Source organism: Streptomyces sp. NPDC036764 (genome assembly GCF_055609385.1).
The window spans coordinates 1-111,428 of record NZ_JBVJPT010000022.1 but is presented as its reverse complement, the minus strand read 5'-3'; the positions used below and the strand labels follow the sequence as shown (position 1 = coordinate 111,428).

The following is a 111,428-nucleotide window of genomic DNA, read 5'->3' as shown; positions in this document are numbered from 1 at the left end:
GTTCCCACAGGTCCTCCGGCGCCATCCGCTCGACAAGCGCAGCAGTCATCGCCCCAGACTGCCGCAAGATCACACCAATTGAAATGACGTCTAAGGGGGAGCGTCAGAGTAGGGACGGAGGTTAAAGAACAAGCTCAGTACCTGTTTGTGAACCTGGTGGCCTGAAAGGGCATCAGGAATCACCTGTCGTGCCTCCGCGTGATCAATCTCTCGGGTGGGCGTTCCAGTGACCACACCGCGCCACTCAACCAGGCTCTTGACCAGCCCCTCGCCCGTCGCGGGGTGGTCGCGTGTGGGCAGGGTGATGCCGGGCAGGCTGCTCTTATGCGACCTTCCCAAGGCCCTGATCCCCGGCGTGGAGAGATGCCCGGCGATGCGCAGCGCCAGGACCATAAGCACGCGGGACCCCTCGCCGGGATGCCGGTCGTTAAGCAGGCCGAGTTGCTGTATGAGGAGACGGAGCAGCTCAAGGAGGCCTTGGAGCGCAGGCCGGTGATTGACGTGGCCCGCGGCGTGTTGATGGCGACCTGGTCGTGCACCGAGGAAGAGGCGTGGCAGATGCTGGTTAGGGTGTCCCAGCACTCCAACACCAAGCTGCATGACGTGTCGGAGGCCGTGGTCGCGACCACGCAGCAGGTGCCGATGCCGCCCGATCTTCGAGACCACTTGTCGGCGGCAGTGGCGGCATGGCGCGCTCGCCGTGCCGGAGGCGTGTAGGGCGCAGGCCCGGCGGATTCGTCCGGAGTGGGGGCTCGGCGGTTCTAGTCCGCGCCCACATCTGGCCGTCACCAGACCTTCACGCGGGAGGGCTGTTGGTCACCGCAGGGTGGGCAACCCGGTCAGGTGTTGCCAGCCGGAAGGAATCTGTGCTGTGATCGCCGTCGCTGTGTCGCTGCTGCCCATGCTGGGCTTGCTGCTGTACGGGATGGACCGCTGCGAGGACTGGCTGCAGGGCAGGCCGCGGGCGACGCGCCACGCCCGCAGGGGCCGTCTGCGTTTGGTCCACAGCACCAGCCGGGCATCCGCCGACCACGACCCGGCCTCGCACTCCCCGCGGCACCACGATGCAGCCTGAAGAGTGTCAGAGGTGCATCGGTGCCGGCTGCGTTGCTGGTGGACTGCTCGGCTGATCCGAAAGTGGGTCAGCGTTCGAGACGGTAGCCGGTAACGAGTTCGGCGGAGATGCGGACGATGTGGTCCATGCCCATGTCGATCCAGGGGACGAGGAGTTGCCGGTAGCGGGTCACAGGGGTGCGGTGATCCGGGTGACGGCCGGTGACCATGAGGCTCCAGCCGGTGCGGCGGTGCACATCGAGTTGGTCGGCCTCGTAGACCACGACCTCGTCAATGGGGGTGTTGCGCAGCAGCGCCGAGCCGGTATAGGTGCGGAGGGCGATGGTGTCGCCGTCGACCAGGTGGTTGACCGGGCGGATCACCAGCAGCGCGTGCTGGGTGAAGCCGATACGGCCCATCGGGGCGTCGGCCAGCATGGCCAGGGACTCCGTGCGGCCCAACCCGATCATCCGCGCCGGGGAGACGAGGCGAGACTCGTACAGCTCCCGAGGCTGCTGGCGTGGGGACGACTGCGGCCGTGAGCGTGTCATTCGGGCGGGTCGAGCTGCTGCCAGCAGCGGTGGACGTGGTGTTCCGCCTCGCGCACGACGCAGGAGGCGGCGTCCGAGGGTGCCGCTGCGGGTGGCGCGGGCTGGTCGGCGCGGGAGGTGGTGCGCCGGCGCGGCGGGCGGCCGGTGCGGGCGGGGTGTCGCCGGCCGCCCTGGTGAAGGATTGCCGCCCGGGCGAACAGGATCATGGTGATGATGGCTGCGGCTGTCAGTGTGGTGGCCGCGTGCTGGTCCGACATGGCGGGGAGGGTCCTTCGCGCGGGTACGGGCAGCGAGGTCGCAGGGCCGGTATCGTGCGGTGCGGCCCTGACACCTCCTTGTGCGTGTCAGCCGGGCCAGGTGCCGGTCAGGCGGCGGGTGGCGGTGGCGCCGCCACGGTCGACGGCGGCTTTGACGCCGGCGAAGATCGCTCCTTGCAGGACGGCTGCCGACAGGATCTCGCGCCAGGTGCGGTGCTCATCGGTGGCGTCGGGGGCGTCTTGTTCGTGTCCGAGCTGTTTCCAGACCTGCTTGAACAGTGCGCCGGCCAGGACGCCGCTGAGGGCGCCCATGGCCAGGCCGACCGGCTTGTAGGCGATCTTCGAGGCTTTCATCGGTGCCTCCTGGCGCGGCGGATGAGCAGCAGTGCGATGAGCGCGCCGGCGGCGGCCAGCAGCGGGGTGCGGTTGGCGCGCGCTGCCTGCAGGCCCTGGCCGGCCTTCGCACGCACCGGTTCCGGGGCCTTGTCCCGGGCCAGCTCGCCGAGGTGCGCGGCCTGGTGGCGGGCCTGTTCGGTGGCTGCGGCGGCCTTGGCGCGCACCGGCTGCGGGGTCTTGTCCTGCACCGCGTGGGCCGCGTGCGTGGCCTTGTCCTTCAGCTGGGTCTTGACGTGTGTGGTCTTCGCGGCGACCTGCTGTTTGACGGCCGCTGTCTTCTCCGCCGCGCGAGTTTTGACGTCGGTCCTCGCCGCGAGGGCCTCGACGGTCTCGCCGAGTTCCTCGCGGGTCGCCTCCACCTGCTCGCGCAGTTCCTCGGGGGAAGTCGTGGCCTCATCACCCTGCGGCTTGTCTGCGGTCATCGGTGTGCCCTCTCCTTGATCTCTGCCACATCGGCCTTGACGCTGTCCACCGCCCGCTCGGGTGTGGGTGGGGATGCCTTGCTGACCTGCTGCTTGCCGAGCGCCGCCATCAGTGCGGTGACGGCGGCCAGGACGCCCGTGACGATGAGTGCCGCCACCCACACATCCATAACGAGCGACAGTGCGGCGATCACGGTGGCCACCAGGGCCTGCAGGGTGAGCACCCCCATCAGGCCGGCCACGCCGAACAGGCTGCCGCCCTTGCCGAACCGCTTGCCCTTCTCGGTCATCTCCGCCTGCGCCAGCCGCATCTCGTCGCGGACCAGCTGCGACAGCTGCTGCGAGGCACGCTGCACCAGCTCACCCACCGGTTCCTGCGCGCTGCTGCCCGGGCGGGGGGAACCTTCTGCTGTCATGAGTGCTCGCCTTCCTTCACCCCACCGTCTGACCGGCTGCCCGAGTACCCCGGCCGCCCCGTACCACCGCCCGTCACAGCACCCGTCGCCACGGCAGATGTGGTGCAGCCCGGACCAGGGTGGCCGCGACCAGCCCGGTCACTGCTCCGGCGGCCACATCGGAGGGGTAGTGCGCACCGCTGTGCACCCGCTGCGCGGCCACCACCGCCGCCGACACCCCGCACACGGCGCTGGCGGCCGGCCACACCGGCGCGACGGGGCCCGCGAACCCGAAGGCGGCGGCGGTGTGCCCGGAAGGAAAGGAGGAGCTGTCCGGGCGCTCCTCGAGTTCCTCCTCCGGCACCCGCTCCGGTGGCGGGCGGCGCCGCTGGTACAGCGGCTTGACGACCGCGTTGGGCAGCACCTGCGCCGCCGTCATGGCCACCACCCCGCAGCGGCGGCCGTGCGGCCGCGCCACCCGCCGACGGCAGCCATTCCCGCGGCCGCGGCCCACCACAGCTTGGTGTGCTCGGCCGCCTCCTGCACCGCTGGCGCTGCCCGCCGCACCCAGGGCGGCCCACACGCGATCGCCCGCCTGGCCAGCCGGTGATCCCCGTCGTGCAGATCCGCCATCATCCCCATGATCAGCCGACCTCCCGTCCAGAGCCCTCGCACACCGGTCTCGGATCGACTCCGCCGCCGCCGGAACCGCCGCAGCACCCGGGGCGAAGCGCTGGATGAGGCCCGCGGCGGCGGTCCGCCGCCTCAGTCGAGGCGATGGTGGTCCTCCTCATCCCACTTACGGGTGTCACGAGGCTGCACGTACGGCTCCTTCTCGGCCGGGTGACCGCCGGCCACGGCGCGCTGGCGGTGCAATTCGGCGTCGAATTCCAAGCCGAGCAGGATCGCCAGATTCGTGATCCACAGCCACACCAGGAAAATGATCACTCCGGCGAAGGTGCCGTAGGTCTTGTTGTAGGAGGCGAAGTTCGCCACGTACAGCGCGAACCCGGCCGAGGCGATCATCCAGATCAGCAGGGCGATGAAGCTGCCCGGGGTGATCCAGCGGAAGCCGCGCACCCGTGCGTTCGGGGTCGCCCAGTACAGGATCGCAATCATGACCGTGACCAGGAGGATCAGCACCGGCCACTTCGCGATCGACCACACCGTCAAGAACGTGTCCCCGACACCGAGCGCGGTGCCGACCTGGCGGGCCAGGCCGCCGGTGAACACGACGATCACCGCGCTGATCACCGCGAGGACCATCAGTACCACGGTCACACCGACCCGGACCGGCAGCACCTTCCACACCGGGCGGCCCTCGGGGACGTCGTAGACGGCGTTGGCGCTGCGGATGAACGCAGCGACATAGCCGGACGCCGACCACACCGCGAGCGCCAGACCCACGATCGCCATGATCGAACCAAGCCCGGCGTTGCCCTGCATCTGCTTGACCGCGTTACTGAGGACGTCCCGCGCCGCACCCGGGGCGAGCTTTTGGATGTTGTCCAGCACCTGCTGCGTCGCCGACTGGCCGACGATCCCCAGCAGCGAGATCAGCGCCAGGAGCGCCGGGAACAGCGCCAGGATCCCGTAGTAGGTCAGCGCCGCTGCCCGGTCGGTCAGCTCATCCTTTTTGAACTCCTTGAGAGTGCCTTTCAGCACTGCCCCCCAGGAGCGCTTGGGCAGGTCCGTCGGATTGTCCGGCGCCTGCCGCTCCACCTGCTCATCCGGCCCGGCACCCGCCCCCCGCGCGGTCTCGGCCTCCTGGTCGGCCGCCGCGTGCCCGCCGTGCTTTCCATGCCGTTTCACAGTCCGCACCATTGTGTCCGGGTAGCCGGGCACGCATACCCCACACGCGCATTCATGACAAAACGCAAGATTTTTGGGTGTTCTGCTGATGTGGAGTCGATGAGGCTGTGCGGGACGCGGCAGGGCTGGCTCCCGGGCTGCCGGGAGAGTGGCCGATGATGGAAGAGCACCTGGCATGGGCGATCTTGGCCGTTGGGCGATAGACGAGAAGGGTGACGGACAGCAGCGAGCCGGATGACGGCTCCGAGGACGAGGCCCAGCCTGAGCTGTGTGACCTGTGCGGGACCGTGGTCTCGGACAGCACCGAGTGGTATGCCCTGGTCCCGGACTCCTCGTCGATCCACGCGGTCGACGCGCAGTTCGACGGCAAGCGCATGGTCGTCGGGTGCACGAAGCAGCACCTGGCCGAGCTGGTCGGGCTTCATCCCAACCCCTGGTGTCCTTGCCAACCGTCTCGGAGCCTTTGATGCTCTGTGAGTCGACGATCGCCGACGCCGCGCGGGGTGTCTTCCCGCTGGCGAGGCGGACCTTGCGGCGGAGCTGGTCGCGAATGACACCGATGACTCCGGCGGCGGCCCAGCGCCGCGGGAACCCGTAAATCGTCCGCCATGGAGGGTAGTCGGCGGGCATGGACCGCCACTTTATGCCGTTGTCGACGAGATACGGATGCCGTCGACGATCTCGCGGCGGGGGTGAGCCTCGGGGTGTCCTCCGGTCGGTTTCTGGCAGGCCGGGACAGGCAACAGCGGCTCGATCAGCTGCCATTCGGCGTCGGTCATGTCGGAGGGATAGCGGTACTCACGCATGAGGAGGTGGGGCCCGGTCCGGGTGGGGAGCGCTGCGGACGCGCGGGCCGGGCTCCGGTCTCCTGGTTCTGCTGTGGACGTCCTGGCCGTGGGAGGTGGGTTAGCGCGGTGGCCGGGCGGCCAGCGCGAGGTTCGACTCGATCGCCTTCATCTGGTCGCTGAGGTAGCCGGCCCAGACACTCTTGGGGAACAGGGCCAGGTGCGGGCCGATCGCGCCCGTGATCATCCGGCGGAACTGGGTGAGTTTCTCGCTGAGCCAGGCCCGTTCCCATTCCTCCAGTTCCGCCTCGCTCGCGCAGAAGTGAGAGCCCAGGTCACGGGTCCAGATCACCGGTGGCCAGCTGCGTTCGGCGCACAAATCGCGCAGCGTGGCCAGGCCCCGTCTGGTCTGCCAGCGGCTCAGCTCGCACGCCCCCATCAGCCGGGTGAGGACCATGCCGGCGGGCGCGACCTCGAAGAGGGCGCTGCGGATCAGGTCGGCGTGGCGCTCCGCGGTCGGGGAGCGCTTGGCCACGGTTACTCTCCCCGCAGCAGGCGGGCGAGTTCGTCGTCCTCGACCTCGCCGGTCTCGGCGGCGCCAGCGTGGCCCGGCAGCGCGCGACGTTCTGTGCCAGGACGGCCTGTTCGTCGTTCGACAGTGTCCGGCCGCGCAGATGGGGAACGGCCTTCCCGCAGGCGGCCACGAAGTGGTGGCAAGCTCCGACCAGGTCCAAGAACTCCTGGGTCCGCTCGATCTTCGCCGCACCCCGGCACGTTCGTCCAGCGGAGGGGCGTCGATCGTCTCGAAGCGCACCTGGTCGTCCGGGATGCCCGCGAGGATGTAGTGGACCTTGTGGGAGACGCCGTGACGACGCTGCCCGTCGGGCCAGCGGTGGGCGGCGAACCGGTAGATGCGGACCGTACTCAGCGACAGCCCAGGTCATCGGCATAGATCTGCAACGACACGTCGACGCCGAACGGCTCCTCACCGGGAGCCGGATGGGCACCGCCGACCGGCTGCATCGGCTCGATCTCCAGCGCATGGTCCCCGATGGTGAACTGGATGCGCTGCATCTGCCCGACCAGTTCCCGGTCGGCGGCGATGATCTGCTCGTAGCGCTCGCGGGTTATGTGGCCGATCGTGGCGGTGGGCATGACGCCTCACCCGTCCCTCACAGGTCAGGGCCCGGCAGGCCGGACCACCGGCGACAACACCCCGGCCCAACTCCCGCCAGAGTCAGCCCAGTTCGAGATCCACCACCAGCAATGACCGCAACTGACCGTTCGAAAGTAAATCGGTCACATGAGCCGTTCGCCGAAGCGTTTATCCGGACGCTTGGACGAACGCTTCCTTCCAGGCCGCCCAGTCCCTCCGGCGGCACCGCGGCGAGCAGTACACCGCGTTGGAGCGGTGATCCACCCCGGCCACCCAGACCGCCCCGCACACCGGGCACACCCGCCGACCCTCGTCCCGCTCGAGCGCGGCCGTACGAAGCCGCACCCGCCGCAGACGACGCCACTGCCTGGAACGACACACCCCCGAGCAGAACACCGCCCGCAGCCCGGCATCCAGCCTCAGCCAGTCACCGCACCCCGGACAACGCCGATCCCGTACAGGCCCGTTGATCCCGGTCACCAAACCAGACTAGACCCGCCCAAAGATTCATACCGGAGGTTGAGAAACGGGCACTCACCACGAAGTGCGTTTTAGTGGTGGCGCCAATGGTGGTGGACCTGCTGTACGTCAGCCTCGAGGACATCGCGCAGGTCGCCGTCGCCCGCAGGAACGTCCAGCCCCAGGGCGCCGGCGACCTTGCGGTAGGACGTCGTCATGGTCGGGTCCCCTGAGGCAACGAGAGACGACAGTAGGGCCTGGTCGGCCGGCGTGCTTTCGTCGACGAGCGTCAGGACCTGGATCCGGTCCGGCAGCGCCATGTGGGGGAGTGCGGAGCCGAGTTGCTGTTCCAGCCGAGCCCAGGTGGTGGTCTGCTGTTCCCGGGCGGCCTTCTTCAGGGCCCCGCGCACCGCCGCGGCCGCGGCCCGGAGAGCGTCCGGCGCCAGCTCGCGGCGCACCGGGTTCGGCCGGGCCAGCCTCGGTGTCCGGGACGTTTTCCTGATCCAGAACCGGACTTCGCGCCGTTCCTCGGCGGACAGCCAGTCGCCGGCGGTGTCCGCGACGGTCGCCAGCTCTCGTGCGAGCTCACGCTGCTCGTCAGCGGAGAGATGGAAGCGCTGCTTGTCGAGGTGGTCGAGGATGAACCGGGCCCGGCGCAGGGCCCGGCGTCGCTCCCGCCGTTCCTGACGGGAGACGTTCGGTGCCTTCGTCTGCTGGCGGTCTTCGTCCTTCTTCTTGGGTGCTGGCTGCGGCCTGGGGGTGTCCTTCGTCCTGTCGCGCCTGCGTTTGGGGTGTGGTGCCAGGAGGGGGTGGAGTACGGGTCGGGCCGAGTCGACGGGGAGGTGGTCCTGCCGGCGGACGAAGGCGCGGGCCGCGGCCAGGACGCGCTGCTCCGCGGCGCTGGCTCCGCGCCGGGTGAGGGCCGTGGCCGTCTGGAGCTGGGAGCGCACGTCCCAGGCCCGCCTCTCGGCGACGGCCGTTTCGAGGTCGGCGAAGACCCGCTGCTGGTAGTCCTCATGGCTGGCCAGCCATAACTGGGCTTCGGCCAGCGCCTGCTCGGCTTCAGCACGAGCTGCAGGGTGGAGGCTGTCGAGGAAGGCGCTGCTGCCGTCGCACAGCCGGCGGACGTGCTCGACGGTGCCGGCGCGCTGGGCCGCCTCCAGACCGCGGACGAACCGAGCGGCGTTCTCCGGCAGGGTGCCCGCGCGGTGCGCCCCCTCGCCCGAGTCGGGTGCGGGGGGGCTTGTGGCGGGAGACTCGCGTCGGAGGATGTCGGTGGCGGCCGGGGTGAGCAAGCCATCCTCGGTCCAGGAGCACTCGGTGAGGGGGACCCACTCGGTGGGATGAGCCAGGCTCTGGGTGCCGATCCACACCTGCCGGTTGGTGCCGTCGCTCTCCAGTCGGACCCGGTACACGTACGGGCAGCGGGAGAGCACCCCCGGCTCCGGTAGGACGCCGGGGCCCAGGACCGGGGTGCGGCCGCCCGCCCAGTCCGGGGTCACCAAGCCGTCCATGTGGACCCGCAGCGCGACGCCGTCGTCGAGGTCGACGTCCAGCAGCGAGCCGATCGGCGGCGGGAACGCGAAGCGGCCGGCCCGGCCGTAGTCGAGGAGCGAGTGGGATATCGCTGTCTTCACATACAGATGGTCGGCGCTGGACTCCCCGACCTTGGGCCGGCGGCAGGCGTGCGGGGTGCCGGGCTGCGGGTGGTGCTGGAAGTGGCACTGCCGGTCGACGTACAGCTTGTGCGCGAGCTGGGCGCCGCAGCCGCCGAGCAGCAGCCCGCACCAGAACGTGTCGTGGGCGTGCGCGCGGCGGAACGCGTCCAGTTCGATGGCTTCGGTCGGCAGGACGACGGGCACATCCGAGTGCTCGTCCCCGATCACTGCCGTCTGCACCAGCCGCGTGTCCCGCACGATGACGACCCCCAATCGCCCACGGTCAACGATAGATCCGCAGGAGGCGCGGCCGACAGAGGCCGGTATCTCGCCTGGTCGGCGGCCTGGAGCGGACCGATGTCGAGGCGTCGCCGAGGCAGAGTCGGTCCGGAACCGTGCTCCGCGGCGGGCAAAGTTGCTGGTCTGTCAAAACTTTCCCCACCGCATTTGAGTGCACAACTGTTAACTTAATTGTGCTCGGCAATAGTTAGCCTCGCGCTTACACGAAGCGGGCTGTCCGGCAGGCGGTCAGGAAAGCGGAAAGTGCCCCTGAACAGCAAGAATGAGGATTGTCGAGGTCCTTGTTCCTGCTGAAACCAGAGGCACTTCCCAGGTGAAGCAATCTGTCGGGTCCTACCCCCGCGTCCGCGTCCAGGACGACGGTTGCCAGGTCGTCTCCGAGGCCGGTTCGGTCCTGCTCGTCGAAACGGTCCGCAAGACCAGGCCATATCCCGGGCACTGGCTCCGTGGCGCAAACCGCGCGCCGTCCACGACCCCGGCAAGGCCCTCCTGGACGTCGCCCTGGCGGTCGCACTGGGCGGGGACTGCCTCGCGGACGTCGCGATGCTGCGCTGTGAGCCCGCCGTCTTCGGCCCGGTCGCCTCCGACCCGACCATCTCCCGCCTGACCGACAACCTCGCCGCTTCCGGCGAGAAAGCCCTGCAGGCCATCCGGTCCGCACGGTCCGAAGTCCGGCCGCATGCCTGGCCGTTGGCCAGCGAGGAGTTTCGGATCAATGAGCTTCTTCGATGTGGCCACCGATCGGGTGACCGGCCGTGAAGCGCAACGAGCGAGGCCCCCGGGCTGTTGATCGAGATGTCTGACGTCTCAATCACGTTGCTCGGGGGCCTCGTTATGGGCCATGCTTCGTGGGAAGAGACCCTTCACTTCCGCCCCACCGGCCCCCCAATCGGCTTGACACCATCATTGAGACTCACGCCACGAGCGCATGCGGCAGGTCGAGTGCGGCAGGATGGATGACCAACATATCGGGCAGCAGCGCATGCGCTGCTGGAGTCGTGTGACGGGACCGATCGCCAGGCGGTCGCCGCTGTTCCACCACTGTGCAGAAGAGGCTCCGAAACGACCGGACGAAGCTGGGGGGTCTCCAAACGGCGCGCGCAGTCGATGCGCCCCGGTAGCGTCCGGCCATGACGTCGTCAAAGCCGACCAGCGCCGCCGACCAGCAGCTCATCGACCACGCGGCGCGTCACGGCTTCACCATCACCGCCAAGTAGCTCGCCGGCTGGCGGGCGGCCGGACTCCTACCCGGGAACATCCCCGGCGGAGGCCTCGGGCAGGGCAAGGGCAGCACCTCCACGCCGGCACCCGAGAGCTTCGACCTGGTTCTGGGTCTCGCCCGCCTCGCCGGGCCGGGTAAACGGCCCGGGAACGGGCGCTGCTGCTGTTCGCCGAAGGGCTCCCGGTACCGGAAGTCACCGTCCGCGCCGCATTCCGCGCCTCCGTCGACGCTGACCGCGTTCCCGGCGAAGACGACATCCCAGCCGGCGAACTCGACCTGGAGGAACGGCTGGACCGGCTCTCCAAGCAGGTCGCCGAAAGCGATCAGAGGTTCACACTCGTTCCGGCGCGGGCTCGCCCCATCGATGAAGGCATCGCCCGAGCTCTCGGGCAACCACCTGCCGAACTGACCGAGTTGGACGACAATACCGATCCGCCGCGGCTTACAGCGCTGGACGCCACCATGGCTGCGCTGGCCGCGACGCTGGGCGGCTCCGTCCCGCTCCAGGACATTGGCGCCCTGCTGCGTGCCATGAGCCCCGGTATGCCGGCGAATCCGTTCGCCTCGCTCGTCGAGACCACGCGGGGCGATGTTCCTGAGGCCGCGTCCAGGGTCCTCGCGGACGACGGTTCCCTGACCTTCCTCCTTGAGGGCCACCCGTGTGACGTTCTGCGCACGCTGGCTGACACGGCGCCGCTGGAAGACCTCGCGGCCGCTTGGCGTACGGCGACCGAGGTGCGGGATTGGGCGCTGGATCTGTGCCAACGGGTCGAGGACGAGCTGGACGCCGGGCAGCTCGGTGAGGCAGTCACCGAGTGGTTGCACGGACGGCTGTTTCTCTCAGGGCTCTCCGTCATCGCGACGCTGAGCGAGCGCTGGACACTGTCGACGAACGCATTCTCGGCACTGATGTGGCTCTTTCAGTGCCAGGCGTTCGTGAATCTCGAAAGTGAGCTCCCGGGGTGCCAGTGGCAGCTCCTCCAGATCCCGGGCCTGGCGCCGCCACCCGTCCGCGACCTGATCCGAAGCAAAGTCGCCGTCCCGGAACCGGCGACGACCACCGAGTCCTCCAGCTAGGGCGCGTATCTGGTTGTGATCAATAGGTAGTCCGAGTGAGGTCCTTAATCCAGATCATCGAGGCGCGCAGGTGGAGGCCGGCGAGGTAGCTGTCTGGGGTCTTGTCGTATCGGGTGACGATGCCTCGCCAGGCCTCGAGCTTGTTGATCAGGCGCTCGACGGTGTTCCTCTCCTTGATGACGTAGAGAAACTCCCACCGCACAGGGCTTCGGGTGCCTGTGCGGCATCAGACAATGTTCGCCTCGTTGCGACTCGCGTCCACGGACCACCCCTGCCTGCGCGGGGATCACGACCGAAGCGCCCCTCGCCGGGCCCAGGTGAGCTTGGCAAGAGGCGCTTTGTCAGCTATGGCTATCCGATTTCGGGACTAACCGGGCATGCACACGTGATAACTCCGGGGATAATTGGTGTCGCCGACCTCGACCCAACCGGAGACGGTGGCACAGGTTGTGTCAGCGCCGGAGACGTAGATACCCCCAGCGTAGGCCGAGTAGGTGCCAGTGTCGTACCAGGAGGTTGCCCAACCGTCGCGCTGGAGGCGGACATTCATGCTGTGCGAGCCGGGCAGATTGTCGAAGGTCTTTGCACAGAAGGTGCCGGTGCCCGCGCTGTCGTACCAGACCTGGATCTTCGCGTCCCCAACCCACAGGGGCAACGTCAGGACCAACCTGCCGTTGCACGGGGCCGTGAACGGGCCCGCGTAGCCGGGCGGGGCGTCGTTCGGGTCGGTCGCCGATGCGGTGCCCGCCCCACTGAGCACGGCACCCGCCACGAGCCCGCAGACCGCGGCGGCGGATATGAAGCGCATTTTCGTTCTGTCGATCCTTCTCACCGGGTACGTCTCCTGTTTCCTCGTCAGGCGGCTGTCCTCGACGACCTCGAACAGCCTCCGATTCATCCTGTGCCTGGCCGACCTACCGTAGCGGCGGAGAGTTCAGTGCACGCCGCTCAGACCTGAACTCGGACGTCGAGTCACAACGAGGCGAACGCTGCCTGATGCGGCCTAGGGGCAATGCCGTTGCTTTACGCGTTCGCGGGTTGGGGTCGTTGGATGCGGATTGCTCGGGTGCCGGTGCGGGTGGGCTGGGGCCAGGTGTGGTGTTCGGACCGTTTGAGCCAGTAGTTGGACATCTTGCGTTTGACGACGCGGGGCTGGCTGCGCAGGCGTCTGTGCGGCAGGAGGCGTTCGAGCAGGTCCTGCTGGAGCACGACGAGCGTTCTGACCAGCAGGTCAGGGGGAAAAGCTGCCCGGCGTGAGGGTCACGCTGCGCCGGGCGGAGCGCAGGGTTTCGGTGAAGGAGATCCGGTCGGCATCCAGGCCCCGAGTGGCGGCAGTTCTCACCATCAGCTCGCGCAGCGCGTGGTGGACCAGCAGATGTGCCCAGATCTGCTGCAGGACGCCGTCGGGGGTTTTGCTGCTGAGCACGACGCGGGCGCCGCGTTGATGGGTCTTGAGCTCGGCGAAGACGGCTTCCGCCTCCCAGCGCTCTTGGTAGAGCGCGGCCAGATGGCGGGCGGGATAGCGGTGGGCATCGAGCAGGCTGGTGACCAGCCGGTAGTCCCCACCCTCACGGCCAGTGCCGTTGAGCCGGTAGGCCACCACCCGCACCGCGACGGGATCGGTGTGAGCGCGATCGGTCTGAGCGTGGATGCGGGAGATCCAGGAGCCGTCCCGCAACTGCCGCTCCACGGGCAGGATGCGGTTGGAGGGCACCCGCCACAGCAGATCGGCGCCGCTGGCGGTGAAGGCCCGCCACAACGGCACGCCGAGGAACTCCCGGTCGGCCAGGAGGAGCTGACCCGGTCCGCAGGAGCGGGGCAGGCGGCCGACCAGGGTGACTTCGCCGGTGCGGCAGCCGGCCAGCTCGGCGTCCAGCACCAGGTGGGTGCCCACCTCGATCAGGCAGGCCATCCGCACCTGGGGAAAGGAGGACTTGTCGTGGCCGCGGCTGTTTCCGGGGCGGCCGAAGGCGGCCTCATTCGCCGGGCTGTCGGCCACGTCCCAGCAGGTGCCGTCCACCGCCAGCAGCCGCAGCCCGCGCCAGAAGCAGCCCGGGGTGGCCTGGGTGCCCATCGGCTTGGCGGTCGTGGCGAACAGCACCCGCAGCGGCTCCGGACCCAACCGCTGGCGGGCCCGAAACAGTGACGACTTCGCCGGGATGTGCCACTCACCCAGCAGGCCCCGGCCCCGCAGGCCCTCGACCAAGTGCCGCATCACGTCCAGATACGGCGCCGGGGAGAACAGGGCCAGCCCGAGCACGAAGTACACCACCAGCCGGGCCGGCAGCAGGCGTCTGCGCTGCTCCGCACGACCGCACGCGGCCACCACACGATCCACCAACCCGGACGGATACACCCAGGTCAGCAGCCCCAAGCCCGATAACTCACCGACGTCTGCAGACACCCGCACCACCCCCGGAAGCACTGCACAGCAGCGTACGCCCACGAGCTATTGCAACGGCATTGGGCCTAGGGGCTGTCTTCAGTTGTGATCAAAGCCGGGTTCTGACACCGGGCGGGGTGCCGGTCCGGTAGGACTGCGGTGTGACGCGTGTCCAACTCACCGTTGAAGAGTGGGAGTTCATCGGGCCGTTCCTGCCGGTAGGCCGGTTCGGCCCGTACCCCGAGCGGCTGCGTGAGCAGTTTGAGGGAGTGATCTGGCGGTTTCGCACTGGTAGCCAGTGGCGGGAGATGCCCGAGCGGTTCGGAGCCTGGCAGACGGTCTACAACCGGTTCATGCGCTGGCGGGACGCGGGTGTCTTCCAGGCCCTGCTGGAAGAGGCGATCGCCGAGTCTGCCCGCCGGGACGAGATCGACATGTCCCTGGTCAGCGTGGATTCCACCACCACGCGGGCCCATCATGACGCGGCCGGTATGCGGGTCAGTGAGGAGACTCTGGCCGCACTGGAGGAGGCGGCCTCGGAAAAGGGGGAGGGCGCGAGGAACAAGGCGGGCCAGACGGCGAAAGCGATCCGGTCCGCGCCGAACACAGACGTATCCACCGAAGACGGCGGGCCCGGCTGAAGGCTGCCCTGCTCGGGCGGTCCCGCGGCGGGCTGACCAGCAAGATCCACCTGGCTGCCGACCGGCGTTGCCGGCCGATGGCACTCCTCCTGAGAAGCTGTGAACGAACCCTTGCCGTCCGCCGCGCAAGGCTGCGCAGCGAGGGTTCGTTCATGAGCCTGAGCGCGATATTTGGCCTGCGATACCTTGTTCGGCGTGCACGCCCCCGGATACCAGTCGGCCTGACCTGGGGGTTAGTCTCAGCGGATGATTCCTGCGCCGCCACCGAAGGTCATCACGCGCCACCGCGACGGCCAGATCTATGCCTACGTCGTGGACTCCGGTGCCTGCGGGACGCTGGAGCCCGCCGCGGTTTTCCAGCCGCGGGCTGGCGACGAGGTCGTGGAGTCGGTGGTTCGGCACGATCTGGAGCAGGTCGTGTATACGACGCTGAACGGTGTCGTCTGCCTCACGCGTGCCGGCGACCTGATATGGGCTTCGGACTTCGAGCCGCACTCTGACGTACGCCATGGCCACCGGCCTGGGTGTGCGATGTCTTTGGACGGTCGAACGGTGTGGGTCTACCGTCCGGACGCGATGGCGGGACGCGGGGGCGGAGACCAGTGGGTCGTACACGACGCCGAGAGCGGTGCGATCCTCGCCCGCCGGGAACTGGAGACGGTCGGGCACGGCGCCGGCCACCACGTGCACCCCGCGGACGGCAGCGTCTACCTCGACATCGGTGAGGGCCAGGACGGCTCCGTCATTCTCCGGGGTACGGCCGGGGTGGGTGGAAAGCCGGAGTTCGTGACGTACCCGTGGTCGGACCGCTGCGTGATCGACATGGCGCCGTCCGGGCAGCAGTTCATGACCGTCGACCACGATCAGGCAGACGTAGCGTTTCACCACCACCCCAGCGGGGACGTACTCTTCACCCTCACCGTCGAGGCATTCGGGTACGACCCGGAGGAGTCGTTCGTGGAATGGAGCGGCGGCTACCTGACCGACGACACGGCCGTCGTCACCTTGGGCGGTGAGAGTCAGGACGAGGAGGAGTGGTTCCGCTACCACCTGGTCGACGTGCGCACAGGCACGCTCGGCGGTGAATTCACCGTCGAGGTGAGCAACCCGTACGAGCTGGTGCCTCTGGGCGATGGTTCCTGGCTCACCGACGGCCCGGGCGGTCTCCCCGTCCGTTGGTCTCGCGCTCCGCAGCCGCAGCCGCCCATACCACCGCACCCGGCAGGTTGAAGGGCGGTCAACGCCCTGGGGCCGGCAGGTCATGCCGACGGGCGGGCCTTCCTGCGCAGCGGGTCATGCGGTCAGGCGTACGGTTCGCTCAGCGCAACGGCGCCGGGGCCAGCCGAATCGCGTCTGAGCTGGCACGGATCCGTACGGGTCGGGGTGCCGGAGGTGTGGCCGTGGGTGGGGCGATGTCCCGCTTTTTGACTGGTTTGGTCAACCGCCGTGTCATCAAGGTGATCAGGGTCCACCAGATGTGTGCCTCGCTGTGTTGGGGAAGGCGCTCGTAGTCCCTGACGTTCCGGCGGGCCCTCATGATCCAGATGGCCCTCTCGACGACCCAGCGCTTCGGTAGTACCACGAAGCCCTTCTGTCCTCTGGGTCTTGACACGGTCTGGAGGGTGAGCCCGAGGAAGGTGTTGGCCCAGTCCACGAGCGGCAGGTAGGCCGAGTCGGCCCAGGCCAGGGTCACTTCGGGGTGGGCGAGGCGGAGTCGGAGGAGCATGTCACGGCCGAGGGGGCCGTCGTTGATGCCGGCGGTGGTGACCATGCCGAACATGGGAAGCCCGCGGGTGTCGACTGCGAGGTGGCGCTTGCGTCCATTGATCTTCTTTCCCGCGTCGTAACCTCGCGTTGCTGCTCCCACGGTTTCAGCGCCCTTGACGCTCTGGGCGTCGAGGATCACCGTTACCGTCCGCGGGTTCTTGCTCTCGCGCACGCGGACCTGCTGGTGGAGCTGGTCGCGGATACGTGCGACCACCCCAGCCGCTGCCCACCGTTGGAAGTAGGCGTAGAGGCTGCGCCAAGGGATACCGAAGTCGGTGGGAACGGCCCTCCACTTGATCCCGTTGTCGACGAGGTATCGGATCGCGTCGATGACGGTGCGCCGGTCGTACTTCTCGGGCCGCCCGCCGCTCGGCTGGGTGCAGGCCGGAGGCGGAAGCAACGGCTCGATCAGCTCACACTCCGCGTCGGTCATGTCCGTGGGATAGCAGCGTTCCCGCATCTGACCTGGCCCTTTCTCAACGTTCCAGCGGGTGAGGACTTCGAGCGTCGCCTTGACCCCGCCGAGTTGTTCGAGGACCAGGCGGATCCACTCGTCCTCGGGAGTCTTCTTGGAATGCGGTGCGACGATCCCGGTGATGAAGTTGGTGACCCGGTGCAGCTCGGAGCGGAAGACCGCCCGCTCGTACGCGATCCAGACCACTGGTGAAGAGGCAGTGTTCCGACCATGCGCTATTCAGCGTCCGCGCAAGCGCGAAGTAGTCCACCAGCTGTTGTCGTTGGTGTGTTTGGCCCAGCATCGACCCGATCATGCAAGCGCGAGTACGATGCAAGGGCCTCATCTCAAGGCAGGGCCGGGACCTATGGACGCGTGGAATGACGTGGGCCCAGCTCTAGGGGGAGCCTACGTCGTCCGCGTAGGTTCCGGCCCAATGAGATGAGGTGCAGGAATGGTCGCCACGGAGTCTGGCCAGGTGAGATCTGGTTGGTTACGTAAGGCAGCTTCGCGGGTTGCGGTCGCCTTGGGAGTGAAAGCTCTCTGGACCGTACTGGTGAAGATGCTTGACCATTACGGAGTTGATCTCTAACTCCGTGTGAGGCGGAAGCGGTCTGCAACCCAGAACGTGTAGAGGTCCGGCAGGCATCCCCCTTCTTGCCGGGCCGCGGTTCCGCGGTTTGGGAGACGATTCGCTTCTGCCTCACTTCCTGCCCCTCTGTTTCCCAGCCTGGACCGTGGCCACCGCTGATTCGATCCAGTCGGCCGTCGCGCGGATCTTCTCCACCTGGGCACTGGCCGGGTTGTCGGTCTTCGAGGTCACCGCCTTTTTCGCGGCCTCCCCGCTCCACTGCCGAAGCCCAGTGCGCTCGTTCAGCGGCGGGTTCTTGATCAGCTCGAACTGGTCCGGCCAGGAGGCCAGAATCCGATGCACCTCGTACGACACACCTTCTGCCGATGTTCGGCTGGCCACTGGGCGGCCACCCACCGCTGCGTACGCACCGTGTAGAAGGAGAGCCCGAGCCGGTCCGCGAACAGCCGAAGCGACGCCTCCACGCTCAACTGCTCTTCGTGGTCGATCGGCTGATGACCGCCGTGGCTTCGAAGTGGTTCTATCTCAAGGGCCGCGTCACCGATGCCGAATTGGGCGCGGGCCTCGACTTCCACCAGGTCGAGCGAGGTAGCTACCAGTTCCTCGAACCGCCCGCTGTCCACGCTCCCGATCGTTCCGAGCATGGTCGATCACCTACTCCGCGGACCGGATCGCGGCCCCTCACCGCGAAGGACACCGGACCGCCTGCCCTCCCGAGGGTTCGCCCGCATCCCCATGGTCACCAGAGCGGACCGGAACCTCGCCAGTCCAGACCGGACGGGGTGAGCGGGGCGACGGCGACGTCGACACCGAAGACGGCGCGGATCCCGGCGGCCGTGGCGGCCTTGGCGAAGCGGACCGTGCCCGCGACCGTGTCTCGGTGGGTCAGCGCCAGGGTCGTCATCCCGCGCTCGGCAGCGCGCTGCACGAGGGCGTGGGGGAGTGAGGCGCCGTAGCGGGCGGAGTAGCCGGAGGCGACATGCAGATGAGTAAATCCACGACTCACACCTCCCGCCTTTCGTACGCCCCTCCCTGACCTGCGTCCTCTCCGGGTATCCACCATCACGCCGAATCGCACAAGTGTGCGAACGGGTGAACAGGGCCCTGCCGCGTGGCAGTGCAGCGGCACCAAGGGGCAAGTCGGCCTCGCGTCGCACGATCCAGCACGAAATGTGATCCGGGTCACATTCCTTGATTCGATCCTGTAAGGCGTCCCCGTTCTTGGCGCAAGGGGTGAGGCCGACGACCGTGCGGCCCGGAAAGGCAGTAATGCCGCACCTCTTCGAGCAGCTCGCGCTGCTTACCGCATTCGTCACCGTCGCGGTGGTCGCCCTCGCCGCGCTCGCAGTCGACGCCGGCGACGAGCTCGCCGAGCCTCAGTCCCGCGTCTTCCGCGCCGCGATCACGGCCATCGCGCATGTCGCGAGCACCTACGGCCTGGCCCTGGTCGCTCAGGACAGTCCGTTAATGCTGGTCGCGAAGGCGGTGGTGCCGCTTCTCAGGTAGTGCCGCCGCGGGTGCACGGGCGGCATGGCGGGCGGAGCCTGATCCTGATGTTGTGGACTTTCCCGTCGACGTCGCACTCGCCGAGCTCGTCCCCACCTTGCCGGTCGGGACGGGCTGGCGGTATGAGATCAAGTTATGGACAGGGATATCTGCTGTCTGTTGTCCACGAAGCCCTTGAAGCCCACCTGATCATCTCGCCTTTCCCCGCCAATGGGAGAGGTGGCGGCGAGTGGTGAGAGTAAGGGGGCCCGACCACCCCAACACTCTCGCCTTCGCCTGCCAATGGGAGAGGCGGCGGCGAGTGGTGAGGGTGTCGGGGTGGTCGGGTCCCAACACGCGCTCCTCATCAGCCAGCAGCTGTTCCAGGGCGACGATGGCGCCGGCCACATCCCCCGACTTCCCCCTGCAGTGGGCGATGTAGTACCGGGTTCTGAGGGTGTCGGGGTGGTCGGGCCCCAACACACGCTCTCGGTCTGCCAGCAGCTCCTCGAAGGCGACGATGGCGCCGGCTACATCCCCCGACTTCCCCCTGCAGTGGGCGATGTAGTACCGGGTATAGAGGGTCTCGGAGTGGTCGGGCCCCAACACGCGCTCCTCATCAGCCAGCAGCTGTTCCAGGGCGACGATGGCGCCGGCCACATCCCCCGACTTCCCCCACCACCTGGCGAGGTAGAGCCGGGTTCTGAGGGTGTCGAGGTGATCGGGCCCCAACACACGCTCTCGGTCTGCCAGCAGCTCCTCGAAGGCGACAATGGCGCCGACCACATCCCCCGCCTCCCCGTGGGAGGAGGCGAGGTGGCTCCTGGCGGTGAGGGCTTCGGGGTGACCAGGTCCCCATGCACCCAGCACCCGCTCGAGCAACTGCTCGTAAGCGGCGACCGCGCCTGCCGCATCCCCCGCCTTCTGCCGCCAGTAAGCAAGGGCATCGAGGGTTTCGAGGGTGCCGGGGTGGTCGGCCCCCAAGACACGTTCTTCATCTGACAGCAGTTCCTCGAAGGCGGCAACGGCCCCGGCTGCGTCCCCCGCCTTCCCCTTCCAGTGAGCAATGTAGTACTGGGTATAGAAGGTGTCGCGGTGGTCTGACCCCAAATAGCGCTGAATGATGTCGCTCAGGTGCTGGAAGTAGTGCTGGGCGGCCGCGACCTGACCAGCCCCACCGAGGCTCGCCCCTGTACGGAAGAGCACAGCGTGGGCTTCTACGTGGCACAGGGATTCTTCGGCGTGGAGGGTCAGCGCATCGGCGTTGGCGCGGAGCGTCTGGGCGAGGACAGTGTCGCGCTCGACCTCGGGCCAGGCAGCTATCAGGGCATCGGCTGCCGTGCGAGCGTGTTGATCCTGCTGGTCAGTGCGGAGGCTGTCTCGGATGGCGCGCTGGACCAGCTGGTGGATGCGGACCGCTTGATATGCGCTGCTGGGGGTGTGATCAATCAGGCTGAGCCGGTGCAGCGCCCGTAGCGCCTGTACGGCTTCCTGGGCGGTGACCTCTGCTGCATGTTCTCGCCCCAGCGCAGCGGCTGTGCGGTGCTGGGTGAGGTAGGCGAGAGCTGGCGCGCTGATCAAGACGGGAGCGGGGATGCCGTTGGGGTCGAGCATGGCGGCGAGCGTCATCATGGGGCGGGCCAGCCCTGCCGGCGGGAGCCGGTCAGCGCGCTCCAGGGACAGTGACCATGCTGCGGTGACGGTGGAGGTCTGGTCGTCGGGCAGTCCGGACGGGTCGGGCAGTGCGTCCGCGATGCTTCGGACACGGTCTGCGAGGAGGGCGTGATATGCGGTGCAGCCCAGGCCGGTATCGACGATGTAGGCGACGGCCTGGGAGAGGGCCAGCGGCAGGTACCCAAGGATGTCGGCGAGACCGGCGAGCGCGTCGACATGCTCGTGGCGATCGTGGGCAGCCAGGGCGGTGTTGAGGTAATTGGTTGCCTCGTCCGCAGTGAATAGGCCCACTTGCACCCTGCGGCGGCCATGCCCGGTGAGAGTGGCATCGCGGCGGCGGGTAGTGATCAGAGTGCGGCCGTGTGTGCTAGCGGGAGGCCAAAGACCGCGCACGTCAGCTGGATCGGCAAGATCATCGAGTATCACCAGCCAGCGGCGTGTCATGCCGGGCTTGGGTTCCAACCAAGCCAGGAACGCGCCACCCGCGGACTCCGGGTCGGCGGGGTCGGCACCGAGCACTTCGACCGCGGCCTGGGCGTAACTGGCAATGACCGCGTCGCGGGTGGCAGCGGTCACCCATACCAGCAGGTCAAGCTGCCCGGTCTGCCAAAGAGTACGAGCGTGGTGGGCAGCAAGCTGCGTCTTCCCGACTCCGCCCGAGCCAACCAGAACGTGAATGCCTCCCGGCTGTTCCAGCTGCCGGGCCGTGGCGCGATCCCGGAAGCAGCCAGCCTCCCGCGGCAACGTACCCACCTGGTGAGGCCAGGCAACCGGTAGCCGCGGTGCGGCGTAGTAGGCAATCTTGTCGATCCGGTGGGCGGCGATGCTGCGATCGCTAGCCGAAATAGGTGCTGGCACGCCGATGGCGTCCGATGCCGGGGATTCGCTTGCCGGTCCGCTCAGTCCTGCGGCGGATCCGGCGCCGGATGAGGGCCGATGCGTGCATCCCGAATGACAGCGGCCGCGATCGAACCCTGATCAGCACGGATGTCCAGATTTCCCCCGACGGCCACTCCGCCCGGCCCGGCCGTCACGGCAACCCCGGGGACTTGATCGGCTAGCAGAGCACGGAGCTGATCGGCAGCTTGGTCGCGCTCTGGCTCGTCCAGTTGCTCCAGCGTTGCCTCAATGCGGGCATGCCAGGCGGCTTCCTGGCTGATCCGCGCCCTCTCCCTCTGGGCGGGATCAGCGGCCTCCAGGGTGGCAGCGGTCCGGTCAAGCCGCTCCAGCTCCGCTTGCTCCCTCTGGACGTCGCCCCGCCCGAACCAGCGCGCAACCGCCTGCCGGAACCCGGTCCACGCGTCCGTACCCGCCGCCTGCACCACCGCAGTGCCTCCAGCAGCAGCCAGCGCCGTCAGCGGTTCCACCAGCATCTTTCCGGCCTCCTCACCTCAACGGCCTCTCTCAAACCGTAACGCCACATGCAATACCCCGCAGGTCAGCGCCTTACAGCGGCTAACGCAACGACCCGAGTTGTCGGTGAGGGATCAGGCAGCAGGCGAGTCTGAGGAACGCTTCGTGCATGTCGGCCCGCCGCTCCCAACGGATGCGCAGGCGGCGGAAGCCGTGCAGCCACGCGAAACTCCGCTCGATCACCCAGCGGTAGGTACCCAGCCCGGTGCCGTGCAGGGTGCTGCGCCGGGCGATGGCCGGCACGATGCCACGAGCACGGGCCTGGTCGCGGTAGATGTCGTGGTCGTAGCCGCGGTCGGCGAACAGTGAGTCGGGCTTGCGGCGGGGACGGCCCACCCGGCCGCGGACTGGCGGGATCGCATCGAGCAAGGGCAAGAGCTGGGTGACGTCGTTGCGGTTGTCAACCGGCGACGGGCCCGTGTGCTGCCCCCTTTTAATGCCCTGACGTGGGAGGAGTCGACCACGCAGCGCGACCAGTCGAGCTTCGCCGCCGCATTCATCTCGGCGAGCAGAACCTCATGCAGCCGCTGCCACACACCGGCCTCGTTCCAGTACCGAAGACGTCGCCAGCACGTCATGCCCGAGCCGAAGCCCAGCTCCTGGGGCAGGTACTCCCACTGGATCCCGGTGTGCAGCACGTACAGGATCCCGCACAGCGCCTCCCGGTCCGGCAGCGGCTTGCGGCCCGGATACCGGAAGCGACGCTCACGCTGCGGCAGCAGCGGCTCCAAGCGATCCCACAGCGCATCCGGCACGTTCCACGGCGACGTCCCCACGACAACCGAACGCCCAACTCTCGCCGTGGACACGGCAGCCAGCGCCGATCCACCTCATTGTGTTAGCCGTTGTTACTCCGGTTTCGTTTGGTGCGTGGCGGTTCGGGTCAGGCCGGTGATGAGGTGTTCGAGTGCGATGGTGGCGGTGGTGCCGGTGGCGGCGACTTCGGGCACGATGTCGCAGGCGGAGCGGCGCAGTTCGAGCCATCCGAGGAAAGCGGCGTATGCGGCGACTGCCTGATGCCGGGCCGCGGTGGTGTCCAGGCCCAGTTCGGTGTAGAGATCGGTGAGGTAGGTGATCCGCCGCTCGGTGACCCGGTGCAGGACCGGGGCGACGGCGGGGTGATCGGCGTGGGCGACGATCGCGGGTTCCAGTCCGTTGATGTCTTCCTGTCCCAGCGCGATGGTGAACAGGGCCGTCAGTCGTTCCCGGGGGTCGGTGATGTCGCCCAACTCTGTGATCAGCGCTGTGGTGTCGTCCCGCTCCCATACCTCCAGCGCGGCCGTCAGTAGTGCATCGCGATCCTTGAAGTGCCAGTAGAAGCTGCCTCGTGTTGCCTCCAGTTCGCCGGCGAGTGCGTTGACGGACACTGCGGCGACGCCGCCGCGTGCCATTGCGCGCAGCGCTGCGGTCGACCAGTCCTGGGGGGTGAGGTGCCTTCTAGTCATGTCCGTACAGTACTGTATGGTCATTCCGTACAGGGGTGTATGGAATGAGTGGGGGAGCAGTATGACGCTGACGAAACTGGCTGGTGGGATGGCCGCAGTCGGCCTCGGCGCGGTCGGGGCACTGCACGGGATCTGGACCTTCTCCCCGTGGCCGCTGGCCAGCCGTGCCGAGTTCGCCCGTACGGTCGTTGGGGTCGCTGAAGCCGACCTGCCCACACCGGAGTTGACGGCCGCAGTCGCGGCGGCGCTCGGGGTGGCGGCCTATGCGATCGCGGGCCAGGCCGAATTGGTCCCGCAGATGCGGCCACGTCGTTTGGTGTGGCAGGGCGTATGGGGCGTCGCAGGCGTGCTGCTTCTGCGGGGTTCGATTGGTCTGGTTTCCTCCGCTCTGACCAGTCGGCCGACCGATTTCACCCGCTGGGACCTGGCGCTGTACTCCCCGCTGTGTCTGGTGCTTGGGGGGCTGACGGCATATGTCGCTGCCGCCACTCCCGCTCCTCGCCGCCCAGACCGGCGCGCTGTCATCAAGAGACTCAAGGACCCTACGAATCGAGGAAGCTGACGATGACCCGGTGGATTCCCCGACTGGTGATCGGACTGACCGCGGTGCACTTCGCGGTCGCGCTGATCGCCTCCAGCACTTTCGGTGATGTGGCCCGCGACGGATTCTGGAATGCCGTCCCCGGAAACCCGCGGCGCGAGTACGAGATGTGGTTCTTCCTCGCCGGGTTCGGCCTCCTCGCCCTGGGCACACTCAGCCAGCGCATCGCCCGTGACACCGGCAGGCTCCCGGCGCAGCTGGGCTGGTATCTGCTCGCCATCGGCGTGCCGCTGCAGATTCTCTATCCAGTCTCCGGCGCACCCGGACTGATTGTGCTCGGGGTGCTGGCCCTGATCGCGGCCCGGCGGGACAGCACGGTGGAGAGCCGTCGGACACCGCTGTCGGCAACTACCGACCGGGACCAGCGCCCGTGATCACCCGGAAATGCTCAAACGGTGCTCGTGATCACCTGTAATTGATCACGAAAACGCGGACCCTGTATGCGCTTCGTCGGCCTGGGCCGACGTCGTGGTGGCGGGCAGGGGACTGAGCCCGGCCGGATCGGTGGTGGCGGCAAGCAGGGCAGGGAAGGCTTGGCCGTTCGTGTCGTCTGCCGCTGTGAGCACAGGGCTCGTGGCAGTGGCGGTTGTTGGCGCGGAGGAGTCCTCTGGAGAGGGCGGTTCGGCATGGGGCGGGCTGCCGGGCTCGGCTGGGATGTCCTGGCAGGGGCCCTGGGCCGGGTGGGCCGGCTGCCCGGAGACCTTCAGTGCGGTGGTGATCTGCACGTAGGCGGCGTGGTCCAGGCGCTGCACAGTGACGGCGATACCGGTGTAGTGGAGGTGCTGCGGGTCGGTGAGTGAGGCGTTGAGGATCTCGGCCTCGGGGAAGTGGGCGGCCGCCGAGCTCGCCGGGGCAACCAGTGTGACGGGCACTGTGCCGGACTTGTCGATGGCGTCGGCTAACTGCCAGGCGGTGTCTGTGTCCAGGGACGACGCGTACAGCAGCAGATACGGTTGACGCCGGGTCTCGGGCATCTGGTGGACTTCTAGCAGCCGCTCGGACAGATCGCGTAGCGCGTGCGCGGGCTGCCGCATGTGGGCGATCCGCACGGTGGGCAGGATCTGCGGCAGGTCCTGCCCGAACCCGATCGTCACGATCTCGACGTTGCTCGCCCAGGGGCTCATGCCGAGTTCCAGGGCGAGGGAGGTGCATATCTCGGTGATGTGGACCGGGTTGCCGTCGAGCAGTGGTCGGCACGGCCAGGGCATTGCACGCGGCCCTGCGGAGAATCGCCGTGGTGAAGGCCGGGCACCTCGACGAACCCGCCTTGCTGGCTACGGCCAACGCCACTGTGTGGGACGTGACCCAGCGCTGCGCCCGGCTGACCAGCCTGCGCCGGGCCCGTGCACTCGTGGGGTCCTACGACGTCGGAGGCGTCCTTCCCAAACAGGCGGTCAAGCAGGCGAGCCATGTTCTCGCCCACGCCCGGGCCGCACTTGACCGCCCCATGGACAACCTGGAGGAACTCTCCCGACACGTGCTTGAAGATGCCAGGTGTCCTCGTCGAGGTCGTCGAACAGCACGTATCGGCGGTGCAGGCGGGTGCAGATGTCCTGCCGGCCCGGGATGTAGTGGCGGTGGAACGAGTTTCCCACCTGCTTGCCCCGCCCGGGTGGCTCGGTATCCCACGGGAACGCGCCGTTCGACAGTGAGAAGGAGGGCTGGGTGAGCTCGCGAACCAGGGCGGCGCCGGGCATGGGGTCCGCGGCGATCGGGATATGGGTGGTCACCATCGCCGTCCTCTTCATCTGTTCGTACGAGAAGACGTGCGCGTGGTAGCGGCCCAGAAGTTGTTCCGTGGCGGAACTCGCGCTCGGCTGGGCGTGGCCGTCGTTCTGGCGGCGGGTGGAGGGTTCCCGCCGGAGTCGTGATGCGGGGTGGCGCGGGGCGGGGGAGTGGGGTGCCGGTTTCCCGGGCGGTACCTCGCGGGTCATGGGCAAGCTCCGTCGGCTACGGCGTCAGTAGCGGTTCGGCGACGTGCAGGACGCGGCGTCCGTTCCTTGACCAGGACTGCGGTATCAGGTTCATCCGGTACCGTCGGCGACCTTCTCAATGGCGGGTCAACGGCGGGCCTTGTGTTCACAGGTCGGTCCAGGGGCGGGGTTGCCCCCCCCCGCCCGCCAATGGCACCCACACCTTCCACGAGGGACCGCTCGCACTGGGGCATCAAGCGGTTCTGCTGCCGGCCCGGCATCGAAGGCGCCCGGGAAAGGGGCGGGGTGGAGGGGCAGATCGGCTACTTCCGCTGCAGCCGCTTCGTCCCCGTCCTGAACGTGCAGTCGCTGGTGGAGCTGAACGCGGTGGTCGATCAGTGGGGTCCAGGGCGATGGGGGGCGCGGGCTGCGCTCACGCACATGCACCATCGGCGGGTACTTCGCCGCCGAACAGCATCTCCTCAAGGTGCTGCCGGCCGAGCCGTTCGAGACTGGCTGCTGGTTCACTTGCAGGGTCGACCGGTTCAGCCAGGTCGGTGTCCGCGGCAGCATCTACTGGGTGCCGGTGCGTTTCATCGGCTGCCGGACTGCGGGTGCTGCTGCACGCCAACGATCTGATCGTCTATGGCGGCCGCCACGAGATCACCCGGCATGAACGTCTCGGCGGCGTGCACGGCTCCCGCCTGGTCCTGGACCACTATCTGGAGGCCCTGCTGCGCAGGCCGGGCGCCTTCCCCGGCCCGACCGCGCTGGAACAGGCCCGCACGCGGGCCGGTTCACCCCGGTCCACGGCAAGTGGTGGAGTGCGGCGAAGGCAGCCCACGGGGATGCGGCCGGCACCCGCGCGCTGATCGAGGTCCTGCTGCTGGCCCGCCGCATGGAGCACGGGCAGGTCATGGCGGGCCGTGCCGCCGCTTTCCGGGCCGGGGCCCTGACCGCGGACGCGGTCGCGGCCCCGGCCCCGGCCCGCAAGCTGGCCGACGGTGACGGCGGGACGGCCCCGCCGGCCCGCGCCGGATCCGCGCCCGCGACGGCCGGGAAAGTCGCAGAACGAGACGCCCGGCAGCTCCAGCGCGATGAGCGGCCAGCCCGCGCGATCGGTTCCTTGAGCTGCGGGCGGAATACCGGCTCGGTCACGTAATCCATCTCGCCGCTGACCCGCGCGGCCGGGCAGCGGCCGGAGGCAGCCGTCCCGACCGGCAGGGCAGCCGCAATGCTCTGCACTGTTTCGCCGGGGACCAGGGCAATCTCGGCAAGAGCCTGACGGCCTCCTGCCCTGCGCTGGTCGCTCTGCTCTGTCCCTTCACCAGGTTTGGGGTCCTGGTTCAGGCTGAGGTCTTCGGCTGCGGCTCGTGGCCCTGGATGCGCAGTTGTTCGTTGATGTGCCGGGCTTCTTCGAGTTGGTCTTCGAGGATGACGATGCGGCAGGCGGCTTCGATGGGGGTGCCCTGGTCGACGAGTTCACGGGCGCGGGCGGCGATGCGCAGCTGGTAGCGGGAGTAGCGGCGGTGGCCGCCTTCGGAGCGCAGCGGGGTGATCAGGCGGTGTTCGCCGAGGGCGCGGAGGAAGGCGGGGGTGGTGCCGAGCATCTCGGCGGCCCGGCCCATGGTGTAGGCGGGGTAGTCGTCATCGTCGAGATTGTCGACGGGGCGGGAATCGGCAGGGGGCATAGACCTCTTCTTCCAGGGGACGCGTCGGGGGGCCCGGGTGCCGTGCGGCACCCGGGCCCCGAGCTTTCAACACCATCTACCGGCTACCTGCGCCGGCCTTCTGTGTCCGCAGGTTCCGCCTGGGAGGGCGGGGCTGCGGGGATCGCGGATGCGTGACCGGGGACCACCTTCCAATCCGGGGCCTGCGGTACCCGGGCGTACCTCTTCCTCGCCCGGGCGATCCTGATGGCGTCTGCTCCTTACTTTCGGTTACTCGGTTGTACTGCTGGATACCGCGGGTACTGCTCGCGGCCCCTTGAGGCCACGTCCTGCTTGACCTGCATGCACGGCAGTTCATCTCTGCCGTGCCCTCATCGACTTCCTGGGTACGGGGAAAACAGTAGCCCTGCGGAAAGCCAATGTCTACTGTGGCTGCTACAGGTTTTCTTTAGTGTCGGAGCGTGTGGTTCTGCTGCAAATACACCCGGAAGAGTGGTGTCCCGGAATGAACCCCCGCCCTGCGGGCACATGCTGAGCCTGGCGGCACAACCGGTCCGGAGCGGGGGGGTAGCGCTTGACCGGCACGGAGACGTCGCAACGCGTGCAATCCGCCGGGGGCGGGGAGCCGTTGGGCCGAGCCGGGGGCCAACGGCCCTGGCCGTCACCGGCGTGAGGAGGCATCCTCGGTCCTTCGGCACCTCCTCGCCGCGCCGGCATCCTCGGGAACTGCCATGGAGAACGGCTCCCGCGTTCCCTCTACGGTGCGGATGATCGAGCCCGGCCGGACGGAGTCCCTGGCGCTGCTGGCTGGCGTCCCTGTGGGCCGTGTCGGCTTCACCCGGCAGGCGCTGGCGGTGATCCGCCCGGTCAACCACCTGGTCGACGGCGACAGCATCGTCATCCGCACCCATGCCGACTCGGCGCTGCTGAGCAGCACCTGCGTCGACGAGGTCGTGGTCTACGAGGCCGACCAGCTCGATATCACCACCCGCACCGGCTGGAGCGTCATGGTCACCGGCCGGGCCACGCGGATCACCGCGCCGCTGGACGTCGTCCGTGACCAGCAGATCCTCATCCCCTGGATGGACATGGGCATGGGCATGGATCACGTGGTCCGCATCTGTGCCGAGCTCGTCACCGGCTACCGCCTGGCTACCGCCTCCCACGCTGAGGCACCCTCCGGGGGCCGCGGTGTGCCGGCCGCGTTCTGCCGCCGTACACCGCCTGCCCGCGCATCAGGCCGCCCGGGTGAGTTCGGCGCGGCCGAACAGCAGGGCGTAGCCGGAGGGGAGTTGGGCCAGGATGCGGCTGAGGAGGTCCTCGCCGGCGAGCTGGGCCACGATGCGCAGGACGGTGCCGGTGTCCCAGCGGGTGGTGGCCATCGTGCCGCCGGTGCGGGAGGTCAGGTCCTTGACGAAGCCCCAGCCGGTGAGGGGCTGCGTGGCGGGAATCTCGGAGGTGAAGGTGACGGCGGCCTGGTGCGGCAGCCGGGCGGCGAGCTCCACGCGCTCCTCTCCGGTGAGCTGGCGCCCCAGGGCGGCCAGCACCGCGCGCACCGCCTGCTCGGCCTGCGCGCGGGTGGGGTAGGCGCCGTCATAGCGCACTCTTTCCAGCATCTGCTCGAACGTCATGCCCACGGTGGAACGGCACGGCTCCTGCAGGGGAATCATCGCTGACGTGGTTGCCTTTCTCGTCTGAAGTGGTCGCGAAGCGGGAGCCGGGGGCTCGCCCGCCGGCCCCCGGCGTGGTTCGGTCAGGGGATGGGGTGTCGCTGTCTGTGGGCTAGACGGGCTGGGGGTGGCCGAACAGCAGGTCGTAGCCGACGGGGAGCTGGAGCAGGATGCGGCAGGTGAGCTCCTCGCCCGCTGCGTCCGCGGCCACACTGAGCACGGCGCTCACGTCCCAGGCCGCGGTCTGTTCGGTGGCTCCCTCGATCCAGGCCGCGGTGGCCCGCACGAACCGCTCGGGGGACAGCGGCTCGCGCGACTGGAGCGGGTTGAGCAGGACGAGTGACAGGTCCTCCGGCAGCCGGGCGGCCAGATCCGCCCGCACCTCGCCCACCAGGTGTGCTCCCAGCAGGGCCAGTACCGTGCGGGCCGCCCGTTCGGCTTCCTGGGTGGTTTCGTACTTGCCGCGTTCCTTGACCTGGCTGAGGAACGCCTCCCATCGCATGGTCATGGCTGCTCCCGTGCCTGTGTCAGGCGGTGAGCGGAGGACGGGGCGGCCGCGGGGGAGGTCGGCTCCCCCGTCCTCCGGTGCGGCCGGGCGGGGACTCAGCCGCTGATCTCCTTGCGCGCGGGGCCGCCGCCGATGGCGATCTTGCGGGGCTCGGCGCGCTCGGCGATCGGGATCCGCAGGGTCAGCACCCCTGCGTCGTAGTCCGCGTTGATGTGCTCGGTGTCCAGGGTGTCGGCCAGCACGAGCTGGCGGGAGAAGACACCCAGCGGCCGCTCGGACAGCTCCATCTGCGCGTCGTCCGCCTTGGTGACGGGCCGCCGCTCGGCCTTGACGGTCAGCATGTTCCGCTCGACGTCGATGTCGATCGCGTCCGTGGCCACGCCCGGCAGGTCGAAGGCGATCACGTACTCGTCGCCCTCGCGGTAGGCGTCCATCGGCATCGGTGATGGACGCGACCAGGTCCCGGCGGTGTTCAGGAGCTGCTGGGTGAGCCGGTCAAGCTCACGGAAGGGGTCGGTACGCATCAACATCGTCAAACACCTCCAGCGTTCGGGTCAGGGTGCCAATGCGTTCACCTGCCATCGTTGTAACATGTCATCCAAGCGATGACAACCCGACAGTCATCGGGATGACGACAGCATGTGATGGAGGCCAGATGACCAGGGACGATCAGCCCGCCCCCCGCGCCCGCGGTCTCACGCCGGCATCCTTCCTCGCCGCCGCCGCGGCGCTGAACACGATCCACGAGGCCCTGCACACCGCCCAGAGCACCCCGGACGGCACGCGCACCGGGCCCGACCGAGCCGGATCCGAGCAGGCACTCGCCGCGCTCCTGCTGCTGCGAGAAGCACGCGAGCAACTCGCCGAATGGGAACCGGGCCTGATCGAAGCCGCACGGGAGGCGGGCGCCAGCTGGGCCGACCTCGCCCACCCCCTCGGCGTCTCAAGCCGCCAGGCCGCCGAACGCCGCTACCTGCGCGTACGCCCCGGCAACCCGGGCTCCACGGGCGAACAGCGGGTACAGGCCACCCGCGACCGCCGCGCCGCCGACCGCACCGTCACCGCCTGGGCCCGCGCCAACGCCGCCAGCCTGCGCCAGCTCGCCGGCCAGATCACCGCACTCACCGACCTCCCCGCCGCCGCCCGCACCCCGCTCGCCGAGCTCACCGCCGCTCTCGCCGACAACGACCCGGCCGCCCTCATCAGCCCTCTGACCGACACGCACATATATCTGGCATCCGGCCACCCCGGCCTCGCCGCACGCGTCGACGACCTCACCCGCCACACCGACCGACTCCGCCGCCACAGCGGCAACCAGCGCCAGAACCGGGCCTGATCTCCCCGCTTCGGGACCTTCCCGCGATCCGCGGCCAACCCTGCGCATCAGGCTTCGCCCAGCCGCAGTGGCACCAGAGCCAGGGAGACGCCCCACCAAGATCAGCTCGAGAGGTGAAGAAGCGGTGGCAGCCGCAGATTAGGGCCAAGGCCCGCGAGAAGGCGGCGGCCACGGGCGGCATCGTCATCGACACCCGCGCCCGCATGGGCTACGACGCGCCCATCGGCTCCACAGACGAGTCCCGCATCCGGCACCTGACCGTCGCCCTGCCCCCGCAGTACGCGGCCCGCCTCTTCGACGCCCAGGAGGCCGGCGCCAGCGACCGCGAACTCAACGAGATCGCGGCTGAAGCGCTCAAGGAGGTGTACTTCCAGGACGGCGGCCGCCGGGCCGGCAGCCTGGAAGAGGTGCGGTTCACGGACGTGGAGCACCTGGAGTTCGAGCTGTAGCAGTCGGTGCCCCGAGCAGCCTGCGAGCCCCGGATCGGTGCGGTCCGGGGCTCGCTCGCGCATCCGCGGGGGTCGGACGCGCATACATGCGACGCCATGCACAACGACGCCACGGCCTGCCGGTCACTGACCCGCGAGTCCGGCGTGAGAGAGGCAGGCCGGGCCCCTCGCGTGTCCGCAAGGTTCGGATGGCTGGCGGTTACCCGCCCATCAGCTCGTTGAGCAGGCAACAACGACGACGCCGACGCCTATCGCCCCTCCAAGCACCGGGTGATACAGGGCGACGACGACGGTTAACACGCCTGTGATTGGGCGGTGGGGTTGCAGCGGGTGGGCGTCAGCGGAATTGCGGTGTGGATGTCCTGGTAGTGGGCGTGGTGCTGGTTTTTGGTTGCTGTCATGGGGTGACCAAGCGGCTGTTGTGGTGTGGCTAGCAGGTTGGTTGCTGGCTGTCATGGCTTTCGCTGTTCCTAGACCTCGAAGCAGTCCTCGCGAGCACAGACCGAACATGAGCAGATGCGCCAGCGGCAGGAGAAAGCGAAGGAAGCAGCCGAGGCACGCAAGAAGGAGCAGGAAGCCGAGGCCGAACGCCGCCGCAAGAAGCTCGAGGCGGAAGACCGGCGCCGCCGCGCGGAGGAAGCCACCCGCCGCCGCAAGGTACAGGACGAAGAACGCGAGGTAGAAGGCCGCACAGGCGGCACGCGGGCAGCAGCCCGAAGCGCAGCGATCTTCTTCTGCCGGGTCAGGCCCCGGTGGGCCTCCGACGCCGTGCGGCGTACACCGCGCTGGCGACGACCGCGAGAGCTGCGCCGCCGGCACCAGCCAGGAGCGCGAGGTCGGAGGAGGTACCGGTCTCGGCGAGGGCGTCGCCTGTCGGTGTCGCGCTCCCACCCGCCGGTGTGCTGCCGCCGTTCGGTGTAGGGGAACTCGTCGTCTCACCGGTGTGCGTACCGGGTTTGAAAACCGAGAAGCCCGACCAGAGGGAGCCCTCCCAGCGCGTGTCCGGCTGGCTGGGTGCCGGTCGGCGCGTCCTGACGCCTATGTAGACGCCCCCGATATGGTCGCCGTCCGTCACAGTGAACGGGAAGTCCTTGTCGACGCGGACGCGGAGCAGGATCGTCAGGGGCTTGCCGTCCACCAGGTCGGTCGTGACGTAGTGGCTGGCAATAATGTTGGGTTGCGGGAAGACCACGTCCCGCCATTGCCCGGAACTGCGGTCCCTGGCCTGAAGGTCGACGGAGTTCTGGTCCCCACCGGGCATCACGGGCGTGAGGTCTTCCACCTGTTTGATGAGTGTCACGTCGACGTCGTCCAACGTTGTCGACAGTCTGTTCCGGACCATGATCGTGAATTCATGCCAGCCGTCGCCCGCGTCGACCCGTCGGGGCAACCCGGTGATGTCGAAGTACACGCACTTGTCTTCAAAGAACTCTCGCACGCAACTGGGGGTGCCCGGCGTGGCGGTCGGGGGTACGGAGGTCGGTGCGGTGGTTTCCGTGGGCGTGCTTGTGGGCGCGGACGTCGCCGTGGGCGTACTCGTCGCGGTCGGGGACTCTGCGGCGTACGCCGTCGCGCCGGACAGCAGAACCGCCGGGATCAGGGCGGAGACTACCGCCGTACAGTGGGAGTTCATGCGGAATCTCATGTGTGGCCTCAACGGTGGCGGGATAAGCGGAATCACCGGGCTGTGCATGTGACATGTGGCGCCCGTGTGACCGCTACGTCGTGCCGAAAGTTGTACCCGGGAGGTCTTTTCCGGGGGGCCTTCCGGCATCAGCGTCCGGCATCGACCCGGTTCGGTCCGCCGTCTCGGCCGGCCGCGAGGCTCACCGATCCCAGTGATCACACCTGGGCAGAACCGCCGAAGCCCTCTGCACCGCCTTCCGCGCTCATCCGCTGACGCCGATAGTGCCCAGCCGCCCTCGCACGGTTTCCGCACGACGGCTTGCACCACTCCTGGCGCCCGTGGCTCCTGACGAAGTAGCGCACGCAGCGGGGTGCGGTGCAGGCGCGCAGCCGCTCGCGGTAACCGAACGGATCGAAGACCTGATCGCGCGCCGCGACAGGCTGCACCGTCTCGACCATGGCGACCGGGCCCTGCTGCCCGACATCCGCCGGACAGAGCCTAGTGACGTGAGTCGGAGATTCTCTGGCAGTAGGTGGCGACTTTGTCGAGGATCTCGTCGGCGGTTTTCGTCCAGACGAAGGGTCTTGGGTGTTCGTTCCAGTCGGTGAGCCAGGCTCGGATGTCACGCTCGAGGGCTTGGACTGAGCGGTGGACGCCGCGGCGGAGCTTCTTGCTGGTCAGTTCGCCGAACCATCGCTCCACCAGGTTCAGCCACGATGATCCGGTGGGTGTGAAGTGCAGGTGGAAGCGGGAATGTGCCAGCAGCCACTTCTTGATGGCGGGTGTCTTGTGGGTGGCGTAGTTGTCCAGGATCAGATGGACGGCGAGGTCTGCGGGCACTTCCTTGTCGAGTTTGGTCAGGAACTTCTTGAACTCGGCGGCCCGGTGTCGGCGGTGCAGTGAACCGATCACCTTGCCGGTGGCCACTTCCAGGGCCGCGAACAGGGTGGTGGTGCCGGCCCGGACGTAGTCGTGGCTGCGGCGTTCGGGGACGCCGGGCATTATCGGCAGCACCGGCTGCGAACGGTCCAGGGCCTGGATCTGCGACTTCTCGTCCACGCACAGCACCAGAGCTTTCTCCGGCGGGTCGAGGTAGAGACCGACCACATCGCGGACCTTGTCGATGAACAGTGGGTCCGTGGACAGCTTGAACGTCTCGGAACGGTGCGGAGCCAGGGCGAACGCACGCCAGATCCTTGAGACGGCCGACTGGGACATCCCGGTCGCCGCCGCCATCGACCGGGTCGACCAGTGTGTGGCATTCGCCGGCTTCTCCTCCAGCGTCCTGACGATGACCCGCTCCACATCGGCGTCAGTGATCTTCCTGGGGACACCTGGCCTGGGCTCGTCAGCCAGGCCGTCCAGACTGCGGTCGAGGAAGCGCCTTCGCCAGGTACGGACCGTGTCCGGAGCGACCTTCAGCCGCCGTGACACCTCCATGATCGAGTGGCCCTGGGCGCACTCCAGCACGATCCGGGACCGCAGGGCCAGGGCTTGTGCAGTCGACCGGCGGCGCACCCACCCCTCAAGCACAGCCCGCCGGGCATCCGTTACCGACAACGGCGGGATCTTCGGTCCACGACGATTCACACCAAACCAACGACGAACCTCTGACTCACGTCACTAGCTCGTTGATGTGCAACGACCTCGACGCCGTACTCGCCCAGCTCGCACATCGCGGCGCGGAGCGCATCGGCGAGGTGACCCAGGAACGGTGGGGACGCCTCACCGCCGTACGCCTCCCCAGCGGAAGTGAACTGCCCCTGTACCAGCCGCTGCACCCCATCGCGCACAGCCTCGACTGAACCACCACCACGACCACCACGCCGTCACCGCGGGAACTGCACCGGCCGATCCGCCTTGAGCCGCGCGCGAGGTCATGATGCCGATGCATGCTGGGCGAGGAGTAGGGCCAGGGGACCCCCTTGGAGAAGGAAGCGTCCTTCGACGGCGGCTGCAATGGCGTCGGGCATCGGCAACCATGCGAGCTTGAAGCCGATTTCGGTGGGGGTGAGCTGTTGCGGGCCGAGTGTGAGGCCCTGGGCCAGGAAGAGGTGGATGCGGGCTGGGGAGTTGAGGGTGATGCCGTATGAGCCGAGGGGATGCCAGGAGACAGCGGTGACTCCGGCTTCCTCAAGCAGCTCGCGCCGCGCGCATTCTTCCGGACTCTCGCTGCTCTCGCGGCGTCCCCCGGGCAGGAACATGTATTCGCCGCCGTGCTGGGGGAAGTCGGCGGTCAGAACGGCGACCATGCCGTTTGCGTCACGGGCCACGATGACGGAGGCGTCGCGTGACGCCTCCCGCCGGGATGCGTCGGTCATGGCCGGGATCGTATCGGCCTACTCTGTCAGCCAAGCCGCATAGGGCACGTTGAGCGCCGTGGCGTGAGCGATGCCTCGGCCGTGGTAGCCGTCTTCGCCGAAGGCGTCTCCGTGGTCGGAACACAGGATGATCAGCCACCTTCTTTCGCTGGTGAGTGTGCCGATGAGGCGGCCGAGGTGTTCGTCGGCGTATGCGAGCGCCGCGGCCTGGGACTGCCATGAATCGCTGCTTTCGCCGATGTAGTGGCTGTGGGGTACGTGAGTGGCAGAGACGTTGACGAACAGGAAAAGCGGCTCATAGGAGTGCTGGCCGGCTATGTCGAGGGTGTGGTTGACCTGGTGGCGTGTGGAGTCGGGTTCGGGGGAACAGAATTCGGGCCGCCAGTGGTCTTCGGCGAACATGTCCGGCAGAACCGATCCGAGCGGCGTCTGCCGGGAGAAGTAGGTGACACCTCCGACGCACACGGTGCGGTAGCCGTGCTGGGCGAGACCGGCGAGAAGGCTTGGGGCGTCGAATACGAAGGTGCCGGGATCGACGGTCTTGAAAGCGGGCGGGCGGCACTCCCACAAGCGGGGCGGCTGCGGCCGGCAGGCCGCTGACCGACGAGCAACTGGCGCCCCTGCTGCAAGTCCTCCAGCAGCGCCGCACGCATTCAGCCCAAGTTGAGCCCGAGGCCGAGCAGGCCGGATGACGGGTGGGGCGACTACATCTACAGCGCCTGGCTCACCTACGCGCAGGAGCGCGGGGCATACCCCGACGCCACGGCCCTCGCTGACTACGTCTACAAACGGGATCAGATCACCGGCGTCGGCGGCCAGCCCATCACAGGCGAAGACCTTGAGGACTTCGTCCGGGCCTTTCAGCAACGCGAGTTCGACGAAATACAACCGCTCGCGACAGATGCCCTCGCACCCCGGCAGCCAACGCAGGAGGACCTACCGAAGAGGAAACCCATCCGGTGACGCAGGCGTCCGGCCCGGGAACCCAAGCAGTCGTGACAGGCGCACCTCCCGGGTGAACGCCGCGATCGGAGACGCGGAGCAGGATACGGCATGTACATCCGCGGACCTCACTGCCCTCACCGCCGTGGACCGCTACTTCCTAGCCTGGACGCAATACCAGACCACTCACGGCGAAGAACCCAAGGCTGAGCAGCTCTCCGCCTACCTCGCAGACAAAAACGTTACAGACCGTTTCAGTCCGTCCACCCTGCGCCGCTACCTCCCGCCGTTCCGCGTCTACCCCCTCTGGGCTGAACAGCGTGACCAGCGAGAGCCCTCCGCTCGATGTCGTCGCGCAGGAGTGCGCAGCCCGTGGGATCACTGCGCAGCACAACAAGCCGCTCACGGCGGACTACAACGCCGTGCAGACAGACGACTTCGAGCGGCGCGGCACGCGCTGACTCACCACGCAAACGCTCAGCAGTAGCAGCCCCGCTTGCGCGCGGCTGCTGGACCGCACACCTCAACGCTCCGCGGCGTGCGCAATCGGAAGATGCACACGGTCAACACTGCGTCGCGCGAACGAGGTGATCATTGTGCAGCCGGAGTACCGGCGAGGCTTTCCCGAATCACGCTGCCACTTGTGCGCAGAGCCGCTGTCAGTTCTCGTCGCAGTTCGACCGGGAGGATCCCTGCGCCGAGGGCGCAGGCGTGCATCAGCGCGCGGCAGTCCTGCACCTGCCGGTCCGTGGCGATCGCGGTGAACAGAGGGTGAGCCAAACTCTCGCGGGCCGCGTAGCCGTTCTCGGCGTCCGTCGTCCTGCGGTGGACGTTCTCAACGATGCGGTGCGCGGCGAGCGCTTCGGCGGACCCGATCGTGTCGAGGACTGTAAGTCCGAGCCGGGTGTCGAAGACGGTCATCCCGGGTTCGGTTTTCCGTCCGGAGTAGGCCGTCACCAGGTCGGCCAGGTGGCCGTCGATCGGCTGCCCGGCGTCGCGACGGCATAGAACGGTCAGGCATGCCGTGACGGCTTGTTCCCATGGGTCGCCGGGCAGCGTATCGGCAAGGAGGACAGCGGCCCATGCGGTGTCACCCCCAACGAGGGCGGCGAGTACGGCGACCTGGCGACCGTCGAGCATCCGCTTTCCGATGCCATGGTGGGCTTCGATGTGCGCCAGAGCTTCGGCCCATCGCCCCTCAGTGGTGAGGGTGCGCGTGCCGTCTGCGAGGAGGACGCGCCACAGCCACGCGCGAACCTTCTGGCGGTCTTCGCCACTCGCAGTGAGGTCCGCAGGTACGTTGACGCCCTCGAACCGGGCGGCTGTGCCCGTCTCAACGGCCTTGTACAGGTTGAGGAGTCGCTGACGGCCCTCATCGGCGTGGCCGGCGCGGATCTGGAGGCGAGCGAGATTGACGACCGGTTCCAGTCCTCGGATCGCGCTCATGCCGGGCAGGGGGCAGGCATGAAGGTAGGCGGCAGCGTGCTGGTGGCACATCTCGCGGGCGAGGTCGGGGAGGTCGAGATCGGAGGCAATGAGCGCGGCCTGGTTGTAGACGGCCGATGCGAGCCCCTGGTTGGTCTCTTCCACCGCGGTGTCGGCCAGATCGACGAGTGCGCGTACACGTTCTGGCAGGGGCAGGCACGCGGGTCGGAATCGGGCGACGAGCGGGAAACGCTGGGCTATGGGGCCGTGTGGATCCATGGATCCCCCGGGTCGGGAGTGACGACTGCTGAGGCGACGGTGCCCGCCAGCCATATGCCGGCAGGCACCGTCCGCTACGCGTGGGGCGTCATCGCCAGTCGACGACGATGCGGTTCAGCGGCGTGTCGAGGGCGAAGAGACCGGGGCGCTGCTCGATCTCGGGGGCGTCGAGGGGCTGGATCTCGAACGTGGCGTCACGGCCTCGGTACTCCCTGTCCCAGGTACGGATGGCGTCGGCAACCTTCGCGGCCAGTTCGTCGCTGCCGGGGCCGTGGCCAATGACGCCGAACTCCCAGAGCTTGTCGCCCTCGGGGGTCTTCTCCTTCGACAGGCGCCGGGCGAGGTAGGTGACGGCCCCCTTGTCGACGACCGCGGTCGACGAGGGGTAGGGGTCCTCGGTCAGCAGAGTGCCCTTGGCACTCTGGGGGAACAGCATCCGGATCAGGCCGGAGGGCAGGGAGCAGGTGACGAATAGTTCCATCCACTCCGGCGACTCCATGGCGCGGACCGTCATGCCGGTCCACTCCTCGGTGCGCGGCTGGTCAAGCACGCCTGCGAGGGCATCGGCGTCGATGCTGAGCCCGGCGGGGGCCTGGAGTCGTACGGCGCCGTCCCTGCTGAGCGGGATCACTCGGCGGTCGTCGTCAGCGATGCCCCGCCGAAGCGGCATGAAGGTGTTCATCTCGCTGCCGAGGGATACCCACCGGCCGTCACGCTGCTCGTAGGCGATGGAGCGGGACACCGTGCCCTTGAGGCGCTGGGGGACGAGGAGCCGGCCGCCGGGGGCGAGTTGCTGCAGCCAGGCGTGCGGTACGCCGTGGGCGCCGACGGTGGCGATGATCCGGTCGTACGGCGCTGCTTCGGCGTAGCCGAGTGCCCCGTCGCGGGTCACGGCCTCGACGTTGGTGATTCCGGCGGCGGCGAGGTGCGTGCGGGCACCCTCCACGAGGTCGTCGTCGACGTCGAGGGTGGTCACGTGTCCGGTGTCGCCGACCAGGTGGGCGAGCAGGCCGGCGTTGTAGCCGGTGCCGGCGCCGAGTTCGAGGATGCGCTCGCCGGGCTGGGCGTCGAGCTGGTCCAGCATGAGGGCGACGACACCCGGTTGGGAGGCGCAGGAGATGGACGTGCCGTCGGTGTCGTACTTGATGTGGACCGGTGCGTTGGCGTAGGCGTCTTCGAGAGACGCCGCGGGCACGAACACGTGGCGGGGCACGGTCCGCAACGCGGTCTCGACGGCGGGCGTGCGGGCGTGTCCGTCCGCACGGAGCTGGTCGACCAGGGCGTTGCGGAGGCGCTCGGCGTCCGCCGTGGGGGTGGTGATCGTGTCGGTGTTCACCGCGCTGACGCTATCGATGTCGGCCGGTGCCTCGGTGGGCGACGCGGTACTGTCACTCGTTCCCATGACTACCTCTCGTGCGATGTAGGACAGGGCGCTCTGGTCGTCCCGGAGGAGACCGGCGCGGTTGGCGTGGAAGATCACGTGGTGGGCAATGACGGCTCGCAGGCCGCGGCTGAGAGCGCCGCGGCCTGCGAGGTCAGCGAGCGTGGCTCCGGCCCGTTCGAAGGCGGTCACCCATTCCTCGTGCGCGTGGAGTGGGCCACCCGGGCGGCAGAGGCTGTTGGCGTCGGCGGTCATGAGCTGTCGTATGGCCGGAGCCAGTTCGGCGGCTCGTTCGGGTGGTGGTGGATTGGTGACCGGTCGAAGAGCTGCCACCTTCGCCCATACGTCGCCCTGTTCGAACCAGTCGAGTCCAACACCGCGCATCATGACGCTCGCCAGCAGGACGGCGGTCTCCCGGCGTCCCAAGTGCACCGGGCTCGGCTGGTAAGTGAGCAGGTGGCGGGAGTCGCTGTGGAACAGTTCGTGAGCTGCGTCTATGGCCTCGGGTCCGCCGAATGCGTCGGTCTCGGGCTCGTAGACGCCGGGCAGGCACGACACGGCCACGCCGTCGTCGATGAGATCGCTCAGGAGCGACTCAATAGCGGGTGAGGGCTTGTCGGCGAGGTAACGCAGCGGCCAGGGCTGCTTGTTCATGAACCACCAGCCGGTGAGCTGCCCGTCGGCCTCGGCCTCGATCAGGGCGGGGCCGAGGCGTTCGGCGATGGTGCGCCGGGCAATCTCGCGGTCGATGAAGGTGATGTTGTGCTGCTGCCAGTGGTCGGGAGGCATAGAGGTCCTTCGGTCGGTGGATCAAGCGATGAGGAGGCATGCGTCCCAGGCGGACCGGGGTGGTGCGGCGGTGCTGGGCGCGAGGAGGGCCAGGGCTATGCCGGCGGCGCCGTCGAGTAGGCCGGGGCCGCCTTCCTCGTCCTGGATGAGCGCCTTGGCCATGAGTTCGGGGTCGGTGTCCGGTGGGGTGACCGCAGCCAGGAGGGCCGGGATCGCGGCTCGGAGATTTCCCGCTGTCGAGGGGTGGGCGTCGTCTGCCGTACGCGCGGCAGCGTGGGCGAGACCCGCGAACCCGTGGCAGAGGCCGTTGTCCGTCGTGGCCTTCATCTGCTCGGGATCGGTGAGGGCGGCCACGAGCGCGTTCTCCGCCGCGATCTGGCGGCTGGCATCGCCGAGGGCCAGCGCGGCAAGTTGCTGGGCGCGGGCGAGACCGGCCGTGCCGTAGCACCACGAAGGCCGCCTGGGGGCTGACGGGACGAGACGCCCCCTGCGCAGCTCGCCCTGAGTGACCCAGTACGGCCAGACCGGTCCGCCGTCGGCCTTCTCCTTCCAGCGGTCCAGCCAGGCCAGGATGGTGCGCAGTGCTGCAGGGTGCCCGTTGATGACGGAGCCGTTCCGAGCGGCGAGGGCCAGGAGCGCGAGCACGCCGCCGATGCCGTGCGCCATACCGGTGTTGGCGTGCCCGCCGGGGAATCGGTCGTCCGGGCTGCCCGAGGGCCCGGTCTTCGCCCACCAGCCCGGCAGGGTCTCGCTATGGTGGGTGATCGGTTCGGTGAGGCGCACGCAGTAGTCGAGAACGGTGCGCATCGTGGAGCTGCCGGGGTTTCGGCGCAGTAGGTAGGCGCCGTATCCGGTGATGCCCCGGATGGCGTCGAACTCGGCGAGCTGCGGCAGTCGTCCGGCATCGATGCGGCGGTGTGCGGCGTCGAGACGGCGTCTGACGTCGACTGCGATCTGTCCGTCTATCGCGTCGAGGGCGCGCTGGTAGGAGCCGGGAAGGTGGTCGGCGGCACAGCTCAGGGCATGGGCGAAGGCGGGCACTCCGTAGAACGGGTGGCTGTCCGAGCCGCTGGTGACCGGCTGCCGGGAGGCGGCGGTGAGCCAGTCGTGGGCGCGGTGCCACGGGCCGCGGCCGTTAGCGGCCAGCTCGATGTGCAGGAGCGCGATTCCGGGCGGGCCGTAAGCAAGATGCTGCCGGTCCGAGGACAGCAGCCTGGAGCCGAGGGGCACGGTGTCGGGGTCGGCGAGCCGGGCGGCGATGGCGTCGACCAGGCCGAGCGCGGGGTGGGCGGTCACGAGGCCCTCGCCCTGGTGCGAGCGGTCCAGGCCAGGGCGGCGGCACGAGCCAGGTAGAGGCACACCTCTTCCTCCGGGAAGTTCACGGCGACGTGGCGCACGAAGTGGACGTGCAGCAGGGAGGTCAGGACATCGTCGACGGCGATGCCCTGGGTGTCCGGGCCGGGCAGGTGCGGCCGGTACGCGGCGAGCGCCGTATCCCGGTCGGCCCATCCCGACGCGATGGCGTCCCCGCCCGGGACACGGCGCAGGGCCGCCCAGTCGTCGCTCGGGTCGGCGAGCCGTACGGCATCGGTGAACTGCGGGCGTGGAACGGGAGCGGGGGCTGTCGGCGGGATGTGGTCGACCAGCCACCGCATCCCGGCTGCGGTGCTGCCGAGGAACGCGGACGCGATGGCGACGGTGTGGGCCACCACGAGCGTGCGCAGTCCGGGGCGCTGTGGCTGCGTGAGCTGGGCCAGGATGGCGCGCGAGTCCGCCCGGAAGACCTCCTCAGCCACCTCCCATGCGGCGCCGGAGCCCCAGCGGCCCATCTCCCGGTAGGAGGTGGGATAGCGCAGGTCGGCCAGCAGGCCGATGCTTCGTAGCTCGTCGGCCCAGGCACTTACCGTTCGGGCCGTGCCGGCAAAGGCTTCCGGGTCGGGGAGGGCGATGCGTACGCGGAGGTGTTGGTCCGGGTCTCGGAAGCGGATGAACCACCACGGCGGGTTGCCGAGCTGTTCGAGGAGGCCGGGCAAGTGCCGGGAGAGCAAGACGTCTTGGCGGCGGGGGTCACCGTAGAGGGCGGCCAGAAGAACCGAGGAAGAGGCAGGCGTCTGCATCTGGTCCGCAGACAGGGCACGGGCCCGGCTGGGGGCTGGCAGTGGCGGCCATGTCGACGGCCTGGTTGCTTTGAGGGGCTCCACGACCTCGTGGGCTCGCCCGCCGCACCAGCCGTACGCCTCTGGTTCCGGGGCCTCGACGAGTACGGCCAGGCGCGTACGGTCGAGGTGTCTGCGCAGGAGCGCACGATGGCCGGCCTCGTCGAGGTCGAGGAAGAGGCGCCGGTCGTCCTCTACGAGATGGACGTGGCGCGGCAGCCTCCGCCGGGCACGCCAGTCGCTGAGCGCAACGTCCCACTCAGCCCGAGGACGGGCATGGCCGGGCAGTTCGGACGCTTCCAGCCGCCAGCGGGCCGGGGCCAGCACGGTCCGGCCGTACCGCAGACGTGGAAGGAACGGCATCGCTGCTGCGGCGCCCCAGTCGAAGACGGTGACCTGCGCGCACTGGGCGCGGGACAGTTCGGTGAGGAACCGCACCAGTGGCGGGGTGTGGGTGTGGAGGTTCAGCGCGTGCATCCCGACGGCCTCCACGCGGTGGCCTCGCTCAGGGGCGGCGAGGTACATGCGGCGGCCGTCGCAACCCACAGCCAAGTCCTCCGGGGTCAGGACGGTGTCCTGCGGGGCGCGGTGCTCCTGAAGGCTGATCACGGTGGGTAGCACCTGTGGGGAGCGGGTGACGTGGGCGCTCTCGGAGAGCAGGGGTGGGAAAGAGAGCTGCGCGGGCATGGTGTTGCCGTCTGCGGCCGGGAGGTCGGCAAGCTCGGCGGCCAGGGCCTCGCGGTCGGCGGGGGCCAGCACGCTGAGGAATCGGCCCGTGGAGACGCCGGCGCCTCGGGACACGCTCATGACCTCCAGCCGGAACTGCCCGCGCTGCAACTCCTTCAGGCTGTCCGCGTGCACCTGCACTCCGATCTCCAAGTGCGGCGGCAGCCGTGGCTCATCGGGACCCACGTCCAGGGCCTCAATGTGTTCGTCCGTGAGGATCACTTCGTCACGGCCGTCGAGCGCGGCGGCCTGAGCCAGCCGTACGAGGGCGTCGTCCCGAGCGGAGACGCGGGGCCTGCGTGCGCTGGCCGGAGCGCCTGGGTAGCTGTTGGGATAGCCGGTGCCGCTGTCCGCGACGACCTCCGCGAGCGGCACCATCGTGCCGATGCCGTACCGCTCGTAGAACCGCTGGTGGTACTCGTTCCAGGCAGCGGTCCCGTACGGGCAGATGCTCAAGCGGGTCAGGACGAGACCGGCCCGCTCGATCTCTTGGGCGACCGCTTCCGGCAGGACGATCTGGGCGTCCAGGCGGAGGTCGAGCGCGACGGGGTGGCGACGCAGGCCAGGGACGAGGTCTCGCATCCGCGCCGCGACGCTGTCCCGGCCACCGTGCGTGGCGCACTCCTCCAGGCCCGCCCGGACCGCGTGGAGTTCGCGTACGGTCTCCGCGACCGGGGCGAGGCTACCGGCGTCGTTCGCGTCGAGTTGGCCCATCAAATACCCGAGTGCGTCGGTCTCGGTGCTCGGAGCGTGCAGGCCCGTGATCAGTACCCGCCGCCGGATCAGCTCCGCCAGCAGTTGACGTGCCTTCTCGGGACTGGCCTCGGGGAACTCCGCCTGGAGCTTGTCCACGAGGGTGCCGAACCGGATCGGCGCCCGGGTCGCGGTCAGGACCGCGCGCACGGGTCCAGTCAGGGCCAGAGACGCCTCGACCGCGCGAGTCCGGTCGTCCTGAACGTCGGGCTGGAACGGCACGATGAGCCGGTCTCCCCGGTACGTCACGGTGTTGTTGATGGCGACGGGCAGCCGTTCGAGGAGGTCCGGGCATGACTCCAGTCGTGCGACCAGGGCCGCCAGCCACTCTGCCCCCGCGCGGCCGACGGCCACGTGCGCGTCGCCCCAGTCGGCCCGCGCCTGCGGGCCGAACTCCGCGGTGGCCACGCCGGCGAACAGGCCGAAGGGTGTGGCTCGGTGCTGCGCCCGGAGTAGGTAGCGGACCACGGACAGCGCGGCGCGCTGCACATCCCGAAGGGCGGGATCCTCGGCTGTGCACAGGGCCCCTACTTGCGCGGCCAGGACCGGGCTGGAGTGCTGGAGTGCCTCGGTGACGTCCTTGTTCGCCCAGACCGCGCGTAGCCACGCCACGCGGGCAGACGAACCACTGGGCGAGCGGTCATCGAGGTCAGGGCATGGAGGTATCGGCAGCGAGGGCCGGGCCACGGCACGCACGAGAGCAGCGGAACCGGCGCGGAACGCTGCAGGCGGAGCAATCACCAAGTACCTCCGTAGGTGAGGGGGCGGGCGGCTGGTGCCGCCGCGCGGAGACGCGGCGGCACCAGACCGGGGTGACCTGGGGGCCGGGTCAGGCGACGTTGGTGGTGCAGGCGCCGCAGGTGGACCCGCAGTTGTCGTCGGTCAGGTTGACCAGGCCCGCCGGGTCGGCGATCTCGACGAGGGAGACGTCCAGGTCGAAGCCGTCCGATGCCCCCGGGATCTGCGGGCGTACTTCGGTGCGGCTGGGAACTACGGTGCTGCGCGTCATGCTTCAACTCCTCGCAATCGTTGTGGTGTTACTGGGCTGGAGCGCCCACCAGGTGCCGCCACGGGAGCGTCGCCAGACGGCTGCTCCCCGGACGGCTCCTGGCCGCCCGGCACGAGGGGACGTGCTCCGCGTAGGGTCCTCGCGGGCTGCCTGCCTCACGCCGGGAAGTCGTGTGCCGTGAGTCTGATCAAGCGGATGCCGGCCGCCGGTCCATGAAGTAGGCGACTGCCTGTGCCTTGAGGCGAACGAGGCACGGCTCGCACGCGTAGAAGGGGGCGTGCTGCCCGTCCCACTGCACCGGGCCGAGCCAGATCACCAGGACTCCGGTACGCCCGCAGCCGAGCCAGCAATCACCGGTGATCCACGGCCACTCCATGGAGGGACGTCCCCTTTCTCAGCTGGTCGGGATGGTCGATCTGGCGGCCAGTTGGGAGCGCCGGCCCAGAGCTGGAACGGCAGGCCCCGTTGGCGTATCTCAGCCAGCCGTCGACCGCTCGCTCCCAGCGGCCAGGCGCAGAGGGCGCAGTCCATGGCCATCTGCTGGCGGGGCCGGAGTCGGGCGAGGTCCGGAAGGGGCGAGGGTGCCGTGGCCGGGATGCTCACTCGCCGCCCCCGGTGCGGAGTTCCGCCCAGACCTCTTTGCCCCAGGGGCGTCTGCCCGAGCCGTGCAGGTCATAGCCCCAGCGGTCGGCGACCGCATCGACGAGGAGCAGTCCGCGGCCCGACTCGGCGTCGTCAGCCGCCTGGCTGAGTATGGGCAGACGCGCTGGTTCCCGGTCCACGACCCCGACACGCAGTCGTGTCGCGTCCGGTCGCGCAACCGTGAGGCGGATCTCGGAACATGGGGTGTGCCGGGAGGCGTTCGCGATCAGCTCCGTGACGATCAGCGCGGCACGGTCGGCGAGGCCGTCGAGGTGCCACACACCGAGGACGTCTCGGACGAGGTCGCGGCCGATCTCGGCCGTGGACGGCTTGCACGGGAAGGTCTGGCTGTACGTCGGGTGGCCGGCGGAGAGGGCCTCAACTGGTGTTCTCAGACTCGTCATTGGGGTGGAGCCTTCGTGTCGTCTCGGCGCCCGGCCCGCCCCTGCGGGGGAACCTCAGGGGCGGGCCGGGCCGTCAACAGCCGCCCGCACGGTGGGGCTCGTCGGGCGACCAGCACCCAGACAACTCCCTTTCCCAGCAGGTTGGTTAGGGCGTTCAGGTGCTCAGTCGACGGACCGACCTAGGGCGTTTTGACCTCTCCTTTACCTGGCGGGTGTGGACCGCGCGGGCTACCGTGCCCGCATGGACACCACCCGCAACACCGTTCTTGAGGCGTGGATGACCGAACACGGCTACAGCTCCAACAGCCTCGCCGAGGCCGTGAACAGGGCCATTGAACGGTTGACCGGGCGCCCTGGAGGACTCGACGGCTCGTCGGTGCGGGCGTGGAAGGCGGGCAGGGTTATGTGGCCAAAGGCGGCCGCCCGCAAGGCACTTGAGGACGTCACCGGATTACCCGCCGTCGCTTTAGGGTTCGTGCCACGGGGCCGGCCTTCGTCCATCCCGGCCCCACCGCAGCAGGAGGACCCCGACATGAAGCGCCGTACCCTCGTCGGCAGCATTGCTGCGGCAGCCGCCGCAGCAGCCGCACCCGGTACCGCATCGCCGCGCCGTATCGGCATGAGCGACGTCAACCGCCTGAACAAGCGCTTCGCCGAGATCATCGCCAGCGACCACCGCCACGGCGGACAACTCGGCATCGAACAGCGGGCCGCCGCCCTCGCCGACGAGGCACTCAACCTCCACAACGCCGGCAGCGCCACCCAGCGCGTACGCAGCAACCTCTACGCCTCCGCAGCCGCCTTCCGCTCCTCCGCGATGTGGGCCGCCATCGACGGCCGCCGCTACGACGTCGCCAAGGCTCACATGCGCGAGGCCCAGGCCCTCGCCGAGATGTCCGGCGACCAGGCGATCAAGTTCCGCATCTGGAGCCACGCGGGCACCATGTACCGCCACATGGGTCGTCCGGCCGACGCGCTCGCCGCCAACGACGTCGCCCGCAACCTGCACCTCACCCGCCGAGACCCCCTGTTCGCGTCCCTCGGCCTGGCCCGACAGGGCGCCATCCACGGCACGGCGCAGGACCGCACCGGCACCCGCCGCGCCTTCGATCAGGCCCAGGACGCCATGCTGCGCGCCGACCCCGCCGACTACCGGCCGGTGTGGATGCTCGCCTTCTACGACCAGGCCGAGCTGGACTCCCTGGCGCTCTCCGCACACTTGGCGCTCGGCGACTACTCCACCGCCGAGTACCACGCCCACCGCTGCCTGTCCGCCCTCCGGCCCCACATGATCCGGTCCCGGGCCATCACCACGACCCGGCTCGCCCACACCCAGCTCGCCCAGGGCGCCCCCGACGCCGCCACGACCACCGCGATGAAGGTCCCCGCCGAAGCCGCCACCCAGCACGCCCGGGTGACGCGCATGTTGCAGGAGTTCGGGGCCGCGCTCCGCGCCACGGCGCCGGGGAGCCCCAGCGTGCAGACCTGGACCGAGCACGCCGCCACCTGGAGGATGGCCGCATGACCACGGCGCCCGCCATCGAACTGCGCACGTTCACCACCCTCGAGACCGCCCGCGGCGACCTCCTCGACGTGTACGCCGACGTGCGCGCCCCGCTGCTTCACCTGCCGAACTACGCCGTCACGGCGTTCGGTGAGCGCCTGGACCGGCACGGCACCGAGCCGGGCTTCACAGCCGTCCTCGCGTACGCCGACGGGCATCCGGTCGGCTACGCCTACGGCAACACCATCGAGCACGGCGACAGGTACTGGCAGCGCACCAGCCCGACGCCGGCGGAGAAGTACACCGAGCGCCCGGCCGTGGCCCTGAAGGAGATCGGCGTCCGCCCGACCTGGCGGAAGACCGGCACCGCCCGCCGCATCCACAACGCCCTCCTCGCCACCCGCGACGAGCCATACGTCACGCTCATGGTCAACCCGGCCGCCGGCGACGGAAAGGTCCACGCCCTTTACATGTCGTGGGGGTATCAGGACATCGGACAGAGTCAGCCGTCACCGGCCTCTCCGGTGCTAACTGTGATGATCCGAGCGAGCCGATGATCGGCCCGGTCAACAGCCCGACGGATTCCGCCTGCACGCGGGCGGCCCCCTTCGCCTGCGGCATGCCTCCCTCACCGACGCCGCCCCCGACTATCCTCACAACACCGACTGGAACCAGTTCACCGACGACTGGGCTGAGAAGGCATATGCCGGAATCGCCGAACAGGTGCTTGGCAAGCGGCTCCCCTGAGTCGCGTCACCCCCTGCGGCCGCAACGGAGACCACCTGGGCCCCACGCCTGCCGGCACCCCCGTACAGCATCCATCCACGCCGGTGCTCTGCCTTGCCAACTACCTCGAGCAACACGGCTGCACTACCCGTCGCCACCTGGGCCTCTCGCACGCCTGTCATTCCCACCTCACTCGCCCCGACGACCTGGACAGCCTCGCCTAAGAGGGCAACTGATCTGGTTTGCAGGTGATTTGGGGTGTTCGCAGTGACCGTGGCGACGGTGGGTCGTTGCGTGTCTCGTGAGTTCTCGCCGCCCTTATCGCAGTGACGTCTCTGATGCCCGCTGGACGTTGATCGAGCCGGTGTTCGTGGCATGGCGGGCCGCGCGCACCGGTCCGGGAACGGCGGCGCGGGTGCATGATCTGCGAGAGATCGTGAACGCCATCCTCTACGTCAACCGCACGGGTATCCCGTGGGAGTACCTGCCGCACGACTTCCCTCCGTACAAGACCGTCTACGACTACTACGCGAAGTGGGAAGTGGACGGCACTACGCAGCGGGTGCACGATCTGCTGCGCGCCAAGGTGCGCCGTGCGCAGGGCCGGGCTGCGGCACCGTCGGCTGCGGTGATCGATGCCCAGAGCGTGAAGACCTCCGCGAACGTCGCTGAGGTCAGTCAGGGCATCGACGCCGGCAAGAAAATCAAAGGGCGTAAGCGTCACGTGGCCACGGACACGCTCGGCCTGGTCCTGGCCGTCATTGTCACGGCCGCCTCGGTGCACGACTCCACCGGCGGAAAACGCCTGATCGACGAGCTCGCCGCCTCGTATCCCAGCGTGACCAAGGTCTGGGCCGACGGCGGATACCAGAACAGCGTCTTCCAGCACGGAGCCGCAAGGGGAATCGACGTCGAGGTCGTGAAACGGCCTACCGCCAAAGGATTCCAACCCCAGGCGAAACGTTGGGTGATCGAGCGAACGTTCGGCTGGCTGATGCAGCACCGGCGCCTCGTCCGGGACTACGAAGCACTGCCCCAGCGATCCCGCGCAATGGTCCACTGGGCCATGGCTAACAAAACTAGCCGCGAGCTCACCGGAGAATCCACACCAACCTGGCGAATCGAAACCGGCGAATCGGGCAGAGCGACCTGAACATTGATCAGATGCTCTCTAAGAGGTCCTAACAGAAGCGGTCGATGATGTGACTGTCAGTCTGGATGCTTGTTGGTCCAGTCGTGTCCGCTTCTGGCATTGGTGGCCCAGGTAACCAACACGCGCTGATTCCTATAAGGGCGGACGGCCAGGGCCGACCCCTGTGTGGGCCGTCATAGCTTGCGGTGGCGTCGGGTGGGTCGATCGCGGGCCCACGAGCGGCGGGAAGGACAGTGGCTCGTGTCTACCGACCCCGGCGTTGGCGAGGAGCACCACTCAAGCCGAGCAGGGGGAACATGCTCTGCGGACCACCACTGCCGTCGGCGCGTGAGCAAGAGCCAGCGACCTGACCGCGGCGAACCACCCCGCCTCGGCGGGCACACGGACGGTCGCGGTATCAACAAGGAGGACTCACCTCCACTCGCGCGGAGACCGCTCGATGATCCGTTGCGTGGCGGGCTTGAAGGTCGACTCACCTCCGCTTGCGCGGAGACCACTCGGCCGTGGCTGTACTCGTCACTACGGTGACCGTTTCACGTCCGCTCGCGCGGAGAGCACTCTCCGTGCTGGCAGTAAGCCGCCAGCGGGGCTGACTCAGCTCCGCTCACACGGAGAAATCCCGCGACTCACCTCCGCTCACACGGAGGCCGCCGCAGCCAGGGTTCGTGGCCTCGGGGAACCACGGCTCACCTCCGCTCGCGCGGAGACCACGGGTGCAGAACTCGGACCGGGCGGTGTCTCACTGACTCACCTCCGCTCGCGCGGAGACCACGTCTGCCCTGAGAGGTGATCACGTGAGTAAGACGACTCACCTCCGCTCGCGCGGAGACCACCGGTTCTTCTGGATCTGCTCGTAGAAGCCGGACGGCTCACCTCCGCTCGCGCGGAGAGCAGATGCCTCTCCAGAACCTCATCAACCAGACGATCGGGCCACCTCCGCTCGCGGGGAGAAGACGGCACCCGCCTGAGCCGAAGAGACGCCTTCCACCACCGCGACAGCGGACGGATCACCCATTCACCTCTGCTCAGGCGGAGAAGGCAAGCGCAACGCCCTCTACCCGATCCGAGACTGTGGTTCACTTTTGCCTCCACGGAGAGTAGACAACTGCCACAAACAGAGGCGGTTCGCGGCCGGTTCACCTCCACTCGCGTGGAGACCGCACCGGCATGATTGAGGCGTTCAGCGACTACGGCGACTCACCTCCGCTCGCGCGGAGACCACACCTGATCCTTGATCTCTGGAACGCGGTACGGCGACTCACCTCCGCTCGCGCGGAGACCACATGAAGAACCGGATGGGGCTGGCGGCCATGCGCGACTCACCTCCGCTCGCGCGGAGACCACGTGTTGAAGGTGTTCACGTACTGGTTGGCCGCCGACTCACCTCCGCTCGCGCGGAGACCACGCGTTCACGGACAGGCTCGAACCCCTCACCCGCGACTCACCTCCGCTCGCGCGGAGACCACCATTCCCCCCGTCCCGCGCCGCAGCCTTCCAACGACTCACCTCCGCTCGCGCGGAGACCACTGCCGACGCCGCTGGGTGCGATTCACGGGTTGCGACTCACCTCCGCTCGCGCGGAGACCACGGCTCGTGGGTGGAGCAGAAGGACGGGCCCGGCGACTCACCTCCGCTCGCGCGGAGACCACGATGGCGATCCGTTCCCGGCACTGAACACCGGCGACTCACCTCCGCTCGCGCGGAGACCACTGCTTCGCGCACACTGGGGCCGTCATGCGGGTCGACTCACCTCCGCTCGCGCGGAGACCACGACGCCGGATGCGTGATCTTCTTGGTGAACGCCGACTCACCTCCGCTCGCGCGGAGACCACGCCTACGCAGAAGACCGTACGGCGCGTCATCCCGACTCACCTCCGCTCGCGCGGAGACCACATCCGCCAACTCCACGCAGCCGGCTTCACCGACGACTCACCTCCGCTCGCGCGGAGACCACACCGTGGTCGGCTCCGACTTCAAGCAGATGGACGACTCACCTCCGCTCGCGCGGAGACCACTCGGACGTCCGCGCGCTGCCGGAGAACATGTTCGACTCACCTCCGCTCGCGCGGAGACCACCCGCCCGAGCGGCTGATGACCACGCCGGTCGTCGACTCACCTCCGCTCGCGCGGAGACCACTCGGTTGACTGCATCGTCACCTCGCCGCCTTACGACTCACCTCCGCTCGCGCGGAGACCACAGGCTCAGGGTGAGGCCCGAGCTCTCCCCGTACGACTCACCTCCGCTCGCGCGGAGACCACAACGCCACGCGCCACGGGATGCCGAGCAGGTTCGACTCACCTCCGCTCGCGCGGAGACCACTGGGTGTACGCGAGGGCCTCCGCGCCGTGTTCCGACTCACCTCCGCTCGCGCGGAGACCACCCCGCCCCCAGCGCAGACGCCCCCAGGCCCACCGACTCACCTCCGCTCGCGCGGAGACCACTCGACCACCCACTTCACGGCGGCCGTGGCCGCCGACTCACCTCCGCTCGCGCGGAGACCACATCTGTGCGGGCGAGCATTCCGGGGCGGGCGGCGACTCACCTCCGCTCGCGCGGAGACCACCACCGGCCGGCCATGCCGATCGCGGCCATCGACGACTCACCTCCGCTCGCGCGGAGACCACCGCGACCAGGCGTTCATGACCGACACCCAGGGCGACTCACCTCCGCTCGCGCGGAGACCACGGCAGCCCCCAGCCTCCGACCCACTCCTTGAACGACTCACCTCCGCTCGCGCGGAGACCACCCGCCACGGCCGGCCAGCGACTTGAGTGCCGACGACTCACCTCCGCTCGCGCGGAGACCACTGAGTGCTGGCAGGCGGGAAGGGGCGCCCCGGCGACTCACCTCCGCTCGCGCGGAGACCACTGCTCGACCCACTTGGAGCCCATCTCGGCGTTCGACTCACCTCCGCTCGCGCGGAGACCACACTTTCCGACCTGGGCTTCTTCAGCCGCTTTGCGACTTCTTTACATGATGCGAGGGGGCTAGCCGCGTGATCGTGGCCTGATGGGCCTGTTGGCGTTCCATCACTCGGATTCTACGGTCCGATTCGCCCTTGTCGTGGTCTTCGTGCAGGTGGAAGGCCATTGTCAGTGGGCCTTGCTATCCATAGGTCTCATGATGAAGCGCGATCCCATTCCTCCGGGGAAGTCCCGGGTCGAGGCCCGGTTATGGGGGAAGGAACACGGCCTGCCGCACCCCTACCCCGTGATCTGTCATCTCCTTGATACCTCAGCGGTGTTCGGCGCCCTCTGGGACGTCCTGTTGAGCGATCAGACGCGGGCGGGAATCGCTCAAGCGCTGGGGCTGGCGGTGCACGAGACGCGGCGCGTTCTGTCGTTCTGGGCGGGGCTGCATGATCTTGGAAAGATCACTCCGCCGTTCCAGGCGCAGGTCCCGGCGGCTTTCGCCGCAGTGCGCAGCGACCCAGGCTTCGGGTTCGCTGTGGGAGCGGAGCGGGAGCGGGCGTTTCGGCATGAGATGGCTACACACTGGGCGTTGGTGCAGCTCCTCGATGAGATCGGATATCCGAGCAAGGGGCGTGTGATGCGGCGCTCGGTGAGTCATCAAGTTGCGCAGCTCCTCGGGGGGCACCACGGGTGTTTCGGAGTTGCTCTGCAGGTCAAGGAGGCGGCGCACGCAGGCGCCTACCAGCCAGGGCTCGGCGGCGAGGGCTGGGCGTCTCAACGGCGTTGTCATTTCGATGAGTTGCGGCGGGTCACCGGTGCCGTTGCGGTGCCGCGCCACGGGCTGCCGGCCGAATTGGCAGTGATCGTGACGGGGCTGGTGGTCGTCGCGGACTGGCTCGCCAGTCAGACCGAGGCGATCCTTCCATTGTTGCCTGCGCGGGACTGGCAGGCGACGGCGGAAGCAGTCGACGCGCACTGGGAGCGCACGAGGAAGGTGGCTCCACATCTGGTGGCGACAGCGCGTCTGGGACGTGCTCGGTTCGTCAGTGTTGGTTTCGAGGAGATGTTCCCGTTCGCGCCCAATGCTCTGCAGGGCGACCTGGCGGCGCATCTGCCCGCGCTCGTCGATGAGAAGGGGCCGGGGCTGGTGCTGGTGACGGCGCCGACCGGGGACGGCAAGACCGAGGCGGCCCTGTATGCGGCGTCGGTGTTGGGGCGCGTGTCCGGCGCGCGGGGGTTGTTCTTCGCATTGCCGACGATGGCGACAGCGGATGCAATGTATCCGCGGGTGAGTGAGTTCGCCGGGCAGGCGCTGGAGGGGGAGCGGGCGTTGACGCTGCTGCATTCCATGGCCTGGCTCAGCCCCGCCTACGCCACCGCGATGTCTGCCACGACGGATTCGGGAACGGTGAGTGCGGACGCGGGCACCGCGACGGAGGCCGGGATGTGGCTGCGGGGTTCCAAGCGTGGCCTGTTGGCCCCGCTGGGGACCGGGACTATCGACCAGGCACTCAGTGCGGTGCTGCCGGTGACCCATAACGCCCTGCGCTTGTTCGGGTTGTCGGACAAGGTGTTCGTGGTCGATGAGGCGCATGCGTACGGGCCGTGGATGCACCAGATGCTGGCCCGGTTGCTGGAGTGGCTGGGGGCGTTTCGTGCCCCGGTGGTGTTGTTGTCGGCGACATTGTCCGGGCGGACGGCTTCGTCGCTGGTGGATGCCTACCGCCGCGGGGCGGGGTTCCTTCGGGCGTCGGCGGTCAAGCCCTGCTATCCGGGCTGGGTGTTCGCCGATGCCGCCACCGGAGAGGTTGCAGTCCCGCGGGAGGTCGGCAGCGCGCGCGCTCGCAAACTGGACGTGCGGGTGCGGCCGGTCACGTGGGATGCCATGGCAGCGGCGGGCAGTCCGGTGCAGCCGAAGGGGCGGCGTGCAGCGTTGCGGGAGGCGCTGGAGCCGGTCGCCTTGTACGGGGGGACCGCGTTGGTGTGCTGCACCACGGTGGCCGAGGCCCAGCAGACCTTCCGTGACCTGCGCGCCGCTTTTCCCGACCTCGCCGCGCGGACGGGCGGGGTGCGGCTGCTGCACTCGCGCTACCCGGCCCATGTCCGGCAGCGCATCACCGCCGGGTGCGAAGCGGCGTACGGCAAGCCGTGCACAGCGGAGGCAGTGACAGGGCCGCGTCCGGCGTCGATCCTGGTGGCCACCCAGGTGGTGGAGCAGTCACTGGACCTGGACTTCGACCTGGTCGTCACCGATCTTGCCCCGCTGGCTCAGCTGCTGCAGCGCGCTGGCCGCGGACGCCGCCACACTCGCGGCGCCACCGGGCGCCCGGCCTGGGCGCTGGCGGAGGAGGAGCCGCGCCTGGTCGTCCTGGAACCGGTCGGCGACGACGGCACCGTCCTTGTGCCGAGGAGCTGGGGCAGCGTGTACGACGCCGGGCTGCTGCAGCGCACCGCCCATCTGCTGGGTGAGCGGGCGGCGGCCGGTGTCGCGGTGCCCGAGGCGGTACAGGAGCTGGTCGACGCCGTGTACGCGGAGGACTTTGTCGATCGGCTGGACGGGGCAGCGCAGCGGGAGCTGCGGCAGATGGACGCTGTCCGGCAGGCCGAGGAGGCAGCCGAGGCACATCTGGCCGACTTGGTCGCCATCTGCGCGCCCGCCGACGTAGCCGGGGACCTGCACCGGCTCAGCCGCCGGGAGGCTGGGGTCGGCGAGGAGCTGCTGACCACCCGGCTGGGGGCGGACAGCGGGCGCCTGCTGTGCCTGTACGAACAGCCCGACGGCGCCCTGACGCTCGATGAGGCTGGCACGCTCCGGCTGCCCACCGGTGGTGGAAACGGGCTCACGCACACGGAGTTGACGCAGGTGATGGCGCACGTGGCGCCGGTGCCCGGCCGCTGGCTGCTCGGGGCCGAGGGCCACCTGGCGCCGCAGGGCTGGGACAAGCACCCCGTACTACGCGAGGTGGTCCTGCTCCCGATGCAGCCCGCCGACCGCGAGGAGACTGGCGCGGTGTGGAGTGGCCGCCACGGCACCCGGACGATCCGGGCCTCCGCCGTCGGACTCGAAACCATCTGATCATTCCCGGCTACTTCCCGAAGAACCTGCCTCTGCGAGCAACACACTTGGCTACGGTCCTCAACCAGTATTTACCCAGCGCGAATTGGGCGACGACGTACTGGTGGAGGCCAAGCCGTCAGCCCGCTCGCGCGGGCAAAAGGGGGAGAGTCCCACGTCGCTCTGCGAGCAACACACGGCTCACCTCCGCGCCTGCGGAGACCCCGACCTCATTGTGACCGGCCTCCCGGCGAAAGGAGCCCGATGCCGACCAGCACGCATAACTTATTCGACGAACCATGGATCCCCGTCCGCTGGACCAACGATGCGCAGCCTCCCCATCCGGAGCGTGTGGGGCTGCGGGAGCTGCTGCTGCGCAGCGGCGACATCGCCACCCTCACGATCACTGATCCACCCGCGCACTCCGCGCTGCTGCGCACCCTGTACGCGCTCACCGCGCGCGTGACCGCACTGGACGAGGCCGCACCCGGCGACTGGGGGGAACGGCGTCTGGACACCCTGGGTGTTGGCCGGCTCCCGTCAGAGGGGATCGACACCTACGTCAGCCGCTACCGGCACCGGTTCTTCCTCTACGACCCCGATGGGCGACGGCCATGGATGCAGGATGCCCGGCTGACCGACCAGTGCGACGCGGACAAGACCGCCGGGGTGAACAAGCTGATCGTGACGCGCCCGGCGGGTAACACCCACGCCTGGTTCCGACACGGCAGCGATGCCCGCCCCGACCTGCCCACCGCGGCCGAAGCGGTACTGAACCTCCTGGTGTGGCACTACAACGGGCCTTCCGGCCGCTGCTCGGCCCGAGAAGTGAACGGGGTCAAGACCGCCAGCACCACAGCCGGCCCGCTGCGCACCGCCCTGTCTTACCACCCCGAGGGCACCAGCCTGTTTGAGACGCTGCTGGCGGGCCTGGTCCCGCCCGAGCAGACCGTGAGGCGGGAAGACGACCAGTGCCCGTGGGAGTGGGAGGAACTGCCCGACCCGGATGCCGCCCCGCCCCTCCCTGCCGGCCCATGCGCGCGGCTGACCGCCTGCTCCCAGCACGCCCTGCTGCTCGTCCCCGACGAGAACGATCCGGAGCTGGTGCGGGATGCGTACATCACCTGGGCCTACCGCACAGGCCGCATCCCCCGTGACGACAACTACCTGATCTGGCAGATCAGTCAGCAGAACAACCGCTACCCACGCCCCGCCGACTCCAGGCGCGCCCTGTGGCGCGACCTGGACGCCCTGCTACTCAAAGAGCCGCCCGGCACCGCCCAACCCCAGCGGCCGAAGGTCTTCGAGTACGCCAGCGAAGTCTCCGAAGACCTTCGGGTGCGAGCGCTCGGCTTCGAACAGGAAGGCCAGGCCAAGGACACGCAGTTCGTCGATGCCGCCACGCCCGCAGTGCTCGGCTTCGCCGAGCAGAAGGCACCCGCTACCGCGCCTGCCGTCGGGCGGCTTCGCCGGCTCGGCGAACTGTACGGGCGCCGACTGGAGCGGGCGGTCAAGCGCGCCTGGGCCGAGTACATGAACGATCCGAAGGCCAACGGCGACACCTGGATGGCCGAAGCCGCCGCCCGCTACTGGCCGGCCGCCGAGACCGAATTCTGGGACTGCTTCCGCCGCCTCGACCCCACCGGCCACCAGCCGTACGCCGGTCTCGATGCGGCCGCCGCACGGAGTGCTTTCCTGCGCCTGGCCACCAACGCCTACGAGACGGTCACCGCGTCCATCACCCGCACCCAACGCGGCGCGAAAGCCGTAGCCAACGCCCGAATCGAACTCTACGGCGGCGCGCCCAAGAAACCCACGCCTGCGCAGGCCACCTGACAGTGGCCCACCCCTGACCGAGGAAGACCAAGAATGACAACACCGACCGTTACCGATGAACCAACGACCACACGGCGGCGCCGCCTGGTCGCCTACACCCGCTGGATCGAGGATCTCTGCCGTGAGGAGCCCGGCGCCCGCACCGCGCTGCGCAGCGGACTGCGCCGCAGCCTGGACGACGTCCCCCGCATGCACCGCTTCATCGCCCCCTGGCTACCCCAGGACCGAACGACACCCGAGACCGAGCAACACGCGTACTACGCGGTGGCCGCGATGATCGCCGCCCAACCCCGCAGCACCTACACCACCCCCGAATCCGACACCGCGCACACACCAACCCCCGAACCGGACCACCCCCCGCAGACCGCAGAGCAAACCCCCGCCGGGCGCTACGGCACGAGCCTGGGCCTGGCCTTCGCCCTCGCCGTGACCGAAAGCCCCGCACGCGAGCGGGAGATGAGAGAGTCCACCGCTGAGTCCCGGCTGAACCTGCTCACCCGGCAGAGCGTCAACGGCCTGCACCGGCACCTGCCCGCCGCCATCGGCTACCTGCGCGACCTCAACGTCCCCGTCGACTGGGCCCAACTGCTGGCCGACCTGATCGCTTGGCCCGCCCACCGCGGCCGGATCTCCCGCCGCTGGCTGCAGGACTACTACCGCCAGCGCACCCAGACCATGCGCGAGAACGCCAACCACGCCGACCAGGACGAAGCCGAGAACCCCCGACCCAGCACGTGATCCGCCGACGTTCCGTCACGTCACCACACAACCCCACACACCGAAGGAAAGAGGAACCCACTGTGCACACTCCGGCCCGCTTCATCGACATCCACGTCCTGCAGTCCGTCCCCTTCGCCAACCTGAACCGGGACGACACCAACTCCGTCAAGACCGTCCAATACGGCAACACCCTGCGCACCCGCGTCAGCAGCCAGTGCTGGAAGCGGGCCATCCGCACCGTACTGGAAGACCACATCGGCCAGGCCGCGCTGCGTACCCGCCGCCTCGGCGAACGCGTCACCCGCGAACTCGAACTCCGCAGCTGGCCGAAGGACTTGGCCCAACGCGCCGGCGGCCACGCTGCGGCGGCCAGCGGCATCAAGTTCGAACTCGCCAAAACCCCCGGCAACGCCAAGCAGCCCGCCCCCAACAAGGTCCTCACCAACGCCCTGGTCTACGTACCCGAAGCCGCCATCAGCGACCTCGCCGACCTCGCCGAGCAACACCGCAGCGAGCTGGAGCAAGCCAAGGACATCACCAAGCCCACCGACAAGAGCATCCTGCCCGCCGCCGACGTGGCCGCCGTCCTGCGCTCACGTAACGGCGTCATCAACCTCTTCGGCCGCATGCTCGCCGAGATCGACGACGCAGGCGTGGACGGCGCCGTCCAGGTCGCCCACGCCCTGACCACCCACGAAACAGACGTCGAACTCGACTACTTCTCCGCCGTCGACGACGTCACCGCCCTGTGGGACGACGCCACCGGCAGCGGCCACATGGGCCACGCCGAATTCAGCGCCGGCACCTTCTACCGCTACGCCACACTCGACCTGCGCGACCTTACCGCCAACATCGGCGATGACCCCACCTCTGCCCGCGAACTGGCCGACGCCTTCCTGACCTCCTTCATCACCTCCCTGCCTCAGGCCAAGAAGAACTCCACCGCCCCGCACACCATCCCTGACCTGGTCCACGTCTGCATCCGCAGCGACCGGCCCCTGTCCTTTGCGGCTGCCTTCGAAAAGCCTGTCCAGGCAGCCGCCCACGGCGGTTTCGCCGCCCCCTCCCGCACCCAGCTCACCGCCTACGCCGAGGCCGCCAACACCCTGCTCGGCACCCACGGCATCCTCACCTCCGGCTGGGCCAGCCTGGACACCCACGACCTGGCCGGGCTCGGCGAGCGCCACGACTCCTTCAACAGCCTGATCACCGCTGCCCTGGACACCGCCCTCGCCCCCGCCGGGGCCGCTGCATGACCACCCCCGAACAGCCTGGGCTGCTGCTGCGCCTGAGCGGACCGCTGCAATCCTGGGGCGAGCGAAGCCACTTCAACGAACGCGACACCGCCAGCTTCCCCACCCGCTCCGGCGTCATCGGCCTGCTCGCAGCCGCCCTGGGCCGACGCCGCGACGCCCCCCTCGACGACCTCAACCAGATGTCGATCACGATCCGGGCCGACAGACCCGGCGTACTCCTGCGCGACCTGCACACCGTCGGCGGCGGCCTGCCACCCAAAGCCACCGTCACCACCGCCGAAGGCAAGAAACGCAGCGGCGACACCGCCACCCTCCTCACCCACCGCACCTACCTCGCCGACGCCGCCTTCACCCTCGCCCTCACCGCCCCACAAGGCGATGCCGACCTCCTCGGCCACGTGGCAGCCGCCCTGGCCCATCCACACTGGCCGCCCTACCTGGGCCGCCGCTCCTGCCCACCCGAAGGCCCCCTCCTCCTCGGCCACTTCGAGAGCGTCCTGCACCACCTCGTCCACCTGCCCATCGCCGCCCCCCGCCCCAAAACCAGCACCCGGAACATCGACTTTCTCGCAGACCACCCCCTCCACCACCTGCCCGCACCCGAGGACAGCACCAAATCTGGCACCGACACCGGCGCCCACCCGGTCGGCCAGGTCAACGACCAGCCACTCACCTTCCACCCACGCCACCGTGCCTACCGCGCCCGCCCCCTCTACCGGCGCACCCTCCACCTCCCCGCCGACCAGCACACCGGCCTGGGCACCACCCACCTCACCAGCCTCACCGCCTACCTGACCCACCACACCAACCAGCCCGAAGGGAGCCCCCGTTGACCATCTGGCTGACCCGCATCATCCCCAACCCCCGCCACGGCGAGGCCCGGCGCGACCTCACCGGGCGCCACACCGCCATGAACCTCCACCGCCGCCTCATGTCCCTGTATCCCGCCGACGCCGGCCCCGACCCCCGCGCCCGTTTCGGCGTCCTCTTCCGCATCGACGACACCCCCACCGGCCCCCACATCCTGCTGCAAAGCACCCACCAACCCGACCTCACCAACCTCCCCGACAACTACGGCACCTCCCACAGCCGCCCCCTCACCCCCCTCCTCGACGCCCTCAAACCCGGCCTGACCATCCGCTACCGCTGCGCCGCCAGCCCTGTCCGCAAACCCGGCGCCACCACCCGCGCCCTGTACCAGCTCCCCGCCGTCGTCCCCCTCACCGGCACCCACGCCGACGAATGGTGGACCCGCCAGGCCCACACCGCCGGCCTCCAACCCCTCACCCTCAACTCCCACCCCCTCGACGCCGCCCGAGCCACCCGCACACCAGCCCAGTCCGACGACCGCCAACGCATCCGCCACGCCCGCACCCGCTTCGACGGCTCCGCCACCATCACGGACCCCGACCTCCTCCGCCAGAAGATCACCGAAGGAATCGGCCGAGGCAAGGCATACGGCTGCGGTCTCCTCAGCATCGCCCCCGCAGGAAACACCTCATGACCCGCCCCGCCCCCACATCGGGCACCAAGCGCACCACCCCCGGCGAAGCACGACGCAGACTGGCGGCACCCACCGTCGCCATGCTTCCCCGCATCGCCGATTCGCTGTCCTTCCTTTACATGGACATCGTGCGCATTCACCAGGACGACACTGGAGTCTGCACCGTGGTGACCAGCGAGCAACGCGGCACAGAAACGATCTACCTACCCACCGCTGCCCTCAGTTGCGTCCTGCTGGGCCCCGGCACATCCATCACCGCCCGCGCGCTCGCCACCCTCGCTCGCCACGGCACCACCGTCGTCATCACCGGGTCAGGAGGAGTCCGCACCTACGCCGCAGCCCTCCCCGACTCGCTCACCACCACCTGGCTCGAACGCCAAACCCGGGCCTGGGCCGACGACAACCAACGACTATCTGTAGCCACCGTCATGTACGAGAAACGATTCGGAACAGGCACCGTCCCACCCGCAACAAGCCTCGCCCAACTACGCGGACTCGAAGGCAGCGGGTCAAGGCCCAATACCGCCTGCTTGCCCAGCAATACCGGATCGGCCGATTCCGTCGCGCGTACGACCCCACGTCCTGGGACACTCAGGACCCGGTCAACCTAGCCCTGTCGTCCGCGAACACCTGCCTCTACGGCATCGTCCACGCAGCCATCCTCGCCCTCGGCTGTTCACCCGCGCTCGGATACGTCCACAACGGCAACCAACAGGCTTTCGTCTACGACATCGCCGACCTGTACAAAGCAGAACTCACCATCCCCCTGGCCTTCTCGCTCCACAACTCCACCGACCCTGAGGCCGAAGCCCGGCGATCCTTCCGTAACGGCCTTCGTCTGTTCAAACTCCTCCCAAGGATCATCGCCGACATCCAGGACCTCCTCGCCCCCGGACCCGACCGGGACATAGCCGACCCCGAGGAACGACTCGTGGACCTCTGGGACCCTGTGACCGGCCCCGTCCCCGGAGGGGTCAACCACGCAACCGATACCTAACAACGGATCGGCCCAAGGAGCATGAAAACACCGCCATGTCCTCCATGATCACCATCTCGACAACCGCAGTCCCAGACCACCTCCGCGGCGCCCTCACCCGCTGGCTCCTTGAAGTAACACCCCAGCTGTACGTGGGCACAGTCTCAGCACGCGTGCGCGATGAACTCTGGGCATCTGTAGCAGCATGCACAGATGACGGCACGTCTGTCCTGGTCTACCCAAGCGACAACGAGCAAGGCTTCGAACTTCGCACGGTCGGAAGACGCCGGCGCCACCCAGTCAACTTCGACGGTTTGACTCTGGTCGCGTTTCAGGCCGCCAGTAAAGACACAGTAAAGCCGGTCTAACACTGCAGGTCGAAAAGCCTGCTCTCCGCGCGAGCGGAGGTGGACCGCCCGCTCCTGGTACCGCATCACCAACGCGACCCTGCTCTCCGCGCGAGCGGAGGTGGACCGTCGCCATCGCCACGGCCCCGGTCCTCACAGGCCTGCTCTCCGCGCGAGCGGAGGTGGACCGAAGTTCGAGGCCGCCGTCGTTGTTGCGCTGCTCTGCTCTCCGCGCGAGCGGAGGTGGACCAGTGGACGGCGTTGACGAGGGAGGCGGCGCCAACTGCTCTCCGCGCGAGCGGAGGTGGACCGTTGGACGTCCGCACGGATGGCCTCCTCGAAGTCTGCTCTCCGCGCGAGCGGAGGTGGACCGTCTCGGGTCTGACAGTTGCGTTGGATGCGAAGCTGCTCTCCGCGCGAGCGGAGGTGGACCGTAATGCGTCAGCTCCGCATTGGGGGAGGCGGACTGCTCTCCGCGCGAGCGGAGGTGGACCGCCCATCGCGCGTATGAGCCGGGACGGCATGAACTGCTCTCCGCGCGAGCGGAGGTGGACCGTCCTCGGCGGACCAGACCTTGAGGCCGGCCGCCTGCTCTCCGCGCGAGCGGAGGTGGACCGCCCTCAGCAACGTCCGCGCGGTGACCGGGGCTCTGCTCTCCGCGCGAGCGGAGGTGGACCGGACTGGTTGGGCCGGTCCGGGTTGGGCTTGGACTGCTCTCCGCGCGAGCGGAGGTGGACCGTGGTCGGCGATGTTCCCGAGCGGGGCCTGCACCTGCTCTCCGCGCGAGCGGAGGTGGACCGTCATGTGGGGCCCGGGAGGTCTGGTGGTGGGTCTGCTCTCCGCGCGAGCGGAGGTGGACCGAGTAGTTCCGGTATGGGTACTCGTGCTGTTGACTGCTCTCCGCGCGAGCGGAGGTGGACCGTCCACGTCCCACTTGTTCGTGTTCGTGTGGTGCTACTCTCCGCGCGAGCGGAGGTGGACCGTGGCGTCAGGCAACGAGCTTTCCCGGCGGGGACTGCTCTCCTCGCGAGCGGAGGTGGACCGCCGTTCTTACCGGAGAGTCGGGTGATCGTGGCCTGCTCTCCGCGCGAGCGGAGGTGGACCGTCATGGCGAGCCACGGCGAGCAGCGGCCAGTACTGCTCTCCGTGCGAGCGGGGTTGGACCAACGTTCTTCCTGGAACGGCTGGTCACTGCCGAGTACGTACGGCTCGCGCTCATCGGCGATGACATGACCGAGCACCCCGACTGGCTGAGCCTGCTGCGGCGGGCCCATCTCGCCGGCTGAACCGCCTGCACGGCCAGAGTCCGGACTCGGCTGGAGGAGCGCACAGCGAAGGGGAAGAAGACGCATGGCAACTCATGAAGAGATGACGGAGGTGTTCGGCGCGGAACGCGTGGTCACGCTGGCCCGTTCCGTCGCCGAGGAGCGCGGACTGTCCGAGTCCGACGCCGAGGTGCTGTGCAATGCCGGGGTCCCCGACTTCGTCGACGTCCTGTTCACCCTCGACACCTCCGAGGAGGGGCCCGACCCCTTTACCGTGATGCCGGTCGTCGTCGGCGAAACGCAGACCCGCTTCTCGTGCTGGGCGGCCCCATCGACGACCCCGCCTGCGGGTACTGCCTCGACATGGAGGGCGGGCGGCTACGTGATCCTCGTGTCCTTCGACGAGGAGTCGCGGGCCGAGATCGCGAACGGTATCTTCGCTGATTTCGTCGAGTGGTCACTGGCTGCTCTAGCCAGCAGTTGATCGGTGTCGTCTACTCGGTGCTCCGGCAGAGGGCAGCGCCCGCTGGGCAGAGCTTCTACCCGGGCAGTATCCGTCGCTCTGCCTCGGGACGTATGCCAACGGCTGTGTCGTCTCAATGTGATTGCGGGAGCTGGCTGATCCACAGGTCTCTGATATGCGATGCTGCACACGCTGAGAAGGCGACCTAGACAAGGTTGAGTTGGCTTTTGTGCCCACTGACCTGCACGGCTGGAATTCTTCAGACGAGCCTGCATTCTCTTGAGGCGACGTTAACGGCGGCGAGAGTTGGGGACCGGATGTTGGTGACCAGTGAGCCAGAGGCGATTTCCGCCCGAGTTTGGCACTTCTCTGGGTTGTAATGATGGGCGTGGCACGAGGAGCGCTGAGACTGGCTGATCTGCAGATGGCCTGTGAATTCGCCGGGCGGGGCATGGTGATGACAGCGAGCCAGTTGGAGAGCTGGCGGAGCGTGGGGTGGCTGCCGCGCCCTTGGCGGCGAGGGCGTGGCTGGGGGTTGGCGGTGGCAGGGGTTGGTCAGGTTGCGGATGTGGATGTGGGTGCTGCGCCCGACGAAGTTGCCGGCGATGCCGCCCAGGTCGTGCTCGACGAGGCAGGCCGCGCGGTCGTCGAGCTCGATCTCGACCCTCGATTGCCGGTTCCGCTTGAGAATTCCGCCGGGGCCATGGCAGACCTGCACGACACCCTCCTACTCACTGCGATGGCCGTCGTGCACAGCACCGACGCAACGCCGAGCGACTACGCCCGCGCCGTCTATGATGCCCTGGACCTTGCCGCCGACCCTGCCACCGGGACGGACCGATGACGCCCCGCCCAAGCCCTCGCCCGGACGTGTGCTATCCACTGGTCGAAAACGGCCTGGACTACTTGCTCGACGTGGTCAGCCGACTGATCACCAAGCCGGGTCAGCAGCCCGGTCCCCGGGACCTGAAGTACGCCGTGCTGCACCTGCAGGCCGCTGTCGAGGTGCTGCTCAAGGCCCGTCTCCAGCAGGAGCACTGGTCACTGGTCTTCGAAAAACCTGCCGCCGCCACCCGCGCGGAATTCGACAAGGCCGACTTCACCAGCTGCACCACCGAGGATGCCTTCACCCGTTTGAGGAACATCGCAGGACTCGACTTGTCGGACAAGGGCATCGCCGCGGTGAGCAGGCTTGCCCGTGATCGCAACGCCCTGATGCACTACGGGCTGACTCAGCCGGCGGGAGCCGTCGAGTCCCGCGCGGCCGATGTCCTCAACTTCCTGCTGCCCTTCCTCGACACCCACGTGCTGCCCGGGCTTGATCTGGCGCAGAAGGCAGACGCCGAGCGGACCATGGCGATCGTGCGTGCGAGCCTGCGCGGCATCGAGAGGTACATCACCACGCGCATGAACGACCTGCGCACCAGCCTGGCCCAGGTTGCGGACACCACCGTCGTCTGCCCGCAATGCGCCCAGCCGGCCCTCGTCGTCGCCCACGGCACCGATCCCACCTGCCGGTTCTGCCTCGTGACCTGGCCGGACGCGGAAGAGGCCGCCGCCGAGTACACGTGGATCGTCCACGGGGAGATCGCCCAGTCGGCCCCTGACCCCGACAACGTCGTTCAGAGGTGCCCCCGCTGCTCCCGGCAGGCCCTGGCGATGCACGCCGTCATCGCCGCCGCGCCCGACGGCACCAGCATCCTGTGCTTCTCCTGCGCGGCTCGCTTCACCCACGCCGACCTCGCCCCATGCTCATGCGGTTGCGGGAACCCGGTCCTGGTCAACGGAGAGGAAAAGATGCGACGCGCATGCACCGACGAAGCCTTCGAAATCCTCCGGACCTCCATTCCCGACCCAGAGCCCGGTTTCCGCCCGGAAGACCACGACCGTGCCCGGGCTACCAACAACCACGCATCATGAACGCCGATGACCCCGCCCCCCGCACACTGGTGGACCTACTACACCTGGCAGGAGCGCCACGATGTGGCGGTGACGCCGGCTTCCTCGCGTAGCTCGCGCCGCGCGCAGGCTTCCGGACTCTCGTTGTGTTCGCGGCGTCCGCCGGGCAGGAACATGTATTCGCCACCGTGGTGGGGGAATGCGGCGGTCAGGATGGCGACCTTGCCAGTTGCGTCACGGGCCACGATGACGGAGGCGTCGCGCGACGCCTCCTGAGGGGATGCGTCGGTCATGGCCCGCATCGTAGAGCTGTCTACTCTCCCAGCCAGGCCGCATACGGCACGTTCAGCACAGTGGGGTGGGCGATGCCGCGGCCGTGGTATTCGTCCTTGCCGAAGGCGTCGCCGCGGTCGGCGCACATGATGATCAGCCACCTTCGTTCGCTGGTGAGGGTGTCGATAAGGCGACCGAGGTGTGCGTCGGCGTAGGCGATCGCGCGCCCGGTTCGCCACATGATGACGGTGCCGGACGTCCCCCCACCGTGCCACGTATTGCGTTGTGACGTACTGCTGGGACCCCGGCCGTACCGACCGGATTCGCCAGGTCTATCCGGAGTACCGCGCGCACGCCGACCAGCTCGGGAAGGAGGGCGGCCTCTGGCTCACCGGCGGGCTAGCCGGTGACTCGGCGCTCGCCGTGCTCCGCACGCGGGACGCCGCGGAGCGGTTCGTGACCGCCGATCCGTTTGTCCGTGAGGGATGGTGTGCGGGACAGCCCGATGGCCAATGCCGGGCCACGTACGTGCGCGCGTGACCAAGGCCCTCCCAGAACCCCTCCTCGGATGGGCCCTTCAACCCGGCGCCCTGCCGGATTTGTCGAGGCACCCACAACTCGGGCTGCCTCCCCGTCGCCCCACGTGCTCCCAGTTGGCGGCCGGGGGGAGGGGCAGCCAACAGACGGAGCCCCGCCCCCGCGTCGACAGGCGGGTGGGCTGCTTGCGCCGTCGTCAGCGGTGCGATGTGCTGCTTTTGAACGTGGCGGAGGCTATGTCGACACCAAAGGCGACGGCTGCGCCACAGCCGACACCGAAGAGTTCGTGAGGCGCCCGTGCCATGTGGCCTGTCCAGGGAAGGGTATTGGGCGGTGTTCTAGTTCACGTCGGTTGGGGGTTGGGTGTGGTGGTTGAGGGTGTGCCAGCGGTGTTGGAAGCGGTTGAGGTGTTTGGCGATGTCGGTGGTGGTGAGGGGTTTGTTGTATTGGCCGGTGATGTTGTGGTTGGCGAGGTCTTTGGTGACGTGTTGGAGTGGGGGGTGGTTGTTGATGGCGCGGTGGCGGGCCCAGATGGTGTAGATGCGGAATTGGAGGAGGTAGCGGGCGAGGGCTTTGGGTTTGATGGGCTGGCCGGTGTTGGTGAGGATGTTTTGGTGGGCGAGTAGGTCGGATAGTTCGGTGGCGTTGGGTTCTCTGCTGTGTTGTTGCTGGAATTGGTGCCAGGCTAGGTAGTAATGGTCGGTTGTGGTGGGGGTGTTGTGCCGTGTGTCGGGGCTGGGTGTGGGCTGTGTCTGACGGCGGGGCGCGATGGTGGTCTCGGCGCTTGGGCCCGACGGGTTGTCATGAGGTGAGTTCCGGTCCTGCTTGACAGCGGTCGGTTGCGGCGTGTGCGGGGTGGGGTCGGTGGGTTGAGGGTTGCGTGGGGTGTCGCGCGCGGGTGTGTCGGTGCGCGTCGCTCGAGGCGGCGGGTCTGGGGTGGCGGCGCGGTGTGATGAATGCTGCTGGTGCGTAGCGAGCTGGTGTGGTGTGGGTGGCTGGGGGTGGGGTTGGCTGTCGCGTTCCTGGTGCGGTGGGTCGTGTGTCGGGGTGCGGGCGTAGTTGCTGGAGTGGTGCCGTGCGTGTCGTGCTGGGGGTGTGGTGTCCTCGGAATGGGATGGGGTGCTGTTGTCTGGTGGCGCGGTGTTGGCGGGCCCGGCGGGTTGGTGGGCTGGACCTGCATGGTCCGTCGGGTCGGTGGGCCCATTGATCGGGCGGTTGTGGATGGGTCGTTGGGCTAGGGGACCCGTCTTTGGCGTGGGAGCTGGCGTCTGTTGCAGTGTGGGTTGCAGCAGCGCGGGCTCGATGCCGGCCGCGGCCAGCCCCGCCGGAGCCGTGTCCGCCAGCGGAACGCCGTACCGCGCCAGACGCAGCGGCATCAGCGACTCCACCGGCGCCTTGCGGCGCCACGCACGACCGAAACGGGAGCGCAGCCGCGCCTGATATACCAGGCGCTCCTGCTCCAGCTTGATCACCTGGTCGTAGGAGCGCAGCTCCCACAGCTTCATCCGGCGCCACAACAGGAACGTCGGCAGCGGGGAGAGCAGCCAGCGTGTGAGGCGGACACCCTCCATATGCTTGTCGGCCGTGATGTCCGCTATGCGGCCGATCGCATGCCGGGCGGCCTCCACGGCCACCACGAACAGGATTGGAATCACCGCGTGCATGCCGACGCCCAGCGGGTCCGGCCACGCCGCCGCGCCGTTGAACGCGATCGTCGCGGCCGTCAAAAGCCACGCGGTCTGCCTCAGCAGCGGAAACGGTATTCGGATCCACGTCAGCAGGAGGTCCAGGGCGAGTAGGACACAGATGCCCGCGTCGATGCCGATCGGGAAGAGGTGACTGAATGGTCCGAAGCCCTTGGCGAGGGCGAGGTCGCGGATGGCGGTGTAGGAGCCGGTGAATCCGATCGCGGCGATGAGGACTGCACCAACGATGGTCAACCCGGTGAGCACGTACTGGGCGCGGGTGGGCGTGCGGCTGTGCGGGCAGACTCTCAGGGCGGCTGGGTTTGGCCTTGTGGAGCGTGGCTGGGACGCCCTCTGGCTGGGGGGAGCGGCTGCGCGAGTGTGCGGTGTGCTGGGCGTGGTGCTGGGGCTGGGTGGTGTGTGGGGCGTTGTTGGCGGCGTGGGGGTGTTCGGTGGGGTGGTCATGGTTGGTGTGTGGGGTTGGGGCTGGCGGTGGGATGGAGGAGCGAGTTGATCAGATGTTCCGTTTCGGGTTCGAGGGGGCAGTCGAGGGCGAGTTTGTTGTGTTGCAGGCGGGAGATGGCGGTGTGGAGGCCGGGGCGGTTGCTGGCGGCGTGCTCGATGCGGATCCAGTCCCGGTAGAGCTGTTCGTTGGTGTCGTCTATGTCGAGGCCGGTGGCGACGGCGCGGCGTGCTTTGGTGAGGTCGTGATGGGGGCCGCAGGGGGTGCGGTGGAGGGCGATGGTGTGAGCGAGGTTGATGATCTGCGTGATCATTTCCTGTTGGAGCGGCTGGGCCCAGGGCAGGGGGTGGGAGCCGAAGGGGCGTCCTCTGACCAGTGCGAGGTGCGACTTCTCATTTCGGTGTCACTGACAGTTCTCATTTGGGTGTCATGTGTCTTTGCTGTTCAGGGCGGAGAGGTGGTGGCGTCGAGTGAGAAGCCTTGGTGACATGGTGTGAGAATCTCCAGCGCGCTGAAATGAGAAGGCCATAGGGGTCGGCCACCTGACCTGCTGTTTTTATTTGATCTTGCGGGAGAGAGCTGTGGGCGATGCCTGAGGCTCGACTCGACACGAGTGAGGGGCTGGAACACCCGCATGGATTGCTTGACTGCCACGCGCGTGGCGAAAGCGACGCGGCTGGGCGACCGGGGAGGCGTCACTGTGGACGGACCCCTACATGTGTAGGGAAGTCGGGGTCTGCAGGTAGTCGGCGTCCCAGATCTGGGAGAAACCCCCGCGTACGCGGGGAGGATGACCGGGGCGGTTGATGTGGTCGAGGGAGATAGAACGACCCCCGCGTGTGCGGGGAGCCCTGTTCTTCGAGGCGATCTTCTTGCCTCAGTCGGAACGCCCCCACGCATGTGGGGAAGGCTGGGCGTCCGAAGCCGAGGTCGTTAGCGTCGAGGAGAACCTCCATGTGGGGGAGGTGGCGCGGCTGGACGACCGGGGAGACCCTCGACAGACCGCCCACGTTTATGGGGAGCATCCCAAGACGATCGTTTGACAGACCCTCACGCGTGTGGGGAAGCGCAGACCTTCGCCGACGTCGAGGGCGGCATCACGGACAGACCCCCACGCGTTGGGGGGGGGAGAGAGACGCAGTTTGGGCGAGAACGGTGACGTGCTGCAGGACAGACCCCCACGCGTGTGGGGAAGACGGCCGGGCGGAAGCGGGGCGGGACCCTCTTTGGGACAGACCCCCACGCGTGTGGGGAAGACTCGGTGTACTCCATGTGCTTGATGCGGCGCCAGGACAGACCCCCACGCGTGTGGGGAAGACCACCCAATCAGGTTGCGCATGGTAGACGTACGGGACAGACCCCCACGCGTGTGGGGAAGACCCTCGACGACCTGGGTGTTTGAAGATCGGTAGGTCGTGTTTCGCTCACTTTACCTGAGCTGGCAGTGCTGGTGAGGCCGGCTTTCTGACGGTGGTTGCTTCTGGCGGGGCTGCCTGAACTGCCTGACCGCTGGGTGGCGGCAGGTGAGTACGGCGGTCAGAAGTGAGAGGAGTAAGGTGCCTCGTCTCTGTGCCAGGAGCCGACGGCCTCGGTCGGCCAGGGTGGGGCAGGTTGCGGCCGTTGAGGCAGGGATGATGGGGGAGGCGAGTGTGCCGTAGGAGAGGGGGGTCTCGTTGTATCTGAGCCGTGTGAAGGTGTCCGGTCTGAGAGCCAGCGCCGAGGGGGAGATCGACTGTGAGATACCCGGTCGCTTCAGTGTCCTCATCGGAGCAAACGGGGCCGGTAAGACCACGGTCACTGATGCTCTCTACCTGGCCCACACCAGCCGCTTCCCGCTGCTGCCGCGCATGGGTGCCGCCGCATTGCCCAGCGGCGGAACGCCCGGCATCGAGGTGCAGTACAGCCTCGAGGGGCCAGCCGATCGTGAAGGCCCCCTCGGTCATTCCCTGTACCACCCGGGCCGCAGCGGCGCTGACGGCTCCGTCCAGCGGTGGTTTGCGGGCCTGCAGCGCAATCTCGGCACGGTCCGTGCCCGGGTGGAGTACAGCCAGATCCAAAACCCGGGACTGGGCACCGAGCCGTTCAAGTTCATCTACTTGCCGGCCTGGCGGCACCCCCTGGACGAGCTGGCCCGCCGCGAGACCCGCATCCTGATCGAGCTGCTGCGTGCTCAGCAGGAACGGCTGGACGGCAGCCGCAACTTGGTGTCCTTGCGCGTGAAGGCGTCCCGTCTGCTGGAAGACCTGGCCAAGCACAGCCTCATCGAGACGGTCGAGGAACGCATCAGCAGCCACCTCGCCGCGCTCACCTCCGGCGTGCAGCAACAGTGGCCCTACGTACGCGGCCAGGTCATCGACGACGCCTACCTCGCCCGTGTCCTGGAGCTGATGCTGGCCGTCATCGAAGGCCGCAGTGCCGCCCGTCCTCTGGAAGTCTCCGGCCTGGGCTATGTCAATTTGCTGCACATGGCCGTGACGTTGGCCGCGATACCCGACTCCACCCGGCGTGGCACACCGTCCACGCCGGCTTCGCCGGGCGAGACCAGCGCCGAGGCTGGCGATCTGACGGAAGCGGATGAGGAGCGGCTGGCACGCGAACACCAGGCACAGGCCGTCGCTGAGGCCGAGTCCGAGGCGGACTCCTTTTTCCCCAGCACTCCCTTCCACGCCACGGTGGTTATCGAGGAACCCGAAGCCCACCTCCACCCCCAGCTGCAGCACGCCCTCGTGCGCTATCTGCGCAGGACCGTCCGAGAACGCCCCGAGCTGCAAATCGTGCTGTCCAGCCACGCCACCGACATCATCACCTCCTGCAATCCCGAAGACCTTGTCGTACTGCGGCGCACGGCAGACGGCCGCCGCGTGTGCCGGCAGATCGCCACCATCCCGATGGTCGACCGCCAGCGCACCCTGCGCATGGCCCGCCTCCACATGGACGCCAGCCGCTCCGCCGCCCTGTTCGCCGAGCACCTGGTCGTCGTCGAAGGCGTCACCGAAGCGGCGATCCTGCGCGACTTCGGCCGTGCCTGGGCCGCCGACGATCCCGCCAAGCAGTCCTTCATCGAGGCGTTGAGCATCATGTACGTCGGGACGAAGGTCGGCGCGTGGACCTCCCGGTTCCTGGCCACCCAGGGGCACGAGATCTGCGCCCGGCTGGCGGTGCTGCGCGACAGCGACAAGCCGTTCGACCAGGACTATGCCCCGCCGGCCTGGCTGAACCGGCACGACCCCGCTGTCGTGCAGGCCTTCATCAGCCACCCCACGCTGGAGCCGTCCATCACGGCAGGCAACGAGGACCTCATCGCGGCCGCCCTGGCCGACATCGACGCCGATCCGCTGCCCGACCCTGTTACCCCTGAAGCCGTGCACGAACTGTTCAAGAGCGCCCGCAAAGCCAAGGGGGACATACCGGCCACCCCGGCAGGACCGCACGCCGGTGACAAGGCGGCCTTCGCCGACGCTCTCGCCGTACGTATCTCAGACGCCATCGAGGAAGGGCAGTCCGTCCACGTTCCCGACCACCTGAGGCGTCTGTTCGACTTCCTCTACCCGCAGCCGCAGGCCACCCCGGAGGAAGCGGCCGCGTCCGGCCAGGAGCCGGAAACCACTCACGACAAGGCCGAGCCGGGCGATCTGCACGAAGACACCACACTGCCCGAGACGCCCGCACACGACGACCCCGCCCCGTCTGCCACCCCCCTGACCAGCAGCGCTCAGCCCGCCCATCCGCCGGTCGGTGAACCGGCCCCAGGGCCCCGGCCGTGACCGCCACCGACACCACGGGAGGCCTCACCCGCGAGCAGCTGATCGCCGCCGGCACACCGCGGCGGCGTCTGTACATCGAAGCCGCGCCCGGCTCCGGCAAAACCACCGTGGCCGCCCAGCGCTTCGGCATCCAACGCTTCCGCAGCGCCAACGACCCGCGCGCGGTCATCGCCGTCAGCTTCACCCGCTCCGCGACCGCCGAACTCCGTGACCGCGTCCTCAGCCAATGGGGCCCCGCCGCCCTGGCATGGCCGCATCGCATCGTCACCCTCGACACCATCGTCTGCGACCTGCTGACCCACCTGCTCCACACCGGTCACGTGCAATGGCCCGCAGCCCACCGCCAACTCACCGTCATCGACCACTGGCGTGTACTCCTGGACACTTCGTGGACCCGGCGCGAACCCCTCGTCGTCCTGGATGGCCGGCAGGTCGTCACTCGCACCGTCACGCGAGCCAGCAAGGACAACCACCCCACCACCGCTGCCGTGAAGCAGGCCCTCACCGAAGGCCTGTGCACCCACCAGGACACCCGCCGCCTGCTGGAAACAGCTCTCGGCGACCCCGCCCTCCGCGACGTCCTGCGCTCCCACCTCGCGGACACCGCACGCACACTCATCGTCGATGAAATCTTCGACGCCAACGCCCTGGACCTCGCCCTGGTCCACCTCGCCGCCTCCGCCGGACTGGACGTCACCGTCGTCGGTGACCCCTGGCAAGCCCTCTACGGCTTCCGCGGCGCACAACCCGACCACGTCCCCGCCCTCATCACGCAAGCCGGCTTCATCCAGCGTGACCTGCTCACCTCATTCCGCTGGAAGAGCACCCAACAACAGCTTTTGGCGGACCAGCTCAGACAAGGGCACGGCGTCACCCTCACCCAGGGACAGGCAGCGGACACCGACGTCCTGCTCGCCTTGCAATGGAGCCACCTGTGGGACGCAGGCCCCCAGGTACTGCCCCTGGCCTTCAGCTCAAACACCGGCCACACCCAGGAAGCAGCGTGCACCCTCCTGCTCAGCGAACTCACCCAACGCACCTTCGGTGACCACGCGACATTTCACAATGACGCCCTGACCACCCTGGGCATCGACCACCAGGTGCTGCAGCGCCTGCGGCCACGCCTGAACGCCCTGCTCGACGACCTCTCCGGCACCAAAGAGCTCAACGCGCTCCTGGCCGAGTTCACCGCCGTCATCAAGGAAGAGACAGGCCGCCAGCTGCCCCGACGCCACCCCACCCACATCGCGCGCCTGCGATACCTGCGCACCCGGCTCCAAACACCCAGCGACCTTCTCGTGCCCGGCCTTACAGCTCACCAGGCCAAGGGCCGCGAGTGGGACCATGTCGGCGTACGCCTTACCGCTGCCGAACGAGGAACCCTGCGCCAAGGGCTCGAATCGAACAACGAGGACCACCGCAAGCTCTACGTGGCCCTCACCCGGGCCAGACGCACAACGGTATTGCTGCAGCCCGCCCCTTCCTGACTCACCCGCACTGTGCGGCAGACCGCTCCATACCGGTCCAGCTTGGCAGTCCCACGACAAACGATTCCACCTCCTGGACGTCTCGTTCTCCCAGCCAGGAGACAGAACACCCCGAAGGCCGGCTGTGGCACCGGCCGGCGGCCCATCCCGTTGCCGGTGCCGTGGTCTGGTGTCGTGTCATCGGGACAACCCAGTGGTGGAGGCGCGCGGCTGACGGACAGAGCGTCGTCGCGGTGGACGTCTTCTCACGGCGATTTCACCTCGCGCAGCCGGACGCCGGCACGGGAACGTTGCCTACCGGCTCTGGGAGGTGAGGCGGCAGGCGGGACAGACCATGGGGCTGCGGGGGCCGTAACGGTGGATGGGAGTGGCGCAGAGCATGCAGGGCCCGATCTCCCAGGGCGGGCACTTCAGGTCCGCGGCGACCGTCAGGCGCTCGCGCGCAGTCAGGCGCAAAGCAATGGGCCGGCTGGGCTGGAGGAGGGTGTGGTCGGGGTCGTGGTCCAAGGTGTGCAGGCCGGTCGCGGAGCTCAGGTCCCGGTGCGGGCGTGGGCTGCTGCTGTGGGGGCCTTCTTCTTTGTAGCGACAGGAACTGTCGAGTTCCCGTTCGGTGTAGGTGACCGGCTCGTCGTCGGCTGTGCTGGACTCGGGTGGGGCACCGGTTTCGCCGGTGATCTCGCGCCAGCGCCGGACGTCACTGGCCAGAGCCCACAGATACGAAGCGCGCCGAGCATCGTGCCGGTTGCGGGAGCGTACCGGCAGGTGTTCCCCGTCAGCGCTGGTGACGATGAGTTCGTCCAGCGGTGTGGCACGTTCCTGGGGCAGGCACAGGGCGGGCAGGAACCAGCCGCTGTGCCACTTCCCGCAGGTGATCCCGGTCTCGGGACAGGGACGCTCGCTGCTGGGAGTGCATTTCCAGATCTGCAGGTGGCGGACCCCGCCGCGGATAATGAGGGCCAGCGGGGAGACGATCCGCTGCCAGGGCACGTCGTCGACGCGGGTCCAGGGGGCGCGGTCGATGAGAGCGGACGTGTCGTCCGCGGTGACCCACAGGGGTGCGATGTTGCGCTCGCGGGCCTTGGCGGAGCGCCTGCGTACGGTGTTGGCGGTGATGGGGGAGTACTGGGCCTCCCATCCAACGCGGGTGCCGGCTCCTGTCACCAGGACATCGGTGATGATCCGCCCGTCCTGCGACCGGGCCTCCGTCTGCACGTCCAGCCCGTGCCGTGCTGCGGTGCGCGCGATCCGTTCCTTCATCGCCTTGTGCTTGTCGCTCTCCTGCGGTGTCGACACGTGGGTGAGCGGCAGGTGCGCTGCCACCCACGTCACGTGGCCGTTGCTGCGTTGTCGCCGTACGAACATCCACGGCGATTTGCCGGCCAGGGCGCACTGGCACTCCTCGCCCCGGTAGTCCTTCAGGCACTGCAGCAGGTTCCGGGGCCGCTGCCCGACGGGCTGGGTGATCTCTTCCAGCAGCCCGGTGTAGTCCGGGTTGTCGAGGTCCTCGTGGGTCAGGTTGATCTCGATGCCGTGCCCGGTGTGAAACACCCCATTGGCCATGAAAACGACAGTAGATCGCGGTGCGGGGTGGTGGAAGAGCGCTGCGCCCGCGAGCGAACGCCGTAGCGGTCTTCCGGTGAGCGCTGCCGGGGCGCGGCGAGTGAAGGGTTTCCGTCCGGGGGCGGGACGTCGCTGTGGTGGTCTTGGTGAGGGTGGGCTAAGTTGGAATGTCAGTGTGGCTGTCATCGTGGGGAGTCGTGTGGACGACGCAGAGCGGGATTTCAATGCTGAGATCGGACGGCGGGTCCGGGCGGCGAGGGCGCGGGCCCGGCTGACGCAGGAATTGCTGGCCCGGAAGACAGGACTGACGCGCGGGTCGATCACGAACATCGAGTCCGGTGCACAGGCTCCGCCGCCCTACCGGCTGGTGCGTCTGGCCGCGGCTCTGGGAGTGAAGCCGGCCGATCTCCTGCCGGGGCTGGAGGAGCCCGGTCACGTGACCGAGCTGCCGGAGTATCTCGCCCGCACGGTGACAACCCTTGCGACGGCGGTCGACCGGAGGACACGCGATGGCCAGGTCTGACGCGGAGGCGCGGGCGCTGCTGGCGGAGTTCGGTATCGACGAGGCACCCATCGACCCGGTGCGGCTTGCCGAGAAGCTAGGCGTGATCGTCCTGCCGCAGGACATGCCGGACGACGTCTCCGGCATGCTGCTGCGTCGCGAAGGCGAGCAGGTCATCGGCGTGAACCAGAAGCATCACGTCAACCGGCAGCGTTTCACCGTGGCGCATGAGCTCGGGCACCTGCGCCTGCATCGCGGTCGTCCGCTGATCCTGGACACCGACACCCGGGTCAACTTCCGTGACACGGTCTCGAGCATGGCCACCGACCGCGAGGAGATGGAGGCCAACCGCTACGCGGCCGCCCTGCTGGCCCCCGAGCACCTGGTGCGCCGCGCGGCGCGCGACGCCGATTTCCGCACGGCCCAGCAGTTGGTGCGCCTGATGGCCGTGCACTTCGAAATGAGCGACATGGCTATGAACTACCGGCTCATCAACCTCGGCATCATCGCGGATCCCACCGCGTAGAGCCCAGATGGTCAGTAAAGAGCCGCCCCGTAGCGGGCGGCTTCTATTGAGCAGATGTATGACAGTCAAACTGTCCCTCAAAAAATGTTGCCGACGTGAGGCTTCACGTGCTGCACTACTTGCAGACAGCAGAGGCCTCCGAGGCCTCTGGGACAGGAGGTTCGTCATGTCCGGCAAGTCCAGCAAGGCGAGCGGATCAGGCGGCAACCGAGGCCGGAGCGCGATCACGGGCCGGTTCGTCAAGCAATCGACGGTCCGCAGGCACCCGTCGACGACGGTGAACGAGCGCGCGTCGCGTGGCTCGAAGAAGAGCAAGTAGGCGGGCTTCGCGCCCGCCTCTCGCATGCCGGCCTGCTGCGGCGGGCCGGAGAAGACAAAGCCGTCACGGCGACGACGGACAACCAGAAACAAGGCACCGGCCGCACGGCGCAGACGATCCCCGTTGTCCGGCCGTCGTAGTCCCCGAGGGCAGTGACTGCCCCTGGCGACCCGCTGGCCGGACGCCGCACCTCACAGGAGGAACCCGATGGCACACGACGACCCCGGACACCACACCGTCACGATCACTGTCAACGCCCGCTCGTACGACTGGGAGGCGAAGGAGATCACCTTCGAGCAGGCCGTCGAACTGGCCTACCCCGGCCAGCCGCCGACGGAGCAGGACACCTACACGGTCCGCTACAGCCGCGGGCACGACGGACACGGCTCGGGCAGCCTGACGGCCGGCCACAGCGTGAAGGTCAAGAACGGAATGGTCTTCGATGTCTACCGCACTTCTCGCTCGTGACCCGGACCTGTCGCGCCTGCTCGACGACGGCTACGATGTCGTCCTGCAGGCGGGGCACCTGATCGCCCGTCACATCCCCTATGTCACCCAGGACCGCAGCATCGACTACGGCTTCCTCGCCTACCCGGTGACCGTCAGCGGCGACCGTCTCGTCTCCAGCACCGACCACCGTATCTGGTTCGGGGGATCGACCCCGTGCGACGAGCACGGCAGGCCGCTCCTGCTGGCAAATCGCGAAGCCCGCGCCATCACCGACGGGCTGCAGGCGCAGTTCATGCTCTCCAGCAAGCCGGGCCCGGCCGGATACCCCGACGAGTACACGAAGGTCACCGCCTACTCGCGCATCATCGCCGACCAGGCCCAGGCGATCGACCCGGCCGTCACGCCCACCCCGGGCGCGGCCTGGCAGGAGATCGACGGCGACACCCCGTTCGCCTACCGGGACACCGCAACTTCCCGTGCCGGCCTCGCCGTCGTCAACCGCCGCTACCGCGGCCACCACATCGTGATCATCGGCCTGGGCGGCTCCGGAAGCTACATCCTGGACCAGGTCGCCAAGACCGAGGTAGACACCATTCGGCTCATCGACGGCGACACCTTCGACAACCACAACGCCTTCCGGGCACCCGGCGCGCCCACCCTCGAGACCCTGCGCAGCCGCCCCAACAAGGCCGCCTACTTCGCCTCTCTCTACTCGCACATGCACCGCCACATCACCGCCTGCGAGCAGTACCTGGACGAGGACAACCTCACCCTCCTCGAAGCGGCGACCTTCGTCTTCCTCGCCTCCGACGGCGCAGTGGGCAAACCCGCCGTCATGGACTGGCTGGAAACCCACGACGTGCCGTTCATCGACGTCGGCATGGGCATCGAGGAGATCGACGGTCGGCTCAGCGGGCTGCTGCGCGTGACGACCAGCCTGCCCGGGCGGCGTGCACCAGCCCGCGGACGCATCCCCACCCCGGCACCCGAACGCGACGCCTACGCGCGCAACATCCAGACCGCAGACCTCAACGCCCTCAACGCGATCCTCGCCGTCAACCGCTGGAAACGCTTCCTGGGCATCTACGCAGACGCCACCGACGAAGGCTTCGCCACCTACTCGCTGATCGCCAACGAGATCGCCAACGAGGACCTACCGTGAGCGCAGTCAGCCGCCTTCGCCCGGCCTTCGTCGAAACCTTCCCGGCCACCCTGGACCAGGGAGTGCTGTACATCTCCATCACCTACCGCACCTGCGGACACCTGTGCTGCTGCGGCTGCGGAGAAGACGTCATCACACCGCTGTCACCAGCACAGTGGTCTTTCACCTACAACGGCGAGACCGTGTCCCTGGCACCCTCGATCGGCAACTGGGCGCTTGCCTGCCAGTCCCACTACTGGATCCGCAGCGGCGATATCCACTGGAGCCGACGCTACTCGGCCCAAGAAATTGCCGCCAACCGCGAACGCGACCGCCGACGGCTCGACGAGGCTAGTGCCGATGCCGACCGCACGTCCCTGGCCAGGCTGCGTCGGCGCCTGAACCGATGGCGCCGATAAGTCAGCCAGAGAGGCACACCATCCCGCAACTGTCACTTCGCCTGGCTGGTCCGATGGCCAGGCACCCCAGGACCAGGCTCTCCTGGCCTTGGATCACTGTCGCCATCGAGGAGCGGGAATGATCCCCGCACGGGCGATGTGTCCGACAGCCAGAACGTCACCCGGCTGTGACCCACGCCCATCTCACGGACAGGCCCCACGCACGCGGGGAAGAACCGTCGTGGGCTGGGCCGGGATCGGCAAGCTTTCTGCTCGCTCTGGCGGGGCTGACGATAGGGGCGAGGCGGCGTTGCTGTCGGGACTGACGTGGCAGGATGGGAGACCACGTGGAGTGGGGGAGCATTGAGCGACTACCGCGAGTTTGTCTACCTGTCAGATGCGAAGCTTGAGCAGTTCTCGCTGCCGCGGCGGCTGGCTTTGCCCAGTGCCCTGCGGCTGAACACCCCTGTGGGGGGTGTCGATGTCGATGCGCCGGCATCCGACAGTGAGCGCGACCGGATGCGGCAGCTGGAAAAGCTCGACAAGCACCTGGGGGAGCGGGCGGAGTGGTTCGCCCAGCCGGGACTGCGCCCGGCGCAGTGGGTGTGGTTCGAGGCGCCGCTGCGCTGTGTCACGCTGCAGGGCGACTACCAGCACATGGTGCTCTTCGCCGACCCCGCTCCGGGGGAGGACCCTTCCTATGAGCAGCAGACGGGCTGCCGCCTGCTGCTGCATGGATCCTCCCGCCACCTGCGGGGCTTCGCACCAGCCGCGGTCGAAGCCCCTGCCCTGGAGGGCATCGACGGCGGCTCCAGCTTCGCTACGACCTTCCTGACCACTGCCGGGCAGGCGGTACGCGCCCTGTCTCTGGAGCACGATGTGGCGGCCGAGGGAGTGACGCCCCCGCCCGGCGGACTGAACGGAGCGGGCGTGCGGGAGCTGCTGGAGGCGATCGACGCCCGCCATGGCCAGGTGCCCGGTGCCTGGATGTCCGGACTGGCCCGCGTGACGGCCGAACTGCCGGCCACTGACACGACGGCGCGCTGCGTGGTGGCCAGCCCGCTGAGCGTGGAGTACGTGCGCGACCCGGCGTGAGCGGCCGGTACACGGGGCACTGAGACGAAAGGGACTGCGCGGTGAACGACTCCGCCCTGCCTAACACGATGCGGTTTGTGCGGAATTACCTCACGCACACCTACAGGCCGTGGATCGATCTGTCCGACGTCGCCCACCGCTCTCCTCAGGAGCAGGACATCGTCCTCCTGTCTCGGGCTCTGGCCGCCCAGGCCGTCAACATGCTCACCGACTGCAGCCCTCAGGAGGCTGCCGCATCCGTCGTGGACGGCCCAGGAGACTCCGGTATCGACGCCATCGCGTTCTCCAAGGGCGGCTCCGACATCTGGCTTGTGCAGGCGAAATGGAGCGACAAAGGCCGCGCCCGGCTGGGGGAGAAGGACGCCGCCGTCCTGGTGACCGGACTGCAACGCCTGGCTGATCAGCGCTACGAGGGCTTCAACTCCCACATCCGCGCATCGATCGATCGGATCAACGAGGCCTTGAGTTCCCCCCGCTGCCGGGTCCATCTGGTGGCGGCGCTGGCCGGCGACGCCCGCCTGGCCCCTCAGGTGGAGCGGCAACTGGCTTTGGTGGGAGAAGCGTTCGGCTTCGCCGGCCGCGTCCCGGTCACCGTGCACACGCTGGGACTGGCCGACTTCCATTCCGCGGCGCGCGCCGACGCCGGCCGCAACCCTGTGTCCCTGTCGGCAACCCTGACCGACGGCTGGCACCGCATCGACGTCCCCTACCAGGCCTACAGCACGAGTGTCTCCGCCGATGAACTTGCGTCCTGGTACAACACCCATGGAGACCGGCTGTTCGATTCTGCCCTGCGTCCGCATTCCACCGGACAGCCCGACCCTGTGGCCTTGAGCCGGCTGGTCACCGCGCCGGAGGAATTCTGGTACTTCAGCAACGGCATCACCGTGATCTGTGACCACGTCGAAGCGAGCTTCATCGCCCGCAGAGTACCGGGTCAGCCGCTGCTCCTGCGGCTGCACAATGCCCGCGTGGTCAACGGGGCTACGGTGGTCGCGACGGTCGCCCACGCAGTCGACCAGAATCCCGCGACCGGCAACCTGGCGCTGGTGCCGGTGCGGATCATCGGTCTCGACGGTGCCCCCGAAGACTTTGCCTCCGCCCTGACCCGGGCCGGCGAGGCCGAAGGCTCCGCTGACCCCCTCGACTTTGTCGCACTCGATGCCTTCCAACAGGCTTTGCGCGACGAGTTCGCTGACGAACTGCACAAGGAGTACGTCTACAAAAGGGGCTCGGTGGCACCCGCCCCGGACGCCGGCTGCACCATGCAGGAAGCGGCCGTCGCCCTGGCCTGCGCGCATCCGGACGTATCGCTGACCGCCCGGGCCAGCGCCGACCCCGCCTACCTGTGGCGCCCCGCTCCGGAAGGCGCCTATACGCGCCTGTTCGGAGGACGGCCCAGCGCCCGCCAGATCTGGCAATGCGTGTTGCTGCTGCGCCGGGTGAAGACTGCTCTGGCCTACGCCGTTGCGGGAGGGCCGCCTCGCGGCCGCGATCTCGCCGAGCACGGAGATCTCCTGATCGCTCACCTCGTCTTCCGCAGCATCGATCCCGACCTCCTCGAAGAACTCTCCCAATCCGCTGACAGACTTGAGGACTGGACTACCCAGCGCACCTGGGAGATCGCCGACCTCGTAGCCTCCGCGATCGAGCGCCTCTTCGGCCAGCACCTCTTCCTGGCCAGTGTTTTCACCGACGAACGCCAAATCCACGTGCTCGCCGATGACGTCACCCGTTCTCTCACCGCGCCCCCCACCCTGTTCGCCCACGAGTCCTCCGGTGCCGGTCGCAGGCCCAACAGCGTCACCACTCTCGTCGACCACCGCCGTATCCCCGACGGCACACGCGTGATGTACCGGCCCAGCCCCACCGAAGAGCGCGCCATCGGCGAGTGGCTCAGCGAAGACCCCCGCCGCTACCTCGCCACCTGGACCAACGACCCCCGCCGCCCCCTGATCTGGGAAATCGACCAGCAGGCCTACTCGCCCAGTGCCCTCGTTCGCCACATCTGGGGCGAAGCCGCGTGGCATGAGGCCCCTGCCGCCGTCCAGGGAGTCCGCAACTGGGTTGTTCCCGGCGAAGGCACGCTCGCTGACCTGGCCGAGGCGCTCATCCCGGCCACTGGAAACGGCGGCGCATGACATGCGCGGCATCGAACGGTTCGAACTGCGCACCCTGATCGGGCAGGGCAGCATGGGACAGGTCTGGCAGTCCTGGGACACCCGGCTCAAACGCCCGGCCGCCGTCAAGATCATCAACCCTGAGCGGCTCGTCGAGCAAGCCAACAGCATCAGCCCCGAGGTCGTCGCAGCCCGCTTTTGCCGTGAAGCCGAACTCGGCGCCCGCTTCACCCACCCCGGGCTGCCCATGCTCTACGACGCCGAACTGACCGGTAGCCCGTACGACTTGTACATGGTGTGGGAACTGATCGTGGGGCAAAACCTCGCCCAGATCCTCGCAGCGCAAGGCGGCCGCCTGCCGATCAACCGGGCCCTGTCCTACGCCGCTCAGATCGCCGACACCCTGGCCTGTATCCACGACGACCCCGTCATTCACCGCGACCTCAAGCCGTCCAACATCATGATCACCGAAGCGTGGAAAACGAAGCTCCTCGACTTCGGCGTCGCTGCCATCTACGGCAGCGACTACCCCCGCCTCACGCAAGACGGCCAACTCCTTGGCACTGTCGCCTACATGGCCCCCGAGCAGTTCACCGACCGTGGCCTCATCGTGCCGCAGACCGACCTCTACGCACTGGGCTGCCTGCTCTACGAAATGCTCACCGGACAGCCCCCATTCACCGGCGATCCGGCCAGCGTGATGGACGCCCACCGCACCCGCATCCCCACCCCGGCCCGCGAACTGCGGCCCGAGATCCCGCTTGACGTCGACGACCTCCTGATGACAATGCTCGCCAAGGACACCGCCGACCGTCCCGCCTCCGCACACCTCATCGCAGAACGGCTCGCACCGCACACCACACTCCCCGCCCCCGCCCAGCCCTCCGCCGACGGCGAAGACGAACAAGCCGACGGCCCCGCCACCATCCCTGCCACGACCGCACAACTGCCCGCGGCCATACGGATCGTCCAGGCACAGGCCTTCTTCGACGCCGGACACTTCGGGGAAGCCCTACCGTTCTACAACACGCTCAGCGCAGAACCGGCCGCAGCCGACGAAAACCCACGACAACGAGCGGAGTGCCGCGCCAAGGCCGCGTTCTGCCACCTGCGCCTGGGCAATCTCCAGCAAGCCCTCACCGGATACACGGCCCTGGCCGCAGGGCTGACCCAGGACACCCCGCCGGACGATCCTTTGCTGCTCGAAGTGCGCAGCCGGATCGGTCTGCTGCAAGCAGCCAGCAACAGACCAGAGGAAGCACTCGCCACCTTTGCCGCCATCTACCCCCTCCTCACCCAACACCTCGGCCACGATGACCCTTTGACCACCGAGGTCCGCACCGTGTTCAACCGGCTCAACCGGCTCGGCGGAATCTTTCCGAAGCCGACTGCCGCTCTGGCGCAACAGGCAGCAACCTGACGACATGGCCGACACCCCTCGAAAGACCCCGCGTGACGGGGAGGGTCTTGCTCCTGGCGTCGCTGCGACTGGAGACGCCACAGACCCCCACGCATGTGGGGAAGTTCGGCAGTACTCGCACTCCATGCCGTACAGCGCGGATGGACCCCCACGCGTGTGGGGAGGGCGACCGAATCAAGGCTCGACGCATGTACGAGAACGAACGACCCCCACATGTGTAGGGAAGACGGCTGCACATGGTCGGCATCCCAGGCCTGAGAGAAGCCCCCGTGTGTGGGGAGTCCCAAGACGATCGTTGTCGACCGGGGAAAGGTCGCCAGACCCCCACCTGCATGGGGAAGGCTGGGCGTCCGAAGTCGAGATCGTCACCGTCGGGGGACTCCTCACATACGTGGGGAAGAGAGCATGGCGCGGGCGGTGACGGTGTCGGTGATGGACAGACCCCTACGTGTGTGGGGAAGACCCGCATCGCTGGGAGCCGCAGCGGCAGTAGGCGGACAGACCCCCACGCGCGTGGGGAGGATGGCGGGCAGGTGCTGCTGGCGCCGATCGTCGACGACAGACCCCCACATGCGCGGGGAAGATTCCCATGGGCCGTCAGACGCGCCCAGCCCCGGAACGATGCACCCCCACACGCGTGGAGAAGACCCGAGGTACAGACGCTGGTTGTAAACGATGGCGGACGGGCACTCACGCGCGTAAGGAAGACGCGTGCCCGAGTCGGGCCCACTGCTCGTCGTCAGACGGGCCCCCACGCACGTGGGAAAGACCCTTCACGACCTGCATGTCTAAAGATCGGCGGGCTGTATTTCACTGGTGCGTGCAGCGGATCGCCCGTTGCCTGATCGGGCACCCCATAGCATGCCTTCTGAGTGCCACGGCGGCCGCGCCGTGCCGAGTCCAACCGTCCATCAGGCCGTTCAAGCGGGACAGACCACCACGGACGTGGCGAAGACGAGGAAGAGCTGTTCGCGTCCGTCGACGCTCTGGACAGACCCCCACACGCGTGGGGAATTCCCTTGCTCACTTGCGGTTTTGGAGATCGGCAAGGCGTTTTCTCTTCACTTTACATGACCTGGCCGTGCGTGTGAGGGCTGCTGCCTGGCCGCGGTCGTCATTGGTGGTTTGGCCCGAACTGCCCGCCTGGTAGGTGGATTTGGGCTCGCCAGTAGCGCGGTGGGTGGGCTTATCTGTGGGGTTTCTTCCGTCGGGCGCGGGTTGATCGGCGGGGTTGCTGGCGGGCTGTAGCCGGTGGCCGGTGCTGTATGGAGGGTGTGGGCTGGATGCGGACGGATACGAGTCCTGCGGCGAGGAGGCCGTTGTCGCTGGCGCTGTTGATGTGGCGGCCGAGTTCGGTGGGTGAGGCCATGAGGCGCCGGTGTGTGGGGGAGTGGTGGAGTTCGAAGCCGTAGCCGAAGTAGACCACCGCGCTGTGGCGGGTGCGGGCCGCCTGTCGCCATTGGCTGGAGGCTCGTACAGTCGCGCGGGCGATGACGGTGCCGTCGTCGTGTTCGAGGGTCAGCTGGTGGCCGGTCAGTACGAGGGTGAGGTGCTGGGGTGAGATGAGGGTGGGTTGCGGTCCGGCCAGTCGGCGCAGGCCCTTGTCGCAGGCTCGGTGGACCTGGAGCTCGATGGACTTGCCGGTGTCGGGGGAGGTGGCACCGACCATCTTGTGGGGTTGCAGGATGACGAGAGCCTTCGGGCCGGGCAGGAACTTTCGGGCTTCCGGTAGGAGGAGGTCGATGGTGGAGCGTCCGGTGAGGCTGCCGTAGGCCGGATCTGTGGACAACGACAGCACCGCGTGGCAGCTGGCTGCCTCGTAGGCGTCTTTGACTGCTGGATCCCGATCGAGCGAGGGCAGGCCGGTGGCCAGGATGGCGTCCGCTTCCTCCTGGTAGTTGCGGTGCACTGTCTCGACCATCACGGCCGACAGCCGCGGCATTAAGCCGGAGTAGATCCGCTCCCACACGTTGTCAGGGTCGTAGGGCTCGGTGAACGTCTTGTCGTTGAGTCGGCTCATCTGCTCCAGGAACCCTTCGTCCTGGGAGCTCCCGTTCATGGCCCGCCAACTGTCGTGTACCACTTGCAGCAGGATGAACCGGGCCTCATCGGTGGCCGTCTCGAGCGCCGGATTCTCAGCGATGCTGGTTTCCTCCAGCAGCCGTCCCAAAAGTTCCACCGCACGCTGTTCTCCCTGGGTCACCCACGTCCAGGCGCAGTGGCAGCCGACGTTGTGCACCAGGTGGTGCAGGGCGAACCCGTACAGCGTGCGAGGGCCGGCATAAGGCAGAAAGTCGCTGAGCGCAGCATCGGCCTGCTCCCACTTGTCCTGCAGGACGAGCGCCTCGACTAGGAGGCGTTTGAGGTCGGCCGTGGCGGCAGACCATGGATCGGTGCTCCTGGCCAAGGCCGCGGTGGCGGTATGTTCGGCGCGTTCGGCTTCCCTCTGTTCCAACAGGTCTTGCACGGCGAGGAGGTCTCTTACCGCCTGTGTCGTCTTGGTGGGGAGCACGTCGGCCAGGGCACGGAAGTCCTCCAGCAGTTGCGTGAGCGCAGGGTCCGGCTGGTCGCGCAGCCGCATCTGTAGGATCCGCGACGCCTCGGTCGCGAGGTTGGCGACGGGCTCGGGCGGCGGCCCGTTGAGCTGGCGGAGGTAGAACAGCACGGGACGCAGATGGGCGGCAACACGGGGGCCGGCGTCGGCGTGCTTGCTCAGCTGGGCAAGGTGCGCAAGCAGGGTGTGCGCCTGGGCGGCCAGCCCCTCGTCCGGATCACCGGCTCGGTCCAGCCACTCCAGCTCTAGCTCCAGCAGGCTGTGGGCCGCGTCGTACTGGCCGTGGGCATGGTGAAACGCCGCCAGATTGCCCATGAGCAGGGCCGTGTACCCGTCGGCTGTGCGCGTGGAGCGGATGTGCTCGACCAGCGCGGTGGCGTGCTGGGCCAGCTCCCAGGTCCGTTCCGCCTGCCCGGAGAGCAGGGCCCCGCGCAGCCAGCGGTCGGTGTGACAGGCCACATGCGACAGGCCCGCCGCCACCTCCGACTGCGATAGCCCCAGGTGCCGGGCCAGAATGTCCTGCAGCACTGCGTTCATCGAGACCGTGTCGTCACTGCCCGGGAAAGCCTCCTTGCGGGCTGGCAGCGGCTCGTCATACCGCACCAGGGAGACATCGGTCAGTTCCCGGATGACCTCGCGCACCGGAACCTGCGCCTCGTCGAACACCACCCAACCGGGAGCCGGTGGCAGGTCTCTGGGGCTGACGAAGGCACTCGCCAACGCCAGATGCACCGGCGCCCGGCGGGGAGCAAGCCAGCACAGCGCCGCCACTGTGGCCAGAGTCGGCTGCAACAGACCACGCGAGCGCGCGCCGCTGATCAGACGCTCGGTGCTCAGCGCCACGGCCGCCGCCAGCGTCCGCGGATACCCGGCAGGCACCGACCGCTCATCGTCCGCGGCCCGATGGATTAGCGTATCCGTGTAGACGGGAAGCCGGTCCACGCCGATACCGCAGCTGACCAGATAGCCACAGGCAACCTCGATCGCCAGCGGCCAGCACTCCAGAACCTGGGCCAGCCGGGACAGCGACGCCGCGTACTGCTCAACCTCGCTCTCACTCAAGTCCAGGCGCAGCCGCAGCAAGCAGAGCGCTTCCTCACCGCTCATCGGGCTCAGATCGATGCGCCCTTGCACACCGTGCCAGTGCCCGCCCAGCGTCGTGACAATGACCCGGCCTCGCCCGCGACGCGGTATCCAAGCACTGGCCAGGGGCGCGCTCGCATCATCGAATACCATCAGCCAGCGCCCCGGCAGGGACTGCAACGCGGCATGCACCCGCTCGCGTACCAACCGCGGATCCCGCACCCCTGCCGGTTCCTCACTGCCGGTCAGATGCGCCAGCACCCGGGCAAACGACGTGACCAAGGCCTCCTCGCTCTCGGCGTCCACCCAGAACACCGCGTCATAGCGGAAGGCCTGATCAGCAATGTGGGCAGCCGCCAGGCTCGACTTTCCCAGTCCCGACAGCCCGGTGACGACACACGTCCTCACACCCTCAGCGCCCTCCTCGCCGGGAGAGAGAACCTCTCCGATCCCATCGACGAGGTCCGCACGCACCACCTCCGGAATGCGCGGCAGCCGTCCGTAGACGATCCCGAACTCCTGCCGGCCGACAGCCGCAATCAACTCCTCGTCGCCGACCAGCACCGACCGGTGAAAATCCCGCACATCCCAGGCCGCCAGGCCAGGGTCGGCCGCACGGCGCATGACCTCGGCCACCAAATGACCCAGCACCAGCCCTCCGGCCCTGCGCGACAATCCCTGCCCGGCACGCACCCGCTCGGCGCGCAGCACGTCACTGAGGTCCGCACGCAGCTGCCCGTCGCTGCGGCCATCGAACTCGACCCCCGCACGTGCCAGACGCTCCCAATGCTCCTCCGGCAGCGCCTGGCAGATGCCCCACGCAGCAGGCGCCTTCACCAGAAGGTCCTGCAGCTCGGCCTTGATCCGCGGCACGTCACCGCGATTACGGCGCAACAGCTCAGCCAGCCGCAGACATCCCTCATCCGGCACGGCCGAGGTGATCAGCTGGTATCGCTCAGCGTCGATCCCGGTGACCAGATGCACCAGCACCGCCACCGCCTCGCGTGCCCGCACAGTCCGTCCCGCTCCGGCGCTCTTCACCTGGACCGCCATCAGCGAGCGGCCATCGGCGTCGGTCAGATCGAAATCGACCGAATCCGTATGCTGGAGCGACACCGTATCCCCGGGCCCCTCGATGCGGCAGACAGCCGCCCTGCCGGTGCGCACACTGGCCAGCAGCGCTTCGACCGTGCGCAGATACTGATACTGGAACCCGCGAGCAGCGACCCGCCCACCGTCGAATGCCACGCAACCCCCTGCGCCGAAACCGACTTGTGGCCGTAAGGCTAGGCACGGGGGCTGACAACTGGCCTAGTTACGACACCACCCGCGACTGCTTTACGCCACAGCCCAGCCACACGTCACGGCACCAGGCACAGACCAGGCCACGCATTGGACGTCGGGACAACCGAGACCGTGGACAAGAGGAACGGGAGCAGAACGGTGGCCCCCACGACGGTGCGGCAACCGCCACCGCACCCGTCTGCCCGCGCGATGGAAGGACCTGGCTGGCCCAGCTCCCGGCGCTGTCGAACTGCGCCCCCACACGTGTGGGGAAGGGAAGGTCCGGATCGAGGCTCCTCTGCCGTACGCCGAACGACCTCCACGTACGTCGGGAAGACGGACGGCGATGAGGACACCCGTCTGCTGCTGCGAGACGGATCCCCACATGCGTGGGGGAGACCGAATCCGCAGTCACGGCGCCCGCCAGGGCAGACCCCCACGGGTGTGGGGAGGGCCACGCGGGCATCGACGTCACCGCCAGCACCGTGGACAGACCCCCAGCTGTTTGGGGAAGAAACGCACGCCTCCCTCGGGGTGCTGGCTGAGACGGAACGACCCCGCATGTCTGGGGAGCGCGACAGCTACCCAGCGGATGTCCACTGCCCGCTCGACGGACTCCCACGCGTGTGGGGAGTGCGGGGCCTGAACGTGATCGCCCTCCCAGACCTCGGATACACCCCCACGCACGTGGGGAATACCGGCCACCACCCCTAAGATGCTCGTCAGCGAGGAGAGACCCCCACATGCGTGGGGAAGACTGCTGCTGGAGCAGGGCCAGGTCGATGAAGTCCGAACGACCCCCACGCGCGTGGGGAAGAAGACTCAACGAACTCCCGGGCGCCGACGCCATGCCAGGACAGACCCCCATGTGCGTGGGGAAGATTCCCTTGGGCGGTCAGGCGCGCCCAGCCCCGGAACGATGAACCTCCACGAGTGTGGGGAAGGCGCGCGTTCACGTCCCTGGTCGCACGCATGCGGGGAGACTCGCTCCACAGCCCGGCTGGGCGTCCGTACGGGAGGAGAAGCCTGCCGCCACCGCAAAGACTCTCACCACCGAAGGCTGACCCCCACGCACCTGGGGAGGCACCCCGCTGATATCCGTCTTTCCCCGCGTGCTGGACAGACCCCCACGTGTGTGGGGAGGGCGACCGAATCAAGGCTCGACGCATGTACGAGAACGAACGACCCCCACATGTGTAGGGAAGACCGGGGCTGCACGTGGTTGGCATCCCAGACCTGAGAGAAGCCCCCGTGTGTGGGGAGCATCCCAAGACGATCGTTGTCGACCGGGGAAAGGTCGACAGACCCCCACGGGTGTGGGGAAGGCTGGCCGGATTCGGCGATGGTGGCGGGCATCCGGGGCAGACCCCCACGCGTGTGGGGAGGGCGTCGGCCTCGTCGTCGTCATCATGATCCAGAAGGGCACACCCCTACCCTTATAGGGAAGGCCGCGTATCGCCCAGCTGGCCGCCCTGCTGTACGGCTGATCCCCACGCGTGTGGGGAAACACAGGTTCCTGAGCGGCCCGTGATGACCAGCAGGGGCGCACCCTCACGGGATGAGGAAACCGGTGAGATCGAATCGTAGGCTACACCCTGCCCTCCCAGGGACGCGTGCCGGGGGAGATGCTCTGCATGCGGCAGGATAGGCACAACATCCTTGATTCCAGGGTGGGTTGGCGTAGAGCGGGAGCGGGCTGGTGGGGGTGCGGGAGGATGCCCGGCGCGGCGGGATCGATCTGACGCCGTGGGGAAAGTTCGACCGCGGCGCGTGGGCGGTGTATTCGCTGCTGTTTCATCTGCTGGATGTCGCGGCGCTCGCGGGCGTGGTCTGGGATCGGTACCTGACCCGCGGTCAGCGTCGGCTGATCGCAGCCGGGCTGGGGCTGACCCTGGCCGAGGCGCGCTGTCTGGTGATGTTCATCGCCGGCCTGCATGATCTGGGCAAGTTGTCGGCGTTCCAGGAACAGGAGGCGTATCCCTGGGCCCGGGTCAGCGACACCCTGCGCGCGGACACCTGTAACTGGCAGCGTATGCCGCACGAACGGGCGTCCATGCACAGTGTGCTGCACCTGCTGGCCGAGGTCGGCTATCCGGCGGACACCTCCGACAGCCCCGGAGTGCTCGTCGCCCAGATTCTGGGCGGTCACCACGGCCGGTTCCTGCAGGTCGACATCGACGGCGCAGCCAAAGCCTCCCGGGTCAACCTCGCCCTGGGCGGGCCGGCCTGGCAGGATCTGCGCCGCCGCTACTTCGCCCTGCTGCGCCACCTGACCGGCGCCACCGCGCTGCCCTCGGACGTGTCGGTGCCGGCGGCCGTGCTGATCACCGGAATCGGCATCATCGCGGACCGGCTGGCCAGCCAGCGCCACTACTGGCTGCCCAAAGCCCAGGCGCCCGCCTTCGGCGCCGGCGAGCACTTCGCCCAGGCCGTCCGGGACGCCCCCGCCGTGGTCGAGGAGTCCGGGTTGACCCGCATCACCCTGCCAGAGATGCCGTTCACCCAGGCACACGGCGGCCTGGAGAGGCCGAACGCCCTGCAGGCCTCGGTGATCGGGCAACTCACTGCCGAGGTGGGGGAGAAGGGGCCCGGCATCCTGGTGGTCACCGACGCCACCGGCGGCGGAAAGAGCGTCACCGCGCTGGAAGCAGCACGGATCTTCAACGTCTGCGGGGACACGGCCGGAATCCTGTGGCTGCTGCCGACCATCGCCACCACGGATGCCGCCTACGACCTCCTCGAGGCCTACGTCGCAGCCCACCATCCCGAGCACGCCCCGGTCTCCCTGGTCCACAGCCACAGCTACGACAACTCCGCCTACACCGACCACCGCCTGGCCGCCCACGAACCCTCCACCAGCGACGCCTACTGGCCCGACAGCGACAGCGACAGCGACGACGGCGACGGTGACGAGGGCAGGCCGGCTGCGGGGGAGCGGCCCGAAGAACGCGTCACGGTGCCCGACGGCTGGCTGCGCGGCTGGGACAGGGCCCTGCTGGCCCAGTTCACCGTCGCCACCCACGACCAAGCCCTCATGGCCGTCCTGCCGGTCCGCTTCAGCGCCCTGCGCATGCTGGCCCTGTGCGGGCGGACCGTCATCGTCGACGAAGTCCACGCCCTGCCCCCGTTCATGCGGCAGACACTGTCCCGGCTGCTGCACTGGCTCGGCGCCCTGGGCTGCCCCGTGGTGCTGCTGTCCGCGACCCTGCCCGGCCACATCAGCAGCCAGCTCGTCCGCAGCTATCTCGACGGCGCCGGCCACCCGCACCCCGAAACAGCCCACCTGGACTGGCGGCCTCCCTATCCCGGCTGGCTCTACGCCGCCGCCTCAGATGCCTCCCTCATCCGCATCGAACCGGCCGCGGCCGAAGCCCACGCCGACCGGTACCGCCGCCGCGCCGACATCCGTCTCCACTCGGTGCACCACCCCTCCTGCACCGACCCCGAGGACACCCCCGCCCGGGAAACCCGCCTGGAGCGCATCGCCAAGGAGATCGCCCCCGTCGCTCGATCAGGTGGCTGCGCGGCCGTGTACTGCGCCACCATGGCCGACGCCCAGACCACTTACGCACATCTGCGCGACGGCCTGGACTGGCCGGACGGCGGCCCCGGCGAGCAGATGCTCCTGCTGCATGCCCGCCTGCCCGGCCACCGCCGCGAGGCCCTCACCCGCCGCATCCGCACCGCCCTGTCCTCGACCGGCGAGCGCCCCGGGCGCCTGGTGGTCGTCACCACCAGCCTCCTGGACATGAGCCTCGACATCGACGTAGACGTCATGGTCAGCGACCTGGCACCCCTGCACACCCTCCTGCAACGCCTGGGCCGCCTGTGGCGCTTCGACCACATCGTGCGCCCCGACTGGCTGTCCCGTGACCGTCCTCGCCTGATCGTCCTCAACCCCACCGACCACCGCGGCCACACCCTCCTGCCGCCCGCCTGGCGTTCCCTGGACTCCCCGTTTCTGCCGCTCGCCACCGCCGCCTACCTCGCCCGACGGCCCGAGCACCCGCTCACCCTGCCCGACGACGTGCAGCAGCTGGTGGAGGCCGTGCACGGCGACGCCGACGCCCTCGCCCGCACCGACACCGCCCTGCACCGCAGCCACACCCTGCACCAGGCCCGCACTCGCACCGAGGAACACCACAGCGCCCTGCACCTCGTGCCGGCCTGGCACGACACCCTCTCGCTGTCCGACCTGCACCGCCAGAACCTGCACCCCCGCGAGGCCGCCACCCGCCTGGGCGCCATGCCCCGCCGCCTCCTGCCCGTCTACCGCATGTCCGGCGGCCGCCTCACTCTGGACGCGGCCGGCACTCAGCCGCTGCCCGAGCACCGCAAACCGACCACCGCACAGATCCGCACGATCCTCCAGCACACCCTGCCCGTCCCCGCCGCCTGGGTCGCCGGCCGCACACGAGACCACCACGTCCCCGCCCCATGGCGCAGCCACGCCCTCCTCGCCGACCTCGTCCTGCTCCCGCAGGACGCCGACGATCCCACCCGGCCGGTGCGCTTCGGACGGCACCGTCTGCACCTCGACGACGCCCTGGGACTGGTCCACACCGAGGACTGAACCGCCCTCCCCGCCGCACACTGCCCGCCCGAACTCCTCTCATGGGCGTGCCATTGCTGCTGGACGGGACCAGCGCCCGCCGTGTGCCGTACCGAGTGGGCAAGCCGCGGCCCTATGCGGTCGCCGCGCCAGACAGCGCACGCCGCGGACGGCACGGTTACGCCTGCCGCCCCCTCAGAGGCGGGCGGCTTTCCCTGCCGAGGCACGCTGCAGTGCGATGCCAGAAGGCAGGGGCTGGGAGTCCCCGTGTCGGGCCGTCAGGGCTTCTCACTTGATGCCACTGCTTCACCGCTTGTACCAGGCGGAAATACGTGACATCTGAGCGAGAGCTGGCGGTGACATCGAAATGAGAGAAGGCATCCGCTGCGCCGCAGTTGCGGATTGAGGGCCGCAGCCGGAAATGACTTCCGTTCAAAAAAGGGCACCGACCGGTAATTTCTCACTGAACTATGTGGTTCGGAAGCTGCTTGTCTGTGACTAATATGGAAATGCGGAGCCCGGGCTGACGTTCGATCCCGGTCTCGCGCGCCCTGCCTGCTGCGCTGTGTGCACCGCACCCTTGGTACTCCCGCGTCGCAGGGGCAGCACACTGGCGTGGCCTGACCCGGCACGCGCCCCTGGCGCCCTGCCACTATTCCTTTCTGCCGCCCCGCGCCCCTGGCACCTCGGCCTGCGCAGAATTCTGGCGCGCCGCACGTAAACCCTTCCAGAGCCCCTCTGTTTTCTTCCCGCCCGGCATGGAGCTCGTGTGTCCTTACCGCACTTTCAGACCGACAAAGAACCGTGCATTCCCGTCCTCTTCCCGGACGGGCACCAGGAGGAGCTGGGATGGCGGGACGTACTGCTGCGCGCCCACCTCATCAAGGACCTGGCACTGCCGGTGCCGCCAGCGGCATCCGCCGTCCTGCGCCTGCTCGTGGTGATGGCCGCACGGATCAGCGGCCTGGACGCACGAGGAGAGCGGCGCATGACGGCACGTCAGTGGGCGGCCCGCCGCCGCGAGTTACTGACGCATCCCGCCGGGTTCGACCCCGACGCCGTCCACGCCTACTTCGACAACTACATCTGGGACCTGTTCCACCCGGCGCGGCCGTTCCTGCAAGACCCGAGACTGGCCAGCCAGTGCCCGCAACGCGCCGGCGTCAACAAGCTGGTCTTCGGCCGCCCCGAGGGCAACAACCTTTCCTGGCTCAGCCCGCATACGGACACCGACCCGCAGCCGGTGCCCAGCGCACAGGCGCTGTGGCACATGCTCATCCACCACTACTACGGCGCGGCCGGACAGTGGTCCGTGCGCACCGTAGGCGGCCGCTCCCTCAACCGTGCCAAAGCCGGCCCGCTGCGCTCGAGTCTGTCCTTCCACCCCCTGGGCCGGACCCTGTACGAGACCCTCCTGGCCGGCATCCCCAAGCCCGACCCGTCGTGGCCGGACGCAGTGGACCGCTGCCCGTGGGAGGAACCGCTGCCCCACCCCGACCCTGACGACGACGGTGACCCCGTCGAGGGCCCGGAACCCGATGCCGCGCCGCCGCCGGTGTCCTCACCGGGCCGTCTGCTGACCGGCCGCTCGCGTCACGCCGTCCTTCTCATCCCGGCACCGGACGGACTCCAGGTCACCGACGCCTACCTGACCTGGTCTACCCAGAAGAAACTCCCGGCCCTCGACCCGTACCTCATCCATCACGTCCATGCGGACGAACCGGTCACCCGGCGCCACCGACCACGCCGCGCGGACGCCGACCGGGCCCTGTGGCGCGACCTGGACGCGCTGCTGCTGGCGGGTGACGAGGACGACCGCAAAGGCTCACAGGCAAAGAGCGGAAAAGGCCGGTACACCGTCCAGCGACCCGACGCCTTCACGACCCTCAACGACCTGCCCCCCGACCTGCGCGCCGCCCTGCGGGTGCGGGTCTACGGATTCGACCAGGACGGCAAGACCACCAACCGCACCTGGTACACGGCCCTGACCCCGCCGATCTGGCCCTGGATGCAGGAATGCGACCCTGCCGCGGCCGAGCGGGTCGCCGCATGCCGCAAGGCCGCCGAAGAGATCGGCGCCCACCTCGACCGCCTCTCCCAGGACGCCTGGAAGCAGACCACCAACTCCGGTAGCCCCCGGCACCTGCCGCCCTGGACCCGCAGCGCCCGCACCCTGTACTGGCCCCGGGCCGAGGCCACCTTCTTCAACCTGCTGAACGAACCCGCCCGCAGCGCCCGTGCCGCGTTCGCCGCGGACGCCATCGACGCCCTGCGCACCGCCACCCGCCCGGCGATCGCCCAGCACTTCCGCGCGGCCGAAGCCGTTGCCACCGCCCTGGCCCAGCTGCGCCTGTGCAGCCGCTGATCCTCCCTCACCGCATCCCTCCACCCACTCGTTCTCGCCGCCTTATCGGAGGCTGCCGCCCTATGCCCGTTACCACCGTGCAACGCCGCGCCCACTACGACGACTTCGTCCGCCAGGTCATCACCCTGTGCGCGGTCAACGGCATCAGCGCCGACCTCAACTCGGGCTTCGGACGGCCCGTCGCAGAGTGCTCCCGGATGCCAGAGCACCTCACCCGGCACATCGCCGGCTTCGGAGCACGTCGCGCCCACTACACCGTGGCCTCACTCATCGCCCTGCACCGCGACCTGCCCCACGAAGAAGGCCCCTACCAGCCGGAGCAGGCCGCCCCCGGCAAGGACCAGGACGCCACCACCACACTGGCCGCGAACACAGCTCCGGCATCCGACCCGTCGGGTTCGGCACCGGCGGCGAGCACGGCTGAGCGGCCCTGGCGCCGCCGTCCCGATCTCGGCACCCACCTCGCCATCGCCGTGGCCCGCTACGGCTTCAAAGAAGCCACCATGACCAACCGCGTCAAAACCCTCACCCGGCTCGACACCTCGCTGCTGCACCCGAGGCTGTGGACGCTGACCGGCCACCTGAACAGCCGCGGCGCGGCCCGCCTCGACTTCGCCGTCCTGCTGGAAGACCTGGCCTGGTGGGACGACGACCAGCTCGAGATAGCGGCCCGCTGGCGCGAGAACTACTTCCTCACCCTGCACACCCTGACGTCCAAGGAGTACTGACGTGGCCGCCTACGCACCCGCCCGCTACGCCGACTTCCACATCCTGCACCCGCTGCCTGCCTCCCTCCTCAACCGAGGAGAGGACGACCTGCCCAAGACCCTGAACCTGGGCGGCGTGGTCCGCGCCCTGGTGTCCTCGCAGTCCTGGAAGCGGGCCGTGCGCCTGCGCCTGGAGGACGTCCTGGACGAGCACGCCGCCCGCACCCGCATGCTGCCCCTGCGGGTGGCCGACGCCCTGCGCGCGGCCGGCTGGCCCACCGACCTGGCCGCCTTCGCCGGAACCCAGATCGTGCGCTCGGCCACCACGGAAGGCCTCAAGACCGAGGAAAACCAGCGCGGCATCACCTCGGCCACCCTCTACCTGCCGCGCGACGTCCTCGACGACCTCACCGACCTGTGCACCGAACACCGCCCGCACCTCGAAGAAGCCCTCGCCAAGGAATCCGCCGCACAGTCCGCCCCGGCCAAGGGCACCCGTAAGAAGCCCAAGGCGGAGGCCGTCCTGCCCACGCCCAGGGTTGCTTCCGTGATCCGCCGGCGCACCGCGACCATCAACCTCTTCGGCCGCATGCTCGCAGAGGTGCCCGACGCCCACGTCGACGGCGCCGTGCAGATGGCACCCGCCTTCACCGTCCATGCCAGCTCCCCCCAGCCCGACTACTTCACCGCCGTCGAGGACTGGGCGGCCCCGAACGAGGCCGGCAGCGCCCACCTGCAGACCGCGTTCTTCACCACCGGCCTGCTCTACCGCTACGCCACGGTCAACCTCACCGAACTGACCCGCAACCTGAACGGCGACCACGAACAGGCCCTGCACCTGCTTGGCCTGTTCGCCGACGCCTTCATCGACGTCATGCCCGGCGCGAAGAAGACCTCCACCGCCCCGCACACCTACCCCCACCTGGTCCACTACACGATCGGTGACCGCCGCCCCGTCTCCTACGCCAGCGCTTTCGAACAGCCCGTCAAACACGCCCCCGGCGGCGGCTACAGCGCTCCCGCCATCACAGTCCTGTCCGAGCACGCCGCCGGGCTGAACCGGCTGCTGGGCACCCGCCGCCTCGTCGGCTGCGGCTACGCCACCCTGCACCCCGGCCCCGTCGACCACCTCGGCACCGCGCACGCCGGCCTCGACGACCTCATCGACGCCCTCACCAAGAACGCGGCCCTGCCCACCGGGACCCCCGTATGAACGGCATCCTGCTGCGCCTGGCCGCACCGCTGATGTCGTTCGGAGAACACGCCGCCTTCCACTACCGCGACACCCTCCCCTTCCCCTCCCGCTCGGCCCTCATCGGCCTGTTCGCCGCCGCCGACGCACGCCCCCGCAACGAGGCCCTCGCCCCCGACCCGGCCACCGGCAAAAGCCCCTACACCGACCTGACGTTCACCGTCCGCATCGACCGCCCCGGCACCCGGCACACCGACTACCACACCGTCGGCGGCGGCCGCCCGCACCGCCAGGGCCTGCGCACCAGCAGCGGCGCCTACCGCCCCCGCGAGAAGTCCACCCTCATCACCGAACGGTTCTACCTCGCCGACGCCGTCTTCACCCTCGCCATCCAAGGACCCGACCCGTTCCTGGAACACCTCCTGAAGCGGCTCGAACAACCCGCCTTCGGCCCCTACCTCGGCCGGCGCGCCTGCCTCCCCAACGAGCCCCTCGTCCTCGGCGGCCCGCACCCCGACCCCGTCGGTGAACTCCTCCACCACGTCCCGCTCAGCCTCACCACACCACCCCGCGCAGGCCAGGCCACCGTGCCCGTCGCCTTCGTCTGGGAACACCCGCCCCGCCACGTACCCGCCGCGCACAGCGAACGCGAAGTCGCCGACGTCCCCCATGACTTCACTCCCACACGGCGCTTCCACAAGATCCGCCGCACCTGGCACACCATCGAAGACCTGCCCGCCGCCCTGTACGCCCCACCTCCCGCACTCACCGAACTGACCGCCTACATCCACCAGGACGCCACCCCGTGACCAGCACCCCAACCGCCGCCCTCGGCACCACAGCGACACTGACCCGCATCCGCCTCAACCGCCGCAGCCCGGCCGCCCGCCGTGACCTGGCCGACGCCGTCAGCCTGCACAAGAGCGTGATGCTCCTGGCCCCCGACGCCCTCGGCGAAAACCCCCGGCAGCAGGCCGGCCTGCTCTTCCGCCTGGAAGACGCCACCGACGACACCCCACCCACCCTGCTCGTCCAGTCCCACCAGCCGCCCGACCTCACCCGCCTGCCCCACCACTACGGCACCGCCGAAACCCGACCCCTGCACCCCATGTTCCAGGCCCTCGCCCCCGGCCGAGCGGTGCGCTACCGCATCACCGCCAACGCCAGCGCCGCCCGCCGCGTCCTGGACGACCACCACCCCGTCGACAACAAGCACGGCAGAAAAATCGTCGCCCTCTACGGCGACGACGCCCTCGCCTGGTGGCAGCGCCGCGCCCACCAAGCCGGCCTCACCCTGGCCACCACCGACATCACCCCCGCCCGCTTCCCCCGCACACGCCGCGCCAACAAGCCTGGCGAACAAGCCCACTCTCCCGGCCCCATGCACGCACTGACCCGCTTCGACGGCCTAGCCACCATCACCGACCCCGACCAACTCAGCCACGCCCTGCTCACCGGCATCGGCCGCGGCAAGCCCTACGGCGCCGGCCTGCTCACCCTCGCCCCCGCCTGACCCACCGCCCCGACGGCCACCACCCCAAGGAAGCCCCCCGAACACCCGTGCCCGCCACACCACCACCCAACGGCCCCTACGACCTCACCTCCCTGCGCGCCGCCGCCGTACGCCGACTGCTGCGACTGCGCAATACCGAACGCCTGACCCGCCACGACGTGCGTACCGTCGCCGCCGGGTTCGACGTCCACTGGCGCACGGTGCGCCGCTGGATGGACAACGCCGACGCCCACCACGGCACCTACACCCCTCAAGGACGCCGCCACTTCACCCTCACCCCGGCCATGCACGACGCCCTGGCCCGATGGAACGGCAACGCGGCAGCCACCTATCGCGAACTCGTCGACGACAACATCTTCGGCAACCCACCCCGCGTATCCCAGGCAACCTTCTACCGCGCCGTAGACCGGGAACTCACGCCCGGCCAGCGTGCCGCCCTCAAAGGGGGTGAAGCCGCCCGCCGCCAGCACGACGTGCACGCCTTGCGCCCGCACGGCAACCGCAACGACGTCTGGGAGACCGACCACGTCGAAGCCAGCGTCTTCGTCAACATCGACGGACGCCGCCGCAAACCCTGGATCACCTGGTTCATCGACCACACCACCGCCGTCATATGCGGCCTGGCCATCACCCCCCACCAGCCCAGCCAGGACGCCATCCTGGCCGCCGCCCGAGACGCCATCCTCTGCACGGATCACCACCGGCCCTTCGGCGGCATCCCCCGCAAGATCCGCACCGACCGCGGCCGTGACTTCCTGGGCAAGTGCGTGGACGAGGCGTTCAAAAAGTTCGGCACCGAACTGATCGTCCTGCCGCCCTACAGCCCCCACCTCAAAGGCACCGTCGAAGCCATCAACGGCGCCGCCAAACACATGCTGTTCAAAGGACTGCCCGGCTACGCCCACACCCCCCGAAGCCGCCGCGACCGCCGCGGCCAGCCCCTGTGGGCCCTGGACGAACTCCTCGACTACGAAACCTTCATCACCGTCGTCCTTGACTGGGTCGACTGGTGGAACAACAACCACACCATCGCCCGCCTCCACCGGCGCACCCCCGCCCAGGCCTGGCACGCCGACCTCACCCCCATCGACACCCTCGACCCCGGCGACCTGCACACCTACACCCTCAACGACGGCGGCCCACCCCGGAAGATCACCAGCAAGGGCGTCCGCTGGAAGAGCGCCTACTACGTCGGCGACTGGATGCACGGCCACTCAAGCGCCGGCGAGATGGTCCGCCTGCGCCACGAACCCCACCACTACCACCGCATCGAGCTCTACGACGCCGACACCCTCACCTACCGCGGACCCGCCTTCCGCAGCGACGAGATGAGCCCCCGCCAAGCCCGCGCACTGCGCAACGCCCGCCGGCGCGAAGCCGACCGCTACGCCGCCAAAGCCCGCCGAGCCCGCAAGAACGCCACCCCCCGCTACGCCGCCACCAGCGTCGCCGCCGCGCCCGAGCCTCTCAACCGGCTCACCGCCAGCCAAGCAGCCGCCCAGCTACGCCATTTGCAGACACCGGAAGGTCACCTGCAGGCCGAGGCCCGGCCCGACCTCCTCAACCGGCCCGAGCCCGACTCCGCCCGCTGGACCAAGCCCCGGCCCGATCCCAAGCCCCAGGACACCGAGTGACCCACCCGACCACGCCCGAAGGCCAGTCGGCCACCAGTTCCAACTACCACTACATGGGTCTGCCCGGCGCCCGCGCCATGCTGACCCAGGCCAACGCAGAGACCTACGCCAACCTTGTCACCACCCTCAAGGCCGACGCCGGTAAAGGCGCCATCATGTGCGTCCACGGCGGCGTCGGCCTGGGCAAGACCTTCGCCGTCAACAGCCACCTCGACGACCTCGCCCCCCACACCACCCTGCGCATCAAAGTCGGCTCCGCCAAGATCCAGGCCCTGCGCGCCGCCCTGTACAAAAGGCTCGACCTGCCCGGCGAGGCGCCCCTCAACAGCACCCGCTGCGAAGCCATGCTCAAGGAAGCACTGTCGGAGACCCCGCGCGTCCTGGTCGTCGACGAAGCGCAGTGGCTGGACACCCGGGCCTTCGAATTCATCCGTGAGCTCTGGGACGACGAGGACACCCGCCTCGCCGTCGTCCTAGTCGGAGCCGAAACCTGCTATCAGAAGATCAAGAACCGTCCGGCGCTGGATTCCCGCATCCTCGTCTGGCAGCGCTACAAGCCCCTCACCCCGGCCGAAGTCCTCACCGTCATCCCCGAGTACCACCCACTGTGGGCGGACGTACCCACCGACGAACTGCTGTGGATCGACGACGTTGCCTGCCACGGCAACTTCCGCCAGTGGGCCAAAATCACCTACCTGCTCTGGGAACAGCACGGCGGCCCCGGCTCGAAGGGGGCCGGGAGCACGGATCCGACGAACCCGCCCACTCCACACGGCGCGGCCGCACCGCTCCCTCCTTACAGCCGGGACCTCGTGCGCGCCGTCCTCAGCCGCCTCGACCCCACCCAACGTCACACCGACTGAAGCGTTCCCACATTCACGCCGCCCCGGCGTCTGGGCGCGTGCTGCGCATGGTCTGGTGAATAGCTCCCGCACCGGCCCACGTTCGCATCCCGTCCTGCGCTCTTGAGACACAAGAAGGCCCTGCAAGGTGGGAACCTTGCAGGGCCTGTGAGGGAGCAACCTCTCGGGCTATTTCTTGAGAAGGAGGTACAGCAGCGTGATCACACCTCCGCCCACCAGAAGTGCCGCCCCCAGTTTTTCGTCCTGGTAGGCGATGTATGCCGCCAGACCGCCAAGCGCAAGTAGCACATGGCGGTCAGGTCGATGTGCCCCTTCGCGCGGGCTCCTTCGGCTCAGGGCTCCCCGCTTACTCGCGTCTTGGCGGAGGCAGTAAGCGGGGGCCGCATCTTCACCACGGCCGCGGCCGCAGATCTACAGGAGCAGCATCGGGGCTCGACGGATTGTCCATTCGGGGCAAACTGGATATGCGCTGGTCGGAGTCGGACAATGTGCCGGTCAAAGGGGAAAAGAACGTGGGGCGTCCCAGAGGGCCCCTCAAGGGTGAAACGGAGCAAGCACGCGCGTTAGCCCAGTGGCTCCGTGACCTGACCGTTGGTAAGACGATGCGCGACCTGGCTGACGAGAACCGCTACCAGAAGACGAGTTGGAGCGATCTGCTCAACGGGACCAAGCTTCCGCCTCTCTGGCTGGTGACAGATCTTGTCAGCAAGTATGCGTCTGACGAATCGCGTGATCAGGAGCTCCGTGAGGCACCAGGCTTCTTCATGCCGCGGAGCGGGCTGCGCTGGGAAAGGAGGTCGTCACCGATGTCCGCTCGCACCGGACAACCAGCTCCGAAGCCGAGCTGGCCATTCTTCTCGACCAGGCCCGCCCCGGGCAGTTGGAAGCCGAGCGAGCCGTCTTCGCTGTCCATAACCTCGTCTTCCTCCTGGTGGCTCTGTTGGCATCGCTGACAGATCGTTGCAACAAGCTGGAGAGCCAGGTGCAAACGGCCCGGGAACAGGGCCGGCAGGACGCGTTGTCCGCGCTGGCCAAAGACCTGGAGCAGTCGAGGGCGCGCAAGGAGAAGGCTGGAGCGCAGATGGAGGAGGCACGCAGGGAAAGGGAGCAAGCCGAAGAGATCCGGGTTGCTGCCCTGCTGATCGTCGAGCAGCATCTGCTTGCCGTGTCGGCAAACAACCAGCAGGACGTGGCTTCCGCCGGTCAGCAGCAGATGCCCCAGCCCCCGCCCGCACAAGGCACGGCAAGTAGCCCTCACGGCCTTCTCGAGTACGACATTGCGCTGGAAGGCACCGAGGATCAGATTTCCATTATCCGGACAGACCTCGGACGCCTCCGTGAGCAGGTGGCAGGAACGACAGAAGGCTTGTCCACTGCGACTGAAGCGGACAACGGACAAACCGAGGCCGCCCGCGGAGGAGCAACGAGCCGTGACTACGGCACCGGTGGGCCGCAGCCGTACTCATGGGACAACGCCTACTACGGCGCGTACGGCCCGTACCCCGGATACGGCGCCGGGTACGGGTACGAATCCAACAACCCCTTCACCGAGAACCCGTATGGGGCGTACGAACCGCACCCGTACTCAGAGCCGAAGCCGGCCCCGACATCAGGCTTCGTAATCGAGGACGCAGAAGACGACGAACTGGAACCTCCTGCCGATCCGCACAGAGTGACCCCCACGTGCGTGTGGGGAAGACCTCGGTTTCAAGATTCCAACCAGGTCACCACCGAACGACCCCCACATGCGTGGGGAAGACGCCGCGGGTCATGCCGACGCCGATGTGGAACCAGGGCAGACCCCCGCGCGCGTGGAGAAGACTTCGTCCCTCTGGAATCGGGCGAGTGGAAGGAGGACAGACCCCCACACACGTGGGGAAGACAACCTGGCCCTGCTCGGGCATGGTCCAGGGCAGGACAGACTGCATGTGAGGAGGACCGCGATGGCCTGAGTCCCAACGCTCCGCTCGTCGACAGACCCCCATACGTGGGGAAGACGGCAGCCTGGGAGAGAACGGAGACGCGATGCAGGACAGACCCCCACCCGCGTGGGGAAGGCTCTTCGCTACCTGCCGGTTTGAAGGCCGACAGGTGCCTTGTTGACTTTACACGCGGCGTCATGGCTGGGTGGAACTGGCTGCCTGACAGGTGCCCCTGAGAGGCGTGCCGCGGGCCCGGCTCCGTGTCGGCGGCATCCTCGAGCGCATGCTTGTGCTGCAACTGCCTACCTTCCGGTGCAGGCAATCGCCCTTGGCGTAGTTCTGCGACGTGGCCGTACCGAAGGGGCGGCAGACGCTGAGTCCCCTGCACGCCCCGTCCGGTGTCTCATCGGCTCGCGCGGTCTGTCCGTCGCCGTCTCGCCGTTTCTCTCGCGAATCTCTCCAGTCTCGTGCTCGCAGGGTGCAGGTACACGTAGCGGTCGGCGGCGAGGACCTGCACGGTGTTGATGTTGTGCACGAGGCTCCGGGGGATGGTGTCGACGAGGTTCTTTGGTCTCAGGGCCAGCAGGTGCCGGGGAGTGATGGGCAGGATGATGGAGTGCGCGTCGTCGAAAGCCATGTTGTGCGGCCACGGTGTGGTGTCCGTCCGCACGGACACTGCCGGATTGTCGCCGACGAGGAACTGTCCGCTTTCCGGAGGCAGGACTTCCAAGTGCCATTTCGCTGCTCTGGCACGCACCTTGTGGAACATGTGTTCGATGCGGGTGCGAAACAGCTTGCCGGTTTCATGCTCCTGGGTCACCTCGGACTGCGCGACGAGGCGTTCGGCAAACATATCGAGGGCTGAGCCAGACAGGTGAAGCCCGGTCTGCCGCAGTGCCTCACGGCGCAGTTGCTGCGGGTATTGCTTGACGAGCTGACCGCGGACGTTCACGCTCACGGTCTTGATCGCAGTCGTGTACACGTTGCGGTAGTGGTGCGACCTCACATAGTGCAGCACGATCAGATCCCGCAGGGCCTCAGCGTGCAGAGGGTCGACGAACGGGGTGCCGTCGTGCACGGCCTCGAAGGCAGCAGGAACGCGCCTCTCCACGGAGCCCCACAGTTCCTCGGCAGATTGGGAGTCGAACGCGACGAAGGTGTCGGCCGAACCGCATACCCGTGGGCTCTTCAGCTTGTTCCGGCGTTCCGGGTGGCGTACGTCGACGGGACGCACCTGGGGGCCTCGGCCATCCAGCCCGTCCTTCGCGAACTGCTTGAGCAGGACTTGGGGCACGAGGTGCTGCCGGGATATCTGAACTGCCTTCACCCGGCAGAGTCTGTCAAGCACCCGGTGCACGGCGCCAAGGATTTGGCCTCCTGCCGCAACGACCCCTGGCGTCTGTCACTGCTTCAGTGCCGTGCTGCCGCCTGGTTCCATGCGCTGCCGGCGGGGAGTGACCAGGCCGCGCCAGCCGGCACGGACGATGTCCTCGCCGTCGAGCCACCGTCGTGGGCGGTGGTGAGGCATGCCTGAGGGGAGCCGACACTGGCGGTTGAGGCGGCAGTCCACTGCGTCGCGCCTGGTGGCGTTGCAGTACGGGATAATATCGCTTCGGCCTGATCGGCAGCGGGCCCGGAAACGGACAGGTGGCTGATGGACAGCGATCGGGTGCTGACACAGGTCAAGGTCGTTGGCCTGCTTGGCAGGTTTGAGCACACGGTCGACTTCCCGGCCTCCGACGAGTTCGTGATCGTTCACGGACCCAACGGGGTGGGCAAGACCATGCTCCTCGACCTCATCAGCGCTGTCGCCTGGCCTGTCGATTTCAGCACGATCGTGCGAGTCCCCTTCGGCAGCCTGCGTCTGCAGTTCGATGACGGCATGGTCCTCACGGTGGAGAAGCCTGCTCCGAGAGGTCCGGTAGACGACGATGATTCGTCCGAGCCGGACCCGGATGCAGCCCCGGTGATTCCGTTTTCGTTCACCCTTGAACATGATTCTCGGTCTGGCAGGCTCATCTGGTCGCCCCGGCCCTCTTCCGATGCGGAGGCAACACGCCTCACCGCGTGGCTCGGGCCGAACCGTTTGCAGCGGACGTCCAATTTCGAGTGGACTCTGCGCAACTATCTGTTGCACTCACCCGGGGACCTGGACGACAAGGGGCGGGAAGCCCTATCGCTGTGGGATGACGATCTCCCGGAACACTTGAAAGGCCTGCTGGCCGAGCGGATGCCCACCGAGTTCAGGGACGTCCTGGCCAGCATCGTGGTCCACTCGATCGACACCCACCGGCTGCTCGGCTTGTCCCCAGACGAACGTCCCGGACACACCCGACAGTGCCCTTCGCCGACGAAAGTGGAGGAGTTCGCCAAGGACCTGGCGCGCAGACTGGCCAAGGGACTCGAGGAAAACTCGCGGACCTCACAGGAATTGGACCGCACCTACCCCCAGCGACTCCTTGAGAATCCCGCAGCCGACGTCAGCGAGAGCGAGATCCGCGAGCGCTACGACGCCCAGAACGAACTGCGCCGTCAACTCGGTGACATCTCGCTGGTCGACGAACGCACGAGCGTTATCGAGATCCCCGAACGCATGGAGCCGTGGCAGCGCGCCGTGCTGTGGACCTATCTCAGCGACACCGAAGCCAAGCTGGCTACCTTCCAGGACATCCTGGACCGGGTCTCGCGACTGCGTGAGATCGTCAACAGACGCTTCCTGTTCAAACACCTCGAGATCGACCGAGAGCGCGGCTTCAGGCTGGTCAGCGACGACGGGGCCGATCTCGATCTCATCTCACTCTCCTCCGGCGAACAGCACGAACTGGTCCTGGCCTATGACCTCCTGTTCAACGTGCCGGCTGGTGCGCTCGTCCTGATCGACGAACCGGAGATCTCGCTCCACGTGTCGTGGCAGAAGGGCTTCATCGCCGACCTCCGCACGATCGCATCGCTGGTCAGCTTCCGGACCATCGTGGCCACCCACTCACCCCAGATCGCCGGGAAATGGGCAGACCGCATGGTCATGCTCGGCCCGACCGCGGAGTAGCGCCACGTGTTCGACGAACTGGACGCCGACGACCTCTACGCCGAACTGATCATGCTCCGGGCCAACGACAGACGGGCCGTCATCCTCGTTGAGGGAGCCACCGACTGCGCCGTACTCGACCGGTTCGTCAACTCCGAGCACGTCACCACAGTCCCCGCACACGGCAAGAGCCGAGCTCTGGGCGCGATCGAACGCACCTACGACGGCAGCCAGCTCCAGGCCGTCTACGCCATCCTGGACCGCGACTGGGTTGGCCTCCTCGACGACGGCCTGGACCATCACGCCGTGCTCTACACCGACTTCTACGACCTGGACGCCTGCATCTTCTACGCGCAGGGAGTGTACGAAGCGCTCGCAGCCAGCTTCTGCACCGACCTGAGCTTCCGCCACGGCACCCTCGGATGCACTAACGACGACATCATCGCCGCCTGCACAGCGCTCGCGCTTCCCCTCGGAGTCCTGCGCTACATATCCCAACGCGACAACCTCGGGCTCAACCTGCGGGACTTCCCTCTCGGCCAGGCGATCAAGCGCCTCGTGGACGGGGTCGACCTCGCTGAACTGGTCGAACTCGCCTGCAAACGCGCGAAAAAGGATCCCGCCGACTTCGGCGGCCTCGTACCCCTCCTGCAGCAGGAACTGGACGCAGCGGCCCAGCAGGAGCAGTACTGCTCAGGCCATGACCTCGCCAAGGCCTTCTCACTTGTCGCCAAACAGCAGTGGGCCTCCAAAGCGGGCCACGATGTCGTTGAGCGTTCCGCCCGAGCCGCTTTCAGCCGGGATCTGTTCGAGCAGACCAGCATGTACCGTGACAGCGAACGCTGGGCCGCAGACGCCGGGGTACCTGTTTGGAAACAGACCTCATCGCGGCTCTGAGTCTCCCTTCCACAACCGTCGCAGTCTCCGGTGACCCCTGGGCGCGGTGAACCGCGTCCGGCGCCCGCGCGACGTCCCTTCCCGACAGGATCCGGACCAGCCAGCCGCCATCGGCCAGTTGGATGCGGCATCGATTCCGGTCGAGAGAAAGCCGAGCCCGGCTTGCTCATGTCCAGGTGACTCGCCGACTGAGCAGCCGAGGTTGCGAAAAGCAGTCGGGCTCGCCGCGATCCCCCTCAGCGGTAGGCCCGCCTTCGGCTGCTGTGACAGGGACCGACCGTTGCGTCTCTGGGACGTTGAGCAGCGCACATGCCCAAACGCTGCTGCTGCCGTAACGCCTACGACTCTCTTCCGAAGCGCCTTCGGTCGCCATCACCTTCTGCCTGCATGGGATGCTCATGCTCCGTCGACCGTTGCGACGGTGCTCGAAGTCAGAGGGTTCCCAGAATCGACTGAGTGGAGGGGAGTGCTGTGGATCTGGTGTATGTGTCAGAGCGCAAACTGTACGGGCGGCTTGGGATGCGGCCTTCGAATGTGCAACAGGGCCTGCAGGCCTCGCTGAAGATTCCGCCGTTGATCGAGGTGTCGGGGAACAGGAGCTGGGAGAAGGCGGCTGAGCCCATCGCCCCCCATGCGCTGGTGAAGAAGGCACAGCGGATTATCGAGCGACGGTTCACCCCGGTGCCGTTCACCACCCGGAACCTGCAGGCGAATCAATGGGTCAGTTTCGACCTGGACATGGCCCAGGTCGCCGTCCATGAAGACAGTGGCGAACCTCCCGAGGACGTAGCCCTGTTCGTCGGACAGGTCCCAGCAGGGACGGCCGGCCAGCCGCGCGACCTGGGGCTCATGCTGTGCGGATCCGTCCAGCATCTGCGTACGCAGGTATGCACACAGGGCCGGATGGGCTCGGACACCACGTGGCTGCACGACTTGATTCTCGAGGTCGAGCGTCGCGAGGAGAGCGGGCTGAACGTGATCCCCGAGTTCCTCAACGATCTGATGCCGCATCGCCGCAGCGAAGGGCTCATCGAGGACGCCGCGCTCGGGGTGCATGGCTGGATCCAGAGAAAGTACCCGCCATCCACCCGGGGCCGCCTGCGAGGCCACGCCATCGTGGTGATGGACATTGACCGTCCGCAGTGGGTCCACCGGCTGGTGGTGGCGACCCCCTTGTACGTGCAGGCCGTGCACGAGCCAGCACCACAGCCGCGCACGCGCATCCTTCCCAGGATCCACAGGCGCGCCGGCACACCGTGAGCCCTATGAGCGTTCGTCCACAGCTGGCGGCATGGCCATGAGGTCCTCGCGTGCCTGGCCTTTGATGCCCGCGATGAGAGAGTGCAGCTCCTGCCAGTGCTGCCAGCACCCCTGATCGGGCCGGGAAGGCGTCGGGGTGTTATCGGGCCCGGTCTGCAGCATCGTCAACCGCGTATGTGTAACGAACTGGGCGTACGGCCCCTGCAACTCGCGGATCTTGCGTTGCACGTCCGAACTCCAGTAGAACTCGGCCGCGGCTGCACTGACCGGCGGTGAGACGACTTCCCAGGGCCGGACGCTGAGGAGCGCTTCGGCCTTGTCACGCATCGGCTGCCTGTCAGACATGGCCCCGAAGTAGATCTCGTCGAGGGTCTGGCCCAGGCGGTGAAGCCAGATACCGAGCGTTTCGTAGCTGTCCTTCAACTCCTCACGAGACCGCCGGTACGCATCAGTCTCACGCTGCATCACCTGTTGGCGCTCGAAGAGACGTCGGCTGTTCTCGAAGTGCCGGTCCATCAGTTCCATATGGTGCACCGCGCCGCGAGAAGCGACGATGTATCCGATGCGGGTGCCGATCGCCAAGGCGAGGAACACGATGATCAGGTTGGCTACCAAAGAGATGGAATGATCAGTCACCCCGCCAGTGTCCACGGCACCCGTGGCCTGCACACCAGCGCGGACAAAACAGCAGACGGAACCAAGAATCGCGGCTCCTCCAGCAAGCTGGGTGGAAGCGTAAGGGGGCCGCAAGCTCCAGGCGCCTTGCTGAGCTCCCTGACGCACAGCCAGGGGAGCTGCCAGCGTTACCGCGCTGCTCTGGCCGGCCTCACCAGCCTTCGACGTGCCGTTCAGGCGGCACAGTCAATCGGGCGGCATTGTCAACCAGGGCTGCCGAACGGGACTGGCAGTGGGTCCCCGGCACCTGCTGGCTGCAAGAGGCGAATATGCAGAGGTCCGTGCGGCTGGGCCCCGGTCACGCCGCCAGCGGGCCCCACGAGGTGACGCTACGTTCCACCGGCGACCCAGGCTGCCGACAGGGTCAACCCAGCCGGCGAGCCAGAACTTGTCAATGAGACCAGGTCAGTTGGGGCAGGCCCGCTAGCGTTGGTGAAGTCGACCGTGCCGCCCGAGAACGTCGCTTCGCGGAAAATGATGGTGCCGTCTGAGAGCGCAGCCGAGTAGAAAATGACTTCGCCGCCGGAGAACTCCACCAGGACAAAGCCCAGTCTCCCGCCGGAAGCGGCTATTTGACGGAAGTCGACCTCGCTGCCGGAGAACGCTGCCTGGCGGAAGTTGATCAGTCCGCCAGAGACAGTCGATTGGAGGAAGCTCACCGTGCCGGCGGAGAAGTCAGCGCCACTGAAGTCGATGTCGCCGCCGGAGAACGTCGCCTGGCGGAAGCTCACCGTGCCCCCGGCGAATGATGCCCCGCTGAAGTAGACCGTGCCTCCCGAAAACGAGGCCTGGCGGAAGCTGACCCTGCCCGCGCAGAAAGTAGCCCCCCTGAAGTCGGCCGAGCCTCCTGAAAACGTAGCCTGGGAGAAGTCTCCACCGTCGAACGCGACCCCCGTCAGGTCGAAGTTGTGGCCCTGCCAGGAGTGCTGATGTGCCAGAGGCAGACGGAGGTGATCTCGGATCAGCCGGATAACAGTGTGCCGGACCTCCCGCAGGGCCAGGTAGCTGTGCCGGCCGTCTGCGTCGCCCGCCGCAATGTCAGTCTCGGCGGTGTAGGGCAGCCGAAGATACGAGCACAGGACGTCGATGCAGGTCTGGCGCAGCGCGCGGCTGGGGGCGTCGTCGGCGAGCCCGGCCAGAGCATGCACGCCACCGAGGCGAACTGCAGCGGACTCGGCTCCGAGCTGGGAGACAGCGGCGGTGAAGCGCTCGGTGTGCAGGCGGGTGGCCTCACGCAAGGCACCGTCCTCGTCGATGCGCTGGCGGCGATAGGCCACGACCAGGGCGACTAGGGCGCCCGCGCCAGCCACGACACCAAAAGAGAGCTTGACCAGGTCGAAGACGGTCTTGGAATCGAGGCGTCGCTCAGGCTTGAGCTCGCGAGCACCGAGAAGGCCCCATCCGGTATAGAAGACCGCGGAGGCAACGAGAACCGCAGCGGTAAAGGCCAGGACCAGGACGATACTGATGTGCCAAAGACGCAGACCGCGCCGTTCAGTCTGGCGCTGTAGCAGGCGTGGGATCATGACTGACAGGAGTAACCCCTGGAGCTCCTGGTTGCAACGGCCTTACCTGGCTGGCGACCGCGCCAGTACCAGCCAGCCGACCGTGGCCATGACCTCACCACTCCTCGCATGACGCGTAAGCGCAGTGACCCGCACCGGCCAACCCCACCCCACCCTGGGCGCACGGAGAGCAACTGGGCCCTGACTGTGGACCGCCGCGCCTCCTCCTGCCGTCGCAGGGTCTGCACCGTATCGGAGGCCAGCGCGTCGGCGTGGTCCAAGTCTTCGATGGCCGCGGGATATTCGCCCAGTTCGGCATATGCCAATGCCCGCCCTAAAGCGTGTTGCACAAGGCTCTGAGCTGGGCATCTCCCTTGTATGGCCGGGGTCTTACGCGCTGAGCGGGTGCGGGACGTCGACGGGCACAATGTCACGGACGGCTGGAAGATGTTCAACCGACAAGGGCGGCGGATTGGAACGTATGACCCAGATCTCAACTATCTCAAGCCATAAGAGCTCGTAACACGATCTTGTTGAGATGCGCTGGCCAGGCGTGACCGATGTGACGATTCGGCCGTTCGGGAGGGTGTGAGTGCTCGGCCGTGGATCGTGAACGACGACTTGTGGGCGCTGATCGAACCGCTGCTGCCGCCGTGGCCGGAGCGGTCACCCGGGCCGCGGCCGGTGGCGGACCGGCTGTGTCTGCAGGGCATCCTGTACGTCCTCCACAACGGCATAGCCTGGCAACTGCTGCCGCTGGAGCTGGGGTTCGGCTCGGGGCAGACCTGCTGGCGGCGTCTGGAGCGGTGGCAGCAGGCCGGTGTCTTCGACCAGCTGCACCGCGTGTTGCTCGCCGAGCTGAACGCGGCCGGCGAACTCGACTGGTCGAGAGCATGTGTGGACGGCTCCCACATCCGCGCCAAAAAAGGGGATCCGACACCGGTCCGTCGCCGGTCGACCGGCGGAAGACGGGCAGCAAACACCACTTGATCTGCGACGGCCGCGGTACCCCGCTCAAGGTCATCACCACTGCGGCCAACGT

95 protein-coding genes, 10 pseudogenes and 2 CRISPR repeat arrays are annotated in these 111,428 nt (G+C 68.3%); of the genes and pseudogenes, 55 read left to right on the top strand and 50 right to left on the bottom strand.

The features are described 5' to 3' along the window. Positions 1 to 363: 363 nt before the first annotated feature. Entirely contained in the window at positions 364 to 717 is a 354-nt protein-coding gene (locus tag ACZ69Q_RS43925; protein ID WP_471054170.1) for an ANTAR domain-containing protein, read from the top strand. A gap of 154 nt (positions 718 to 871) precedes the next feature. Then, entirely contained in the window at positions 872 to 1,075 is a 204-nt protein-coding gene (locus ACZ69Q_RS43920) for a hypothetical protein (RefSeq protein WP_471054167.1), read from the top strand. Between the two features lie 67 nt (positions 1,076 to 1,142). Here ACZ69Q_RS43920 and ACZ69Q_RS43915 read toward each other — a convergent pair whose 3' ends face one another. The 7 genes from ACZ69Q_RS43915 to ACZ69Q_RS43885 form a co-directional block, all read right to left on the bottom strand. After that, positions 1,143 to 1,523, bottom strand: a complete 381-nt coding sequence (locus tag ACZ69Q_RS43915) for a pyridoxamine 5'-phosphate oxidase family protein (RefSeq protein WP_471054183.1) — start codon at positions 1,521 to 1,523, stop codon at positions 1,143 to 1,145. A gap of 77 nt (positions 1,524 to 1,600) precedes the next feature. Continuing rightward, positions 1,601 to 1,861: a hypothetical protein gene (locus ACZ69Q_RS43910; protein ID WP_471054165.1), complete on the bottom strand. Its 261-nt coding sequence runs from the start codon at positions 1,859 to 1,861 to the stop codon at positions 1,601 to 1,603. An 87-nt stretch (positions 1,862 to 1,948) separates the two neighbouring features. Further along, positions 1,949 to 2,215 (bottom strand): DUF4235 domain-containing protein, encoded by a 267-nt coding sequence (locus tag ACZ69Q_RS43905; RefSeq protein WP_471054162.1) that lies wholly within the window; start codon positions 2,213 to 2,215, stop codon positions 1,949 to 1,951. Then, entirely contained in the window at positions 2,212 to 2,679 is a 468-nt protein-coding gene (locus tag ACZ69Q_RS43900) for a DUF3618 domain-containing protein (protein ID WP_471054159.1), read from the bottom strand. Before ACZ69Q_RS43900 ends, ACZ69Q_RS43905 begins: the two co-directional genes overlap by 4 nt. After that, positions 2,676 to 3,095 (bottom strand): phage holin family protein, encoded by a 420-nt coding sequence (locus tag ACZ69Q_RS43895; protein WP_471054156.1) that lies wholly within the window; start codon positions 3,093 to 3,095, stop codon positions 2,676 to 2,678. Before ACZ69Q_RS43895 ends, ACZ69Q_RS43900 begins: the two co-directional genes overlap by 4 nt. Positions 3,096 to 3,168: 73 nt before the next feature. Beyond that, positions 3,169 to 3,513 (bottom strand): phosphatase PAP2 family protein, encoded by a 345-nt coding sequence (locus ACZ69Q_RS43890; protein ID WP_471054154.1) that lies wholly within the window; start codon positions 3,511 to 3,513, stop codon positions 3,169 to 3,171. A gap of 326 nt (positions 3,514 to 3,839) precedes the next feature. Next, complete coding sequence (locus tag ACZ69Q_RS43885) at positions 3,840 to 4,898, bottom strand: YihY/virulence factor BrkB family protein (protein WP_471054180.1); 1,059 nt, start codon at positions 4,896 to 4,898, stop codon at positions 3,840 to 3,842. A gap of 200 nt (positions 4,899 to 5,098) precedes the next feature. Between ACZ69Q_RS43885 and ACZ69Q_RS43880 the strand changes: the two genes are divergently transcribed. Next, a complete protein-coding gene (locus tag ACZ69Q_RS43880; protein WP_471054186.1) occupies positions 5,099 to 5,353 on the top strand; it encodes a hypothetical protein in 255 nt (84 codons plus the stop codon). 151 nt (positions 5,354 to 5,504) lie between these two features. Here ACZ69Q_RS43880 and ACZ69Q_RS43875 read toward each other — a convergent pair. From ACZ69Q_RS43875 to ACZ69Q_RS43855, 5 genes and pseudogenes are all read right to left on the bottom strand, one after another. Then, positions 5,505 to 5,651 (bottom strand): annotated as a pseudogene (locus ACZ69Q_RS43875) (hypothetical protein); the annotation flags it as partial. Positions 5,652 to 5,792: 141 nt separating this feature from the next. Continuing rightward, on the bottom strand, positions 5,793 to 6,206 hold the full coding sequence (locus tag ACZ69Q_RS43870; protein WP_471054151.1) for a RacP protein: 414 nt from the start codon (positions 6,204 to 6,206) through the stop codon (positions 5,793 to 5,795). Positions 6,207 to 6,330: 124 nt separating this feature from the next. Then, positions 6,331 to 6,375, bottom strand: a pseudogene (locus ACZ69Q_RS43865) (hypothetical protein); the annotation flags it as partial. A gap of 220 nt (positions 6,376 to 6,595) precedes the next feature. Beyond that, positions 6,596 to 6,826, bottom strand: a complete 231-nt coding sequence (locus ACZ69Q_RS43860) for a hypothetical protein (RefSeq protein ID WP_471054148.1) — start codon at positions 6,824 to 6,826, stop codon at positions 6,596 to 6,598. Between the two features lie 552 nt (positions 6,827 to 7,378). Continuing rightward, positions 7,379 to 9,217 (bottom strand): hypothetical protein, encoded by a 1,839-nt coding sequence (locus tag ACZ69Q_RS43855; protein WP_471054144.1) that lies wholly within the window; start codon positions 9,215 to 9,217, stop codon positions 7,379 to 7,381. A gap of 340 nt (positions 9,218 to 9,557) precedes the next feature. Between ACZ69Q_RS43855 and ACZ69Q_RS43850 the strand changes: the two are divergent. Both ACZ69Q_RS43850 and ACZ69Q_RS43845 read left to right on the top strand, forming a co-directional pair. Continuing rightward, positions 9,558 to 9,946: pseudogene (locus tag ACZ69Q_RS43850) on the top strand (transposase); the annotation flags it as partial. A gap of 982 nt (positions 9,947 to 10,928) precedes the next feature. Beyond that, positions 10,929 to 11,543, top strand: coding sequence for a hypothetical protein (locus tag ACZ69Q_RS43845; RefSeq protein ID WP_471054141.1), 615 nt, complete (start codon positions 10,929 to 10,931; stop codon positions 11,541 to 11,543). Between the two features lie 19 nt (positions 11,544 to 11,562). Here the strand turns inward: ACZ69Q_RS43845 and ACZ69Q_RS43840 are convergent. The 4 genes and pseudogenes from ACZ69Q_RS43840 to ACZ69Q_RS43825 all read right to left on the bottom strand — a co-directional run. After that, positions 11,563 to 11,718: pseudogene (locus ACZ69Q_RS43840) on the bottom strand (IS5/IS1182 family transposase); the annotation flags it as partial. Between the two features lie 192 nt (positions 11,719 to 11,910). Continuing rightward, a complete protein-coding gene (locus ACZ69Q_RS43835; protein WP_471054139.1) occupies positions 11,911 to 12,351 on the bottom strand; it encodes a hypothetical protein in 441 nt (146 codons plus the stop codon). Between the two features lie 215 nt (positions 12,352 to 12,566). After that, complete coding sequence (locus ACZ69Q_RS43830) at positions 12,567 to 12,752, bottom strand: hypothetical protein (protein WP_471054136.1); 186 nt, start codon at positions 12,750 to 12,752, stop codon at positions 12,567 to 12,569. A gap of 22 nt (positions 12,753 to 12,774) precedes the next feature. Next, a complete protein-coding gene (locus ACZ69Q_RS43825; RefSeq protein ID WP_471054133.1) occupies positions 12,775 to 13,947 on the bottom strand; it encodes an IS4 family transposase in 1,173 nt (390 codons plus the stop codon). 140 nt (positions 13,948 to 14,087) lie between these two features. Between ACZ69Q_RS43825 and ACZ69Q_RS43820 the strand changes: the two are divergent. Next, a pseudogene (locus ACZ69Q_RS43820) lies at positions 14,088 to 14,659 on the top strand (transposase); the annotation flags it as partial. A 154-nt stretch (positions 14,660 to 14,813) separates the two neighbouring features. Then, on the top strand, positions 14,814 to 15,797 hold the full coding sequence (locus ACZ69Q_RS43815) for a hypothetical protein (protein ID WP_471054131.1): 984 nt from the start codon (positions 14,814 to 14,816) through the stop codon (positions 15,795 to 15,797). Positions 15,798 to 15,885: 88 nt separating this feature from the next. Here the strand turns inward: ACZ69Q_RS43815 and ACZ69Q_RS43810 are convergent, their stop codons facing one another. From ACZ69Q_RS43810 to ACZ69Q_RS43800, 3 genes and pseudogenes are all read right to left on the bottom strand, one after another. Beyond that, entirely contained in the window at positions 15,886 to 16,794 is a 909-nt protein-coding gene (locus ACZ69Q_RS43810) for an IS5 family transposase (RefSeq protein WP_471054177.1), read from the bottom strand. A gap of 697 nt (positions 16,795 to 17,491) precedes the next feature. Beyond that, positions 17,492 to 17,734, bottom strand: a complete 243-nt coding sequence (locus tag ACZ69Q_RS43805) for a DUF6192 family protein (protein WP_471054128.1) — start codon at positions 17,732 to 17,734, stop codon at positions 17,492 to 17,494. A gap of 421 nt (positions 17,735 to 18,155) precedes the next feature. After that, a pseudogene (locus tag ACZ69Q_RS43800) lies at positions 18,156 to 18,443 on the bottom strand (PHP domain-containing protein); the annotation flags it as partial. Between the two features lie 206 nt (positions 18,444 to 18,649). Here ACZ69Q_RS43800 and ACZ69Q_RS43795 point away from each other — a divergent pair. Next, positions 18,650 to 18,886 carry a hypothetical protein gene (locus ACZ69Q_RS43795; RefSeq protein WP_471054127.1) on the top strand — a complete coding sequence of 79 codons (237 nt, stop codon included), beginning with the start codon at positions 18,650 to 18,652 and terminating at the stop codon, positions 18,884 to 18,886. A 189-nt stretch (positions 18,887 to 19,075) separates the two neighbouring features. Here ACZ69Q_RS43795 and ACZ69Q_RS43790 read toward each other — a convergent pair whose 3' ends face one another. The 4 genes from ACZ69Q_RS43790 to ACZ69Q_RS43775 form a co-directional block, all read right to left on the bottom strand. After that, positions 19,076 to 21,397 (bottom strand): tetratricopeptide repeat protein, encoded by a 2,322-nt coding sequence (locus tag ACZ69Q_RS43790; protein WP_471054124.1) that lies wholly within the window; start codon positions 21,395 to 21,397, stop codon positions 19,076 to 19,078. A 41-nt stretch (positions 21,398 to 21,438) separates the two neighbouring features. Further along, the gene (locus tag ACZ69Q_RS43785; RefSeq protein ID WP_471054121.1) at positions 21,439 to 21,912 is read right to left on the bottom strand and encodes a hypothetical protein; all 474 of its coding nucleotides are present in this window, start codon (positions 21,910 to 21,912) and stop codon (positions 21,439 to 21,441) included. Between the two features lie 82 nt (positions 21,913 to 21,994). Further along, positions 21,995 to 22,728, bottom strand: a protein-coding gene (locus ACZ69Q_RS43780) for a transposase (protein WP_471054118.1) whose coding sequence is annotated in 2 segments (ribosomal slippage) — positions 21,995 to 22,389 and positions 22,389 to 22,728 — 735 coding nt in all. Because the reading frame shifts where the segments join, the coding sequence is not laid out codon by codon here. A gap of 72 nt (positions 22,729 to 22,800) precedes the next feature. After that, positions 22,801 to 23,397 carry a TetR/AcrR family transcriptional regulator gene (locus ACZ69Q_RS43775; RefSeq protein ID WP_471054115.1) on the bottom strand — a complete coding sequence of 199 codons (597 nt, stop codon included), beginning with the start codon at positions 23,395 to 23,397 and terminating at the stop codon, positions 22,801 to 22,803. Between the two features lie 61 nt (positions 23,398 to 23,458). Between ACZ69Q_RS43775 and ACZ69Q_RS43770 the strand changes: the two genes are divergently transcribed. Further along, positions 23,459 to 23,959, top strand: a complete 501-nt coding sequence (locus ACZ69Q_RS43770; protein ID WP_471054112.1) for a DUF3995 domain-containing protein — start codon at positions 23,459 to 23,461, stop codon at positions 23,957 to 23,959. A gap of 2 nt (positions 23,960 to 23,961) precedes the next feature. Further along, entirely contained in the window at positions 23,962 to 24,372 is a 411-nt protein-coding gene (locus ACZ69Q_RS43765) for a DUF6463 family protein (protein ID WP_471054110.1), read from the top strand. A gap of 45 nt (positions 24,373 to 24,417) precedes the next feature. On the opposite strand, the gene ACZ69Q_RS43760 is transcribed toward ACZ69Q_RS43765, so the two are convergent. Further along, positions 24,418 to 25,206: a hypothetical protein gene (locus ACZ69Q_RS43760; RefSeq protein ID WP_471054107.1), complete on the bottom strand. Its 789-nt coding sequence runs from the start codon at positions 25,204 to 25,206 to the stop codon at positions 24,418 to 24,420. Positions 25,207 to 26,525: 1,319 nt separating this feature from the next. On the opposite strand from ACZ69Q_RS43760, the gene ACZ69Q_RS43755 reads away from it, so the two are divergent. Beyond that, on the top strand, positions 26,526 to 26,783 hold the full coding sequence (locus ACZ69Q_RS43755) for a hypothetical protein (protein WP_471054104.1): 258 nt from the start codon (positions 26,526 to 26,528) through the stop codon (positions 26,781 to 26,783). A 474-nt stretch (positions 26,784 to 27,257) separates the two neighbouring features. Here the strand turns inward: ACZ69Q_RS43755 and ACZ69Q_RS43750 are convergent, their stop codons facing one another. Beyond that, entirely contained in the window at positions 27,258 to 27,602 is a 345-nt protein-coding gene (locus ACZ69Q_RS43750) for a helix-turn-helix domain-containing protein (protein WP_471054101.1), read from the bottom strand. Between the two features lie 710 nt (positions 27,603 to 28,312). Between ACZ69Q_RS43750 and ACZ69Q_RS43745 the strand changes: the two are divergent. After that, positions 28,313 to 28,663 (top strand): annotated as a pseudogene (locus ACZ69Q_RS43745) (pyridoxamine 5'-phosphate oxidase family protein); the annotation flags it as partial. 153 nt (positions 28,664 to 28,816) lie between these two features. Here ACZ69Q_RS43745 and ACZ69Q_RS43740 read toward each other — a convergent pair. From ACZ69Q_RS43740 to ACZ69Q_RS43730, 3 genes are all read right to left on the bottom strand, one after another. Continuing rightward, the gene (locus ACZ69Q_RS43740; RefSeq protein WP_471054098.1) at positions 28,817 to 29,212 is read right to left on the bottom strand and encodes a DUF2267 domain-containing protein; all 396 of its coding nucleotides are present in this window, start codon (positions 29,210 to 29,212) and stop codon (positions 28,817 to 28,819) included. Between the two features lie 151 nt (positions 29,213 to 29,363). Then, entirely contained in the window at positions 29,364 to 29,759 is a 396-nt protein-coding gene (locus ACZ69Q_RS43735; protein ID WP_471054095.1) for a DUF2267 domain-containing protein, read from the bottom strand. A gap of 95 nt (positions 29,760 to 29,854) precedes the next feature. After that, positions 29,855 to 30,289, bottom strand: coding sequence for an Hsp20/alpha crystallin family protein (locus ACZ69Q_RS43730; RefSeq protein ID WP_471054092.1), 435 nt, complete (start codon positions 30,287 to 30,289; stop codon positions 29,855 to 29,857). A 125-nt stretch (positions 30,290 to 30,414) separates the two neighbouring features. Between ACZ69Q_RS43730 and ACZ69Q_RS43725 the strand changes: the two genes are divergently transcribed. Next, positions 30,415 to 31,095 carry a type III effector protein gene (locus ACZ69Q_RS43725; RefSeq protein ID WP_471054089.1) on the top strand — a complete coding sequence of 227 codons (681 nt, stop codon included), beginning with the start codon at positions 30,415 to 30,417 and terminating at the stop codon, positions 31,093 to 31,095. Further along, on the top strand, positions 30,987 to 31,544 hold the full coding sequence (tpg, locus tag ACZ69Q_RS43720; protein ID WP_471054175.1) for a telomere-protecting terminal protein Tpg: 558 nt from the start codon (positions 30,987 to 30,989) through the stop codon (positions 31,542 to 31,544). Before ACZ69Q_RS43725 ends, tpg begins: the two co-directional genes overlap by 109 nt. A gap of 742 nt (positions 31,545 to 32,286) precedes the next feature. Here the strand turns inward: tpg and ACZ69Q_RS43715 are convergent. Then, positions 32,287 to 32,955, bottom strand: coding sequence for a hypothetical protein (locus ACZ69Q_RS43715; protein WP_471054086.1), 669 nt, complete (start codon positions 32,953 to 32,955; stop codon positions 32,287 to 32,289). Here ACZ69Q_RS43715 and ACZ69Q_RS43710 point away from each other — a divergent pair. After that, positions 32,942 to 33,241 (top strand): hypothetical protein, encoded by a 300-nt coding sequence (locus ACZ69Q_RS43710; protein ID WP_471054083.1) that lies wholly within the window; start codon positions 32,942 to 32,944, stop codon positions 33,239 to 33,241. The two genes, ACZ69Q_RS43715 and ACZ69Q_RS43710, sit on opposite strands and share 14 nt — an antisense overlap. Positions 33,242 to 33,386: 145 nt before the next feature. On the opposite strand, the pseudogene ACZ69Q_RS43705 reads toward ACZ69Q_RS43710, so the two are convergent. Together ACZ69Q_RS43705 and ACZ69Q_RS43700 are read right to left on the bottom strand one after the other, a co-directional pair. Next, positions 33,387 to 33,569, bottom strand: a pseudogene (locus ACZ69Q_RS43705) (CGNR zinc finger domain-containing protein); the annotation flags it as partial. A 100-nt stretch (positions 33,570 to 33,669) separates the two neighbouring features. Then, positions 33,670 to 34,740: an IS630 family transposase gene (locus tag ACZ69Q_RS43700; RefSeq protein WP_471054173.1), complete on the bottom strand. Its 1,071-nt coding sequence runs from the start codon at positions 34,738 to 34,740 to the stop codon at positions 33,670 to 33,672. Between the two features lie 65 nt (positions 34,741 to 34,805). On the opposite strand from ACZ69Q_RS43700, the gene ACZ69Q_RS43695 reads away from it, so the two are divergent. Continuing rightward, positions 34,806 to 34,976, top strand: a complete 171-nt coding sequence (locus ACZ69Q_RS43695; RefSeq protein ID WP_471054081.1) for a hypothetical protein — start codon at positions 34,806 to 34,808, stop codon at positions 34,974 to 34,976. Between the two features lie 72 nt (positions 34,977 to 35,048). Here ACZ69Q_RS43695 and ACZ69Q_RS43690 read toward each other — a convergent pair whose 3' ends face one another. After that, positions 35,049 to 35,492 carry an NUDIX hydrolase gene (locus tag ACZ69Q_RS43690; RefSeq protein WP_471054079.1) on the bottom strand — a complete coding sequence of 148 codons (444 nt, stop codon included), beginning with the start codon at positions 35,490 to 35,492 and terminating at the stop codon, positions 35,049 to 35,051. An 18-nt stretch (positions 35,493 to 35,510) separates the two neighbouring features. Continuing rightward, on the bottom strand, positions 35,511 to 36,380 hold the full coding sequence (locus tag ACZ69Q_RS43685) for a sulfatase-like hydrolase/transferase (RefSeq protein WP_471054077.1): 870 nt from the start codon (positions 36,378 to 36,380) through the stop codon (positions 35,511 to 35,513). Positions 36,381 to 36,754: 374 nt separating this feature from the next. On the opposite strand from ACZ69Q_RS43685, the gene ACZ69Q_RS43680 reads away from it, so the two are divergent. Continuing rightward, positions 36,755 to 36,895: a hypothetical protein gene (locus tag ACZ69Q_RS43680; RefSeq protein WP_471054074.1), complete on the top strand. Its 141-nt coding sequence runs from the start codon at positions 36,755 to 36,757 to the stop codon at positions 36,893 to 36,895. Positions 36,896 to 37,025: 130 nt separating this feature from the next. Here the strand turns inward: ACZ69Q_RS43680 and ACZ69Q_RS43675 are convergent, their stop codons facing one another. The 7 genes from ACZ69Q_RS43675 to ACZ69Q_RS43645 form a co-directional block, all read right to left on the bottom strand. Next, positions 37,026 to 38,138, bottom strand: coding sequence for a hypothetical protein (locus ACZ69Q_RS43675; RefSeq protein WP_471054073.1), 1,113 nt, complete (start codon positions 38,136 to 38,138; stop codon positions 37,026 to 37,028). A gap of 88 nt (positions 38,139 to 38,226) precedes the next feature. Then, positions 38,227 to 40,308, bottom strand: a complete 2,082-nt coding sequence (gene fxlM / locus ACZ69Q_RS43670; RefSeq protein WP_471054070.1) for a methyltransferase, FxLD system — start codon at positions 40,306 to 40,308, stop codon at positions 38,227 to 38,229. A gap of 21 nt (positions 40,309 to 40,329) precedes the next feature. Beyond that, positions 40,330 to 41,604: a lanthionine synthetase C family protein gene (locus ACZ69Q_RS43665; RefSeq protein WP_471054067.1), complete on the bottom strand. Its 1,275-nt coding sequence runs from the start codon at positions 41,602 to 41,604 to the stop codon at positions 40,330 to 40,332. After that, positions 41,601 to 44,555: a lantibiotic dehydratase gene (locus ACZ69Q_RS43660; protein WP_471054064.1), complete on the bottom strand. Its 2,955-nt coding sequence runs from the start codon at positions 44,553 to 44,555 to the stop codon at positions 41,601 to 41,603. The genes ACZ69Q_RS43665 and ACZ69Q_RS43660 overlap by 4 nt, the downstream gene beginning before the upstream one ends. A 217-nt stretch (positions 44,556 to 44,772) precedes the next feature. Then, the gene (locus ACZ69Q_RS43655) at positions 44,773 to 44,952 is read right to left on the bottom strand and encodes an FxLD family lanthipeptide (RefSeq protein ID WP_016825826.1); all 180 of its coding nucleotides are present in this window, start codon (positions 44,950 to 44,952) and stop codon (positions 44,773 to 44,775) included. A 187-nt stretch (positions 44,953 to 45,139) separates the two neighbouring features. Beyond that, a complete protein-coding gene (locus tag ACZ69Q_RS43650) occupies positions 45,140 to 45,328 on the bottom strand; it encodes a hypothetical protein (protein WP_471054060.1) in 189 nt (62 codons plus the stop codon). Positions 45,329 to 45,551: 223 nt separating this feature from the next. Beyond that, the gene (locus tag ACZ69Q_RS43645) at positions 45,552 to 45,998 is read right to left on the bottom strand and encodes an ATP-binding protein (RefSeq protein ID WP_471054057.1); all 447 of its coding nucleotides are present in this window, start codon (positions 45,996 to 45,998) and stop codon (positions 45,552 to 45,554) included. Between the two features lie 241 nt (positions 45,999 to 46,239). On the opposite strand from ACZ69Q_RS43645, the gene ACZ69Q_RS43640 reads away from it, so the two are divergent. The 14 genes and pseudogenes from ACZ69Q_RS43640 to ACZ69Q_RS43575 all read left to right on the top strand — a co-directional run bounded on the left by ACZ69Q_RS43640 (position 46,240) and on the right by ACZ69Q_RS43575 (position 65,636). Next, a complete protein-coding gene (locus tag ACZ69Q_RS43640; RefSeq protein ID WP_471054054.1) occupies positions 46,240 to 47,523 on the top strand; it encodes an XRE family transcriptional regulator in 1,284 nt (427 codons plus the stop codon). After that, complete coding sequence (locus tag ACZ69Q_RS43635; protein WP_471054051.1) at positions 47,520 to 48,059, top strand: GNAT family N-acetyltransferase; 540 nt, start codon at positions 47,520 to 47,522, stop codon at positions 48,057 to 48,059. Before ACZ69Q_RS43640 ends, ACZ69Q_RS43635 begins: the two co-directional genes overlap by 4 nt. 470 nt (positions 48,060 to 48,529) lie before the next feature. Then, the gene (locus ACZ69Q_RS43630) at positions 48,530 to 49,381 is read left to right on the top strand and encodes an IS5 family transposase (protein ID WP_471054050.1); all 852 of its coding nucleotides are present in this window, start codon (positions 48,530 to 48,532) and stop codon (positions 49,379 to 49,381) included. A 1,131-nt stretch (positions 49,382 to 50,512) separates the two neighbouring features. Further along, positions 50,513 to 52,311: a CRISPR direct-repeat array (repeat unit 29 nt; unit sequence CGACTCACCTCCGCTCGCGCGGAGACCAC). An 80-nt stretch (positions 52,312 to 52,391) separates the two neighbouring features. Beyond that, complete coding sequence (locus tag ACZ69Q_RS43625) at positions 52,392 to 55,370, top strand: CRISPR-associated endonuclease Cas3'' (protein WP_471054048.1); 2,979 nt, start codon at positions 52,392 to 52,394, stop codon at positions 55,368 to 55,370. A 243-nt stretch (positions 55,371 to 55,613) separates the two neighbouring features. Beyond that, positions 55,614 to 57,185 (top strand): type I-E CRISPR-associated protein Cse1/CasA, encoded by a 1,572-nt coding sequence (casA, locus tag ACZ69Q_RS43620; RefSeq protein WP_471054046.1) that lies wholly within the window; start codon positions 55,614 to 55,616, stop codon positions 57,183 to 57,185. Positions 57,186 to 57,218: 33 nt separating this feature from the next. Then, entirely contained in the window at positions 57,219 to 57,923 is a 705-nt protein-coding gene (gene casB, locus ACZ69Q_RS43615) for a type I-E CRISPR-associated protein Cse2/CasB (protein WP_471054044.1), read from the top strand. 62 nt (positions 57,924 to 57,985) lie between these two features. After that, on the top strand, positions 57,986 to 59,161 hold the full coding sequence (gene cas7e / locus ACZ69Q_RS43610; protein ID WP_471054043.1) for a type I-E CRISPR-associated protein Cas7/Cse4/CasC: 1,176 nt from the start codon (positions 57,986 to 57,988) through the stop codon (positions 59,159 to 59,161). Beyond that, entirely contained in the window at positions 59,158 to 59,994 is an 837-nt protein-coding gene (gene cas5e, locus ACZ69Q_RS43605) for a type I-E CRISPR-associated protein Cas5/CasD (RefSeq protein ID WP_471054040.1), read from the top strand. The genes cas7e (ACZ69Q_RS43610) and cas5e (ACZ69Q_RS43605) overlap by 4 nt, the downstream gene beginning before the upstream one ends. After that, positions 59,991 to 60,665 (top strand): type I-E CRISPR-associated protein Cas6/Cse3/CasE, encoded by a 675-nt coding sequence (gene cas6e / locus ACZ69Q_RS43600; protein ID WP_471054037.1) that lies wholly within the window; start codon positions 59,991 to 59,993, stop codon positions 60,663 to 60,665. Before cas5e (ACZ69Q_RS43605) ends, cas6e (ACZ69Q_RS43600) begins: the two co-directional genes overlap by 4 nt. Beyond that, positions 60,662 to 61,662 (top strand): annotated as a pseudogene (cas1e, locus tag ACZ69Q_RS43595) (type I-E CRISPR-associated endonuclease Cas1e). Before cas6e (ACZ69Q_RS43600) ends, cas1e begins: the two are co-directional and overlap by 4 nt. 35 nt (positions 61,663 to 61,697) lie before the next feature. Further along, complete coding sequence (gene cas2e / locus ACZ69Q_RS43590; protein WP_471054035.1) at positions 61,698 to 62,009, top strand: type I-E CRISPR-associated endoribonuclease Cas2e; 312 nt, start codon at positions 61,698 to 61,700, stop codon at positions 62,007 to 62,009. Positions 62,010 to 62,027: 18 nt separating this feature from the next. Further along, a CRISPR array of direct repeats spans positions 62,028 to 63,154; the repeat unit is 29 nt; unit sequence CTGCTCTCCGCGCGAGCGGAGGTGGACCG. A gap of 202 nt (positions 63,155 to 63,356) precedes the next feature. Beyond that, on the top strand, positions 63,357 to 63,737 hold the full coding sequence (locus ACZ69Q_RS43585; protein WP_471054032.1) for a hypothetical protein: 381 nt from the start codon (positions 63,357 to 63,359) through the stop codon (positions 63,735 to 63,737). A gap of 547 nt (positions 63,738 to 64,284) precedes the next feature. Then, positions 64,285 to 64,560, top strand: a complete 276-nt coding sequence (locus ACZ69Q_RS43580; RefSeq protein ID WP_471054030.1) for a hypothetical protein — start codon at positions 64,285 to 64,287, stop codon at positions 64,558 to 64,560. A 62-nt stretch (positions 64,561 to 64,622) separates the two neighbouring features. Beyond that, the gene (locus ACZ69Q_RS43575; RefSeq protein ID WP_471054027.1) at positions 64,623 to 65,636 is read left to right on the top strand and encodes a hypothetical protein; all 1,014 of its coding nucleotides are present in this window, start codon (positions 64,623 to 64,625) and stop codon (positions 65,634 to 65,636) included. A gap of 53 nt (positions 65,637 to 65,689) precedes the next feature. On the opposite strand, the pseudogene ACZ69Q_RS43570 reads toward ACZ69Q_RS43575, so the two are convergent. Continuing rightward, positions 65,690 to 65,908 (bottom strand): annotated as a pseudogene (locus ACZ69Q_RS43570) (NUDIX hydrolase); the annotation flags it as partial. 20 nt (positions 65,909 to 65,928) lie between these two features. Then, positions 65,929 to 66,129: a hypothetical protein gene (locus ACZ69Q_RS43565; protein ID WP_471054024.1), complete on the bottom strand. Its 201-nt coding sequence runs from the start codon at positions 66,127 to 66,129 to the stop codon at positions 65,929 to 65,931. Positions 66,130 to 66,173: 44 nt separating this feature from the next. Here ACZ69Q_RS43565 and ACZ69Q_RS43560 point away from each other — a divergent pair, with 44 nt between their 5' ends. Next, a complete protein-coding gene (locus ACZ69Q_RS43560; RefSeq protein ID WP_471054022.1) occupies positions 66,174 to 66,428 on the top strand; it encodes a YciI family protein in 255 nt (84 codons plus the stop codon). A gap of 335 nt (positions 66,429 to 66,763) precedes the next feature. Here the strand turns inward: ACZ69Q_RS43560 and ACZ69Q_RS43555 are convergent, their stop codons facing one another. Both ACZ69Q_RS43555 and ACZ69Q_RS43550 read right to left on the bottom strand, forming a co-directional pair. Continuing rightward, positions 66,764 to 68,365 (bottom strand): DUF2637 domain-containing protein, encoded by a 1,602-nt coding sequence (locus tag ACZ69Q_RS43555; RefSeq protein ID WP_471054018.1) that lies wholly within the window; start codon positions 68,363 to 68,365, stop codon positions 66,764 to 66,766. 206 nt (positions 68,366 to 68,571) lie between these two features. Further along, on the bottom strand, positions 68,572 to 68,886 hold the full coding sequence (locus tag ACZ69Q_RS43550; protein ID WP_471054016.1) for a hypothetical protein: 315 nt from the start codon (positions 68,884 to 68,886) through the stop codon (positions 68,572 to 68,574). A gap of 1,381 nt (positions 68,887 to 70,267) precedes the next feature. On the opposite strand from ACZ69Q_RS43550, the gene ACZ69Q_RS43545 reads away from it, so the two are divergent. Both ACZ69Q_RS43545 and ACZ69Q_RS43540 read left to right on the top strand, forming a co-directional pair. Beyond that, complete coding sequence (locus ACZ69Q_RS43545; protein ID WP_471054013.1) at positions 70,268 to 72,337, top strand: AAA family ATPase; 2,070 nt, start codon at positions 70,268 to 70,270, stop codon at positions 72,335 to 72,337. Then, positions 72,334 to 73,824, top strand: coding sequence for a UvrD-helicase domain-containing protein (locus ACZ69Q_RS43540; RefSeq protein ID WP_471054011.1), 1,491 nt, complete (start codon positions 72,334 to 72,336; stop codon positions 73,822 to 73,824). The genes ACZ69Q_RS43545 and ACZ69Q_RS43540 overlap by 4 nt, the downstream gene beginning before the upstream one ends. Before the next feature lie 294 nt (positions 73,825 to 74,118). Here ACZ69Q_RS43540 and ACZ69Q_RS43535 read toward each other — a convergent pair whose 3' ends face one another. After that, positions 74,119 to 75,384, bottom strand: a complete 1,266-nt coding sequence (locus ACZ69Q_RS43535) for a competence protein CoiA family protein (RefSeq protein WP_471054009.1) — start codon at positions 75,382 to 75,384, stop codon at positions 74,119 to 74,121. Positions 75,385 to 75,583: 199 nt separating this feature from the next. Between ACZ69Q_RS43535 and ACZ69Q_RS43530 the strand changes: the two genes are divergently transcribed. The 9 genes from ACZ69Q_RS43530 (at position 75,584) to ACZ69Q_RS43490 (ending at position 83,355) form a co-directional block, all read left to right on the top strand. Further along, positions 75,584 to 75,907: a helix-turn-helix domain-containing protein gene (locus tag ACZ69Q_RS43530; RefSeq protein ID WP_471054006.1), complete on the top strand. Its 324-nt coding sequence runs from the start codon at positions 75,584 to 75,586 to the stop codon at positions 75,905 to 75,907. Beyond that, on the top strand, positions 75,894 to 76,412 hold the full coding sequence (locus ACZ69Q_RS43525) for an ImmA/IrrE family metallo-endopeptidase (RefSeq protein WP_471054003.1): 519 nt from the start codon (positions 75,894 to 75,896) through the stop codon (positions 76,410 to 76,412). Before ACZ69Q_RS43530 ends, ACZ69Q_RS43525 begins: the two co-directional genes overlap by 14 nt. Positions 76,413 to 76,578: 166 nt before the next feature. After that, complete coding sequence (locus ACZ69Q_RS43520) at positions 76,579 to 76,731, top strand: hypothetical protein (RefSeq protein WP_471054001.1); 153 nt, start codon at positions 76,579 to 76,581, stop codon at positions 76,729 to 76,731. 207 nt (positions 76,732 to 76,938) lie between these two features. After that, positions 76,939 to 77,199, top strand: a complete 261-nt coding sequence (locus ACZ69Q_RS43515) for a multiubiquitin domain-containing protein (protein ID WP_471053998.1) — start codon at positions 76,939 to 76,941, stop codon at positions 77,197 to 77,199. Next, positions 77,174 to 78,343: a ThiF family adenylyltransferase gene (locus ACZ69Q_RS43510; RefSeq protein WP_471053995.1), complete on the top strand. Its 1,170-nt coding sequence runs from the start codon at positions 77,174 to 77,176 to the stop codon at positions 78,341 to 78,343. The genes ACZ69Q_RS43515 and ACZ69Q_RS43510 overlap by 26 nt, the downstream gene beginning before the upstream one ends. Next, positions 78,340 to 78,741 carry a ubiquitination-like system serine protease family protein gene (locus ACZ69Q_RS43505; protein WP_471053993.1) on the top strand — a complete coding sequence of 134 codons (402 nt, stop codon included), beginning with the start codon at positions 78,340 to 78,342 and terminating at the stop codon, positions 78,739 to 78,741. The genes ACZ69Q_RS43510 and ACZ69Q_RS43505 overlap by 4 nt, the downstream gene beginning before the upstream one ends. 342 nt (positions 78,742 to 79,083) lie before the next feature. Continuing rightward, positions 79,084 to 79,815, top strand: a complete 732-nt coding sequence (locus tag ACZ69Q_RS43500; protein WP_471053991.1) for an SAVMC3_10250 family protein — start codon at positions 79,084 to 79,086, stop codon at positions 79,813 to 79,815. A 41-nt stretch (positions 79,816 to 79,856) separates the two neighbouring features. Beyond that, on the top strand, positions 79,857 to 81,956 hold the full coding sequence (locus tag ACZ69Q_RS43495; protein ID WP_471053988.1) for an AIPR family protein: 2,100 nt from the start codon (positions 79,857 to 79,859) through the stop codon (positions 81,954 to 81,956). A gap of 1 nt (position 81,957) precedes the next feature. Beyond that, positions 81,958 to 83,355: a protein kinase domain-containing protein gene (locus tag ACZ69Q_RS43490; protein ID WP_471053985.1), complete on the top strand. Its 1,398-nt coding sequence runs from the start codon at positions 81,958 to 81,960 to the stop codon at positions 83,353 to 83,355. A 1,186-nt stretch (positions 83,356 to 84,541) separates the two neighbouring features. On the opposite strand, the gene ACZ69Q_RS43485 is transcribed toward ACZ69Q_RS43490, so the two are convergent. Further along, a complete protein-coding gene (locus ACZ69Q_RS43485; RefSeq protein ID WP_471053982.1) occupies positions 84,542 to 88,240 on the bottom strand; it encodes an NB-ARC domain-containing protein in 3,699 nt (1,232 codons plus the stop codon). Positions 88,241 to 89,975: 1,735 nt separating this feature from the next. Here ACZ69Q_RS43485 and cas3 point away from each other — a divergent pair. From cas3 to ACZ69Q_RS43445, 8 genes are all read left to right on the top strand, one after another. Next, positions 89,976 to 92,849 carry a CRISPR-associated helicase Cas3' gene (gene cas3, locus ACZ69Q_RS43480; protein WP_471053979.1) on the top strand — a complete coding sequence of 958 codons (2,874 nt, stop codon included), beginning with the start codon at positions 89,976 to 89,978 and terminating at the stop codon, positions 92,847 to 92,849. A gap of 748 nt (positions 92,850 to 93,597) precedes the next feature. Continuing rightward, positions 93,598 to 95,193, top strand: a complete 1,596-nt coding sequence (casA, locus tag ACZ69Q_RS43475) for a type I-E CRISPR-associated protein Cse1/CasA (RefSeq protein WP_471053977.1) — start codon at positions 93,598 to 93,600, stop codon at positions 95,191 to 95,193. Between the two features lie 62 nt (positions 95,194 to 95,255). Beyond that, positions 95,256 to 95,921 (top strand): type I-E CRISPR-associated protein Cse2/CasB, encoded by a 666-nt coding sequence (locus ACZ69Q_RS43470; protein ID WP_471053974.1) that lies wholly within the window; start codon positions 95,256 to 95,258, stop codon positions 95,919 to 95,921. A gap of 1 nt (position 95,922) precedes the next feature. Next, complete coding sequence (gene cas7e / locus ACZ69Q_RS43465) at positions 95,923 to 97,113, top strand: type I-E CRISPR-associated protein Cas7/Cse4/CasC (protein WP_471053971.1); 1,191 nt, start codon at positions 95,923 to 95,925, stop codon at positions 97,111 to 97,113. Then, entirely contained in the window at positions 97,110 to 97,901 is a 792-nt protein-coding gene (cas5e, locus tag ACZ69Q_RS43460) for a type I-E CRISPR-associated protein Cas5/CasD (RefSeq protein WP_471053968.1), read from the top strand. Before cas7e (ACZ69Q_RS43465) ends, cas5e (ACZ69Q_RS43460) begins: the two co-directional genes overlap by 4 nt. Continuing rightward, entirely contained in the window at positions 97,898 to 98,605 is a 708-nt protein-coding gene (cas6e, locus tag ACZ69Q_RS43455) for a type I-E CRISPR-associated protein Cas6/Cse3/CasE (protein WP_471053965.1), read from the top strand. The genes cas5e (ACZ69Q_RS43460) and cas6e (ACZ69Q_RS43455) overlap by 4 nt, the downstream gene beginning before the upstream one ends. 47 nt (positions 98,606 to 98,652) lie before the next feature. Beyond that, a complete protein-coding gene (locus ACZ69Q_RS43450) occupies positions 98,653 to 100,239 on the top strand; it encodes a transposase family protein (protein WP_471053962.1) in 1,587 nt (528 codons plus the stop codon). Further along, the gene (locus ACZ69Q_RS43445) at positions 100,236 to 101,102 is read left to right on the top strand and encodes an AAA family ATPase (protein ID WP_471053959.1); all 867 of its coding nucleotides are present in this window, start codon (positions 100,236 to 100,238) and stop codon (positions 101,100 to 101,102) included. Before ACZ69Q_RS43450 ends, ACZ69Q_RS43445 begins: the two co-directional genes overlap by 4 nt. A gap of 733 nt (positions 101,103 to 101,835) precedes the next feature. Here the strand turns inward: ACZ69Q_RS43445 and ACZ69Q_RS43440 are convergent. Together ACZ69Q_RS43440 and ACZ69Q_RS43435 are read right to left on the bottom strand one after the other, a co-directional pair. After that, a complete protein-coding gene (locus ACZ69Q_RS43440) occupies positions 101,836 to 102,258 on the bottom strand; it encodes a hypothetical protein (RefSeq protein ID WP_471053956.1) in 423 nt (140 codons plus the stop codon). Between the two features lie 1,169 nt (positions 102,259 to 103,427). Next, entirely contained in the window at positions 103,428 to 104,351 is a 924-nt protein-coding gene (locus ACZ69Q_RS43435) for a DUF4238 domain-containing protein (RefSeq protein WP_471053953.1), read from the bottom strand. A 327-nt stretch (positions 104,352 to 104,678) separates the two neighbouring features. On the opposite strand from ACZ69Q_RS43435, the gene ACZ69Q_RS43430 reads away from it, so the two are divergent. The 3 genes from ACZ69Q_RS43430 to ACZ69Q_RS43420 all read left to right on the top strand — a co-directional run bounded on the left by ACZ69Q_RS43430 (position 104,679) and on the right by ACZ69Q_RS43420 (position 108,206). Continuing rightward, positions 104,679 to 106,070: an AAA family ATPase gene (locus ACZ69Q_RS43430; protein ID WP_471053951.1), complete on the top strand. Its 1,392-nt coding sequence runs from the start codon at positions 104,679 to 104,681 to the stop codon at positions 106,068 to 106,070. A gap of 6 nt (positions 106,071 to 106,076) precedes the next feature. Beyond that, the gene (locus tag ACZ69Q_RS43425) at positions 106,077 to 106,946 is read left to right on the top strand and encodes a hypothetical protein (RefSeq protein WP_471053949.1); all 870 of its coding nucleotides are present in this window, start codon (positions 106,077 to 106,079) and stop codon (positions 106,944 to 106,946) included. 471 nt (positions 106,947 to 107,417) lie between these two features. Beyond that, a complete protein-coding gene (locus tag ACZ69Q_RS43420) occupies positions 107,418 to 108,206 on the top strand; it encodes an SAVMC3_10250 family protein (protein WP_471053946.1) in 789 nt (262 codons plus the stop codon). Between the two features lie 3 nt (positions 108,207 to 108,209). Here the strand turns inward: ACZ69Q_RS43420 and ACZ69Q_RS43415 are convergent, their stop codons facing one another. Together ACZ69Q_RS43415 and ACZ69Q_RS43410 are read right to left on the bottom strand one after the other, a co-directional pair. Then, complete coding sequence (locus tag ACZ69Q_RS43415) at positions 108,210 to 108,842, bottom strand: hypothetical protein (RefSeq protein WP_471053943.1); 633 nt, start codon at positions 108,840 to 108,842, stop codon at positions 108,210 to 108,212. Positions 108,843 to 109,210: 368 nt separating this feature from the next. After that, positions 109,211 to 110,407, bottom strand: coding sequence for a pentapeptide repeat-containing protein (locus tag ACZ69Q_RS43410; RefSeq protein WP_471053940.1), 1,197 nt, complete (start codon positions 110,405 to 110,407; stop codon positions 109,211 to 109,213). Positions 110,408 to 110,995: 588 nt separating this feature from the next. Here ACZ69Q_RS43410 and ACZ69Q_RS43405 point away from each other — a divergent pair. After that, positions 110,996 to 111,376, top strand: a complete 381-nt coding sequence (locus ACZ69Q_RS43405) for a transposase (protein ID WP_471053937.1) — start codon at positions 110,996 to 110,998, stop codon at positions 111,374 to 111,376. Positions 111,377 to 111,428: the final 52 nt, after the last annotated feature.

What these genes read in the sequence shown, in the direction of transcription:
- ACZ69Q_RS43815 (WP_471054131.1), top strand. Translation starts at nt 14,814, where the DNA reads ATGATTCCTGCGCCGCCACCGAAGGTCATCACGCGCCACCGCGACGGC.
- ACZ69Q_RS43750 (WP_471054101.1), bottom strand. Translation starts at nt 27,602, where the DNA reads ATGCCCCCTGCCGATTCCCGCCCCGTCGACAATCTCGACGATGACGAC.
- ACZ69Q_RS43765 (WP_471054110.1), top strand. Translation starts at nt 23,962, where the DNA reads ATGACCCGGTGGATTCCCCGACTGGTGATCGGACTGACCGCGGTGCAC.
- ACZ69Q_RS43490 (WP_471053985.1), top strand. Translation starts at nt 81,958, where the DNA reads ATGCGCGGCATCGAACGGTTCGAACTGCGCACCCTGATCGGGCAGGGC.
- ACZ69Q_RS43565 (WP_471054024.1), bottom strand. Translation starts at nt 66,129, where the DNA reads ATGTGGCGAACCGGGCGCGCGATCGCCTACGCCGACGCACACCTCGGT.
- ACZ69Q_RS43515 (WP_471053998.1), top strand. Translation starts at nt 76,939, where the DNA reads ATGGCACACGACGACCCCGGACACCACACCGTCACGATCACTGTCAAC.
- ACZ69Q_RS43735 (WP_471054095.1), bottom strand. Translation starts at nt 29,759, where the DNA reads ATGACCATGCGATGGGAGGCGTTCCTCAGCCAGGTCAAGGAACGCGGC.
- ACZ69Q_RS43440 (WP_471053956.1), bottom strand. Translation starts at nt 102,258, where the DNA reads ATGCTGCTCGACGATCAGCAGGGCAGCAACCCGGATCTCTTCGGCTTG.
- ACZ69Q_RS43900 (WP_471054159.1), bottom strand. Translation starts at nt 2,679, where the DNA reads ATGACCGCAGACAAGCCGCAGGGTGATGAGGCCACGACTTCCCCCGAG.
- ACZ69Q_RS43845 (WP_471054141.1), top strand. Translation starts at nt 10,929, where the DNA reads ATGGCTGCGCTGGCCGCGACGCTGGGCGGCTCCGTCCCGCTCCAGGAC.
- ACZ69Q_RS43410 (WP_471053940.1), bottom strand. Translation starts at nt 110,407, where the DNA reads ATGATCCCACGCCTGCTACAGCGCCAGACTGAACGGCGCGGTCTGCGT.
- ACZ69Q_RS43675 (WP_471054073.1), bottom strand. Translation starts at nt 38,138, where the DNA reads ATGGATCCACACGGCCCCATAGCCCAGCGTTTCCCGCTCGTCGCCCGA.
- ACZ69Q_RS43690 (WP_471054079.1), bottom strand. Translation starts at nt 35,492, where the DNA reads ATGACCGACGCATCCCGGCGGGAGGCGTCACGCGACGCCTCCGTCATC.
- cas5e (WP_471054040.1), top strand. Translation starts at nt 59,158, where the DNA reads ATGACCACCCCCGAACAGCCTGGGCTGCTGCTGCGCCTGAGCGGACCG.
- ACZ69Q_RS43810 (WP_471054177.1), bottom strand. Translation starts at nt 16,794, where the DNA reads ATGCGGGAACGCTGCTATCCCACGGACATGACCGACGCGGAGTGTGAG.
- casB (WP_471054044.1), top strand. Translation starts at nt 57,219, where the DNA reads ATGACAACACCGACCGTTACCGATGAACCAACGACCACACGGCGGCGC.
- ACZ69Q_RS43795 (WP_471054127.1), top strand. Translation starts at nt 18,650, where the DNA reads ATGCCGCACCTCTTCGAGCAGCTCGCGCTGCTTACCGCATTCGTCACC.
- ACZ69Q_RS43470 (WP_471053974.1), top strand. Translation starts at nt 95,256, where the DNA reads ATGCCCGTTACCACCGTGCAACGCCGCGCCCACTACGACGACTTCGTC.
- ACZ69Q_RS43525 (WP_471054003.1), top strand. Translation starts at nt 75,894, where the DNA reads ATGGCCAGGTCTGACGCGGAGGCGCGGGCGCTGCTGGCGGAGTTCGGT.
- ACZ69Q_RS43860 (WP_471054148.1), bottom strand. Translation starts at nt 6,826, where the DNA reads ATGCCCACCGCCACGATCGGCCACATAACCCGCGAGCGCTACGAGCAG.
- ACZ69Q_RS43430 (WP_471053951.1), top strand. Translation starts at nt 104,679, where the DNA reads ATGGACAGCGATCGGGTGCTGACACAGGTCAAGGTCGTTGGCCTGCTT.
- ACZ69Q_RS43775 (WP_471054115.1), bottom strand. Translation starts at nt 23,397, where the DNA reads ATGACTAGAAGGCACCTCACCCCCCAGGACTGGTCGACCGCAGCGCTG.
- casA (WP_471054046.1), top strand. Translation starts at nt 55,614, where the DNA reads ATGCCGACCAGCACGCATAACTTATTCGACGAACCATGGATCCCCGTC.
- ACZ69Q_RS43770 (WP_471054112.1), top strand. Translation starts at nt 23,459, where the DNA reads ATGACGCTGACGAAACTGGCTGGTGGGATGGCCGCAGTCGGCCTCGGC.
- ACZ69Q_RS43835 (WP_471054139.1), bottom strand. Translation starts at nt 12,351, where the DNA reads ATGCGCTTCATATCCGCCGCCGCGGTCTGCGGGCTCGTGGCGGGTGCC.
- ACZ69Q_RS43645 (WP_471054057.1), bottom strand. Translation starts at nt 45,998, where the DNA reads ATGACGAGTCTGAGAACACCAGTTGAGGCCCTCTCCGCCGGCCACCCG.
- ACZ69Q_RS43640 (WP_471054054.1), top strand. Translation starts at nt 46,240, where the DNA reads ATGGACACCACCCGCAACACCGTTCTTGAGGCGTGGATGACCGAACAC.
- ACZ69Q_RS43550 (WP_471054016.1), bottom strand. Translation starts at nt 68,886, where the DNA reads ATGATCACGCAGATCATCAACCTCGCTCACACCATCGCCCTCCACCGC.
- ACZ69Q_RS43740 (WP_471054098.1), bottom strand. Translation starts at nt 29,212, where the DNA reads ATGACGTTCGAGCAGATGCTGGAAAGAGTGCGCTATGACGGCGCCTAC.
- ACZ69Q_RS43785 (WP_471054121.1), bottom strand. Translation starts at nt 21,912, where the DNA reads ATGCTGGTGGAACCGCTGACGGCGCTGGCTGCTGCTGGAGGCACTGCG.
- cas5e (WP_471053968.1), top strand. Translation starts at nt 97,110, where the DNA reads ATGAACGGCATCCTGCTGCGCCTGGCCGCACCGCTGATGTCGTTCGGA.
- fxlM (WP_471054070.1), bottom strand. Translation starts at nt 40,308, where the DNA reads ATGCCTCCCGACCACTGGCAGCAGCACAACATCACCTTCATCGACCGC.
- ACZ69Q_RS43710 (WP_471054083.1), top strand. Translation starts at nt 32,942, where the DNA reads ATGTCGAAGTACACGCACTTGTCTTCAAAGAACTCTCGCACGCAACTG.
- ACZ69Q_RS43890 (WP_471054154.1), bottom strand. Translation starts at nt 3,513, where the DNA reads ATGACGGCGGCGCAGGTGCTGCCCAACGCGGTCGTCAAGCCGCTGTAC.
- ACZ69Q_RS43650 (WP_471054060.1), bottom strand. Translation starts at nt 45,328, where the DNA reads ATGGAGTGGCCGTGGATCACCGGTGATTGCTGGCTCGGCTGCGGGCGT.
- ACZ69Q_RS43730 (WP_471054092.1), bottom strand. Translation starts at nt 30,289, where the DNA reads ATGTTGATGCGTACCGACCCCTTCCGTGAGCTTGACCGGCTCACCCAG.
- ACZ69Q_RS43925 (WP_471054170.1), top strand. Translation starts at nt 364, where the DNA reads ATGCCCGGCGATGCGCAGCGCCAGGACCATAAGCACGCGGGACCCCTC.
- ACZ69Q_RS43520 (WP_471054001.1), top strand. Translation starts at nt 76,579, where the DNA reads ATGTCCGGCAAGTCCAGCAAGGCGAGCGGATCAGGCGGCAACCGAGGC.
- ACZ69Q_RS43725 (WP_471054089.1), top strand. Translation starts at nt 30,415, where the DNA reads ATGACCAGGGACGATCAGCCCGCCCCCCGCGCCCGCGGTCTCACGCCG.
- ACZ69Q_RS43635 (WP_471054051.1), top strand. Translation starts at nt 47,520, where the DNA reads ATGACCACGGCGCCCGCCATCGAACTGCGCACGTTCACCACCCTCGAG.
- ACZ69Q_RS43510 (WP_471053995.1), top strand. Translation starts at nt 77,174, where the DNA reads ATGTCTACCGCACTTCTCGCTCGTGACCCGGACCTGTCGCGCCTGCTC.
- ACZ69Q_RS43535 (WP_471054009.1), bottom strand. Translation starts at nt 75,384, where the DNA reads ATGGCCAATGGGGTGTTTCACACCGGGCACGGCATCGAGATCAACCTG.
- ACZ69Q_RS43910 (WP_471054165.1), bottom strand. Translation starts at nt 1,861, where the DNA reads ATGTCGGACCAGCACGCGGCCACCACACTGACAGCCGCAGCCATCATC.
- ACZ69Q_RS43585 (WP_471054032.1), top strand. Translation starts at nt 63,357, where the DNA reads ATGACGGAGGTGTTCGGCGCGGAACGCGTGGTCACGCTGGCCCGTTCC.
- ACZ69Q_RS43760 (WP_471054107.1), bottom strand. Translation starts at nt 25,206, where the DNA reads ATGCCCTGGCCGTGCCGACCACTGCTCGACGGCAACCCGGTCCACATC.
- ACZ69Q_RS43695 (WP_471054081.1), top strand. Translation starts at nt 34,806, where the DNA reads ATGTGCAACGACCTCGACGCCGTACTCGCCCAGCTCGCACATCGCGGC.
- ACZ69Q_RS43895 (WP_471054156.1), bottom strand. Translation starts at nt 3,095, where the DNA reads ATGACAGCAGAAGGTTCCCCCCGCCCGGGCAGCAGCGCGCAGGAACCG.
- ACZ69Q_RS43625 (WP_471054048.1), top strand. Translation starts at nt 52,392, where the DNA reads ATGGGCCTGTTGGCGTTCCATCACTCGGATTCTACGGTCCGATTCGCC.
- ACZ69Q_RS43655 (WP_016825826.1), bottom strand. Translation starts at nt 44,952, where the DNA reads ATGACGCGCAGCACCGTAGTTCCCAGCCGCACCGAAGTACGCCCGCAG.
- ACZ69Q_RS43905 (WP_471054162.1), bottom strand. Translation starts at nt 2,215, where the DNA reads ATGAAAGCCTCGAAGATCGCCTACAAGCCGGTCGGCCTGGCCATGGGC.
- cas2e (WP_471054035.1), top strand. Translation starts at nt 61,698, where the DNA reads ATGTCCTCCATGATCACCATCTCGACAACCGCAGTCCCAGACCACCTC.
- ACZ69Q_RS43885 (WP_471054180.1), bottom strand. Translation starts at nt 4,898, where the DNA reads ATGGTGCGGACTGTGAAACGGCATGGAAAGCACGGCGGGCACGCGGCG.
- ACZ69Q_RS43915 (WP_471054183.1), bottom strand. Translation starts at nt 1,523, where the DNA reads ATGATCGGGTTGGGCCGCACGGAGTCCCTGGCCATGCTGGCCGACGCC.